The organism is Gordonia sp. PvP123 (assembly GCF_040547295.1).
Taxonomy (GTDB): domain Bacteria; phylum Actinomycetota; class Actinomycetes; order Mycobacteriales; family Mycobacteriaceae; genus Gordonia; species Gordonia terrae.
The window spans coordinates 460131-575473 of record NZ_JBEPPN010000001.1; the positions used below are offsets into that span (position 1 = coordinate 460131).

Sequence of the window (115343 nt, forward strand, 5' to 3'; positions counted from 1 at the left end):
CCCGCGGGCACCGAGGAGCAGCGCCGCCCCCGAGGCGTCGGTCACCAGGGCCGGGCGTCCGGTCCGGAGCCAGTCGTCGATCGCGCGCGCGGCCGGCTCACCGTAGGGCACCGACCGTTCCTTGTCGCCCTTGCCGATCACGCGCACCACCCGCCGGTCGGCATCGACGTCACCGACGTCGAGCCCGCACAGCTCCCCCACGCGAACCCCGCTCGCGTACAACAGCTCCAGGATCACCCGGTCGCGTAATGCGATCGGGTCGTCGGCCGCTCGGTCCACGCCGGTGGCCGCGATCGCGGCTTCGGCCTGGGCCGGGGCCAGGACCGCGGGCAGGGTCCGGTGCGCCTTGGGCGCCTTCAGCCGCTGCGACGGGTCGGTGGCCAGGTAGCCCTCGCGGACCGCCCACGCGCAGAAGGTCTTCGCCGCCGAGACCTGTCGGGCGACGGTTGTCCGCGCAGCGCCACGGCGGGTCAGTTCGGCGAGCCAGGCCCGCAGCAATGCGAGGTCGATGGCGCCGACCTCGATCCCCCGGGCACCGGCGAACGAGACCAGCGCACGAGCACCACCGACGTAGGCACGGATCGTGTGCTCACTGCGCCCTTTCTCGAGGCGCAGGTGGTCGGCGAAGTCGTCGAGCATGGTCACGACCTCACCGTGTCGGACAGCCGGGCGCAACAGCACACGCGGCGTCGTGGCCGAATCGGTGCCACGATGGTCGGTCCGCGTCAGCCCTGGGCGCCGACACCCTCTTCCTCGGCACGCAGGTCGGCCTTCCACTGCCGGAAGCCCTCCTCGGTCCGTCCGCGCCGCCAGTAGCCGGAGATCGACGCGTTCGCCGCCCCCACACCGCGCTCCTTGCGGACATAGGCCCGCAGGTTGTGCATGACCGCCTGCGCCTCACCGTGGATGAACACGTGCGGCTCGCCGTCGAGCCATTCCGCCGCGCGGACCGCCTCGATCAGCGGGGCGTTGTCGCCGGCGAGTGAGTCGTCCACCTCGCCCGCGGGCCCGCCGCGATGCACCCAGGAGATCTCCGCCCCGACCGGCGCCCGGAGTTCGAGCTCGTCTTCGGGACCGGCCACCTCGATGAAGACCTTGGCGACGGCGTCGGCGGGCAACGCCTCCAGTGCGGCCGCCACCGCAGGGAGTCCGGCCTCATCACAGGCCAGCAGGTGCCAGGGAGCGTCTGTCCGCGGGCGGTAACCGCTGCCCGGGCCGATGAAGCGGATCGTCTCCCCCGGCTGGACCGACGCCGCCCAGGGGCCGGCGATGCCCTCGCTGCCGTGGACGACGAAGTCGACGACGAGCTCGCGGGCCGCCGCATCCACGCGGCGGACGGTGTAGGTGCGCAGCACCGGTTGACGTTCCGCCGGCTCGGCGGAACGGATCTCCTGGAGATCGAACGGCTCCGGGTAGGTGACACCCGGCGGCGCGAAGACGAACTTCACGTACATGTCGGTGTCGGGCTCCCCTGACTTCCCCAGCGCCGGCTGGAAGTCGTCGAATCCTTCTCCACCCAGGAACAGGCGCACGAAGTGCGGACTGATCCGCTCGCTCCGCAGCACCGTCATCGTGTTCACGCGTTTCGCCATCGAACCTCCCTTTCAGGCGTCAACCCTACGCCTTCCAGATTAGGTGACCCTTAGCTTTAGTCGAGCGAACCACCCATCCGCGGTTGTAAGGTTTCTCTTCGATCGAGCGATGTGCATCTGAGACTTTGCCATTACTAAAATCAGACGTCGTGAGACCCGACCAGAGGTGACTCCATGCCGGATCAGCCCGTGGATCATTCCACCCCGCGCCGCGGTTCGCGGTTGAGCGTGGACGACTGGCTGGAGGCCGCGACCCAGATCCTGGTCGACGACGGCATCGACGCACTGAAGATCTCGCGTCTGAGCGCGCGTCTCGGTGTGACAAAGGGCAGCTTCTACTGGCATTTCACCGACATCGGCGCATTGAAGGCCGCGCTCGCGGAACACTGTCGGCGGGCTCAGTCGGCGGCAGCCGATCGGATCGAGGCGCTCGAGGCCCTACCACCGGTCGAACGGGTGGAAGGGATGGCACGCCTCCTGTCCGACCCGCGCCGCTGGGCGATGGAGTCGGCTCTGCGCCGGTGGGCCGACACCGACGCATCGATCGCCGACTCGGTCGACCAGCTCGACTGCCGGATCTTCTCGATCGCGATCTCGGCGATGCGCGAGCTCGGCTTCTCGGAGGCCGAGACACACGCTCGGGCCACGACGTTGCTGTACGCGGGCATCGGCTATGTCCACGCGCACGGCCGGCTGAACGAGGCGACCGCCGACGATCTGCGCGTCATCATCGACGTCCTCACCCGCCGCTGAGCTCACGCCAGGCGCCATCGTCCATCGACGTTCTGCACATACCCCCTGATGTCGAGGTGCGCCAACGCCGACCGGACCGCCCCGATGTCGAGACCCGCGGCGAAGGCGATCTCGTCGATCCCCACGGCGCCGCGGCCGGGAATGGCGTCGTGGACACGCAGTTGCTCGGCGTCGAGTCCGTCCGTCGGCTTCGTGCGACCGCGGCCGACGTCGCCCCCTCCGTCGGGGCGCACCAGGTTGACGATCGAGGCGACGTCGGAGACCAGCACCGCGAGGTCGTCGGCGATCATGCGGTGGCAGCCGACCGAGGTCGCCGAGGTGACCGGGCCGGGCACCGCGCCCAGCGGCCGGCCGAGCTTGCGCGCCCACGCGGCGGTGTTCGCCGCGCCGGACCGTCGTCCGGCCTCGACCACCACGGTCGCACCGCTCATCGCCGCCACGAGACGGTTCCGGGTGAGGAACCGATGTTTGGCGGCCGTCGTCCCCGGCGGGTACTCGCTGATCACCGCACCCGTGCGCGCGATCGCGGTCAGCAGAGCCGCGTGCGACGCCGGATAGTCCCGGTCGATGCCGCACGCCATCACCGCCGCGGTCACTCCACCCGCCGCGACCACCGCACGGTGGGCGGCGCCATCGATGCCGAACGCACCCCCGGACAGCACCGCGAAACCTTCGCCCGACAGTCCCGACGCGAGTGTCTGCGTGACGTGTTCGCCATAGGCCGACGCGGCGCGGGACCCGATCAGCGCCACCGACGCGGCGGCGAGATCGTCGAGGCGGGCGGGACCGCGCACCCACAGGGCGAGCGGTTCGCCCCCACGCGCCGCAGTGTCGGCCTGTCCCAGTGCCAGCATCGACCAGGCAGGCCATTCCGGGTCGGCGCGGGTCACCAACCGTGCGCCGATCCGGTCGGCGGTGTCGAGGTCGTCTGTCGCACAGTCGGAATCACACCGGGCCGCGGTCGCGCCGAGCACCGCCTCGTGACCCCCGGGCACGGTGCGTCGACGGATTGCCGACGCGGCCTCGACCGCACCGATGTCGTCGACGAGCGCGATGATCGCGGCACACGGCGGTTCGGCCACCCGGGCCAGATAAGCCCACGCGATCGATTCGGGAGAACGGGACTCCGACGGATGGGCGGTCACCAGGTCGCTCCTCGGTCTCGGTACAGAAGCGCCTGCGCGACATCGTCTTCCACGGGACGACCCGTACCGCGCAGATCACAGAGGGTCCACGCCAGGCGCAGCGCGCGATCGGCGCCGCGAGCCGTCACGCGGCCGTCGCGCAGGAACAATTCGATGGGCCGCAACACGTCCGGCGGCAGTCGGAACCGCTGTCGCAGCGCGGACCCGGGGACCTCGGCATTGGTGCGCCACCCGAACTCCGCCCACCGGTCGATCGCGGTGGCGCGCGCAGTGGTCACGCGGGCCCGGACATCGGCGCTGGACTCCCCCGCACCGCTCATCAGGGCCGTGTTTCCCGGCGGATCCATGCGTACGCGGATGTCGACGCGGTCCAGCAGTGGCCCCGACAACTTGCCCAGATAGCGTCGTCGAACGACGGCCGAGCACACACAATCCACGTCGTGGGCGGGCGCACACGGACACGGGTTCGCCGCCAGGATCAGCTGGAACCTGGAGGGGTAGACCGCCACGCCGTCTCGTCGCGGCACCCGGACCTCACCGTCCTCGAGGGGTTCTCGAAGCGATTCCAGGGATTTGACACTCATCTCGGCGCACTCGTCGAGGAACAACACCCCTCGGTGTGCCTTGGACACCGCACCCGGACGCGCGAAACCCGTACCCCCTCCGAGCAGGGCTGTGGTCGTCGAACTGTGATGCGGGGCGATGAACGGTGGCTCGGTGATCAGCGGACGCCCCGGCGACAACTCCCCCACCAGCGAATGGATCGCCGTCACCTCCAGGGAATCCTCGAGGCCCAGCGGCGGCAGAATACCCGGCAACCGCCGCGCCAACATCGTCTTGCCGATCCCCGGCGACCCCGTCATCAACACGTGATGCGCTCCGGCCGCGGCGATCTCGAGCGCATGCCGGGCCTCCTGTTGCCCCACGACGTCGGCCATGTCCGGGATCGGCGGCGGCTTCGTCGTCGTCGCCTCGTGCACGGTGTCGAGCACGTGGTCACCGGCCAGCCACTGCGTCACCTCCTTGAGACTCGTCGCACCACCGACGTCCATCCCCACGACCAGCGCCGCCTCGGCGACCGTCTCGATCGGCACGACCGCCCGGCAGTAGCCCGCCTGCCGCGCCGCGATCACCGCCGGCAGGACTCCGCGGATCGGCCGCACGTTGCCGTCCAGACCGAGTTCGCCCAAGAAGATCGTCGATGACAGCCTCTCCGCCGACACCTGTTGAGTGGCAGCCAGGATCGCGACGGCCATCGACAGATCGAACCCCGAACCGATCTTCGGTATGTCGGCCGGCGACAGAGCCACCGTCACCTTCAACTCGGGAAAACTGAACCCGGAGTTCTTGATCGCGGCCCGCACCCGGTCCCGTGCCTCTCGCACCGACGGATCCGGGTTGCCGGTCACCGCGAATCCCGGCAACCCCGAACTGACACTCGCCTGCACGTCGACGACGCTTGCGGCAAAGGCATTGAGCCCCACCGCCTGTGTTTGCCCCAGCATGAGCACAGTCTCGGCGGTGACGCGCGTGGCGGGCGGCGCCGAACCGCTCCGACAGCCGATCTGTGGATGACCCCGTGGTTGTCCACCATCGACGCGCATCGAGGCTCGCCTCGCGTGAACTCGACGGCGGGACATACACCAGGGACCCGCTCCGTCGGTCGACACGCATGACTAGGCTCGACAACCGATGAGCGACGGAACTTTCGACGATGAGTTCGTCGGCGATCTCGACCGACTACTTCGATGGCGGCGCGACGTCCGTCGCTTCCGCCGCGAACCACTCGAACCCCACGTGCTTCCCGAAATCCTCGAGGCGGCCGAACTGGCACCGTCCGTGGGCAACAGTCAACCGTGGCGCTGGGTCGAGGTGCGGTCCGCCGAAGCCCGACAATCGGTGCGCGAGAGCTTCACTCGCTGCAATGCCGATGCGCTCGGCGGCTACACGGGCGAACGCGCACAGCTCTATTCGTCACTCAAGCTCGCCGGTCTCGACGACGCTCCCGTCCACCTCGCCGTGTTCTGCGAACCCGCTGTCGAGCAGGGCCGGGGACTCGGCCGACAAACAGTGCCCGAGACGCTGGAGTATTCGGTCGTCAGCGCGATCTCCACACTCTGGCTCGCGGCGCGGGCGCGGGGCGTCGGGGTCGGGTGGGTGTCGATCATCGAACCCGACCGGGTGACCACGGCACTCGACGTACCGTCTTCATGGAAGTTGGTCGCCTATCTGTGCATCGGCCACCCCGCCCACGACTCGGAGACGCCGGAACTCGAGCGTGTCGGTTGGCAGTCACGGACGGGTTCGCAGGAGCGGTTCTTCGTGCGCTGACACCAGATCGTGACCCCTCGAATTGCGCGATCCGACGGTAACTCCAGTAACAATAGTCACGTCAATCACTTCTGCCACAAGAGTAACTGGAGGACGCGCGTGTCGAGCCGTCTCACCACGAGTGTCCGGCTGGCGCTCGCCGGGGTCATCGCGTTCAGCGGTACCGCAATCGCCCTGACGACCGGCGCCGGCGTCGCGCACGCTGCACCCTGTGGCAACGCGAGCACCGGATCGAGCTTTCTCGGCTTCGGATCCAGCGGTTCGAGCGGATCGAGCGGTTCCGCAGGCTCCTCCGGCAGCTCGAACATCCCGAATCCGGGTCCGCAGGCCCCGCTCGTGCCCTACGTCGGCGCCAAGTCCCGCACCGTCGGCTGGGTGACGGGCCCGCTCAGCGCCAACCGGACGTTCAGCCGGTTCGGCATCGGCGGCACCGACCTCGGCGTCGCCTGGGACAACGGGCGCGGCCAGACCCTGATGGCGTTCGGGGACACGTTCGGCAACTGCAATGCCCCGAGACAGCAGTGGCGTCACAACGTGCTACTGCGCACCGACGACGACAACCTCGCCAACGGACTGTCGGTGCCCGACGGCCGGGCCGGCGACGTGACCTCCGGTTCGGTCATCGCGCCCGGACAACCGAACTACGCGCAGGAACTCATCCCGTCGGTCGGCATCTCCAACGTCGAGGTCACGACCATCCCGACCGCGGCCATCTCCCTCCCACACGGCGACGGCTTCCGCCAGTACATCAACTACATGTCGGTGCGATCGTGGGGATCGCCGGGCAACTGGGTCACCAACTTCTCGGCGATCGCCCATTCCGACGACAACGGCCAGACCTGGGTCACCGACCAGGACACGATCCTCGTCAACGCGCCGGTCTCGCTCCGACTCCCCGGCGAGTTCCGTCCGGTGGAGTTCAACAACGGCAAGTTCCAGCAGAACGCCTACGTCCGCGGTCGGCCCGGGACGCCCGAAGCGGACTACGTCTACCAGTACGGCACGCCGAACGGCCGCTTCGGCGCCGCGTTCCTCGCGCGGTTCAAGCCGGACGACATCCTGAAACTCGACGCCTACGAGTACTGGGCGGGGAAGAGCCGGGGCTGGGTCGGCGACATCGCCGCCATCCCCGACGACGGCTCCGCGGTGGTCGTCCGGCAGCCGGTCACCGAACTCTCGGTCGCCTGGAGCCCATACCTCGAGAAATACATCATGCTCGACGGTGACAACGACATCACGCTGCGCACCTCCGACCATCCCGAAGGACCGTGGAGCGCTCCGAAAACCATCGTGCCCCGCGGCGCACTGGTGCTGTACGGGCCGATGATGCTGCCGAACTCCCCTGCCTTGCAGAGTGACTCGAAGGACCTGTACTTCAATGCGTCGCGGTGGAGCGACTACAACGTGATGCTGATCCGCACGGACCTGAGCAAACTCTGACGCACCTCACACGTACACGCCCCGGTGATGCCGCACCCGCGCGCGAGCCAGATCATCGGGCGTGGCCTGATCGAGCCGCACGCTGACGACGTCGAACCGGATCTGCGACCACCGGCGGTCCTGCGCGGCCAGCCACAACCGGGCGAGTCGACGCATCCGGGTGAGCTTGGTCGGCGTCACCGCCATGACCGGATCATCGTAGGTGCGGCTCGCTCGCGTCTTGACCTCGACGATCACCAGGATCGACCCATCGCACGCAACGAGATCGAGCTCGCCATATCTGGTACGCCAATTGCGATCCAGGACAACCCAACCCAACGACGTCGCGTAGTCCGCGGCCACGTCCTCGCCGAGTCGGCCGATGTGGCCACGTCGATCGGGGCGGGGATGTCCGCGCGGTTCAGAACCCATGCCGATCAGCCTCGCGCAGAACCGCTTTCGCCGACCCCTCGACAGCGAGCAACGCCCTGATCTGTGGAGGATCAGGGCGTTGTCAACAGGTTTCGATCTCGATCAGGGCTCGTCGGGCAGGCGGAGTTCCGACTTCTCCAGCTCTTCGATGTTGACGTCCTTGAACGTGATCACGCGAACCTGTTTGACGAAACGCGCGGGCCGGTACATGTCCCACACCCACGCATCGCTCATGCGGAGTTCGAAGTAGACCTCGCCGTCGGTGTTGCGCGGGATCATCTCGACCGCGTTGGCGAGGTAGAAGCGCCGCTCTGTCTCCACCACATACGTGAACTGCCCGACGATGTCCTTGTACTCGCGGTACAGAGAGAGTTCCATCTCGGTTTCGTACTTCTCGAGATCCTCAGCACTCATCCTGTCAGCCTATCCCTGTTGTCGTTTGCGCTGGTGACCACACGTGCCGCGACATTACGGTACGACATGCGGTGTTGGGGTGAGGGGCCTGCCGCGTCGATGCGCGACATGTGCAGCGCCGTGCTGTAGCCCTTGTGGATGGCGAAGTCGTAGCCGGGCAGGTCGTCGTCCATCGCGACCATGATGCGGTCTCGGGTGACCTTGGCGATGATGCTGGCGGCGGCGATGCACGCGGCCGCCCCGTCTCCCCCGATCACCGGCAGTGACGGCGCGGTCAGTCCCGGCACCGCGAAGCCGTCGGACAACACGTATCCGGGTTTCACGTCGAGCGCCGCCACCGCACGTCGCATGCCCTCGATGTTGGCGACGTGGATCCCGATGCGATCGATCTCCGCGGCCTCGATGACCACCGCGCTCCAGCTCTGGGCGTAGCGCGTCACCGAGCGGTACAAACCCTCGCGCGTGCGCTCGGAGAGACGCTTGGAATCGTCGAGTTCCGCCAGCGAGACGAGCTGCGTGGGTTTGAGCACACACGCCGCGACCACGAGCGGCCCGGCGCAGGCACCGCGACCGGCCTCGTCGACGCCGGCAACAGGTCCGAGGCCCTGGCGATGCAGCGCGAATTCGAACGTCCGCAGCCCCGCGGCGCGGCGGACGGGAGAGCGCGGAGGCCATCGAGTCGTCACAGTGCACCCATCACTGCTGCGGATTGAACGAACCGACACCACCGATCCGCGAGAAGGGGTAGATGATGAAGCGCACCTTGCCGCGGATGTCACTGACCGGGACCGTGCCCTGATACTGGTCGTCCACGTGATACCGGGAGTCCTGGGAGTTCAGCCGGTTGTCGCCCATCACCCACACGTTGCCCTCGGGGACCTTGATCGGACCGAAGTCCGGGCCCAGACACGGCGGCACCTGGTTGCCCGGCCCGGCGACGCCGGGGCCGAACGAGGTGACCGTCTCCTCCTGGAGCTTCATGTCGATGTAGGGCTCACGCAGCGGTCGCCCGTCGACCTTGACGCCGACACCCTCGTCGTTGCGACATTCGACGGTCTGACCACCGGTGGCGATGACGCGCTTGACGAGATTGTTCTCGTCCGGTGGCGCGAACCCGAACCACGAGAGGGCATCCTGCGCCTTGTGCATCACCGGGTTCGTCGACCGGGGTGACACCCAGGCGCCGTTCCACGACTCCGACGGACCCTTGAACACGACGACGTCACCGGGCTGCGGATCGCCGAACCGGTACGTCAGCTTGTCGATGACGATGCGGTCGTTGGTGCACCCGTCGCAGCCGATGAGCGTCGACTCCATCGACTCCGACGGGATCACGTACTGCCGACCGATGAAGGTCTGCAGAACCCAGGTGAGGAGCAGGACGCACCCCACGATGATCACGACTTCGCGTAGGAGCGAGCCCGATCCGGACTTACGCTTTCCGCGGTCGTCGGTGGGGTCGTCCCGGTCGGTCTTCAACCGCCACGGACGCTTGGCGTCCTCGTCGCGGTCACCGTCGGGTGCATCGTGGGGTCGCTGTGTGTCGGCCACCTCGTCAGGTTAGACGCGTCAGCGCTTTTCCTTGATCTTGGCTGCCTTGCCGCGCAGATCGCGCAGGTAGTACAGCTTGGCGCGACGGACGTCACCGCGGGTGAGGACGTCGATCTTGGCGATGTTCGGGCTGTGCACGGGGAAGGTGCGCTCGACGCCGACGCCGAAGGACACCTTGCGGACGGTGAAGGTCTCACGCACGCCGCCGCCCTGGCGGCGGATGACGACACCCTTGAACACCTGCACGCGCTCCTTGCTGCCCTCGATGACCTTGACGTGGACGTCGAGGGTGTCGCCGGGGCCGAAGTCCGGCACGTCGTCGCGGAGGGACTGCTTGTCGAGGAAGTCGAGCGTGTTCATGTGTCGTGGTCCTTGTCTGGCGGGAAACGTTGAGCAGAGGAACCTGGCGGCCCGGGGGCTCGACCGGTTCGTGCTCCGAGTCGTTGGCGTCACTGTCGACGGTGTCACTGACATCGCGGTCATGGACGGCCCCGTGGCCGGGGCATCGTCGACAGGCAACCCGACTATTGTGCCAGAGACACCCCGAGCCGACGAAATCGCGGAGTGGCTATGCGCGCGGCCCGATGACCACGACGTCCTCGGCCTGTAGGGCGGAGATGGTGGCGGCGTCCATCGGGGTCGCCGCGGCGATCGCCCTGGGCGTGACACCGGCGTGCACCATGTGGTCGAGGATCGCGAGCTCCGGCGCCCGCCCGTTGGCCGTGATCGCCTCGTCGTCGGCGAGCTCGACGCCGGCCCGCTGGTAGGGCTGCGGATCGTTCGTCCCCACGACGACCACCCGGGTACCGCGGTCACCGGTCCCCAACCCGACCGCCGTCCGGAACCACCCGGCGATCGACGACGGAACCGTTGTCTGCAGTCGCTCGGCGCGGGTCCGCAGCCAGGTGAGATCGCTCGCGCCGACCCCGCTGTGGGCGGCATGAGCCCGCCCACCGGCCAGACCCACGACGCCGGCTGCCACCGCTCCTGCCGCGCCCATCGCCCCGAGCGGCATCATCGGCATCATGCCGCTCGTCGCCGCAGGCGCGCCGGCACTCTGACCCGCGTCCTCCGACCGTTCGGTGTGGTCGTCACCGGCGGCGGTGAGTGCCATCCGGCCCGCACCCGCGGCCTCCACCCGCCACGTGTCGTCTCCGACGGCGGCGTTCACCTCGGCCCGCCGCGCGTCGCGGTCGGCGATCAATGCGATCACCGTCATCCGCTGTCGGGTGTCGGTCACCGTCCGGGCATAGGCGTCCAACGACGTCCCCAGCGCACGGAGTCGTTCCGCCGCTCCGGGCAGGTCGGCGCCGGCAGTGCGCCCGACCCCGCCCACGACGGCCTCATGGAACCGGCCTGCGGTCACGTCGCCGGCCGTGTACGACCCGATCGCCGACGTCACCGTCTCGGCAAGGCCGTCCAGCGTCGCGGCCAGCGCGCGGGCCCGCTGCGCCGAGTCGTGCAGGGCGACGGCGTCGGCTCTCGGCCACACCCCTGGTGCCAGCCCCTCCGCGATCCGCTCGGCCTCGCCCGGCCTCATCGCGCCGCGCTCCGGCCGAGATGCGCGGACGCGTCGGCGTCGGCGCCGACCAGTGCGTCGACGCCGGTCTCGAGGGCCCGACGGTGTTCTCCGAGTCGCTCCTCGGCGTCCCGCAGGGACGCGGCGACCTCCGTGGCCGCCGGCGCGAACCCCGTCCGGAACGCACCGGCTGCGCCATCGGCGCCCACCGCCGCGTCGATGTCGAGGAGCAGCGTGGACAGTTCGCCGCGCACCGCCGCCAGCCCCTCGGCGGCCTGCGCAAGACGCAGCGCGAGGGCGACGGCCGCGGCGGGATCGGCGCTCACCCGGTCGGCGTGGTTCTGTCCTCCGGCGACCGGATCAGGATTCGTCATCGGCCATCACGCTCTCGAGGCGGATGTCGGCGTAGTCGATCGCCAGATCCGGTGCGCCGGAGAGCACTTCGGCGACACGGACGCGCAGGGCGGTGTCCGCCTCGGCGATCAGCGTGGTGAGCAGGGTCGACAACTCATCCGCGCGGTAGCGCCGCAGCGCGGCGGGTTCGATGGCGATGTCCACCGCGAGCCCGCGTGCGTCGACCGTCGCCGCGACGAGCCGGTCGTGACTGGTGGCCCGAGAGGTCAGCTGCGACAGAACCTTCCGGATGCGCTCGAGTTCGGTGCGCTGACGGTCGAGCTCGTCGACCATGGCCGAATACCCCTGCATCGTCCCCCGAACCCCCTGCGAGTCGACTCTCCGGCAGATCCTAGCCGGAATCGCCCGGATGGTCCGTGGCGGTGTCCACAGCGTCCGGAAGCAGGTCGGGGCGCCGCACACGCGTGCGCTCGAGGGCCTGCTCGGCACGCCAGCGGGCCACCTTCGCGTGGTCGCCGCTGAGCAACACGGGCGGGACGTCGAGGCCGCGCCAGCTCACCGGCCTCGTGTAGCTCGGACCTTCGAGGAGTCCGTCGGAGAAGGAATCCTCTTGATGCGACCGGGGATTGCCGAGCACTCCGTCGAGGAGACGCACGGTCGCCTCGATCATGGCCATGACCGCGACCTCTCCCCCGATGAGGACGAAATCGCCCAGGGAGACCTCTTCGACGCGCACGCGTCGGGCGGCGTCGTCGAAGACGCGCTGGTCGATGCCCTCATACCGGCCGCAGGCGAACACCAGGTGCTTCTCGGCGCTCCAGCGACGCGCGATCTCCTGGGTGAACGGCACACCGGCGGGCGTCGGCACGATCAGCAGGGCGTCGGCGGGGCACACCTCGTCGAGGCACGGTCCCCACACCTCGGGTTTCATGACCATCCCGGGTCCGCCGCCGTAGGGCGAGTCGTCCACGCTGCGGTGGACGTCGTGGGCCCAGTTTCGTAGATCATGGACCGCGACGCTGATCCGTCCGGCGTCGATCGCCTTGCCCAGCAGGGCGACTCGGAGCGGATCGAGGTACTCGGGAAAGATCGACACGACGTCGAGACGCATCAGGGCGCCTCGTCGAGCGAGTCCGGATTCAGCAGTCCGTCGGGTGGGTCGATCACGATGAGTTCGCGGCTGACGCCCGGCACGATCTCCCGCACGAACGGGACGAGCACCTCGCGGTCGTCGGTGGTCCGCACCGACAGCAGCTCACCGCCGGGCAGGTGCAGGACCGATTCGACGACGCCGACCGCGGAACCGTCGACGAGTTGTACGGGGACGCCCTCGAGTTCGTGGTCGTAGAACTCATCCGGGTCGTCGGACGGCTCCACCTGCGAGGAGTCGATGAGGAACAGCGTGCCGCGCAGGGCGTCGGCCGAATTCCGGTCGGCGACACCGGCCAGGGACACCAACAGCCGCCCGGAATGTTCCCGGGCGGCTGTGACGGTGAAGTCCCGCTCCCCGGCGCCGCGCGGCAGACGGCCACGCAGCACCGAGTTCGGTGCGAAACGCATCTCGGGCTCGTCCGTGCGGACGTCCACGACGAGTTCGCCACGGATTCCATGCGACTTGACCACACGGCCGACGACGAGATCCACGATGCGTTCGGTGTTCGGGTTCTCGGTCAGCGGTCGGTGTCGACGATGTCGACGCGCATCCCGCGTCCGCCGATTCCGGAGACCAGGGTCCGCAGTGCGGTCGCGGTACGACCGTTGCGTCCGATCACCTTGCCGAGATCGTCGGGGTTCACGTGGACCTCGACGAGCCGGCCGCGGCGGCCGGTGACGAGGTCGACCCGGACGTCATCGGGATTGGAGACGATTCCGCGGACGAGATGTTCGACCGCGTCGGCGACGACTGCGCTCACGCGTCACCCTCGGCGGCGGGCGCCTCGGCTGCCTCGTCGTCCTTCTTGGCGGCCTTCTTCTTCGGGGTGGTCGCGGCGGCGACGGGCTCGTTGTCGGCGGCGGCGAGCGCAGCGTTGAACAGGTCGAGCTTCGACGGCTTGGCCTCGGCGGTCTTCAGGGTGCCCTCGGCGCCCGGCAGGCCCTTGAACTTCTGCCAGTCACCGGTCACCTTGAGGATCGCGGCGACGGGCTCGGTCGGCTGCGCGCCGACTCCCAGCCAGTACTGTGCGCGCTCGGAGTCGACCTCGATCAGCGAGGGCTCTTCCTTCGGGTGGTACTTGCCGATGGTCTCGATGACCCGGCCGTTGCGGCGGGTGCGGGCATCGGCGACGACGATGCGGTACTGCGGGTTGCGGATCTTGCCGAGCCGCGTGAGCTTGATCTTGACAGCCATGTCTACTTCGCTTTCGTATGGTCACTGCGCAATTCAGCAGACCGCCCGGAATGGCGGACCCGGTTTTGCGTCTGTATCGGTGTGACCGTCGGGCGGCCGTGACCGGATCCGACGAACCAGCGAGCCATTGTGCCAGACCAGACGGCGGACACCGAATCCGGCGACCAGGACCGGCGTCCATGCCGACGAAGGCGGCCGATGTACCGGCATGTGGTCACCCACCCCGCGAAGGCGACCACATGCCGCACGTCGCCATTCCGTCACTCATCGGTGTCGGCTCATCGGTGTCCGAGATCACGACACCGCCGGAGCCTCCCTCGACCCCCGGCTCCGACGGTTCCGCGTCGCCGGACCCAGGCTGAAGGGATTCCGGCGTGGACTGGTCGGCATCGTGGGCCGAACCGTTGCAACGCCGTTGCTACGTTACGCGGCGGTAAGAAGAGCAACCAGATGCCATCGTGTGGCGTTGCTCACACGATGTGGCGACCCGACGACACCACTGCTACCGGGTGCCGCAGCGTGCCCAGATCGTCACATGGGTTGTCTGCGTAGACCACGAAGTCGGCACGATGCCCGTCTTCGAGGACGTCGGCACCGAGCCAGCCCCGGGCCGCCGTCGACGCCGCCGCGATCGCGGCCGCGGGACCGAGCCCGATGCCCGACAGCGCCTCGATCTCGTCCACGATGCGACCGTGCTCGACGAATCCGCCCGCGTCCGTTCCGGCGAAGATCTGCACTCCGGCCTCGTATGCGGCGTCGAACACGCTCGGCGCACCCGCGTGCAGAGCCCGCATGTGCGCGGCGTAGGTCGGGAAGCGCTCGGCGCCGTCGGCGATCCCGGGGAAGTTCTCGACCTGGATCATGGTGGGCACCAAGGCAATCGAGCGTTCGACGAGCTGGTCGACGAGATCACCGGTCAGTCCGGTGCCGTGCTCGATGCAGTCCACACCCGCGCCGATCAGGTCGACCAGGGCGTCGGTTCCGAAGACGTGGGCAGTGATCCGCGCACCGTGCTCGTGCGCGACCGCGACCGCCGACTCGATCTGCGCTCGCGTCCACAGCGGGGCCAGATCGCCGACCTCGCGATCGATCCAGTCCCCGACGATCTTCACCCAGCCGTCGCCGGCCTGCGCCTGCCGGGCCACCTCGGCGGCCAGTTCGTTCGGATCGTCGAGGTCGACGCCGTAGTCGCGCAGATATCGCTTGGGTCGCGCGATGTGCTTGCCCGATCGGATGAAGCGCGGGCATGCGGGATCGTCGTCCAGCGGGTGCGTGTCCAGCGGCGACCCGACCTCGCGGATCAGCAGGGTGCCGGCGCGCGCATCGGCATAGGCGAAGCCGCGGGCCTGCTCGATGTCGACCCCGAGACCGGGGGCGATGCCCACATGATTGTGGGCATCGACGAGGCCCGGCAGGATCCAGCCGCCGTCGACGGCCGTCTCGGCGTCGGGAACCGGTGTCGCACTGATGGTGTCACCGCTGACCCAGAACTCGACCGGCTCCGCGGTCAGCGGGTCGGTGCCGCGGTAGTGCTTCGGCGCTCCCATCCCGTCCCTGCTCGCGCCCACGTGACTATTTCTTCTTCTTGGGCTGCTGGAACTGCGACACGTCGAGACCTTCGAGTCCCGGCGGCAGCTGGTCGAGGCCGGCCGGCATGTTCGACAGGTCCGGGAACCCGGCCGGCATCCCCCCGGGCATGCCCGGGAAGCCGCCGCGGACCTTCGGCGGCGTGGGGCCGCGGCCGGTGCTCTTCTTTCCGCCGCCCTTCTTGCCCTTGCCCTTCTTGCGGTTGGACTTGCGGTTCATCCCGCCCATGCCCATGCGTCCCGACATCTGCGCCATCATCTTGCGGGCCTCGAAGAACCGATCGACGAGCTGGTTGACCTCGCTGACCGTCACCCCCGAGCCGTTCGCGATCCGGATGCGGCGGGAGGCGTTGATGATCTTCGGATTGTCACGCTCGGCGGGCGTCATGCCGCGGATGATCGCCTGCACCCGGTCGAGCTGCTTGTCGTCGACCTGCGACAGCACGTCCTTCATCTGGCCCGCGCCGGGCAACATGCCCAGGATGTTGCCGATGGGTCCCATCTTGCGGATCATCAGCATCTGGTCGAGGAAGTCCTCGAGGGTGAGCTCGCCCTGCGTGATCTTGGCGGCCGCGGCCTCGGCCTGTTCGGCATCCCAGTGCTGTTCGGCCTGCTCGATGAGGGACAGCACGTCGCCCATGCCGAGGATGCGGCTGGCCATGCGGTCGGGGTGGAAGACGTCGAAGTCCTCGAGCTTCTCGCCCGAGGACGCGAACATGATCGGCTGGCCGGTCACCTCGCGCACGGACAGCGCCGCACCACCGCGTGCGTCACCGTCGAGCTTGGTCAGCACGACGCCGGTGAACCCCACACCGTCGGCGAAGGCCTCGGCGGTGGTCACCGCGTCCTGACCGATCATGGCGTCGACGACGAAGAGCACCTCGTCGGGCGAGGTCGCATCCCGGATGTCGGACGCCTGCTTCATCAGCTCCGCGTCGATACCCAGGCGACCGGCGGTGTCGATGACCACGACGTCGTAGTGCTTGGCCCGCGCCTCGTCCACGCCTGCCTGCGCGACCGAGACCGGATCGCCCGAGGTCACACCGAGGACGCCGTCGCCGCCGACGCTCGTGCCCGGATGGGGCGCGAACACCGGGACGCCGGCGCGTTCGCCGACGATCTGGAGCTGCGACACGGCCCCCGGACGCTGCAGGTCACAGGCGACGAGCAGGGGCGTGTGACCCTGCTGCTTGAGCCAGTTGCCCAGCTTTCCGGCGAGGGTCGTCTTACCCGCGCCCTGCAGGCCGGCCAGCATGATGACGGTCGGCGGGTTCTTGGCGAACCGCACGCGGCGGGTCTCGCCGCCGAGGATGCCGATGAGTTCCTCGTTGACGATCTTGACGACCGTCTGCGCCGGGTTCAGCGCCGCGGAGACCTCTGCGCCCTTCGCTCGCTCCTTGATCCGGGCGATGAAGGACCGGACCACGGCGAGCGAGACATCCGCCTCGAGCAGGGCGAGCCGGATCTCGCGACAGGTGCGGTCGATGTCGGCGTCGGAGAGCCGCCCCTTGCCACGCAGGTCCTTCAGGGCACCGGTCAACCGGTCGGAGAGGGAATCGAACATGGCCCCATCCTTCCATGTGGGTCCCGGGACCGAACAGCTAGGAGATCGGCACTCCGGACCGCCCGGTCCCGCCGTATGACTGTGGCCCGTCGCCGTCTTCCTCGCGCACCGGTTGCGGAGGCGGGCAGACCGCGACGACGGCGTCGGCCAGCTCCGCCCGCGCGGCGTCGGTGTCGGTCGCCAGTCGCAGGCCGAAGATGTCCACGCCGGTCGCCCCCAGGGTCGCGACCTTGGCCCACCGGATGTCGGCGCCGTGGCGTTCCAGGACCGCGCTGACCCGGCTGAGCAGGCCGATCCGGTCGTCCGAGCGGACCTCGAGCACTGCCTCCCCCGCCGGCGCATCGAGCCACGTCACCCGTGGCGGCGCGACGGCGAACAGCGCGGGAACCGCGTTCTTCGGATGGCCTGCCCCGTCCACCTCGGGATCGGTGCTGCCGGCGCTGGCGCCGATGGTCACGACGGTGCCGGGGATCGTGGTGACCGTGCCGATCGTCGGGACCGGCGAGTCCCGTTCGCGCGCGTCGAGCCGCGCGAGCACGTCGATCTTGCCGTCGATCGCGGCTATGAGCTGCTGGCGCAGCAGTCCGGCATCGGGCGGACTGCCGAACATCGGCACCACGAGGAACGAGTTGATCGCCTTGCCGTCGGCGCTCTGAGCGCAGGCGGAGTGGGAGCGCAGCCCGCCGAGGGCGAGGACCCCGGCCATCTTCGACAGCAGGCCGGGCTGATCGGGCGCGACCATGGTGACGCGATAGGTGTGCTGGCCCTCGGCCCGGACGAGCCGCACCGCGAAATCACCTTCGGCCGCGGTGGCGAGCTGCTCGGCGGTCAGCGGATCGGGAGCGCTCGGCTTCTCCCCGTCGATGAGCCGCATCGACCGGCGGACGAGGTCGAGGATCAGCGAGGCCTTCCACTCCCCCCACACCCCCGGTCCGGTGGCGAGCGAGTCCGCCTCGGCAAGTGCGGCAAGGAGTTCCAGGAGAACACGGTTGTGCCCGAGGGTCTCGACGACGGATTCGGCCGTGGCGGGGTCGTCGAGGTCGCGGCGGGTGGCGACCTGGGGCAGCAGCAGGTGATGCCGGACCATGTCCGACAGGATCGTCACGTCCTGGGGCCAGAGCCCGAACCGGTTGCCGACCTGAACGGCCAGATCCGCGCCGACGATGCTGTGATCGGCACCCCGCCCCTTGCCCAGATCGTGGATGAGCGCGCCGAGTACGAGGAGATCGGGCCGGGACACCCGCGTGGTCATCGCGCTCGCGTACGCGGCGGTCTCCACGAGGTGACGGTCGACGGTCCAGGTGTGGATGGCATCGCGGGGCGGCAGGTCGCGGACGGCGCCCCACTCCGGCAGCAGCCGGCCCCACAGACCCGTGCGGTCGAGGGCCTCGATCGGATCGACCATGTGGTGCCCCGAACTGAGCAGCACCAGCAGGTCGCTGCGCGCCTCGGCCGGCCACGGCTCACGCAGTTCCGGCGCGTAGTCGGCGAGCCGGCTCAGCGTCGATGCGCCGATCGGCAGACCGGTGCGTGCCGACGCCGCCGCCACCCGCAGGATGAGTCCCGGGTCCTTGCTCGGGATCGCGTTGCGCGCCAACACGATCTCGCCGCTGTGTTCGACGACGCCCTCGTCGAGCGGACGACGCAGCGGCGAGCGCCGCAGCTTGGCCAGACCGCGACGCGGCAGGGCGTTGCCTGCTGTCCGCAGGCCGGCGTCGATGGAGTAGCTGATGGTGCGGGCCGAGTCGCTGATGACCCGCGCGAGGTCGAACCGGTCCCCGATCCGGAGTGCTGCCCCGATCTCGTCGGCGTCCTGCGCCTGCACGTGCTCGCGGGGACGTCCGGCGATGCGATGCAACTCGGTGCGGATGTCGAGGAGCCTGGTGTAGGCGACCTGCGGTCCGGCACCGGGCGAGTCGGGCCGCAGGCTCGCCATCCCATGGGTGAGCTGCGCGATCGCCAGCGCTCCCAGCAACTGCACGTCGCGCAGCCCGCCCCGGCCGCTCTTGAGATCGGGTTCGGCACGGTGCGCGATATCGCCGGCGCGCCGCCAGCGGTCCTGGGCGTGGGAGACGACTTCGGGGAACCGGGTGCGGATGTCGTTGCGCCACTGCTGACGGACGCCGCCGATCAGCAGCGTGGACAGATCCTCGTCACCCGCGATGTGGCGGGCCTCGAGCAAGCCGAGCGCCGCGGTGACGTCATCCCCCGCGACCTGCAGCGCCTGCGGCACCGTCCGCACGCTGTGGTCGAGCGGGATGTTGGCGTCCCACAACGGATACCAGAGCCCATCGGCCACCTCGGACACCCGTTCGACGGGCATGTCGTCGTGCAACAGGATCAGGTCGAGGTCGGAGTACGGGAGCATCTCACCGCGGCCGAGCCCGCCCACGGCGACGATCGCAAAACCGCTGTGCGGCTTGATGCCGAGTTCGGCACCCTTGCTGGTCAGCCAGAACTCGTGCAGGTCGACGAGCACCTGGCGCAGTGCCGGTGCATCGAGTTTTCCCGAGCGGCCGGACTCGGTGAGTTGCCGTCGGGTCTTGGCCAGGTCTGCGGCGCTTACGACTGCCTCCAAAGTGTGTGGGAGAGAGATGATTCGAGCTGTCGAACGGTACGGCCCCGCGTCCGACTGGTCGTCGGGCACGGGGCCGTTCACCGGGAGTTCGTCAACGCAGCACGTGCTCGCTACAGAGCGTCGCCGCCGCGCTCACCGGTGCGGACGCGGACCACGGATTCCACCGGCGACACCCACACCTTGCCGTCACCGATCTTGCCGGTCCGGGCGGCCTCGACGATCACATCGACGACCTTGTCCACGGCCGCGTCGTCCACCACGACCTCGACGCGGACCTTGGGCACGAAGTCGACCGAGTACTCGGCGCCGCGATAGACCTCGGTGTGGCCCTTCTGGCGTCCGTAGCCCTGGACCTCACTCACGGTCATGCCCAGGATGCCGGCCTGCTCCAACCCGGCTTTGACATCCTCGAGCGTGAACGGCTTGACGATTGCAGTGATCAGCTTCATAAGTTATCCCTCTCCACAGGATTCAGCGTAGTAGCGAATGGCTTCGAGCGTCATGCCAGCTCATAGGCCGTCTCGGCGTGTTCCGCCTCGTCGATGCCGGTCTTTTCGTCCTCATCGCTGACGCGCCAACCCAGCGGCTTGAGCGCGAAGGCGATGATCGCGGTGAGAACAGCGGTGAACACGAGCGCGAACAGTGCGATGACGACCTGGACCACCAGCTGCTTGTAATCGCCGCCCCAGAAGAGGCCCACGTCCTCGCCGATCAGACCGATGGCCACCGTGCCCCAGAGGCCCGCGACGAGGTGGACGCCGACGACGTCGAGCGAGTCGTCGTATCCGAACTTGTTCTTCAGTCCGATGGCCGTCGCGGCGAGCGCACCTGCGACGAGACCGAGGATCAACGAGCCGATCGGGGTCAGCGAGCCACACGCCGGGGTGATCGCGACCAGACCGGCGACGATGCCCGATGCGGCGCCCACGCTCGTCGCGTGCTTGTCGCGGATGACCTCGACCACGAGCCAGCCGATGATCGCGGCAGCCGTCGCGGCGGTGGTGTTGACCCACACCTGTCCGGCGAGGAGGTCGGCGCCCAGCTCGGAGCCGACGTTGAACCCGAACCAGCCGAACCACAGCAGGGCGGCGCCGAGCATGACGAACGGGATGTTGTGCGGACGGTACGCGGTGCGACCGAAGCCGACGCGCTTGCCGATGATCAGGACCAGGACCAGCGCCGCGATGCCGGCATTGATGTGGACGACCGTGCCGCCGGCGAAGTCGATCGGGGCAACGTTGGCCTCCCCGTCGGTCGTGCCGAACATCTTGGCCGCCAGGCCGTCCTCACCCGCACCCAGGAGACCGCCGCCACCGACCAGGCCGCCCCAGACCATGTGCGACAGCGGGAAGTAGACGATCGTCGCCCACAGGACGGTGAAGACCATCCAGGTGGAGAACTTGACGCGCTCGGCCAGCGCACCGCTGATGAGAGCGACGGTGATCACCGCGAAGGTCAGCTGGAAGCCCATGAAGACAATCGCCGGGATCGAAAGGCCGCCGGTGACGTACAGCTCGGTGTCGCCCTCGCCGATCGTGCTCATCAACTGGTCGGACCCGAACAGAGCGAACGGGTTCGCGAAGATCCCGCCGATGTCGCTGCTACCGGTGATCCCGTCGCTGAACGACATCGAGAAGCCCCACAGCACGTACACGACGCTGATCGACGCCAGCGCGCCGAAGGACATCATCATCATGTTCAGGACGGACTTGCCTCGCGCCAACCCCCCGTAGAAGAACGCGAGGCCTGGGGTCATCAGCAACACGAGCGCGGCCGACACGAGCATGAATGCCGTGTTGCCCGTGTCGATCGGGCCAAACGATTCGTTTGGCAACTGAGCCAAATCCACTACGAAACCTCCTCAGGATGCGCCGACGGCTCGGCGCCTCCACAGAGATTGTCGGCAGTCGGTTTCAGCCGTGGTGCCCTGACGTTTCGGGCGCGTAACCCCCTGAGCGGTTTGTATTGCGCACAGGTAACGTCCCAGTTCGGCTCTGAGTGGACTCTCAGACTCCTCGGCCGACGTCTAACCCGACATTTCCGATCACAGATTCGGAATTCACAGCAGCAGCGGAGTTCACAGCAGGGCGTCGACGAATGCGTCCGGTTCGAACGGCGCGAGATCGTCGGCTCCCTCGCCGAGCCCGACGAGCTTGACCGGTACCCCGAGTTCCTTCTGGACGTGGAAGACGATGCCACCCTTCGCGGTGCCGTCGAGCTTCGTCAACACCACACCGGTGATGTTCACGACTTCGGCGAACACGCGGGCCTGCATGAGGCCGTTCTGTCCGACGGTCGCATCGAGGACCAGCAGCACCTCGTCGACGGGTGCCTTCTTCTCGACGACGCGTTTGACCTTGCCCAGCTCGTCCATCAGGCCGGTCTTGGTGTGCAGGCGGCCCGCGGTGTCGATCATGACCACGTCGACACCCGTCTCGATGCCGCGGTCGACCGCGTCGAACGCGACCGCGGCGGGATCGGCCTGTTCCTTGCCGCGCACGATCTCGGCACCGACACGCTCACCCCAGGTCTGCAGCTGATCGGCGGCGGCGGCGCGGAAGGTGTCGGCGGCTCCGAGCAGGACGCGACGACCATCGGCGACGAGCACGCGCGCCAGTTTGCCGGTCGTGGTCGTCTTGCCGGTGCCGTTGACCCCGACGACGAGCACGACGGCGGGGCGACCGGCGTGCGGCAGCGCCCGGATCGACCGGTCGAGGGTCGGGTCGAGCTGCTCGATCAGGACCCGCTTCAGCAAGGCCCGGGCCTCCCCCGCGGTCCGGACCGGATTGGCCGCGAGTTCGGTTCGCAATGTCTCGACGACGGTGGCGGTGGTCGCGGCGCCGAGGTCGGCCATCACCAGCGTGTCCTCGATCTCCTCCCAGCTCTCCTCGTCGAGATCGCCCGCACCGAGGAGTCCCAGCACACCCTTGCCGATCGCGCCCTGCGACCGGGACAGCCGGCCACGCAGCCGACCGATCCGGCCCGCCGTCGGCGCGATGTCGTCCAGCGGCGGCGCCGTGGTCGCCTCCGCGACATCGTCGGGCACCCGCGTCTCGGGTTCGACGATCTCCGGCTCGACTGCCGCGGGTTCCGCCGTGTCCGATTCCGCCGTGTCCGGAACCACCGTGTCCGGCGGTGCAGTCGCAGGCCGGGCGGCCTCCGGTTCCACCGTCTCGGGCTCAACCGTCTCGGGCTCTGCAGCCTCGGGCTCGGCTGTCCCGGGCTTGCTAGCCTCCGGCTCGACGGTGTCCGGCTCGGCGGTGTCCGGCTCGGGAAGGGATACGTCGGTGACGCCGCGTCGAATCGAGTCACGCGGGACCGCGGCGTCGTCGCCGACACCCGGCTGACCGTCCACGTCGGTGCGATCTCCCGGTGGCCGCACGGTTGGCTCGGCCGGCTTGCGCACGGGTTCGGGCTTGCGCGCCGGCGGTTCCGCGAGCGCCGTCCCGGCGTCCCCACGGCTGAAACTGAAGCCCGACCCGGCCTGGTAACCGCCCGACCGGTCGACCTGACGGGTCGTGCCGTCGACGACCTCTGGCTGTCGCTCGTCGGTGAGCGAGATGCGCCGGCGGCGCGACAGCACCAGACCGAGCACGATCAACGCGATCACGACGAGCACCGCGACGACGATGCCGATGATGATTCCGGTGTTCACTGGCTGGTGTCCTCCTGTTGTCCGACGGGCATGTTCACTCCGCGCATGCGTTGTGAGATGACCGTCGTGATGCCGTCGCCGCGCATGCTGACCCCGTAGAGCGCATCCGCGACCTCCATCGTGGGCTTCTGGTGGGTGATGACGATGAGCTGGGACTTCTCCCGCAGTTGCTCGAACAATGTGATGAGTCGCCGCAGGTTGGTGTCGTCGAGAGCGGCCTCGACCTCGTCCATGACGTAGAAGGGTGACGGCCGTGCCCGGAAGATCGCCACCAGCATCGCGACGGCCGTGAGCGACTTCTCCCCACCCGACAGCAGTGACAGCCGCTTGACCTTCTTGCCGGGCGGACGCGCCTCGACCTCGATGCCGGTCGTGAGCATGTCGCCGGGTTCGGTGAGGACCAGTCGCCCTTCGCCGCCCGGGAACAGCGTCTGGAAGACCTGCGCGAATTCGCGTTCGACGTCGGCATAGGCCTCGGTGAACACCTGCAGGATGCGGGCGTCGACCTCCTCGACCACGTCGAGGAGATCCTTGCGCGCCGCCTTGACGTCTTCGAGCTGTGAGGACAGGAAGTTGTATCGCTCCTCGAGCGCGGCGAACTCCTCGAGTGCGAGCGGGTTGACCTTGCCGAGCGTGTTGAGGTCCTTCTGCGCCTTCTTCGCGCGGGCTTCCTGGGTCGCCCGGTTGTACGGCATCGGCGCCGGCGCGACGACCTGCTCGCCGCGTTCCCTCGCCTGCTCGTACTCGGCCATCTCCAGCGCCGACGGGGGCATCGGCACGTCGGGGCCGTATTCGGCGATCAGATCGTCGGGTGCCATCGCGAACGTCTCGAGCACCTGCTCTTCGAGTTGCTCGATGCGGAGCGCGACCTGGGCTCGCGCCACCTCGTCGCGGTGGACGGTGTCGCGCAGTGAGTTCAGCGTGGTCGTCAGCTCGCCCGCCCGAACGCGGAGCTCGTCCAGGGTTGCGGTACGTGCGGTCCGGATCTCCTCGAGTTCGTCGCGCCCGGCCTGCGCCGAGGCCACCGCTGCCGCGAGGCGCTCACTGACCTGCGCGCCCGCGCGTTCGACGGCCACCGCGACGCCGGCGGCCTGTCGCCGGATCTCGTCCTGGCGGCGGGCTCGTTCGCGCGCCTCCCGCTCGCGCTGGGCGGCGCGACGCAGCGAGTCGGCCTTGCCCCGGACCGAGGCGAGGCGTTCCTCGGCGGTCCGCAACGTCAGACGCGCCTCCATCTCGGCGCTGCGCGCCACCCCGACCGCCGCCGATGCGGTCGCGCGCTCGGAGTCGTCGGCCGACATCTCGGTCCCCACCTCGGGCTCGTCGCGCGCGAGCCGAAGCCGCTCGGTGAGTTGCTGCAACGATTCGAGGGTCTCCGCGCGGCCCTTCTCGAGGAGGTTCCGCTGGCGCGTCAGTTTGTCGGCCTCGGCGCGCGACGCCCGGATCTCCTGACCGAGCCGGGCCATCTGCTCGTACGCGGCGCCGACGCCGGCGTCGGACTCGTGCAGCGCGGCGAGCGCCTCCTCGGCCGCTTCGCGTCGCTCGTGCTGTTCGGTCAGCGCACCGTCGAGCGCCGCCTCCAGTTCTTCGACGCGTCGGCGCGTCGCGCCGAGTTCGGCGGTCGCCGCATCGATCGCGGACTGGACCTCCAGCGACGAGGGTCGGCGCGACGAACCCCCCTCGACCGACGCCGCCGAGATGCGGTCGCCCGCGGGGGTCACCGCCCGCACCCCGAGGCGGCGGGCGAGTTCGAGTCCCTGGGCGGGATCGTCGACGATGACGGTGTCGGCCAGGACGGTGTCGATGGCACCGCGGATCTCGGGCCGGGTGTCGACCACCGAGGCGGCCCATCTGGCCCCGTCCGGCAACGCGACCTCACTCTTCCGGTCCGGACCGGTGAGCCCGCCGCAGATCAGCGCCGCCCGTCCCCCGTCGCCGGATTTGAGGGCCGCCAGCGCTCGCACCGCGGCGATCCCGTCGACGGTGACGATGCCGTCGACGGCGGGTCCGAGCGCCCCGGCGATGGCCGTCTCGAAGCCCGCCTCGACCGTGACCAGCTCGGACATCGGGCCCAGGAGACCCTCGGGCGCGTTCTCCAGCAACCAGGCACCGCCGTCGCCCCGTTCGAGTCCCATGGCGAGCGCGTCCACCCGCGCCGACAGCGAGGCGATGGCGTGCTCGGCCTCGCGGTGGGATGCCTGCAGGGTCGCGACGCGCTCGTTGGACAGGTTGAGCGCGGCGACGCAGCGTTCGTGGTGTTCGTCGAGAGCGCGTTCGGCGGCCTCGAGTTGCGCCAGCTCTCCGGCGGCCGAATCTTGTTGCGTCACAGCACCTTCGGCGCGCTCGGTGGCCGCCGAGATCGCGTTCGTGAGGCGTTCGGCCTCGGCGTCGACCGACTCCGAACGCGTCCGTAGGTTGTCGACCTGCCCTTCCAGACGCGCCAATCCCTCCCGACGGTCGGCGATGGCGCGGACGGCGGCGAGGTGAGCGGCCTCGGCGGCTTCGGCGATCGACTCGCGCTCACCGAGGACTTCTCGGGCGGTCTCCAGCTGTTCGGCGGCGATCTCGACGCCCTCGGTGAGTTCGGCTTCGAGTTCGGCGGCCTCGAGGGCCTGCTCGTCGAGTTCGTCGGGGTCGGGTCCGGACGCCTCGCCGGACGGTTCACTGAGGTATCGGCTGCGTTCGGCGGCGACCCGGCGGGTCGCGTCGACGCGCTCGGCCAGCGCCGACAGCCGGAACCACGCGCGGTTCGCGGCGGCCGCGGCGGGCGTGATCTCGGCGAGATGCTGTTCGTGTTCGGCCACTTCCGCGTTCGCGCGGTCCAGCTCGGCGGCCACCTCGTCCTGCCTGCGACGGACCTCGTCCTCGACGGCCGCGTGTTCGGCCATCTCGGTCCGGCGGGTGACGAGGTCGTCGGCGGCCAGGCGTAACCGCGCGTCGCGGAGGTCTGCCTGGACGGTCTGGGCGCGGCGCGCCACCTCGGCCTGCCGGCCGAGCGGCTTGAGCTGACGACGGAGTTCGGCGGTCAGGTCGGACAGGCGCGCGAGATTGGCCTGCATGGCGTCGAGCTTGCGGACCGCCTTTTCCTTGCGCTTGCGGTGTTTGAGGACGCCCGCCGCCTCTTCGATGAACGCGCGGCGGTCCTCGGGCCGGGACTCGAGAATCGCCGACAGCCGGCCCTGGCCGACGATGACGTGCATCTCTCGGCCGATGCCCGAGTCGGAGAGCAGCTCCTGCACATCCATCAGCCGGCACGTACTGCCGTTGATCTCGTACTCACCCGCACCGTCGCGGAACATCCGGCGCGTGATCGACACCTCGGAGTACTCGATGGGCAGCGCGCCGTCGGCATTGTCGATCGTCAATGTCACCTCGGCGCGGCCCAGCGGCGGCCGGCCGGATGTGCCGGCGAAGATGACGTCCTGCATCTTCCCGCCGCGTAGCGCCTTGGCGCCCTGCTCGCCCATCACCCAGGTCAGGGCGTCGACGACGTTCGACTTACCGGAGCCGTTGGGGCCCACCACGCACGTGATACCCGGCTCGAAGCGCAGGGTCGTCGCCGAGGCGAACGACTTGAAGCCCTTCAGGGTCAGGCTTTTGAGGTGCACGACGGTACAGACTACTCACCATCGCGACATGTTCCGGGCTCCGCTCACCGTTCGACGAAGCCGTCGAGGTCCCCGCGCGGTTCATCCACACGCTCGACGACCAGGTCGACCCGGCCCGGCGTGGTGCCGGACCGGAGCGCCTCCAGCAGGGCGAGCGCCGAGTCCCGTGTCCCTTCGGCGACGACGAGCACCCGGCCGTCGGCCTGGTTCGATGCGTAGCCGACCAGACCGAGTTCGAGGGCGCGGGACCGCGTCCACCACCGGAAGCCCACGCCCTGCACGTGTCCGTGGACATGCGCGGTCAGCCTGATGCGGTCGGCGCCGTCCCCGATCCGGGTCTCGTCGGTCATCGGGTCAGTCCGTCTCGATCCGCAGATCCACCTCGGCACCGGCCTTCACCGTGCGCCCGACCGTGCACACCGCGTCGATGGCCCGTTCGACGACGACCAGCAGGCGCGCGGCGGCATCGGGGTCGAGTTCGGACAGGTCGATCTCGAGGGTCTCCTCGATGCGCGGGTAGACCTCGATGTCGCGGTCCGCGTCGCCGCTCACCCGGATCGTCGCGTCGTAGTCGTCACCGAGGCGACGCGCCAGCGGGCGATCCGAGGACATGCCGGTGCAGGCGGCCAATGCGATCTTGAGCAGCTCACCCGGGGTGAACACACCGTCGACATCCTGTGAGCCGATCAGCACCTCGCCACCGCGCGAGCTGCGTCCGGTGTAGCGGCGCGTGCCGGTGCGCTCGACCCAGAGGTCGGTGTGGACCTGGTCGGCAGGGACCCCGGGCGTGGGGGTGGTTGCTTCGGTGGTCATCGAAGGCGGGTCCTCTCACAGTCTTTCCGGCGGGCGCCACCGGCATCGCGAACAATAGTAAGAGCCCCGGCACATGAATTGTTCCCGGCGCCTCGGCGAAGTCGCTTGGGTCAGCGCGCGTTCGATCGCTCACTCGGGGGCCGCTGGCATCGCGGGCAGAAGAACGAGCTCCGGTTCATGAAATGTTCCCGCCGCATGATCGCTCCGCAGCGTCGGCACGGCTCCCCTGCCCGTCCGTAGGCGTTGAGCGAGCGCTCGAAGTACCCGGACTGTCCGTTGACGTTCACGTACAGAGCATCGAACGACGTACCGCCGACCTTCAGCGCCGCCTCCATCACGTCGGTGACGGCGTCGATCAGTTCGCGTAGCTTCTTGCGGCTGATCGTCTCGGCGATCCGTGCGCCGTGCAGACGCGCGCGCCAGAGCGCCTCGTCGGCGTAGATGTTGCCCACCCCGGAGATGACGGTCTGGTCCAGCAGCACCCGTTTGATCTCGGAGTGCTTGGCGCGCATGCGATCCACGACACGGCCGGGATCGAAAGCCGGGTCGAAGGGATCGGTGGCGATGTGCGCCACCGATATCGGGACGTCAGCGGATGTCGCGTCGGTCGTGCCCAAATCGTGCTGGGGCGCATACACATCAGGGGTGTAGTCGTCGAGATGCCAACCGCCGAAAGTGCGTTGGTCGACGAAGCGGAGTTCGTTCTCGTCGTCGAGGACGGCGCGGACCCGAAGATGCGTGTGGTCGGGGGTTCCGACCCGCGCGATGAGCATCTGTCCGCTCATCCCGAGATGGACCACGAGCGCCGCCCGGTCGGTGGAGTCGGCGAGATCGATCCACAGGTATTTGCCGCGGCGGCGGACGCCGGTCACCTGCTTGCCGGCGAGCCGGCCGATCAGATCCGGCTCACCCCCGGCATGACGACGGATCGCGCGCGGATGGAGGACCTCGGTCGAGGTCACCACGCGCCCGACGAGATGGGTCTCGAGACCGCTGCGGACGGTCTCGACCTCGGGCAGTTCAGGCATGCGACACCGCGGGCAGGTCGTGCACGAGACGGAAGTTCACGAAGCCGGGGTTCACGAGGCGGAAGCGCGCTCGGTGAGCACTTTCCAGGCGTGCGCAGCGGCCTGCTGCTCCGCTTCCTTCTTGGTCCGGCCGACGCCCTCGCCGAGACTCTCGCCCGCGACCAGCGCGGTCGCGGTGAACTCCTTGTTGTGGTCTGGACCGGTCGCGCTGATCTGGTACTGCGGCGGACCGAAGCCGCGCTCGGAACTCAACTCCTGGAGCGACGTCTTCCAGTCCAGGCCCGCGCCGAGGCTGCCGGCACGGTCGAGACGCTCGTCGAACAAGCGCAGGATGACCCGCTGCGAGGTCTCGAGACCATGGCTGAGGAAGACCGCGCCGAACAGTGATTCCAGACCGTCCGCCAGGATCGAGTCCTTGTCGCGGCCGCCCGTCATCTCCTCGCCGCGACCGAGGAACAGGTATTTTCCGAGCCCGCCCTCGTCCCCGAGCCCGCGGGCCACATCGGCGAGGGCGTGCATGTTGACGACGCTCGCGCGGATCTTGGCCAGTTCACCCTCGGGACGATCGGGATAGCGCAGGTAGAGACGCTCGGTGATGACGACGCCCAGCACCGAGTCGCCGAGGAACTCCAGGCGCTCGTTGGTGGGGAGGCCGCCGTGTTCGTACGCGTAGGACCGATGGGTCAGCGCCAGCGTGAGGAGCTCGTCGGGGATGTCGGTGTCCAGGGCGTCGAGCAGCGCGGCTCGCGGACCATCCTCCCGCACGGCCTCAGTCACGATGTCGTTTCCGGTCGGGATCCGCGGTGTCGGCGGCGTCGCCCTCCGACGCCGATGCCGAGTCGTCGGCGTCGAGGTCGGCGAACTTGCTCGCGAGACCAGCCCACCGGGGGTCGATGACCTCGTGGGAGTGGCCCGGTTCGGCGATGGCGAGCCGGACGCCGCACACCTGGCACAGACCTTGACAGTCCTCGGAACACAACGGCGACATCGGCAGCTCGAGCGCGACCGCATCGATGATCGACTGCTCGAGATCGATGCGGTCATCGGCGATGCGATGGATGTCGTCGGCGTCGGTCGTCTGTTCGGTCGCGCTGTCCGGATAGGCGAACAGTTCGGTGAGGAAGACCGTGACCGTTCCGTCGACGGGTTCGAGGCACCGTGAACACTGACCGACGGTCTCGCCGCACACCGTTCCGGTCACCAGGATCCCCTCGGACACCGCCTCGAGGCGCAGGTCGAGATCGACGTCGGAATCCGCCGGGATACCGACCATCTCGACGCCGAGCCGCTCGGGTGTACGCACCGTTCGGTGCACCTCGGACGTGGTGCCCGGGCGGCGTCCCATCGAACGCACATCCAGCACGAACGGCTCGCGCCTGGGGGTCGAACCGGGACCGTGCGACGGCTCTGATGTCACAGCATGATCAGCCACAAACGCCCACCATACGCTGGCGTCCCCGAATGATCGACCGACGCCGGCGGCGTGTGGACAGCCGGGTCGACGACCGTGTCACACCCAGGGTCACACCGCGAGCGGCGAACCATGATCGCGGTCGTAGGTGTGACGCGCGGACGCCTCACGTGAGCGTGAACCGTCACCCTTGTTCTCGGTCCGGCCGGACTCGTCGACGCCGCGGGGGTACTCGACGTAATCGTGCATTCCGGCACCGGTGCGCAGCTGGTGCCGCCCACGGTTCACCGACCGCAGCGTGCCGGTCAGGACCTCTTCGAACTGGGCGAGCTTCTCGTCGACGTAGACGTCGCAGTCACCGCGCAGACGATCCGCCTCCGCGTGGGCGGCATCGATGATGCGCTCCGCCTCGGACTTCGCGGCGCCGACGACCTCGGTCTCGGAGACCAGCCGCTGCTGCTCGGCGATGCCGTCGGCCACCGACTTGTCGTAAGAGTTGTTGGCCGCGTCGATGGTGCGCTGGGCCTCGGCCCGCGCCCGGCCGGTGACGGCCTCGAACTCGCGAGCAGCGCTCGTCTGCAGGCGATGGGCCTCCTCGGAGGCATCCCCGACCAGCGAGTTCGAGTGCGCGCTCGCCTCGTCGACCATTCGGTCGGCCTGCGCCTTCGCCTCGGACAGAATCCGGTCCGCCTCGGCGCGGGCGTGCGCGAGAACGGCCTCGGACTCCGAATCCGCCTTCGCCACCGTCGTCTCGGCATGCTCGCGGGCATCGCCGATGAGCGTGTCGCGCTGATCGAGCACGTCCTGCGCGTCGTCGAGCTCGCCGGGGATGGAGTCCTTGATGTCGTCGAGGAGTTCCAGCACATCGCCGCGCGGGACGACGCAGCCTGCGGTCATCGGCACACTCCGTGCCTCTTCGACGATCGCGACCAGCTCGTCGAGAGCCTCAAATACCCGGTACACAGCCACCCCAATCCGGCGCTTGCCTGGTTGCAACAGTTGGTGAATCTGTGACTATTGTGCCGAATGGTGCGTCTGTGACTCGTGAAGCGCGTGGGGTGTGTCGCAGCTCGTGTCCGATCAGGCCGTAAGCTCGCCGGACAGTCGACCCAGCAATCGGCCGTGCACGTGTTTCGACAGGAACGGCGAGACGTCGCCTCCCAATTTCGCCACCTCTTTCACGAGCGAACTCGACACGTGCGCGAACCGCGGGTCGGTGAGCAGGAAAACGGTCTCCACGTCGGCGAGCTCGCGATTCATCTGAGCCATCGGCACCTCGTAGTCGAAGTCCACCGCGGAACGCAGTCCCTTCACGATCGTGTGGATCGACTCCTGGCGTAGATAGTCGACGAGGAGGCCCTCCCACCGATCGACCCGCACGTTCGGGATGTCGGCGCAGTCCTCCTCGATGAGTGCGATGCGCTCGTCGACCGCGAACATGCCGCGCTTGTTGGGATTGACCACCACCGTGATCACGACCTCGTCGAAACACGCCGCAGCGCGTTCGACCACGTATCGGTGACCGAGGGTGAAGGGATCGAAGGAACCGGGACACACAGCCGTCGTCATGGTCCGAACCTACCGGTCAGACCAGGCGGCCGATCTCCACCCGGGTGTCTCCGTAGGACTTGTCGACGACCACCTCGTAGTCCGACGGCCAGACCTCTCCGATGGACCGCGCCGACCGTTCGACGACCACCAGCGCGTCGTCGTCCAGATGTGCGGTCAGCAGGGTCAGGTCCTCGGTGATCCGTTCGGCGACGACGTCGTACGGCGGGTCGGCGAAGACCACTCCGAAGCGCCGTTCCGGGGCGCCGGCGAGGTAGGCGGACACCGCACGCGTATGTACGGTGGCGTTCGAGGCCACCCCGCAGGCCCGCACGTTCGCGGCGATCGTGGCGGCGGCCCGGCGGCCGGAGTCGACGAACGTCGCCCCGGCGGCCCCCCGTGAGATCGCCTCGAGCCCCAGCGCCCCCGACCCCGCATACAGATCGAGCACCCAGAGGCCGTCCAGGTCGGATCTGGCGGCGAGCATGTTGAACACCGACTCGCGAACCCGGTCCGACGTGGGTCGGGTGCCCTCTCCCGGAACGCGCAGCCGGCGACCCCCCAAGCGGCCGGCGATGATCCTCGTCATGAAGCCATTCTGCAACCCGGGAAGCCGCCCGAACCAATCGTGAATCACGTCTTTGTGACCCACTTCACATTGCATGTCTGATCAGGGACAAGGTAGGTGTTCCGCGGACCAATTTCCGCAGGTACATGACTTCGCCGACACGCGTTGTTAACGTCGAATGCGTTATGAGCCCTTCCCAAACAAGAACGGCCCCAACAACCACCCTCGCCGTCGACTATCGGACACCCACAGTCGACGACGGCACCCGCCTCTGGGAAATCGCTTCGGACTCAAAGGTTCTCGACGTCAACTCGAGCTACTCCTACGTCCTGTGGTGCCACGATTTCGCCACCACGTCCATCGTCGCCGAAGTAGACGGTCGCGCAGTCGGTTTCGTCACCGGCTACCGTCGGCAGAGCGATCCGTCCACCCTCATGGTGTGGCAGGTCGCCGTCGACGACGACGTCCGTGGACACGGCATCGCCGCGACGATGCTCCATCAACTGTTCGATCGCGTCAACCAGCAGGGCATGGTGGCCATGCACACGACCATCAGCCCGGACAACATCCCGTCGCAGCGCTTGTTCGCATCGGTCGCCAAGGCTCGCGGACTCCGCTTCGAACGCCGGGATCTGTTCGCCGCCAACACGTTCCCCGACTCTCATGAGCCGGAGGACCTCTACATGCTCGAACCGGAGATCCCCGAGCCCTGAGGTTCTGAGCACTGGGTCCGCCTGCGCAGATCGCAGGTGGACGCTGCGCGTCCGGGCTTCCGGCCCGCACACCACTTGTCGGACGCAGACCCCGTGATCGATTGTCCCCGATGACATCTCGACCATCGCCGACCCCGCCCCGTGGGACCCATCCGGTCCGGCGATCGCAACGAAGCGAATGACGAGCCGGGCACACCTGAAGAGCCCCACATTGTCACACCAGAAGGAAGCACAAGACATGCAACTTCTCGACACCCAGATCGACGACGCCATCTTCACCACCCATGAGTCCGAGGTGCGCAGCTACTGCCGCAACTGGCCTGCCGTGTTCACCACCGCGAAGGGCTCACACATCAAGGACCAAGACGGTCGTGAGTACCTGGACTTCTTCGCCGGCGCCGGTTCGCTGAACTACGGCCACAACAACCCGGTCCTGAAGAAGGCGCTCCTCGAGTACATCGAAGCCGACGGCATCACGCACGGTCTCGACATGGCGACCGTTGCCAAGGGGAACTTCATCGAGAAGTTCACCAGCCACATCCTCGAGCCGCGCGGCCTCGACTACAAGATCCAGTTCCCCGGACCGACGGGTACCAACGCGGTCGAGTCGGCGCTGAAGCTGGCCCGCAAGGTGACCGGACGTACGTCGATCATCAGCTTCACCAACGCTTTTCACGGCATGACCCTCGGGTCGCTGTCGGTGACCGGCAACTCGATGAAGCGCGCCGGCGCCGGTATCCCCCTCGTCCACGCGACCCCGATGCCGTTCGACAACTACTTCGACGGTGTCATGGAGGACTTCCACTGGTTCGAGCGCGTGCTCGACGACTCGGGCAGCGGCCTGAACCGTCCGGCAGCGGTCATCGTGGAGACGGTCCAGGGTGAGGGCGGCGTGAACGTCGCCCGCGCCGAGTGGCTGCGCGCGCTCTCCGAGCTCTGTGAGCGTCGCGACATCCTGCTGATCGTCGACGACGTGCAGATGGGCTGTGGCCGCACCGGCGAGTTCTTCTCGTTCGAGGAAGCCGGCATCAAGCCCGACATCGTCACGCTGTCGAAGTCGATCAGCGGTTACGGCCTGCCGTTCGCGCTGACCCTGTTCAAGCCCGAGCTCGACGTGTGGACCCCCGGCGAGCACAACGGGACCTTCCGCGGCAACAATCCCGCGTTCGTCACCGCCGCCAAGGCCATCGAGACCTACTGGGCCGATGACGCGCTGACCCGCGACATCCATGCCAAGGGTGAGCGGATCCACGAGGTCTTCACCGACCTGTGCAGCCGCTACGACGGCATCTCCACCCGCGGTCGCGGCATGGTGCGCGGACTCGCCTTCGACGACCACACCGCCGCCGGCAAGGTCTGCGCGCAGGCCTTCGGCGCGGGGCTCCTGGCCGAGACGTCGGGTCCGTCCGACGAGGTCGTCAAGCTGCTCCCGCCGCTGACCATCTCCCGCGAGGATCTCGACCGTGGCCTGACCATCCTGTCCGACGCAGTCAAGGAGGTGATCGGATGATCGTCCGCACCACAGAAGAGATCACCGGTACCGAACGCGAGGTCGCCGACCCGAAGGGAAACTGGGTCTCCAAGCGCATCGTGCTCGGCGGCGACCAGGTGGGCTTCTCGTTCCACGAGACCACCATCAAGGCCGGTTCGGTGAACGAATTCCACTACGCCAATCACGTCGAGGCGGTCTGGCTCGTCGAGGGCACCGGCAACCTGCTCGATCGTGAGACGGGCGAGACCTATCCCCTGGCGCCCGGCACCATGTACCTGCTCAACGGACACGAGCGCCACACGGTGACCGCCGACACGCAGATGCGCATGCTGTGCGTGTTCAACCCGCCGGTCGTCGGCACCGAGGTGCATGACGAGAACGGCGTGTATCCGCTGGTGGCCGTGCCGCAACCGACCGGCAAGCACGCCGACGAGGCCGTGTCCTCCTGATCTGCTGATACAAGCCCCCCAACAATCGCCACCCCGCGTGGCAGTCGCTCAGATGTCTGTCGCGACTGCCCTCGGAGGTGGCGATTGTCGTTCTATCGCCTCCCAGAAGGCCAGCACCGCGTCGACCGTCTGAGCCGCCTGCTCGATCCGACGGGATCACCCGGGCCCCGCGAACGGTGATCTCGCGCGCATCATGCATTGTGCGCGCCACCGACCTCGCCTCCTCGGGAGTCCACTCCCCTCGATCATCGGTCGTCACGAACAGCACCGGACAGGTGATCGCCTCGGCCGCCCAGGTCAGGTCGGTGCGGTGGAGAATGGCGGTGCGGACGGCCCGGATCATCGACCGTCCGGAGACCCGTAGCGAGCGCCGCAGCAGGTCGATCGCCTCGGGATCGTCTCGACGTGTGTCGTCGGTGAACAACGTCGCCACGATGGCCGACCACACCGGGCCGCGTGCGCCGATCACCCGATAGATCGGCAGCAGGAGCCGAATCCGTCGTCGTAGGTCGCGTTCGATCGGACCCGTCGGCGCACTCATCGCCACCAGCGTGGTGACGAGTGTGGGTTCGACCGCGGCGAGATGCAGGCCGACGTGCCCACCCCAGGCGTTGCCGACCCAGTCCACCGCGGCCGAACCGGTGAGGTCGCGAACGGTCGCGACTATCTCGACCGCGGCGTCCGCACACGCGGCGATGTCGGCGGGCTCGGCCGACTTGTCACTCTCCCCGCACCAGGGCGCATCGACGATGAACAGACGCCGGTGTGCCGCCAGGCCCGGGACGACACGATCCCAGGCCGCCGAGTCGACGAACATGCTGTGCCACAGCACCGCCGGGGGCCCGTTGCCCACAGCACGGACGTGCAGACGCCCCAGCGTCGTCGGTACGAAGAAGTCGTCCATCGGTGCTCCCTGCCTGACGAGGTGGCACTCGAGTCGGACCACCATTTAATTCACATTACACAGTGTATCTTCAATTATGTCTAGACTCGTCGACGTGGCCAGGACCTACTCATCGGAAGTTCGCGCGGAGCGAGCCCGCGACAACCGCGCCCTGGTCCTCGAGACCGCCACCGAGATGTTCTGCGAAGACGGGTGGGTGGCGACGACGATGTCGGGGGTGGCGACCCGCGCGGGACTCACCCGACCGACCGTCTACCGACAGTTCGACAACAAGCTCGACCTGCTCGACGCCTGCATCGTCTCGGCCCTGCGACGAGACGAGGACGTCCCGGTTCGCGACAGTGCCGACTACCAGGCCATGGGACGCGGCGACCGGCACGCTCGCATTCGCGCGGCGGCCTCGTGGTTGCGCGACGCGCACCTCCGATCGGCGGCCATCCAGCACGTTCTCGACGAAGCCGCGGTCACCGACGGCGACGCGGCGGCGCTTCGCAGTGCACGCGAGCAGACCCGCTGGCACGAGGTCCGCTTTGCCCTCACACTCGTCCTCGACCGGGAGCCGGACGACCACACCGTGGACTCGATGTGGATGCTCGCCTCGAGAACCCTGTGGCTCCGCCTCACGCGGGAGCGCGGCTGGACCGCGGCCCGATGGGAGCAGTGGTTCATCGCGCAGACCACGGCCACGGCGGACCGCATCGAGGAGATCTGAGACCGGCCTATCCTGGCGAGAGTGCGTACTCGTCTCCAGCTCGGCTCCACCCCGGCCGAGCACACCCCGCTCGACGACGACGTCGCGGACCGGATCGCGCTGGCCGCCGACATCCTCGCCGGGCGCCGTTTCGCGGTGCTCACCGGAGCGGGCATCTCCACCGATTCCGGTATTCCCGACTACCGGAGCCCCGGGTCGCCGCCGCGCACGCCGATGACCCTCGAGATGTTCCTGTCCTCCGCCGACTTCCGCCGCCACTACTGGGCCCGCAATCACCTCGGCTGGCGGCACATGGACGCCGCGGTCCCCAACCGCGCTCATCTCGCACTGACGGGGCTACAGCAGCGCGGGTGGCTCTCCCGGGTCCTGACGCAGAACGTCGACATGCTGCACACCAAGGCCGGCACACGCGGGGTCATCGAGCTGCACGGGTGTTACGGACGAGTCCGCTGCCTCGACTGCGACTGGCGGATCTCGCGGCACCGCCTCGCCGAACTCCTCGAGGAGGTCAACATCGAGTTCGCCCGGCGGGTCCGCGGGCGCGGGGCCATCGAGGTCGCCCCCGATGCCGATGCCACCCTGTCGGACACGTCGGACTTCGTGATGATCGACTGCCCGAACTGTGGCGGCATCCTCAAGCCCGACATCGTCTACTTCGGCGAGACCGTCGCCAAAGACGTTGTGGACGAGTCATATTCGGTGGTCGACGATGCCGACGCCCTGGTGGTCGTCGGATCGTCACTCACCGTCATGTCCGGTCTGCGGTTCGCCCGGCGGGCACACCGCGCCGGCAAGCCGCTCATCATCGTCAACCGGGGAGTGACGCGTGCCGATGAGATCGCGACCCTGAAGATCGATCACGAGGCCGGCTTCGTTCTCCCGGCGCTGGCGACCTTCTGACATCCGAGCGACAGCTCAGCGCGAAACGACCACCAGATCGTCCGCGTGGACCACCGGACGCTGCAGCTCGGGCGGGAGGTCGCGCGTGGAACGACCGACCATCGACGTCACGTCGTCGACACCGTAGGCCGCGACTCCCCTGGCCCGAACGGTGTCGTATCGGTCGACGAGTTCGACGACGTCGCCCTCGAAGAACCTGCCCGTCACCCCGACGATGCCCGCGGCGAGCAGGGAACGCCGTTTGCGCGACACCGCATCGACCGCTCCGTCGTCGAGCGCGATCCGGCCCCGCGCGTCGGCGGCATGACGCACCCAGAAGCGCCGGGCGGACAGTCGCTCGGGTCGCGCGGCGAACACCGTCCCCACCGAGGCGTCGGCCAGCGCCTGAGCCGCCGACGAGGCGGCCGCCAGCAGCACGGGCACGCCGGCATCGGCCGACAACCGTGCGGCGGCCAGCTTGGACGCCATGCCGCCGGTGCCCAGCGCGCCGCCGGATCCGGCGATCACCCCGTCGAGATCCTCGGGGCCGTTGACCTCCGGGATCAGCCGGGCACGCCGTCCGTCGACGTCGACCTTGCGCGGATCGCCGTCGTACAGGCCGTCGACATCGGAGAGCAGGATGAGTGCATCGGCTCCCGACAGATGGGCGACAAGCGCGGCGAGGCGGTCGTTGTCGCCGAAGCGGATCTCGTTGGTGGCCACGGTGTCGTTCTCGTTGACCACCGCGACGGCGCCGAGCGAACGCAGACGGTCAAGCGTCCGTTGCGCATTCGCGTGATGACTGCGGTTGGAGATGTCGTCGGCGGTGAGCAGGACCTGACCGACCGTGCGGCCGTACCGAGCGAACGAGGTACCCCACGCGTGCGCGAGGGCCAGCTGCCCGACGCTGGCCGCCGCCTGCTTGGTGGCCAGATCAGTGGGCCGTCGCTTGAGGCCGAGGGGTGCGATCCCGGCGCCGATGGCCCCCGAGGACACGACGATCACATCCGACCCGGCCCGCATCCGGGCCTCGAGGGCGTCGGCCAGGGCGTCGAGTCGGTTGCGGTCGAGTCCCTCGGTGAGGTCTGTCAGCGCCGACGACCCGATCTTCACGACCACGCTGCGCGCGTGGGCGATCCGGTCGCGCACCGATCCGTCGTGGAGCCGATCGACGGAGCCGGCGGTCACGGGAGGTCCCGCTCCCCGCCGTCCTCGTCCGGCAGGCCGCGCCGCAGGCGTCGGGCCTGCTTGCGTTCGGCGGCCCCCACGCGATCGGAGCGGTCGAGGCGGATGTCGGTGCCGCGGCCGGTGATCGGGACGTCGTCGCCCATGGGCGTCGACGGCTCCCAGTCGAACGTGACCGCACCGATGGTGACGGGCGCACCCGGTTGCGCACCCCGCTTCACCAGTTCGTCTTCGACGCCGAGACGGTTGAGCCGGTCGGCCAGGTAGCCCACGGCCTCGTCGTTGTCGAACTGGGTCTGCGCGATCCAGCGTTCCGGGCGTGCGCCGCGGACGATGAACCCGCCCTCGTTGTCGGGATCGGCCTCGATCGTGAACCCCGTGTCGTCGACGGCCTTGGGCCGGATGATCGCACGCCGGGCGACCTTGGCGGGCTGGGACTCCCGGTACTCGCGCACCATGCGTGCCAGTGCGAAGGTGAGCTCGCGCAGACCTTCGTGGGCGACCGCCGAGATCCGGAACACCGGCCAACCGCGTTCGGCCAGTTCGGGTTCGATCAGATCGGCGAGCTCGGCGGCGTCGGGTACGTCCAGCTTGTTGAGGATCACCACACGCGGGCGAGAGGCGAGGTCGCCGAGTCCGTGATCGTCGTCGAGTGCCGGGACGTAGGCGGCCAGCTCGGCCTCCAGCGCATCGATGTCGGAGATCGGGTCACGCCCGGGTTCCAGTGTGGCGCAATCGACGACGTGCGCGAGCACCGCGCAGCGCTCGAGGTGTCGGAGGAACTCCAGTCCGAGCCCGCGGCCGGTCGAGGCGCCCGGGATCAGACCGGGGACGTCGGCAATCGTGAAGACGTCGCCGGCGGTCTGCACGACCCCGAGGTTCGGGACGAGCGTGGTGAAGGGGTAATCCGCGATCTTCGGTTTCGCGGCCGAGAGCACCGACACGAGCGAGGACTTGCCCGCCGAGGGGAACCCCACGAGGCCGACATCGGCCACGGACTTGAGTTCGAGGACGAGCGAACGCTGTTGGCCCTCCTCCCCCAGCAAGGCGAAGCCGGGGGCCTTGCGGGCCTTCGACGCGAGCGCCGCATTCCCCAGTCCGCCCCGACCGCCCTGCGCGGCTTCGAAGACCGCACCCTCCCCGACCAGGTCGGCGAGGATCGTGCCGCGCTCGTCGAGGACGACCGTGCCGTCGGGCACCTTGAGGACGAGGTCGCCTCCGGTGGCACCGTCACGGTTGTCGCCGGCCCCGGGCTTGCCGTTCGACGCCTTGGCGTGCGGGTGGAAGTGGAAGTCGAGCAGGGTGTGCACCTGGGGGTCGACGACGAGGCGCACCGAGCCGCCGTTGCCGCCGTTGCCGCCGTCCGGTCCGCCGAGAGGCTTGAACTTCTCGCGATGGACCGACGCGCAGCCGTGGCCGCCGTTCCCCGCGGCGACGTGAATGGTCACGCGGTCGACGAACCGAGACATCGAAATCCTTCTTCCGTCAAAAAAGAACAGGGCGGGCGGGGTACGCGATGACCCTGCCCGCCCTGTGTAGAGCTGTGTCGTGCCGGTTGCTCAGGTCAGACCGAAGCGGTTTCCGGGACGATGTTGACCGTCTTGCGGCCACGCTTGGAGCCGAACTCCACCGCGCCCGCGGCCAGCGCGAACAGGGTGTCGTCGCCACCGCGACCCACGTTGACGCCGGGGTGGAACTTGGTGCCGCGCTGGCGGACCAGGATCTCGCCTGCGCTCACCTGCTGGCCGCCGAAGCGCTTCACGCCGAGTCGCTGGGCGTTGGAATCGCGACCGTTGCGCGAGCTGGACGCGCCCTTCTTGTGTGCCATGTGTCAGTCCTCCTGAGGTCTTCTCGAAGCGGGTCGAACTACTTGATGCCGGTGACCTTGAGGACCGTCAGCTTCTGACGGTGACCCTGGCGCTTGTGGTAGCCGGTCTTGTTCTTGAACTTGTGGATGCGGATCTTGGGGCCCTTGACGTGGTCGACGACCTCGCCGGTGACCGAGATCTTGGCCAGCTTGTCGGCATCGGTGGTCAGATTCGACCCGTCGACGACCAACGCGACCGGCAGACTCACCGTGCTGCCGATCTCTCCGTCGATCTTCTCGACCTTCACAGTGTCGCCCTCAGCGACCTTGTACTGCTTTCCGCCGGTCTTGACGATCGCGTACGTTGCCATCGAAGTATTCCTCTTACTCGTCTACTCGGACCCTCGGGGCGCGGGCGCTCCTGGGGCGTTTGTGTTGTGCGTGCCGGGGCGGGCCGCAGGGCACCCAGTCACGTGGCCGGGAAGCTGCGGTTCGCACCAGAGGGCCTGCCGACGGGATTCGCACCGTTGCTGTGCCGAAGCGGGCAGAACAGCGCAGACCCTCCGCGGGAGGCGACTTTCCAAGGTTACGGGAATGTCGGCGGTCGGGTCAAACTCACCCGACGCCGGCCCGTCACCGTCCGGCCACCGCCCCTCAGTCGTCGGCCGGCGGTGGTCCCGCGGGACGCCCGGCGCCGCGTTTACGCGGTCGGCGCCGGACCGCGACCGCCGTCTCCGGAGTTCCGGAGGAGACCGGCCCCGAGGTCGTCAGCGGTGTGTCCGGGACCACGTCCACCGCGGTCATCACCACATTCTCGGGTGCCGTGGTCGTCTGGGCCGGACGACGGACGACCCGACGCCGTCGTCGCGCCTGCGCCTGACCGTCGGATGCGGCGGTCCCGGCAGCCGCCGGTTCCGGCGCTTCCCGTTCGGTCGTGTCCGCTTCCGCCTCGACTGGTTGTGCCCCGACCGGCTCTGCGGAGGTGTCGGCGACCGGAGTCGAGCTGTCCGCAGCTGCGTCCGACTCGGCGTCGGTGACCGGCTGCCCGGCCGGCGCGTCGACGCCCGGTGCCGCGTCCCCGCCGGAACCGCGCGGCGTGTCACGGTCCGGCTGGTCTCCGCCGTTGTCCTCGGCGTGCTCGTCGTCATGGGAGTGCGCGGCCATCGCCCGGAACATCGGATGCTCGGCGGGCTTGTGGGCCGGCGCGACCGCCGGAGCGGCGTCCGGCTGTGCGTCGGCCTTCTTCTTGCCGCGACGCGACCGCTTCGAGCCCGAGCCCTCCCCCCGCGAGGAGTCCTCGGTCTTCACCTCGACGGGATTCGCGTGCACGATGATGCCCCGGCCGCTGCACGCCGTGCAGGTGGTCGAGAAGGCTTCGAGCAGACCCGTTCCCAGGCGCTTGCGGGTCATCTGCACCAGACCGAGCGAGGTCACCTCGGAGACCTGGTGGCGGGTGCGATCACGGGCGAGGGCCTCGGTGAGCCTGCGCAGCACCAGATCCCGGTTGGACTCGAGGACCATGTCGATGAAGTCGACGATGATCATGCCGCCGATGTCGCGCAGCCGCATCTGGCGCACGATCTCCTCGGCGGCCTCGAGGTTGTTGCGCGTCACCGTCTCCTCGAGGTTGCCCCCCGAGCCGGTGAACTTGCCGGTGTTCACGTCGACGACGGTCATCGCCTCGGTGTGCTCGATGATCAGCGTGCCGCCGGACGGCAGCCACACCTTGCGGTCGAGCGCCTTCGCGAGCTGCTCGTCGATGCGATGCACCACGAACGAATCCGGCGCGTCGGCGTGCGGCTTGTCGAACTTCTCGACACGCTCCATCAGGTCCGACGCCACCGAGCTGACGTAGCCCTCGACCAGGTTCCAGGCCTTGTCGCCCTCGACGACGAGCTTCTTGAAGTCCTCGTTGAACAGGTCGCGGACCACTCGCACCAGGAGATCGGGCTCCTCGTACAGCGGTTTGGGGTTCGACGACCCGCCCTTCTCGGCCTGTGCGACCGCCTCGTCGATTGTCTTCCACTGCGACTCGAGGCGTGCGATGTCGGCTCCGAGTTCCTCGGCGCTGACCCCCTCCGAGGCGGTGCGGATGATGACGCCGGCCTCGTCGGGGACGAGTTTGGCCAGGATCTGCTTGAGACGCTTGCGTTCGACGTCGGGCAGCTTGCGGCTGATCCCGGTCGACGAACCACCGGGCACATACACCAGGTAGCGACCGGCGAGGGAGATCTGGGTGGTCAGACGAGCGCCCTTGTGCCCGACCGGGTCCTTGCTGACCTGGACGAGGACATTGTCGCCCGGCTTGAGTGCCTGTTCGATCTTGCGCGAACCGCCGTCGAGTCCGGCGGCGTCCCAGTTGACCTCGCCCGCGTACAACACGCCGTTGCGTCCGCGGCCGATGTCGACGAACGCGGCTTCCATGCCCGGCAGGACGTTCTGAACCCGACCGAGGTAGATGTTGCCGACCATCGACGACGACGTCGCGGTGGTGACGAAGTGTTCGACGAGGACGCCGTCCTCGAGGACCGCGACCTGGGTGTAGTCCTCGACCGCGGCGTGTTCGTGCCCGTCGTTGCCGGAGATGCGACTGTTGGCGCTGCGTTCCCGGACGACCATGACACGGTCGACTGCCTCGCGGCGCGCGAGGAACTCCGACTCGGTCAGGATCGGCGGCCGACGGCGACCGGCATCGCGGCCGTCGCGACGACGCTGACGCTTGGCCTCCAGGCGGGTCGAACCCGAGATGCCCTGCACCTCGTCGCGGGCCCGCTTGCTGCGCGGCTCACGCTCGTGCACCACCGTGTTCGGCGGATCGTCGGGAGACGCCTCGTCGGCCTCGCCCCCGCCCTTGCGGCGGCGCCGCCGGCGCCGGCGGCGGGTCGACGACGAATCGCCGTTGTCATCGTCGCCGGACGCGTCGTCACCGTCATCATCACCGGTGTCGGCGTCGTCGCCGGCCTCCTCGGCGCGGCCGCTCGATGAGCCGGCGGACTCGGCGTCGGCTGATTTCTCCGAACCCGACCTGCGACTGCGGCGCCGGGTGCGCTTCCCCGACGGGCGGCCCTCATCCGAGCGTGACTCGTCGGCCGACTCGTCCTCGGACGAGCTGTCCTCGGAGTCCGTCTCACCGGCGGTGCTGTCGGCATCACGGGTCGCGTCGTCGCTCGACGCATCGGTACCGGCGGAGTCGTCGGCGTCCGACTCGTCGGAGTCCGACTCGCCGTCTCCGCCCTGGTCGCCTCGACCGCGTCCGCGACCACGACGCCCACGACGACGACGGCGGCTCCGACCCGAACCCGAATCGTCGGCAGAATCGTCGTCGTGCGAGTCCTCGACGTTCGAGTCCTCGGCGTTCGAGTCATCGGCATTCGAATCGGTGGCGTCCGAATCGCCGGCGTCGTCGGCCTTCGACTCGTCGGCCACCGGCCGGTCCGCCGCTTCGCCAGCCCCGGATTCGGGTGACGCGGCCTCGGTTGTCGCGGCCTGGGAGGTCGGGGCCTCGGAGGTCGTGGCGCCAGCCGACTCGTCACCGGTGGTCGGCGCAGGGGCATTCGCGTCGGCCTTGGCCTTCGCGCGCCCGGACCGGGCGGAGCGGGGCTTCTCGGCCGGGGCCTGCGGCTGCAAAAACAGCGGCTGCACGCCGGCAGATGGCTCGGCCTCGCCTGCTGACGGCGCCACCGGCGCGTTGTACTGCGCCGACGCCGCCGAGAACAGTGTCGGGGCCTCCGCTGCCGGCGTCGAGCCGGCCTCGTCCGCCGACGTCTCCGTCGGCGACGGGATCGGTTCGGTCTCGGTCTCGGTCTCCTCGACCGCGGCCGGCGCCGGAGCGGCTGAATCGGTCCCGGTTGTTTCCACCTGGGCTGATTCGGCCCGGCCAGATCGGGCCTCGGCTGTTTCGGCCTGGACTGGCGTGGACTCCGCCGCCGGAGCCTCGGCCGGGCCGTCTGCGGCCGGCGGGGTCTGCGCCGGCGTCGCCGCGGTCTCGTCGACCCCGGCGCGGACCCGGTCGGCCACGGCTTTCGCCAGGTCGCGTTCGACGCTGGACTGTGGGCTGCGGGTCTGCACACCGAGGCTCGCCAGGTGAGCCAGCACCTGTCGGCTCGTCAGGCCCAAGAAGCGCGCCAGGGCGTGCACACGAAGTTTGCTGGGAAATTCCTCCGCCGATTCCGACGCTGCGTTCGCGTCAGCCGGCGACCCGTTGTCGGTCACTCAGTCTCCTCGAACCCCCGGGCGCGTCGGGCTGACGCGGCCACGCGAGGGTCTGCTCTGTGTCCCGGACCTGATCGGACCGGTGTTGTGTGGTCTGCGCGTCGTAGCGACGACCCGATCTGCGGGTCACCCGACGACGCTCTTGCTGTGTCGATGACCGCATCCCCGGACGCCTTCCACGCCACCGGGCACAGGAGAACCTGAGTGTTCGGCTGCTGGCAGCAGTGCGAACTCGGTGGGGTCAGCTGCGGTTCCGTGGCGTCGCGATGCGTCGGTGACGCACCGCGACGCGCCGGAACCAGGGCGCGTCATCCGGTTGCCGTCGACAAAGTGTGTCGGCGATAACTGCACAAGTATCCCACACCGCGGTCGGATGACCGCAAAGGATGAGCGTTTGACGGCGCGCGTCGAGCTGACGAACCTGTTTCAGCCCGTGAGACCGGGGAACCAGAGCGCGATCTCACGCTCCGCCGATTCGGGCGAATCGGACCCGTGGACCAGGTTGTACTGAGTGTTGAGGGCGAAGTCGGCACGGATGGTTCCGGGCACGGCCTTCTCCACCGGATCGGTACCGCCGGCGATCTGCCGGAACGCGGCCACCGCGCGGTCCCCCTCGAGGACCGCCGCGACCAGCGGACCCGAGGTGATGAACTCGAGCAGCGAGGGATAGAACGGTTTTCCCTCGTGCTCGGCGTAGTGCCCGCGGGCGACCGCGTCGTCCGCGGTCTTGAGCTCGAGTGCCACCAAGGTCAGTCCCTTGCGCTCGATACGGCTGATGATGTCGCCGACGAGGCCGCGTTCGACGCCGTCCGGCTTGATGAGTACGAGAGTGCGTTCAGTCACGACTGACACCCTATCGACCGGTGACGCTTCCGCACCGGTCAGGAGCAGTACTCACCCGCGACCGGGAAGAAACCGTAATTGAACAGGCTGCCGGTTCGGGACCGCGGATCGACGACCACCTGGATGCAACCGCCCGGTGAGGCGAGAGCCCCGGCCAACGCGAGGTCGAACTGTTGCGCCAGACCGAGATTCGCGGGCCGGTACTGAGCGGGTACCGGCAGGCCGGCGATCGCCTCGGGCGCCTTCATCGACGCGGCACGCTCGGTGATCGCGTGCGTGGCGACGTAGCTGTACTCCCCCGGCCCGACCGGAACCGGCGCACCGGCTTCCGGCGCACCCGTGAGGTTCACGATCGCGAGCGGGGCCTGTTCGTCCTCGGGCGCGGCGGCGGCCGTCGCCGGGACGGTCAGCGCGAGTGCCGCGGCGGCGAGCAGAACCGCGGGCAACGCGGAGCGGCGGGTGCGGTCGGAGATGACGGTCCGGGAGAGCTGGAACTGCACGTATGTCCTCACATCGGGTATAGCGGGAAGTGGTTCGACAGGCTGCGAGGAACGACCTGTCGCCCCCGCGGCTTGGGCCATTGTTGCAGCCGACCCGCCGGGCCGCCCCGGTTCGGCGGTAACGGTCCGGCCACAGCTCTTGCGGCCACCAAAGCCCGTACTGAGCACCGCGAACACGGCTGGTCAGGCGCCCATGATGGACGGTGCCGAACCGCTCCCGCTAGTCGATCGGTTCCTGGCCGGGCAGCATTCCGCGCTCGACGCGTTTCTCGACATCGCCCTTGATGTAGCGGATGTAGAGCCAGACCGACCCGAAGACGACGCCCACCACCGCGATCGACCAGTGGAAGACCCCGCCGGCGATCACGACGATCTGCAAGCCGAGGTCGAGGTTGATGGCATACGGCCTGCCCTGCATCCCCGCGGCGACGATCATCGCGATGACGACCACCGTGAGATAACCACCGGACAACCAGGTCAGCCCATCGCCCAGGCGCCACACGATCGGGAAGGCCAGGATCATGACGATGACCTCGAGGATCATCGTGCCGGCCATCACGCCGCGCAGCCCCTTCCACGGATCGTTCGTGGGTGGGGTGTATCGGGTGGTCATGAAGGTTCCTTCCCGAAGAGTGTTCGCGCGGCGCCTGCGGTCACGACGGACCCGGTGATGACCACGCCCGCGCCCGACACACGCTCCCCGTCGGCTTCCTCGGCCAGGGCGATGGCCTCTTCGACGGCGTCGGGCAGGAAGGGTTTGACGACGACGCGGTCCTCACCGAACACCTCGCGCGCGTACTCCGCGAGCGTCTCGGGGTCGAGGGCGCGCGGTGATCCGTTGTCGGTGACGACGACCGCGTCGAGCACCGGCTCCAGGGCCTCGAGGACCCCGCGGGCGTCTTTGTCGCCGAGCACGCCGACCACGCCGACGAGACGGCGGAAGTCGAATTCCTCGGCCAGGGCCTGCGCCAGTGCGGCCGCCCCGTGCGGGTTGTGTGCCGCGTCGGCGAACACCGTCGGCGCGCTGCGCAACCGCTCGAGCCGCCCGGGGTTGTCGACAGTCGCGAAACCCGCACGGACGGCGTCGATGTCGAGTTGCCGATCGGCACCCGCACCGAAGAACGCCTCCACCGCCGCGAGGGCCAGCGCGGCGTTCGCCGCCTGGTGCGCGCCGTGCAACGGCACGAAGATCTCGTCGTAGACACCGCCGAGCCCCTGGATGGTCAGCATCTGTCCGCCCACCGCGATGCCCGCGTCGAGGACCGCGAACTCCGAACCCTGGCGGGCGACGATGGTGCCCGCGTCAACGGCCGCGCGCAGCAGCACGTCCATGACCTCGGGGCTCTGTTCGGCGATCACCGTGACGGGGTCGACGGTTCCGGCGGCATCGGGTTCGGCGGCCTTGATGATTCCGGCCTTCTCCCCCGCGATCGCGGTCAGGGTGTCGCCGAGATAGTCCGCGTGATCCATCGCGATCGGCGTGATGACCGAGACCGTGCCGTCGATGACGTTGGTCGCGTCCCAGCGTCCGCCCATACCGGTCTCGACGACGGCCACGTCGACCGGCGCCTCGGCGAACACCGCGTACGCCATCGCGGTCAAGACCTCGAACTTGCTCATCCGCGGCCCACCCGCGGCGGTCGACGAATCGTCGACCATGGTGATGTACGGCTCGAGTTCCCGATAGGTGTCGATGTACGTGCGGGCCGCAATGGGCTTGCCGTCCACCGAGATCCGCTCGGTGACGCGTTGCAGGTGCGGACTCGTGATCCGTCCGGTGCGCCGGTGCAACGCAGACAGCAGGGCATCGACCATGCGGGTGACCGATGTCTTGCCGTTCGTCCCGGCGATGTGGATCGCCGGGTACCCGTGCTGCGGAGAACCGAGCAGGTCCATGAGCGTGGCGATGCGGGTCAGCGACGGCTCGATCTTCGTCTCGGGCCACCGGGTGTCGAGTTCGGCCTCGACCTCGGCGAGTTCGGCGAGATCGTCGGCGCTGTCGGTGACGCGCAACCGAGCCGGCTCGGCATCCGGATCCGGTTCGTCCTCTCCCAGGATCGCGGACAGACCCAGGGGGTCGCCCGCCGCATCCATTCCCAGGACGGCGGGATCCTCTTCGGGAAAACCGGTGTCGTCGCTCACGCGCCGGCCAGACTCGCCAGCTTCGCGCTCAGCCGTTCGACCTCTTCGGTCGCGATCCGTTGACGATCCCGGATCTTGGCGACCACGTGGTCGGGAGCCTTGGACAAGAACTGCTCGTTGCCCAGTTTCGCCGACGTCGTCGACAGTTCCTTCTCGGCGACTGCCAGGTCCTTGGTGAGCCGCTTGCGTTCGGCTTCGACGTCGACGGTGCCCGAGGTGTCGATCGCGACGACCACCGTCGCGACGCTGAGGCGGACCTCGATGGTCGCGGTGGCACCGAAACCGGGGCCGGCCGGATCCAGGCGCGCCAACGAGGTCACGTACGGCAGCAGCGGTTCGAGCCCGGCTTCGCCGAGCCCGTCGAATTGCACGGCGACGCGCTGGCCGGGACGCAGACCCTGATCGCTGCGAAAACGCCGGACCTCGGTGATCAACCGCTGCAGATCGTCCACGCGGGCTGCCGAATCCGACGACCAGTCACGTCCGGAGGTGGTCGGCCACGGCGCGATCACCAGCGATTCGCCCCCCGTGAGCGCCTTCCAGAGCACCTCGGTGACGAACGGCATCACCGGCGACAACGCCCGCAGCAGCGGGTCGAGGACCGCACCGAGCACGAGAGCGGTTGCCTCCGAACGCTTCTCGTCGTTCTCGGCGATCTGCACCTTCGCCAGTTCGAGGTACCAGTCACACACCTCGTCCCACGCGAAGTGGTAGAGCGCCTCGCAGGCCTTGGAGAACTCGTAGGACTCGAATCCGGCGTCGATCTCGGCGAGCACCTCGTCCAGGCGGCCGAGAATCCACCGGTCGGCGTCGGTCAGCGCCTCGGCATCGGGCAGTTCACCGAGCTTCGCGCCGTTCATCAGCGCGAACTTGGTGGCGTTGTAGAGCTTCGTCGCGAAGTTGCGCGAGGACTGGGCGTGGTCCTCACCGACCGAGATGTCCGAGCCTGGATTGGCCCCGCGGGCGAGCGTGAAGCGCAGGGCGTCGGCACCGAAACGCTCCACCCAGTCGAGCGGGTCGATGCCGTTGCCCTTGGACTTCGACATCTTGCGACCGTGTTCGTCGCGCACCAGCCCGTGCAGGAACAGGTTGTGGAACGGGATCTCGTTGCCCTGCTCCAGATTCTTGCCGACATAGGTGCCGAACATCATCATGCGGGCCACCCAGAAGAACAGGATGTCGTACCCGGTGACGAGAACCGAGGTCGGATAGAACTTCTCGAGATCCGCGGTCTGGTCGGGCCAGCCCATGGTCGAGAACGGCCACAGCCCGGAGGAGAACCAGGTGTCCAGGACGTCGGTCTCCTGCACATAACCCTCGGGGGCCTGCTCGTCGGGTCCGACGCACACCACGTCGCCGTCGGGTCCGTACCAGATCGGAATCCGGTGACCCCACCACAGCTGACGCGAGATGCACCAGTCGTGCATGTCGTCGACCCAGCTGAACCAGCGCGGCTCCATCGACGTCGGGTGGATCACCGTCGATCCGTCGCGCACCGCGTCGCCGGCCGCTGCGGCCAGCGTGGCGACCGCGACCCACCACTGCATCGACAGCCGCGGTTCGATCGGCTCACCGGTGCGCTCGGAGTGGCCGACGCTGTGCAGGTACGGACGCACCTCCTTGACGATGCGCCCCTGCTCGGCCAGCGCCTCACGCACCTTGACCCGCGCCTCGAACCGGTCCATGCCGTCGAATTCGGTTCCGGTGTCGGCGATCCGGGCCGACTCATCCATGATCGTCGGCATCGGGAGGTTGTGGCGCTGCCCGAGTGCGAAGTCGTTGGGATCATGCGCAGGAGTGATCTTCACTGCGCCACTGCCGAATTCGGGGTCCACATAGTCGTCGGCGACGATCGGGATCATCCGGTCGACGAACGGATGCGGCAGCTCGGTACCGACCAGGTGGGCATAACGCTCGTCGTCGGGATGAACCGCGATCGCGGTGTCGCCGAGCATCGTCTCCAACCGGGTCGTCGCGACGACGATGTGGGGTTCGGTGTCGTCGAGCGATCCATAACGGAAGCTGACGAGCTCGCCCTCCACGTCGGCGTAACTCACCTCGATGTCGCTGACGGCGGTCTTGAGGACCGGCGACCAGTTGACCAGACGTTCGGCCTGGTAGATCAGCCCGTCGTCGAACATCTTCTTGAAGACGGTGTGCACCGCCCGCGACAGACCCTCGTCCATCGTGAAGCGTTCGCGCGACCAGTCGACGCTGTCGCCGAGCCGCCGCATCTGCTCACCGATGTTGCCGCTGATCTCGGCCTTCTCGGCCCACACGCGGTCGATGAACGCCTCCCGGCCGAGATCGTCACGCGTCTTGCCCTCGGCGGCGAGCTTGCGCTCGACCATCGTCTGCATCGCGATGGCCGCGTGGTCCATGCCGGGCAGCCACAGCACCTCGTAGCCCTGCATGCGTCGACGACGCGAGAGCGCATCCATCAGGACGTGCTCGTAGGCGTGGCCCATGTGCAGGGAGCCGTTGACATTCGGCGGCGGGATCACTATGGAGAACGGCGGCTTGTCACTCGCCGCGTCCGCGGTGAAGTACCCGGCGTCCACCCAGCCCTGGTAAAGCGACGCCTCGTGCTCAGCGGGATCCCAGGACTTGGGCAACCCGGTCTCGGGTACGGCAGTCCGGGGCGACGCTGTCTCGGGCAACGCGGATGTCTGGTCGGGTGATGTCACGGGCGCTATTCTATGTTTTCGCCGGGCCGGACCTCGCCGGCGGTCCTCCCTCCTCGACGGCATCGAAAGACCCTGTGGCAACCCTCACCCTGGCGCGCGGCCAGAACACCGCCCTACCGACGGCAGAGAACGTCACGGTCTCGGTCTCCGGCCGTGGCGTCGACCTGCTCGCGTTCCAGCTCACGAGTGCGAATCGGGTCCGCGACGACCACGACTTCGTGTTCTACAACCAGCCCTCGTCGCCCGAACGCGCGGTGACACTCAGCGGCGACGCCGAGCTCGAGATCGCCCTGGGCTCCGTGCCCGCCGACATCGAGCGCATCTCCGTTGCGGTCGCCTCCGAGAATCCGCTCGGGTCGGTACCGCTCGCCGCGAGAATCCGGGCGGGCGATGTCGTCATCGACGCGCCCGCCGAGGGCCTCGAGACCGAGCACGCCGCGATCCTGGTCGAGATCTACCGACGGAACGGTTCGTGGAAGGCGCGCAGCGAATCGGCCGGGTGGGACGCCGGGTTTCCGGCCCTCGTCCGCTCCCTCGGGGTCACCGTGGACGACGAGCCCGAGTCCCGGTCGACCGAGGAGCCGGCCTTCGAACCGGACCAGATCCCGGCGATGCGAACCGTGGCCGGTGAGAACAAGCTCTCGCTGGAGAAACGACAGACCCTCGACCTGCGCAAGAAAGCCGTGCACCGGGTCCTGCTGACCAAAGGCGTCGCCGGGCGAGATGCCCGGGTGATCGTCGTGATCGACAAGACGTTGTCGATGAGCGCCCTGTACCGCCGCCGCACCGTCCATCGGGTCATCGAGCGCATGATTCCGGTCGCGACTCAGCTGGACAGCGACGGCGATCTCGAAACCTATCTGTACGCACGCAGTTTCGCGAAACTCCCCGATGTGAATGTGGCGAACGCCGAACTGTGGATCGAAACCTTCGTCCATTTGCGGGGACGTCACGGACCACCGATGTGTCCCGACATCGACTACGACAAGCAGATCGGCGGCGCCAACGAGGAACTGCCGATCATGCAGGCCGTCCTCGACGATCTTGTCGACGATCAGCCGGTGCTGGTGCTGTTCTTCACCGACGGCGGATTCCATTCCAAAGTGCCCGCCATCCGGTCACTGATCGCCGCAGCGGCGGCGCGGCCCGTCTTCTGGCAATTCGTCGGCTTGGGCGACAACAACTTCGGGACGCTCACGTCACTAAACACAATGACCGGCCGGGTTGTCGACAATGCCGGGTTCATCCAGATCGACGACATCGACGAGCGCTCCGACGACCAGCTCTACGCCGATGTGCTCGGCGAGTTCGCCGACTGGATGACGGCAGCCGCGGAACTCGGCATCGCCCGCCGCTAGCCCGCCGACACGCGCAACCTGTGCAGGTCCTCGGGTGCGTTGACGTTGACGAGCCAGTCCGGATCGGAGATCCCGACACGGTGGGTGGTGAGTGCCTCGATCGCCCCCAGCATTCGACGTTCACCCCCGGCGACGATGTCGGCGATCAGTCCGGCCGCGTCCGTGCGGTAGATGCCCGCCATCGGATGATCCCGCTGCGCGTCGTGCGCAATGACCGCCTGAGTCGACCCGGTCACGCCCAGCCGCAACTCGTCGATGAGCTCCGGGGCGATGAGCGGCATGTCCGTGGCACACACGAACGCATACTCGGCGCCCGCGGCGGCAGCGGCGGACAGACCCGCGACGAGACCCCCGAGCGGGCCCGTCCCCTCCTGCTCGTCGGTCACCCAGCGCACCTTCGACGCATCGATACCCGGCGCCGCGCGATCCCGGATGTCGTCGACGCCGCGGAATGCGGCGGATGTCTCACCCGCGACGACCAGCACCGGATCGCACCGTTGCGACACCACGCGCACCACCCGGGCGAGCATCGGTTCGCCGTCCCAGTCCAGTGCGGCCTTGTCACTGCCCATACGCCGCGAGCGTCCGCCCGCGAGCACCAGGGCGGCGATCACCGATGTGTCCGATTCCGTGTGTTGAGTCACAGTGTCCAGTGTGCGCGATCTGGCGCACGGGCGGGGCAAGATGGACATCATGAGCAAGACTCACGACACCGAATCGATGGCGACGCACCCCGTCGACGAGCCGCACGAGGTCCGGCGCACGCACCGGAAGTCCTACGCCGCCGGAGTCCCGGCGGTCGCGGTCGCCCTCAAGCGCGGAGTCGAGCAGATGGGCGCGCTCCGGACGGCACAGACCTTGATCAAGCTCAATCAGCGTGATGGGTTCGATTGTCCCGGCTGCGCCTGGCCGGAGACGCCGGGCCACCGCAAGCATGCCGAGTTCTGCGAGAACGGCGCCAAGGCGGTCGCCGAGGAGGCCACGCGTCGAGCCGTCACCCCCGAGTTCTTCGCCGCCCACAGCGTCGACGACCTCCGGACGCGCAGCGGCTACTGGCTCTCACAGCAGGGACGCCTGGCGCACCCGATGTACCTCGGTCCGGGCGACACCCACTACCGCCCGCTGAGCTGGGACGAGGCCAACGCGGTCATCGCCGACGAGTTCGCCGCGATGGACTCGCCGGACGAGGCCGTGTTCTATACGTCGGGTCGCACCAGCAACGAAGCCGCTTTCCTGTATCAGCTCTTCGCCCGGAGCCTGGGTACGAACAACCTCCCCGACTGCTCGAACATGTGCCACGAGTCCTCCGGTGCCGCTCTCGGCGCGTCGATCGGCATCGGCAAGGGTTCGGTCACCGTCCCCGATCTCGAGGCGGCCGACCTCATCCTCATCGCCGGCCAGAATCCCGGCACCAATCACCCGAGAATGCTCGCCACCCTGGAGAAGGCGAAGCACAACGGGGCCCGGATCGTGGCGATCAACCCGCTGCCCGAGGCAGGCCTGATGCGTTTCAAGGATCCGCAGAAGGTCGGCGGGGTCGTCGGCGCGGGTACCAAGCTGGCCGACGACTTCCTCCAGGTCCGGCTCGGGTCCGACATGGCTCTGTTCCGCGGCGTCGCACGGCTGCTCCGTGACGCCGAACGAGCCGCCCCCGGAACGGTTTTCGATCACCAGTTCCTCGACGAGTCGTGCGCCGGGGTCGAGGAGTACCTCGACCTGCTCGACGACGTCGACCTCGACCGGGTCGTCGAGGTCACCGGCGTGACCCGCACCCAGATCGACGAGCTCGCACGGACGGTCGCCACTTCGCGCCGCATCGTGCTGTGCTGGGCGATGGGTTTGACCCAGCACCGCCACGGCGTCGCGACGATCGCCGAGGGCACGAACGTGCTGCTCCTGCGCGGCATGATCGGCCGCGTCGGCGCCGGCCTCTGCCCCGTTCGCGGCCATTCGAATGTGCAGGGCGATCGCACCATGGGGATCTTCGAGAAGATGCCGGAGTCCTTCCTCGCTGCTCAGGACGCCGAGTTCGGCATCACGTCCCCACGCGAGCACGGGTACGACACCGTCGCCGCCATCACCGCGATGGCCGCCGGGAAGGTCCGCGTCTTCGTCGGGATGGGCGGCAATTTCGTGTCCGCCTCACCCGACACCGACGTCACCGCCGACGCCCTGCGGCGCTGCGCACTCACCGTGCACGTATCCACCAAACTCAACGAATCCCACCTCGTCACCGGTCGTCGCGCACTCATCCTGCCCACCCTCGGGCGCACCGACCGGGACATCATCGACGGTGTGGCACAACGTGTCTCGGTCGAGGACTCGATGTCGGCAGTGCACCTGTCCCGTGGGTCGCTGCCGCCGGTGTCGGCGCACCTGCGCAGTGAGGTCGCGATCATCTGCGACCTGGCGACCCGCGTTCTCGGTGCCGATCACCCGGTTCCGTGGCAGGAACTCAAGCGCGACTACGACCGCATCCGCGACCGGATCGAGCGGGTTGTACCCGGCTTCGATGACTTCAACATCCGCGTCCGCCGGAGTGACGGCTTCGTGCTGCCACACCCGCCCCGCGACACCCGGTCGTTCGACACCCCGAACGGCAAGGCCAACTTCGCAGTCCATCCCCTCGAATGGGTGGACGTCCCGGCCGACCGCCTCGTCCTGCAGACACTCCGCAGCCATGACCAGTACAACACCACCGTCTACGGCCACGACGACCGTTACCGGGGCATCTCCGGCAATCGCCACATCGTGATGGTCAATCCCGACGACATCGCGTCCCTCGGCCTGCGCGCCGGGCAACTCGTCGACATCGTCTCGGAGTTCGACGGCGAGGCCGGAGTCGAGGAACGACGGGTCCGCGGCTTCGAGGTCGTCCCGTATGACACACCGCGCGGCAACGCGGCCGCGTACTACCCCGAGACCAACCCGCTGGTCCCGCTCGGATCGGTGGCCAAGGAGTCGAACACACCGGTCTCCAAGGCGGTGGTCATCCGCATCGAACCGGTCGAATCCGCCTAGCCGGAGACGACAGCAGCGAGCCCCGCCCGGAGGACCGGGCGGGGCTCGCTTGTCGTCGGTGAGTGGTGAGCTGCGGGTCAGGCGCTCTTGTCGCGACGTTCGTCGCTGGAGGCCTTTCGCGGCACGATCGTCGGAAGCACGTTGTCCCGGACGGTCTCACCGGTGACGACGACCTTCTCGACGTCGTCCCGGCTCGGGATGTCGTACATCACCGGCAGCAGGACCTCTTCCATGATGGCGCGCAGGCCACGGGCACCGGTCCCGCGGTGGATCGCCTGGTCGGCGACCGCCTCGAGTGCATCCTTGGTGAACTCCAGCTCCACGTTGTCCATGTCGAACAGCCGGGTGTACTGCTTCACCAGCGCGTTCTTCGGCTCGGAGAGGATGCTGACCAGCGAATCCTTGTCCAAGTTGGTCACCGAGGCCACGACCGGCAGGCGTCCGATGAACTCGGGGATCAGACCGAACTTGATCAGGTCTTCCGGCATCACATCGGCGAACTGATCCGATGTGTCGACCTCGTCCTTGCTCGCCACCTCGTTGCCGAAGCCGAGGCCGCGCTTGCCGATCCGCTCGGACACGATCTTCTCGAGGCCCGCGAATGCGCCGGCGACGATGAAGAGCACGTTCGTCGTGTCGATCTGGATGAACTCCTGATGCGGGTGCTTGCGCCCGCCCTGCGGCGGCACCGACGCCTGCGTACCCTCGAGGATCTTCAGGAGTGCCTGCTGCACACCTTCACCCGACACATCGCGGGTGATCGACGGGTTCTCGCTCTTGCGCGCGATCTTGTCGACCTCGTCGATGTAGATGATGCCGGTCTCGGCCCGCTTGACGTCGTAGTCGGCGGCCTGGATCAGCTTCAGCAGGATGTTCTCCACATCCTCGCCCACGTAACCGGCCTCGGTGAGGGCGGTCGCGTCGGCGATCGCGAACGGCACGTTGAGCATCTTCGCCAGAGTCTGCGCCAGGTATGTCTTGCCGCACCCGGTCGGGCCGAGCATGAGGATGTTCGACTTCATCAGCTCGACGGTCTCGCCCGTTCGGGAGTCCTTCTTCTCTCCCGCCTGGATCCGCTTGTAGTGGTTGTACACCGCCACCGCGAGTGTCCGCTTGGCCGTGTCCTGACCGATGACGTACTTCTCGAGGAAGTCACGGATTTCCGTCGGCTTGGGCAGCTCGTCGAGCTTGACGTCGCCGTTCTCGGCCAGTTCCTCTTCGATGATCTCGTTGCACAGATCGATGCACTCATCGCAGATGTACACGCCGGGGCCGGCGATGAGCTTCTTCACCTGCTTCTGGCTCTTGCCGCAAAAAGAGCACTTGAGCAGGTCGCCGCCGTCTCCGATTCGTGCCATCTCGCGCTGTACCTACTTCCTCGTTGCCGGACTGTCGTGTCTTGTCCGTCGCGTCGCACGCAGCCGGGCATGGGTCATTTGATCGACACTCGAATGCCCAGTAACCCGACGGTACCCGCGTGCCGCCCGAACTTCGACCGATAAGGCCAAATGTCGCGGCAGAAAATCACCGGGACTTCTGTACTGCCACAACTACTTCTTTTGCGACGACTACTTCTTCATCGACTTCTTGCGGTACTCGAAGACCTCGTCGATGATCCCGTACTCCTTGGCCGCCGCTGCGGTCAGGATGTTGTCGCGGTCGGTGTCCTTACGGATCTTCTCCTTGTCCTGGCCCGTGTGGCCGGCCAGGATCTCGTCGAGCCGGTCGCGGATGCGCTCGATCTCGGCGGCCTGGATCTCGAGGTCGGACACCTGACCCTGGTACGCACCGCCGGTACGCGGCTGGTGGATCAGGACCGTGGCGTTCGGCAGTGCCGCGCGCTTGCCGGGCGTTCCGCCGGCGAGGAGGATCGCCGCGGCCGAGGCCGCCTCGCCGAGGCAGACGGTGACGATGTCGCAGTGCACGTACTGCATGGTGTCGTAGATGGCGAGCATGTCCGGCACGCTGCCACCCGGCGAGTTGATGTACATGGTGATGTCGCGGTCGGGATCCTGCGACTCCAGGACCAGCAGCTGCGCCATGACGTCGTTGGACACGACCTGGTCGATCGGGGTGCCGACGAACACGATCCGCTCTTCGAAGAGCTTGGCGTACGGGTCGTACTGACGCTGACCGTTCGGCGTGTGCTCGATGAACTGCGGCAGGATGTACCGCGCCTCGATGTTCTTCAGCGCCAAGGCCGACGCGGGAATCCCGGCGGCGACCTCGGCGGGCATGCCGTCGTGGAAAAGGGAGTTGGTCATCTGTTGCTCCATTGAGTAGAGGTGGCTCGGCGGTGGCTGTCAGGCGCGGTCATCGACCCCGGGTCTCACTGACCCGGACGCGAGATCACCTTGTCGACGAAGCCGTATTCCTTGGCCTCTTCCGCGGTGAACCACTTGTCACGGTCCGCGTCGGCCTCGATCTTCTCGAGCGGCTGACCGCTGAACTCGGCGTTGAGCCGGTTCATCTCCTTCTTGGTGAGCGCGAACTGCTCGGCCTGGATCGCGATGTCGGCGGCGGTACCACCGATACCCGCGGACGGCTGGTGCATCATGATGCGCGCGTGCGGCAGTGCGTGCCGCTTGCCCTTGGTGCCGGAGGCGAGGAGGAACTGCCCCATCGACGCCGCCATGCCCATCGCGTAGGTCGCGACGTCGCATTCGGCGAGCTGCATGGTGTCGAAGATCGCCATGCCGGCGGTCACCGATCCACCGGGCGAGTTGATGTAGAGGTGGATGTCCTTCTGCGGGTCCTCGGCCGCGAGCAGCAGGATCTGCGCGCACAGACGGTTCGCGATGTCGTCGTCGACCTGGGTGCCCAGGAAGATGATGCGCTCGCGCAGCAGACGCTCGAACACCGAATCGGTCAGGTTCAACCCAGCCACACCCGAACTCATCGTGGGTGTGTGGATGGTCGGCTCACTCACGGGTTCCTACCTTTGCCTTGTTGTCATGACCTGTGCGTCACCCGCGGGCGACGCACACGCTCATCGAATACTTCTCTGATGACGTCCTCACCGACACTAACCAATCGAGACCCGCGGGCACTCCCGAGGACACGCCACTTCGCTGAGAGCAGAACCACCTTCGGCACCGTGAACGATCTGTGCGCCATGGTGGACCGACGGCAATCGCCGGTCCTCGTGGACGAGGACCGGCGATGGCGCGGATCAGGTGCGGCACTCGGCGCCGCGGCCGGAGTCGATCAGTTGTCGGTGTCGGACGTCTCCGCGTCGGACTCCTCGGCGTCGTCCTTGCCGCCGAAGAACTCGGCGGTGTCGACGGTCGCGCCATTGGTGTCGGTGACGGTCACGTCGCCGACGATGGCGGCCAGCGACTTGCCGCGACGGACGTCGGCATAGACGGCGCCGACCTGGTTGGCCTGTGTCAGCTGCTGGATGAACTCCTGCGGCTGCATGCCGTAGCGCTGGGCGGTGAAGATGATCTGCTGGGTCAGCTCGTCCTGGCTGACCTCGGTGTCCTGCTGGTCGGCGATGGCGTCGAGCAGCAGCTGCTGCTTGACCGACTTCTCGGCCTCGTCGCGGGACTCCGCGTCCCACTCCTCGCGGGTCTTGCCCTGCGCCTCGAGGAACTTGGCGACCTGCTCGTCATCGTGCCCCAGGGCGTGGATGACCTGGTGCTGCTGACCCTCGACCTCTTCGTCGACGACCTTCTCCGGCACGGGGATCTCGACGGTCTCGAGCAGCTTCTCGAGGACCGCGTCGCGGATCTTGTTGGCCTGCTCCAGTTTCGCCGACTGCTCGACGCGCTCGGCCAGGCTGGCACGCAGCTCGTCGACGGTGTCGAACTCGCTGGCCATCTGGGCGAACTCGTCGTCGACCTCGGGCAGCTCGCGCTCCTTGACCGACTGAACGGTCACCTTCACCAGCGCCTCCTCACCGGCATGATCGCCGGCGACGAGCTTGGTCGTGAACTCCTTGTCCTCGCCCGCCGTCAAGCCGATGAGTGCCTCGTCGAGCCCGTCGATCAGCTGGCCGGAACCGACCTCGTGGGACAGGCCCTCGGTGGTGGCCTCCTCGACGGTCTCGCCGTCGACGGTCGCAGCCAGGTCGATGGAGACGAAGTCGCCGTTCTCCACGCCGCGTTCGACGCCCTTGAGGGTGCCGAAGCGGGCGCGCAGTCCTTCGAGCTGCTCGTCCACGGCTGCCTCGTCGACCTCGATCGCGTCGACCTCGACCGACAGGGTCGAGTAGTCGGGCAGGGTGATCTCCGGGCGGACGTCGACCTCGGCGGTGAAGGTCACCGACTCGCCGTACTTCAGCTCCGAGAGGTCGATCTCGGGCTGGCCGATGGCCTTGGTCTCGGTCTCGGCGACGGCCTCGGAGTACTTGACCGGAATCGCGTCGTTGACGACCTGCGCGAGGATCGAGTCGCGCCCGACGCGGGCCTCGATCAGCTTCGCGGGCGCCTTGCCCGGACGGAAGCCGGGAAACCGGATCTGCTGGGCCAACGACTGGTAGGCCCGGTCGAAGTCTGCCGACAGCTCCTCGAACGGGACCTCGACGTTGAGCTTGACCCGGGTCGGGGTGAGTTGCTCGACAGTGCTCTTCACGCCTGAATACTCCTTATATCTACGGTGGTGGAAGTTCGGTCGTTCGCGGGCCGTGCACCGGGTGACCGGTTGGCCACGTCGATCAAGTCGGGATGACAGGATTTGAACCTGCGACCCTCCGCTCCCAAAGCGGATGCGCTACCAAGCTGCGCCACATCCCGGGGTCCGAACACGCGAGAGGACCCCGGAGGGCGACCGCGCATCAGGGCCAACAAGAGATAGTACGTGCCCCCACGGCCGAGCCCGCCGACGGGTACCGCACAGCGGCGACGAATGCCCCGGGGCCCGACAGTCGCCGACCCTCGGACCCACCCCGATTTCGGGTTCCGGCCACCCTGCCGGTACAGTCACTCATCGCACGCGACGCCGGAATTCGACGGCAACGCGGGCAACGCGGGTGTAGCTCAATGGTAGAGCCCTAGTCTTCCAAACTAGCTACGCGGGTTCGATTCCCGTCACCCGCTCCACCGGGCCCGGAGGCGCAACGCCTCCGGGCCTTCGACGTGTCAGGGCTCCGGGGGCGCGTCCCACGGCAACGGCAGCGGGACGTATTCGTACTCGATCTCCGGGGCCGGCTCCTCGGCGGGATGTCCGGGCGCCGATGGATCGCCGGGCCCGGTCGAGATGATCGGCGGCGGACAGGGTGCGAACTGACCGTTGCCGACCGCCATCTTGCACGGCTCGGCGTCCGCGAGCCCCGCGCCCGCCACGAGTCCAGCGCTTCCGGCGAATGCCGCCGCGGCGAATGTTAGTGTTGCTATGAGTCTGGTCATCGAGGTTCCTTAACGGTGAATCACCTCTCATGCCGGAGAGGTTTCGAGGATGCGAACGCGCTCCTTTCCGAGGGCACCGCTCACCGCCCCCACGGTCGACGTTCCTCCGCTCGCCTTCGGCCACCTGCGGTTTCGCGCGGGATGTCTCAAATCCCAGCCAGAGTCACCCGACCGGACCACACTCCTGCGGACGGCCACCGCCGGCAGACCGGACTGTGATCCACGCCACACCTGGCGTACCGTTGATCCATGTCCTCCAGCCACACGAAAACCCAGCGTCGCTGCGGCTCCTGCGGCGCGCCCCTGTACCTCCGTCGCGACGTCACCGAGTCCGAGGCGGGCGTCGGCCGCGTCGATGTGATGCTCGTCTGCCGGGACGAAGCGTGTTCGCAGCCCGCGCGACACCTTCGGACCGAACACCCACAGCCCGTCTGACCCCAAAACCCAACGGCCCCCAAAGCCCAAGTAACACTGGGACAAACGATCCTGTTGACATCGTCGGTACGTCGACGAAGATGAGTCGCACCAGCCGCCGACAGACCATCATGACTCGCGAATGTGACAACCGTCACACAAGAGGTGCGTAGCCACGCTCACCTCGGGTTTTGCCACGTCGTATCGCCCGTTCGCGATCGCGGGGTCATTCAGGGTGCCCGACTCCTTGGACCCATGACAACGGTTGTGTAACGATGGTGCAGCGCTCAGGCCGATGCGCGGAAAGACCCATCGAACCGAAGGTACGACCTGTGTTGAACTCCCCTGTGCCGACCCCGCGCGCCTCGCGTCGCCGCTCGGCTCGACGCCTCACGGCTGTCGTCTTCGGCGTCCTGGCGATGGCCCTCGCCCTTCCCGGCGTGGCGAACGCCGTACCGGTCACCGTGATCCCCGGCTTGCCGCCGGTCGAGATCCCGGCGATTCCCGGCCTGCCGACACCGCCGGCGCCGAGCACCCCCGAGGCCCCGCAGCCGCCGTCGTCGAGCACGACGACCGAGGAGAAGCCGGCCGATCCGGCCATCCCGAACGTGAAGACCGAGACCGGCTACATCGCGCTGGCCGACGACAACACCCACACCATCACCTGGTGGCACAACGGCGAGGTCGTCAAGAAGATGCCGATCTCGATGGGGTCCGACAAGAACCCGACCCCCCACGGCGTGTACTACACCAAGGAGAAGTACCGCGACATGTACATGGATTCGTCCACGTACGGCGTCCCGGTGGACTCCGCAGAGGGCTACCGCACCTACGTCGAGTACGCGACCCGCATGTCGTGGGACGGGATCTTCATCCACGCCGCACCCTGGTCGGTCAATCAGCAGGGCCGCAGCAACGTCAGCCACGGCTGCATCAACGTGACCACCGAGTACGGCAAGTGGGTGTACGACAACGTGCCCCGCAACACCCCGATCGTGGTGCGTAACACCATCGGACCGAAGTACCAGAACACCTGAGTCCGGAACAGACGTAGCGAGGGGCCGGTCACCAGAGGTGACCGGCCCCTCGTCATGTCGCTACCCGGCCGCGAAGGTCGCCTGCACCTGGAGCCACCGGGCGATCACCTGACACCCGGTCGACGCGGGATCCGTCACCGACGTGCGCCGGTAGGGTTCGCTGCGGTAGGACGTGTGCCGTCCGCCGGCGGCATTGCTGACCCACAGGCCGCTGATGCGTATCCGTGGCGGGAGGTACCACCGGATCTCGCGCCAGGCAGCCGTGAGACGCGCGAGGTCGCGTCGCCACTGTGCCGGCCGGACAGAAGTACGGCGTGCATTCTGCAAGTCGTTGGTGCGCAGGACCTTCCACGCACTTCGACCCCACCTGCCGACCCCGGCGAAGGTCATCGACCCGGTGAGATCGGCGATGTCGCGGACCAGTGAGTCGGCAGCCGCGTTGCAGATCATGTCCTCGGCTGCGCCCACCCAGCACACCGGAAGTCCCGCGGGTAGATCGACTCCCGGTCCGGCCACGCCCCATCCGCGACAACCGGGAACCGCACCGGGCGGCTGGTGCGGATCGGCGACCAGGCCCACACCGAGGATCCGGTCCGAGTCGGGCGCGCCGTCGACGTCCAGGTCGGCGAGGGCAGTCCGGATGACCACGGCACCCTGTGAGTAACCCACCAGTGCGATCGAACCTGTCGAGGTGTGGATGGCCGCGCGCAGTCGGCGCGCTCCGATGGCCACGCTGTCGACGAAACTCATGCCGCCCGGAGCCGGCGCGGGCCCGTAACTCGCCGGGTACCCGACCCACCGGCAGACAAAGCGGTCGTCGAGCTCGTCCGCCACGCCCGCCAGCAGACCGGACACGTCGGTCCGGGCGTCGTCCTCGAAGGACTCCCCTGTCCCGCCCACCACGAAGACGGTGATCGTCGACGACGCGCCGCCCGGCTGTCCGGCGCGGACCCCCACACTCTGCTGCACCTCCCCCATGGTGGCGACGGCAGGTGTGAACCGACCGCAGGAGCGCTGAGTGCTCGCTGAGAGTCCTCCGCTGCCGGCCGAACGGGTCAGGATGCTTGGGCGGGCGGCGGCTTGGCGACGTAGTCGGCGGTCTCGATGATCGCCACGAAGAATCCGCTGCCCTCGATCACGTTGGCACTGTGCACCAGCCCGGCGGGGATGTAGATGCTCGCCGGCGCCTCGACCTCATAGACCTCGTCCCCGAGTGTGATCTCGTAGACGAGACGGTCGAGCGACAGCAGGATGTTGATCTCCGGGCAGTCGTGCACGTGCGGTTCGCAGTAGTCACGGGAAGCGGCCGAGACGGCCCGCATCTCGTGCGCCACGACCCGCTTCTCGGCTTCCGGGAACAGGTCCCCGCCGGCCAGCACGCGTCGGGTGATCGGCGCGTCGGCGGCGCCGTGGAAAGGAACGTCCTTCAGTGGAGACACCTCACCCCGCGAGATCAGTCCGGCATGAGACCGGATGCTTTCGCTGACTGTCACACTGCCCCCTCTTGTCATCCCCGACCCTTCGCATGAGCAACGACCTCACGGTCCCGCACGATGCTACTAAGGTTCGGCTATCCACACCGACCGGGGAGTAACTTGTCAGGTCTGGCAGACCGGGCACCAATAGAGCTTGCGGCCCTCGAGTTCGGCGATCAGGACAGTTGTCCCACAGATCCGGCACGGCTCGCCGGCCCGCCGGTACACGTATGTCCGCGGACGATTCGGCGCGTACGCCGGCGCCCCGGAGTCGTCCTCCGGACGTATCACGTGGATGCGCCCACGCCGCACCCCGATCTTCATGAGGGCCACGAGGTCGGCCCAGAGTGCATCGAATTCGCCACGGAGAACACGCTTTCCGGGACGCATCGGGTCGATGCCCGCCCGGAACAGGATTTCGGCCCGATACACGTTGCCGATTCCGGCGATGACCTTCTGGTCCATCAGAAGGGCGCCGACGGGTCGCGCGGACCGCGAGATCGCGGTCCACGCCCGCTCGGGGTCGGCATCGCGCCGAAGGGGATCCGGCCCGAGTCGGGCGAGCAACGTCTCGAGGTCGGCGGGGTGGTAGATCTCACAGGCGGTCGGACCGCGAAGGTCCGTGCCGGCCGTCTCACCCTCGATGCGGAGTCGAACCTGACCCACGGGTTCGGGCAGGGGCACGGTGAGTTCGGTGAAGGCACCGTAGAGCCCGAGATGGATGTGCACGAGGCGCTCGACACGGCCGTCTCGATAACGATGGACGAGATGCTTGCCCCACGCCTCGGCGGCGTGAAAAGTCAATCCGTCGACCTCTGCCGCTCCGTCGGCGAACCGTCCCTGCGGGCTGCTGACACGAACTTGCTGCCCGCCGAAGAGACGTTGCTGCCGGCGCGCGAGTCGATGGAGCGTGTGGCCCTCGGGCACGGGCTCGGCCCGCGACTACTCGGCCGGGGCCCCCGGCACCTCGGGAGCCTCACCGGTGCGCTCGTACTCGGCGAGGATGTCGATGCGGCGCTGGTGCCGCGCCTCCTCCGACCACGGGGTGGCGAGGAAGGCGTCGACGATGGCGAGCGCCTCCTCGGTGCTGTGCATCCGGCCGCCGATCCCGATCAGCTGCGCGTTGTTGTGCTGCCGGGCGAGCTGTGCGGTCTCGACGCTCCAGGCGAGGGCGCAGCGCGCGCCGGGGACCTTGTTGGCGGCGATCTGCTCACCGTTTCCGCTGCCGCCCAGCACGATTCCCAGGCTGCCGGGGTCGGCGACGGTCCGGGCCGCGGCGGCGATGCAGAACGCCGGATAGTCGTCGGCGGGATCCATCACATGGGCTCCACAGTCCACGACCTCGTGACCGGCCGTCGCGAGATGGTCGGCGATCTGGTTCTTGAGTTCGAATCCGGCATGGTCGGCACCGAGATAGACACGCATGGCGCCACTATAGATTGAGGGCGTGGACACGCCCCTGCCCATCCCCCACCAGCCGAACGGCGGCGCACCCACCGCCGGGGCGCCGATCCCGAACGTGCCCGGTGTCGCCGACCCGCCGCCACCCGCTCCGGCCGACCCGGGCCGTCGGTGGCTGCGGCCGGCCCACTACGCGGCGCGACCCCGTCTCCACCCCTGGGAGATCCCGGCGCTCGTCGTGGTGATCGTCACGACGGTGGTGGGATACGGGGCGATCATCCTGCTCGTCGCGCTGGGCACGCTCGACCAGCTGTTGTTGGGCGCGTTGCTGTTCCCGCTCCTTCTCTTCGTGATCCGCGGTCTGACCTATGCATCGCCGCGGGTGAACGGGGTGCAGATGACGCCGACCCAGTTCCCGGACGGGCACCGGATGGTCGTCGAGGCCGCCGCACGCTTCGGACTCGAGTACGTGCCCGACGCCTACGTCGTCCTCGGCAACGGTGCGATCAACGCGTTCGCGTCCGGGCATGGGTTCCGGCGTTTCGTCGTCGTCTACTCCGACCTGTTCGAGGTGGGCGGCGCCGCCCGGGACCCACAGGCGCTCGAGTTCATCATCGGGCACGAGGTCGGCCACATCGCGGCCGGGCACACCTCGTACTGGCGACAGCTCTCGACGATCGTCGGGATGAACATCCCGGTCCTCGGCGCCGCGTTGTCGCGCGCGCAGGAGTACAGCGCCGACAACTACGGGTACTACGCCAGACCCGGCGGGGCGCCCGGGGCGATGGGGGTCCTGGCCGCGGGCAAGTACATGCTCTCGGCGGTGGACTTCGACCAGTTCGCCGACCGGGCGACCCACGAGCGCGGCTTCTTCACCTTCCTGACCAACGCGATGTCGTCACATCCGGTGCTGACCTGGCGTGCCGCCGCTCTCCGCGACCGGACCCGGCCGGGGGCGATGCTGCTGCGCCCGCGCCAGATCGTCCGAGGCGTCGGCAGCGGCAACGTGGTGGCGGTGGCGCCGCCGCCGCATCCCGCGACACTCGCACCGGACGCACTACCCAACGGCATCGAGCCCCCGCCGCGTTTCTGAAACGTGCGGAGCCGTTGTCGCGCAACCGGACCCGGTCAGTCGAACTGCGGGTCTTCGTCGCGCGTCCGCTTGAGTTCGAAGAAGTGGGGGTAGGACGCCAGGGCGCGCGCACCGTCCCACACCGTTCCGGCGTCCTCACCGCGCGGGATACGCGACAGCACGGGGCCGAAGAAGGCCACGTCGTTGACGTGAATGGTGGGCGTTCCGACGTCGTCGCCGACCTTGTCCATCCCGGCGTGATGACTCGTGCGAATCGTCTCGTCGAAGTCGGTGCCGTCGGCCGCCTCCGCGAGCGAGGCGTCGAGGCCGAGTTCGTCGAGCGCTCCGGCGATGACCTCGTCGAGATCCTTGATGCCCTGGTTGTGGATGCGGGTACCCATCGCGGTGTACAGCGGCGCGAGTATCTCGTCGCCCTTCTGGGCGGCTGCAGCGGCGATGACGCGGACGGGGCGCCACGCGTGCTTGAGTCCCTCGCGGTACTCCTCGGGAATGTCCTTGCCCTCGTTGAGGACGGCGAGACTCATGATGTGGAAGTTGACGTCGATCGGCCGGACCTGCTCGGCCTCCAGGATCCAGCGCGAGGTGATCCAGCACCACGGGCAGAGCGGGTCGAACCAGAAATCGACGCGGTCGGTGGTCTGTGCCTGCACTGACATGAAACGTCCTCTCGAGGGTCTGCTGTTCAGCTGGTGCCGGGCGTCCGGCCCGGCGGCGCCGTCGGACGCCTCAACATCGCGACGCACCGGACTGTTCCCGAGATCGCGGGCGGACCCACGGCAACCGGCCGAGCCATCCCGGACCCGTCGGGTTGCGGAGGACACCACCCACGTCCTGAGCTGGATAAGCTGGCCTGCGTGACTGCTCCGAACCTCACCAGAGACCAGGCCCGCGACCGCGCAGCAATCCTCGACGTGTCGAACTATCAGATCGAGCTCGACCTCACCGACGGTTCCGGGGCGCCCGGGTCCGAGACGTTCAGATCCACGACGACGGTGCGGTTCACGGCGACGGAGGGCAGTGAGACGTTCGTCGACCTCGTCGCTCCCGCCCTGATCTCGGCGACCCTGAACGGCACCGACCTCGACGTGTCCGGCTTCGACGAGTCGGTCGGCATCCCGTTGACCGGCCTCGCCGCCGACAACACGCTGACGGTGGTCGCCGACTGCGCCTACTCCAACACCGGGGAGGGTCTCCACCGGTTCGTCGACCAGTCCGACGACTCGGTCTACCTCTACTCGCAGTTCGAGACCGCCGACGCCAAGCGGATGTTCGCGTGCTTCGACCAGCCCGACCTCAAGGCGACCTACACCGTGACGGTCACCGCGCCCGCGGACTGGAAGGTCATCTCCAACGCGGCGCACGCGGAGGCCCCGGCCGACCCGGACGGCGCCACTTCCGCCGTGGTGCATCGCTTCCGGGAGACCGTCCCGATGAGCACCTATCTCGTCGCCCTCATCGCAGGGCCCTACGCGGAGTGGACCGACGTCTACTCCGACGAGCACGGTGACATCCCCCTGGGCATCTACTGCCGCGCATCACTGGCCGAGTTCATGGACGCCGAGCGACTGTTCACCGAGACCAAGCAGGGATTCGGGTTCTACCACGAGAACTTCGGCATCCCCTACGCCTTCGGCAAGTACGACCAGCTGTTCGTCCCCGAGTTCAACGCCGGTGCGATGGAGAACGCCGGCGCCGTCACCTTCCTCGAGGACTACGTCTTCCGGTCCCGCGTGACCAAATACCTCTACGAGCGTCGCGCCGAGACCGTCCTGCACGAGATGGCGCACATGTGGTTCGGCGACCTCGTCACCATGCAGTGGTGGGATGACCTGTGGCTCAACGAGTCCTTCGCCACGTTCGCCTCGGTGCTGTGCCAGTCCGAGGCGACCGAGTACACCAGCGCCTGGACGACCTTCGCCAACGTCGAGAAGTCCTGGGCCTACCGCCAGGACCAGCTGCCCTCGACCCACCCGGTGGCCGCCGACATCCCCGACATCGCCGCGGTCGAGGTCAACTTCGACGGCATCACCTACGCCAAGGGCGCGTCGGTGCTGAAGCAACTCGTCGCCTACGTGGGTCTCGACGACTTCCTCGCCGGGCTGCGCAGCTACTTCGCCGCGCACGAGTTCGGCAACGCGACGTTCGCCGATCTGCTGGGCGCGCTGGAGAAGTCGTCGGGACGCGACCTGTCGGACTGGGGCGCCCAATGGCTGCGCACCACGGGCATCAACGTCATCCGGCCCGACTTCGAGCTCGACGACTCCGGCGCGTTCACCCGGTTCACCATCGTCCAGGACGGCGCCGCTCCGGGCGCCGGCGAGACCAGGGTCCACCGCCTGCGTGTGGGCGTCTACGCCGACAACGGATCGGGCGCCATCGAACAGACGCACAGCGTCGAGCTCGACATCGAGGGCGAACGCACCGATGTCGCCGATCTCGTCGGTGTGCACCGCGGAGATCTGGTGCTGCTCAACGACGGCGACCTGACCTATGCCTCGGTCCGCCTCGACCCGGAGTCGCTGGCCACCGCGACCGCCCGGATCGGCGACATCAGCGATCCGATGCCGCGCACCCTGGTGTGGTCGGCGGCGTGGGAGATGACCCGCCAGGCCGAGATGCGGGCCCGCGACTTCGTCGAGCTGGTACGCCGGGGCATCGCCGGCGAGTCGGAAATCGGTGTGGTGCAGCGAGTCCTGTTGCAGGCGACGACGGCCATCGAGTCCTACGCCGATCCCGAGTGGGCGGCGACGACAGGCCGTCCCGGGTTCAGTTCGCGCATGCTCGAACTCGCCCGCGCCGCCGATGCCGGCTCCGACCATCAGCTCGCGTTCGTCAACACCTGGCTCGCCGGCCGGATCAACGACGACCAGACCGACGTCGCCCGCGCGCTCCTCGACGGCGCGGACCCGGCCGAGCACGGACTCGACGGTCTCGCCGTGGACACCGACCTGCGGTGGAAACTGGTGACCGCGCTCGCCACGGCCGGGGCCATCGACACCGATCCGGCGTCGACCCCGGTCATCGATGCCGAGGCCGAACGTGACAACACCGCGACCGGTACGCGGTCGGCGGCCCTGGCCCGCGCAGCGCGGCCGCTGGCGGAAGCGAAGGCGGACACGTGGACTCGCGCCGTGGAGGACGACACCCTCTCGAACGTCTACACCCGCACCATGATCGGCGGGTTCGCCCGCCCCGGACAGGGCGAACTCCTCGAGCCCTACGTCGAGAAGTACTTCGACGCCGTTCCCCAGGTGTGGGCGCGGCGGTCCAGCGAGGTCGCACAGACGGTCGTCATCGGCCTGTACCCGAGCTGGGCCATGTCGCAGCACGCCCTCGACCTGGCGGAGAGGTTCTTGTCCGGAGACCATCCGTCCGCTCTGAAGCGGTTGATCTCCGAGGGTCGCGACGGCGTGGCGCGCTCGCTGCGGGCACGCGCCTTCGACGCCCAGGAGAGCTGAGCCGGCGCCGGGTCAGCGCCGCCGCCAGCGGTAGCGCACCTGCGGGCGGCCCGCCGAGCCGTATTCGGTATCGCGTTCGAGGACGTGGTCGTCGGCGAGCCGCTCGAGGTAGCGCCATGCGGTGACCCGTGACGACCCGAGTGCGCGGGCGACCTCGGAGGCGGTGAGTCCGTCGGGGCTGTCGCGGACCGCCCGGCTCACCGCGTCCTCGGTCTGCGGTGCGGCGCCCTTTTTCGCCGACCGGCGGATGTCGCTCGTGCGCAATTCCGCCAGCGCACGGTCGACGTCGCGCTGGCTCACCGCGTCGGCCTCGCCGGTCAGGGCCTCGCGATAGCGCAGATACTGCTCGATCTTCTCTCGGAACGCGGCGAAGGTGAAGGGTTTGAGCAGGTAGAGCAACACTCCGCGGGACATGGCGCTTCGGACGGTCGCGAGGTCGCGTTGGGCGGTGATCGCGATGACGTCGGGTGCGGGGCGTACACCCGACAGCGCGGATGCGAGGTCGACCCCGCGGGCGTCGGGCAGACCCAGGTCGAGCAGAACCAGGTCCACCGAACCGGCGGCGGCCATCCGCAGCGCCTCCTGCGCCGTGGACACGGCACCCACGACCTCGAAGCCGCCCAACCGGACGAGATAGTCCCGGTGCGCCTCGGCGATGACCGGTTCGTCTTCGACGATCAGGACGCGGATCACGGTGTGCCCGCCTGCTCGTCGACGCGCATGTGTACCGAGATGACCGAACCGTAGGTGTTCTCGGCGCTGATCGTCCCGTGCCGACGTGCGACGACCTGCGAGACCAGCGCGAGGCCGAGGCCGCGGCCGGCGGCGTCACCACCCGCCTTGGTCGAATAGCCCCGGGTGGTCGCGCGCTCGAACAGTTCGGCGTTCATGCCGGCTCCGCTGTCGGCGACCACGATGTCGAGCATGCGGTCGTCGCCGACGACGGTCACCTCGACCCATGGATCGGCCGGGTCGCAGGCGTCCAGTGCGTTGTCGATGAGGTTGCCCACGACCGTGATCATCTCGCCGGGTGTGAGCACCCGGGTGGCGGCGTCGCTCACCTGCGACTCCTCGGTCAGCGACAGCGGGATGCCGCGCTCGGCGGCCTGCGCGGTCTTGCCCAGCAGCAGGGCGACCAGTGCGGGTTCGGCCACCGCCTGGGTCATCCGGTCGATGAGCTGCTGGGACAGCTCGAACTCGGTGGTCGCGAGTCGGACCGCCTCGTCGGGCCGGCCCATCTCGACGAGCGCGACGATCGTGTGCAACCGGTTGGCGGCCTCGTGTGCCTGGGACCGGAGTGCCTCGGCGAACCGCGTCATCGAGTCGAGCTCACCCATCGCGTCCTCGAGTTCGGTGCGGTCACGGATGGTCACGACCGACGATCGCCGGCGGCCGGACACCGGGGACCGACTCACGAGCAGCACCCGGCCCCGCTCGGCGTAGGTCACGTCCGTCTCCTCGTCGCCGTCGGTGAGGAACGCGGGCAGTTCGTCGGGAGACGTGTCGGCCTCGATGCCGAGAAGCCGTCGCGCTTCGGAGTTGACGAGGGCGGGTCGTCCGTCCTCCACGACCACCAATCCCTCCCGCACCGACCGGAGCACGGCGTCGTGATGGTCGTACATCAACCGCAGTTCCGCGGGCGCCAGACCGCCGGTCTGCCGCAGCAGGCGTCGCCGTATCCACCACACACCGCCGACAGCGGTGGCAAGGGCCGCGAAGGCGGCGAGGGCGATCAGCGGCAACTGGCCACGCCACGCCGATGTCAGGGTGCTCTGTGTGATGCCGGCGGCGACCATCCCCACCACCCGCCCGTCCGTGGTGCGAACGGGTGCGATCGTGCGGATGGAGGGCCCGAGGGTGCCCGTGTAGTTCTCGGTCACGGTCTGCCCGCGAAGGGCCGCATCGATGCTCCCCAGATATGGCTCCCCGATCCGGGTGGGGTCGGTATGGGTGTAGCGGGTCCGGTCCGGCGCCAGGATGGTGATGAAGGCGATCCCGGTCGCAGCGCGCACGCGTTCGGTCACCGGCTGGAGAATCGCGCTCGGATCCGGGGACGTCAGCGCGGCAACGGTCGACGGCGACTCCGCGAGGCTGACCGCCACCGCGGTGACCTCCGCGCGCGCCGCGCGATTTCCGTCGATCCGGGCGTCCACGGCCGCGAGGACGCTCTCGGCGACGACGACCACCGCGAAGACCGACAGCGCGAGGGCCGCCACCTGCCCGGCGAGCGTTCGCGGGTACCACCGCATCCCAGCCGACCTCGTTCCCACTCTGAACGTAATGAACACAATCGTGACCCGCGTCACCCCACCGGGCCACAATCCTAATCACAGTTGTCCGAGGTGGATGAGGAGAGAATCACCGATGAACATTCGAGGCAGGTCCGGTGGCTCACCGGCCGGAGAAGATTCCGACCCGATCGCGACCACGCCCGACGATACGTCCGGCGCGCCCGCGAAGAAGCGGGACCGCACCCATTGGCTCTACATCGCCGTCATCATCGCGGTGGTCGCGGGTGTCGTGGTCGGGCTCGTCGCGCCCGGCGTCGGCAAGGACCTCGGCGTGCTCGGCACCATGTTCGTCAGCCTGATCAAGATGATGATCGCGCCGGTCATCTTCTGCACGATCGTGCTGGGCATCGGCTCGGTTCGCAAGGCCGCGACGGTCGGCAAGGTCGGCGGCCTCGCGTTCGTCTACTTCCTGGCGATGTCGACGGTCGCACTGGCGATCGGCCTGGTCGTCGGCAACATCATCCAGCCCGGCGACGGCCTCAACATCGACGCGATGTCGGGCAAGGGAGCCGAGCTGGCCGAGGACGCACACGAATCGGGCGGAACCCTCGACTTCATCCAGGGCATCATCCCCGAGTCCATGTTGTCCGCGCTGACCGAGGGAAGTGTCCTGCAGGCGTTGTTCGTCGCCCTGCTCGTGGGCTTCGCGATCCAGGCCATGGGCCGCACCGGGGAACCGATCCTCACCGCTGTCTCGTACTTCCAGAAGCTCGTCTTCAAAGTGTTGACGATGGTGCTCTGGGTCGCACCGATCGGCGCGTTCGGCGCCATCGCCAACGTGGTCGGACAGACCGGTTGGGCCGCGGTCCAGCAATTGCTGACCCTGATGCTCGCGTTCTACCTCACCTGCCTGGTCTTCGTCTTCGGCGTGCTCGGCGTGCTGCTGCGCACGGTCTCCGGGGTCTCGATCTTCCGCCTGGTGCGCTACCTCGCCCGCGAGTACCTGCTGATCTTCGCCACCTCGTCGTCGGAGTCGGCGCTCCCCCGCCTCATCGCCAAGATGGAGCATCTCGGCGTCGAGAAGACGACCGTCGGCGTCGTGGTGCCGACCGGTTACTCGTTCAACCTCGACGGCACCGCGATCTACCTCACGATGGCGTCGATCTTCATCGCCGATGCGATGGGCGACCCGTTGTCGGTCGGCGAGCAGATCGGCCTGCTCGCCTTCATGATCATCGCCTCCAAGGGCGCCGCCGGCGTCAGCGGAGCGGGACTGGCCACACTCGCCGGCGGACTGCAGGCCCACCGGCCGGAGATGCTCGACGGCGTCGGCCTCATCGTCGGTATCGACCGGTTCATGTCCGAGGCACGTGCGGTCACGAATTTCTCCGGCAATGCGGTCGCCACCCTGCTCGTCGGCTCATGGACCAGCACCGTCGACAAGCAGCGCGTCGACGATGTGCTGTCGGGTCGGGACCCGTTCGACGAGTCCAACATGGTCGACGACGAACTCGAATCGGACGCCACCATTGCACGTGGGGCGCACGAGAAGGTCCTCGCCCACTAGTTCTCACCCACCAGGGCGAGACGCCACGACAACGACGAGGCCGCCCCACCGGAAGGTGGGGCGGCCTCGTGGTCTGTGCAGGTGCAGGCGATCAGCCGGCGGCGGCCGCGGTGGCCATCACGCGCAGCGACGCGATCAGCCCGTCGATGAGGTTGCCCTGACGGAAACCGGTGACCGCGGCGGTGACGCCGAGGGCTGCCACACGATCGTTCACGCGGCTCGACACCAGACTGCCGGAGACGATGACCACGTCGCGCGAGTTCGGCGAGACGGCTATCAGGGTGCCGTATGCGGGCTCGGGCGACTTCGCGAGGAGCTCGCGCGCACTGGCCTCCACGTCGCCGTCCAGATCACCGATGTACACCGAGAAACGGACGAGGGCCTTCTCGCTCGCGGCCTTCAACGTGTCGTCGAGCGCGATCAGGTCACGCTTGCTGAAGGGCGGCGTCGTGGGCGAGTCACCGGGGTAGCGCGCCGCCGAGATGCGGCCGCTGTTGGTGAACACCGCTCCCACGGGCAGTTCGGCAGCCGAGCGGGCTGCGACCTCGGCGCTCACATTCGCGTGCGTAACCTCACCACTTGCCACTGGCCGAACTCCCGTCAACGTCGCTGGGCTCCGCGTGCCGCGGAAGTGCCATCGGTTCGATGTCGGTGGCACTGAAGAGAAGCGGTGCATGCTCCCACTGCTGGTCGAGGGTGTACTCCTTGACCTTCGGGTACTTGACCCCCGAGGAGAACACCATCGCGACAACACAGAGCAGCACGAAGAGAACCGTCACGATCGTGACTGGCACTCCGATGGGGACGATCAGGCTGTCGACGTCCATGTCACCCTTTCGATGGTCGCGCCGGACCCGCCCGGTTGTCGGCGCAGGTCATCGTTTATCAATCTAGCCCACCGGACACCACCGGGCGCACCGGGGCCTACAGCGCGTCGTAGACGCGCGAGGTGACCTCGCGTGGCCGGAACACAGCTCACGCGGCGCCCGCGTCGATGTACCGGAGCCAGGCCGGATCGATGTCCTTGATCGTCGCGAGCAGGCGCCAATGTCTGCCCTTCGGTGCCGCCGGAACCGTCCGCAGGGTCCACCCGAGTTCCCCGGTCAGGCGGTCCGCCTTGCGGTGATTGCACGACGCGCAGCAGGCGACGCAGTTCTCCCACGTGTGCGCCCCGCCCCGGCTTCGTGGGATCACGTGGTCGATCGTCGTCGCCCGCGCACCGCAGTAGCCGCACCGCATCCGGTCACGGCGCATCAGCGCGGCCCGGGTCATCGGGACGGTCGCCCGGTAGGGCACGTGGACGTAGGTACGGAGCCGGATCACGGTCGGCACCGGAACCGCGGTTCCCACCGAGTGGACCGCATCACCCCGTTCGTCGGCGTGCACCATGTCCGCGCGACCACGTAAGACGAGGACGATCGCCCGCCGGACCGTCACGGCCGTCAGTGGTTCATAGGTGGCATTGAGCAGCAGCACCCGGCGACGGGTCCACGCCGGGGTCCCGGTCGGGTTCGCCTCGGTCTCGACGGCCCCGTGCGGTGCCGTCGCGTGTGCCGACTTCGCGTGTGATCTGCGCGTCATGTCGCCTCCTGCCGCCCCGTCGAGCACAAGTCCATCACGGTCGTGCTCCACGCGGAGGCCGTTTCATGGTGTCGGGCCAGCTCACGGGCCCGACCCGGGCGCCACGTTGAGACCTCGGGCCCGGGTGAGGACAATGGCGGAGGTGACCGGCGAACCCAACACATCCCCTCCGAGCACACCGGCACCGGAGACCCCGGCGCGGACCTTCTACGACGAGGTCGGTGGTGCCGAGACGTTCCGGCGCCTCACCGCTGTGTTCTACGACGAGGTGGCCCGCGACGAGGTGTTGCGGCCGCTGTATCCCGAGGAGGACCTCGGCCCCGCCGAGCGTCGGATGCGGATGTTCCTCGAGCAGTACTGGGGCGGGCCCCGGACCTACTCCGATGAGCGCGGTCATCCCCGGCTCCGCATGCGCCACAATCCGTTCCGTGTCGGCCCGATCGAGCGCGACGCATGGCTCCGCTGCATGCACACCGCGATCGCGTCCATCGACGACGAGACGCTCGACGCCCCGCATCGCCGGGCGTTGATCGACTACATGGAGATGGCGGCGCAATCGATGATGAATTCACCCATCTGAGAGCGGTTTCGCTCCCGACACGCCGCCCGACTCGCCGACTGACCTGGATTTCTCCGAGAAAACTCAGGTAGGGCACAATGACCACGGTGAGCGACGAGACACCAGATGTTGTCCCCGCCGAGCCAACTGACGGGGGTCAGCCCGAGGATGCGCCGTACGACGACGGCGCGATCGAATCGGATGTCGATGCGCGCGACGAGCCGGCCCCGGATGAGTCGGCGACAGAGGCGGCACCCGTGGCCTCGGACACACCGGCCGCACCGCCCGTTGTGTCCCAGTTGGATCCGTCGGACACCTCGTGGTGGAAGTCCGCGGTCTTCTACCAGATCTACCCTCGCTCGTTCTCCGATCTGAACGGCGACGGCGTCGGCGACCTCGCCGGGGTCATCGACAAACTCGGCTACCTCGAACTGCTCGGGATCGATGCGATCTGGCTCAGTCCGATCATGGCCTCCCCCATGGCCGATCACGGTTACGACGTCTCCGATCCGCGCGACATCGATCCCCTGTTCGGCGATCTCGACGTGTTCGACGACCTCATCGCCGAGGCCCACGAGCGCGACATCCGCGTCACGATGGACCTCGTCCCCAATCACACGAGCGATCAGCACGAGTGGTTCGTCGCCGCGCTCGCGGCGGCACCCGGCAGTCCCGAGCGGGCGCGATACATCTTCCGCGACGGCCGTGGCGACGACGGCGACGAGCCGCCGAACAACTGGCACAGTATCTTCGGCGGACCGGCCTGGACCCGGGTGACGGAGGCCGACGGTTCGCCCGGACAGTGGTACCTGCACATCTTCGCGAAAGAACAGCCGGACCTGAACTGGGAGAACCCCGACGTCTTCGCCGATCTGGAGGAGACCCTGCGCTTCTGGCTCGACCGCGGCGTCGACGGTTTCCGCATCGACGTCGCCCACGGGATGGCCAAGCCCGCCGATCTGCCGGACATGGATCTGTCGGCGACCAAACTCCTGCAGAACTCGGACGACGATCCGCGCTTCAACAACTATGCGGTGCACGAGATCCACCGCAAGATCCGCAAGGTTCTCGACGAATACCCCGGCGCGGCCAATGTCGGCGAGATCTGGGTCAGCGACAACGAGCGTTTCGCCGAGTACCTGCGCCCCGACGAACTGCATCTCGGTTTCAACTTCCGGCTCGCCAAGGCGCCGTTCGACTCCGGCGCGATCAGAGAGGCCATCGAGAACTCTCTCGACGCGGTCCTGTCGGTGTCGGGCACGCCCACGTGGACACTGTCGAATCATGATGTCGCCCGCGAGGTCACCCGCTACGCGGTGGTCGATCCGGAGACCGGCTCGCTCGACCTCGAACGGGGAACGAGGCGTGCGCGTGCGATGCTCGTCGTCGAGATGGCGCTGCCCGGAACGATTTTCCTCTACAACGGATCCGAACTGGGGTTGCCCAACGTCGACGACCTCCCGGACGACGCCCTGCAGGACCCGGTGTGGGAGCGTTCGGGACGCACCGAACGCGGCCGCGACGGATGCCGCGTCCCGATCCCCTGGGAAGGGACCGAGCCCCCATTCGGATTCAGCACGTCGACCGACACCTGGTTACCGATGCCCGCCTCGTGGCAGGCCCTCAGCGTCGAAGCCCAGCTCGAGGACGTGGGTTCGATGTTGTCGCTCTACCGCGCCGCCATCGACCTGCGCGTGACGCGACCGGAGTTCGCCGGCGAGCACATCGAATGGTACGGCGCACCCGAGGGGTGCCTGGCGTTCCGCCGTTCCGAGGGCCGGCTGGTCTGTGCACTGAACGCCGGCGAGGTGCCGGTTCCGCTCCCGCCCGGTGAATTGCTGCTCGTCAGTTCGCCTCTCATCGACGGGATGCTCCCGCCGGACGCGGCGGCCTGGCTCGTGTGACGGGCCCGGCCGCCTAATTCAGGACGGTGACCGCGAGATCGCGATGGCGGCGCTGGTAGACCGACCCGAAGCGCGCGTCGATCCGAATCCACGCCGCAGACATCCGGATTCGCACCGGTTCGTCGGCGGCGATCGCGCCGGTGTCGGAGGTCTCGGTGACCGCGCGCCCGGCCGCGTCGCGGATGAACCCCATACCGGTGAGGGCGAAGACCGACCTCATGCTCACCGCGGCCCGCAGTGCACCGTCGTCGGAAGTGACCTCCAGGACATCCTGGTCGAGCAGACCGGTTGCGGGACCGTGCCCGCTGCCGTCCTCGCGCGCGACACGGGCGCCCTCCCTGGACAGTTCGACGATGCTACGGGCGGGGACGTCGTCGATGTGCCGGAAGCCGACCGCGGCGGGAAGCGCTCCGCGCCAGGCACTGTCGAGCGAGAAACCGGGGTCGACCGCGTCGCCGGGCCCGGCCGCCTCGACCTTGGATCGCAGGGTCGACGCGTCGCACACAACGTCGGTCGGCGCGACCCGTCCGGTCACCGAACGCGTGGCGAGGACATCGAATCCGGTGTGTGCCCACAGGGCCACCAGCCCATCCGATCGCGCCACCACCCGGACGACCGCGGCGTCGTCGAGACGCACGGCATGTGCCAGGAACGCGAGAGCATTGGATCGGTCGGACGACGCGATCTCGATGAACCGCTCCATCAGCTGGGTCCGGCGGATCGAGTGCTGGATTCGTCTCTCACCCGGCGGAATCCGGCGAGGTAGTCCTTCTGCTCCGGGGTCAGCCGCGCAATGCGTTGCGCCTCGACGTCGAAGGCGACGAGCTGGGTGCTCGCGACGACGGCCGGGCGCGAGGCGGGGTCGGCGCCCGCCGCCCGCACCTCGTAACCGACGGTGAAGTCGACAGCGCGCAGTCGCTCCACGTACATCGTGACCTCGATGGGCCCCTCGGAATGACGCAGCTGCGCTTGATATCTCACGTGTAGATCGGCGACCAGACAACCGTCCCGCAGCGGAGCGGTCGGCCGGCCGTCGTAGAACAGCCACGGGATACGAGCCTCTTCGAGCAACGTCACCATCCGGGCATGGTTGATGTGCGCGTAGACATCCATGTCCGACCACCGGACCGGCACCTCGACCACATATCCGGCGGCGGTCGCGGTCCCGGCGTCCTCGTTCAGCACGTACGTCATCCCCTGTCAGATCGGTATCCCCGGGGTGGCCCTCGCGGCCGCCCGGGTGCCACCCTACGCACCGGGCCACCAGGTCAGGCAGGCGCGATGTCCACCGGAAGACCGTTGAGGACGACGGTTCCCGACAGCGGGTCCAACAGCGCGCCGTCGTTCAGGTCATTGACGTTCACGCCCGGGTCGGCGGAAGCGACTCCGAGCCGGATGCCCTCGACGTCGTGACCCCACCCGTGCGGCAGCGACGCGACGCCCGGGCGGATGTCGGTGGTGATCTCGACGGGAACGGTCAGCATCCCGCCCGCGCCGCGGACCTTTGCGACATCGGAGATCCCGAGGCGGTCGGCGTCGTCGGGATGCATCAGCAGAGTGCAGCGGTTGGTACCGCCGGTGAGCGCAGGCAGATTGTGCATCCAGCTGTTGTTGGACCGCAGGTGGCGGCGGCCGACCAGCAGCAGGCTCCCGTCCGCCACCGGAACCGCGCCGGACACGGCGGATACGGCGGCCGACAGTCGGGCGAGGTCACCGACGAGCGCGTCGGGGGCGAGTTCGACCTTGCCGGACGCGGTGCGGAGCACTCCGGGTAGACGCGGCCGCATCGGTCCCAGGTCGATGCCGTGCGGCGCGGCCACCACATCCGCGAACGTGAGTCCGTCCCGTGTGCCGAAAGCGTCGCCGTAATCGCCGATGCGCAGCTGCATGTCCAGACGACGTAGATGTCCCGGCCCCTCGGGCAGCATCGCGACCAGTGAGTCGACGTCGCGACCCGCGACCGGTGAATGCGGGTCGGCGACCTCCTTGGCCAGTGTCGCTCCGATGACCTGCTCGTCGACGAGCCCGGGGTCGGCGTCGACTCCGGCCCCGGAGAGTCCCAGGATCAACCGGGAGACGATCTCGATCTCGTCCGGTCGCCCCGGCGGGAGCGGCAGCACGGGCGGTGAATAGCGGACGGTGGCCCGGACCGCCAGATTGTTCAAAACGGCGTCGAAGTGCGGACTCTGCGACGGGCGCGGGGGCGGCAGGAGAACGTGCGCGTGTCGTGTCGTCTCGTTCAGGTACGGGTCGACACAGACCACGAACTGCGCGTCGTCGAGCGCATGCCCCAGCCGCCCGCCGTTGGGTGCGGACAACACCGGGTTGCCTGACACGGTGACCAGGGCGCGTAGCCGTCCGTCGCCGGGTGTCTCGAACTCCTCGGCCATCGCGACGGCGGGCAGCTCGCCGCCGACCTCCGCATGTCCGGACACGCGGCTGCGCCATCTCCCGGTGCGGAACCCGCGTCCCGCACGGGCCGGGCGTGGGGCCGGTGCCGTCGGGGCGAGCGGGAACATCACTCCCCCGGGACGGTCGAAGTTGCCGGTCAGGATGTTCACCACATCGATGAGCCAACTGCCCAGGGTTCCGAATTGCACTGTCGTGGTGCCCATTCGGCCATAGACGGCTGCCGACGGGGACGCGGCGATCGACCGCGCGAGCTCCCGGATGTCAGCGGCAGCGACACCGCAGAACGTAGCGACACGCTCGGGCGTGAACTCCCTCATCTCGTGTCGCAGCGCGTCGACGCCGATGACGTGTGCGGCTATCCCGCCGAGGTCGTCGGCGACGAGGTCTTCGTCGAACAGGCACTGGACGACCGCGGACAGCAGCGCCGCGTCGGTGCCCGGTCGCGGTGCGAGGTGGGTGTCGGCCAGTTTGGCCGTGCGAGTGCGCGCCGGGTCGATGACCGTGAGCCGCCCGCCGCGTCGGCGCAGCGCGGTGAGTTTGCCCGGGAAGTCGGCGGCCGTGGTCACGCTGCCGTTGGAGACCACCGGATTCGCTCCGATGATCACGAGATGGTCGGTACGGTCGAGATCCGGGACGGCGAAGGTCCCCGCGTGTCCGACGAGATAGCCGGTGGCTGCCTGCTTCGGCATCTGATCGAGCGTGCTCGCACTGAACACGTTGTGGGTCCCGAGCGCGCGGATGAGCAGCGGCGCGTACATCGTGCCCGCGACGGTGTGCGCGGACGGGTTGCCGAGGTAGAAACCGATCGACTCGCCACCGGAGGTCGCGATCACCTCACCGAGTCCGTCGACGGCCGCCGCGAGCGCTGTGTCCCAATCGGTGTCGACGAGCCGGCCGTCGCGTCGGACGAGCGGTCGATCGAGGCGATCAGGATCGTTGTCGAGCTGCGCGAAGCTCGCGCCCTTCGGACAGATATATCCGGCGCTGAACACGTCCTCGGCATCGCCGCGTGCCCCGGTGACGATCTCGCGGCCGGTCGTGGAATCCCGGTCGATACTGAGGGTAAGACCGCAGGTGGCCTCGCAGAGTGGACAGATGCGCGGCGCAATTCGAGTCATACGCCCAGGCTAGGCCGTCGTGACACCGGTCGTCGGACGATTACTCCGACGGCCGCGGGCTCAGCGGATCACGCTGCGCAACTGGCGGGCGGCGACCGTGAGGGTGGCGAGGTCTGCGGTCCCGGTCTCGTCGATCTCTCGGAGCACGCTGCGAACCCGACTGAGCCGGCTCGACTGTGAGGACTCCCATTCGGCAATCTTCTCCGCCGTGCTCTCCTCGGGTTCGCTCACCTCGAGGATCTTCAGCGTGAGCGCTCGCAGGGCACCATGCATGTCGTCGCGCACGGCCAGCCGCGCGAGCGCATGCCACCGGTCGCCGTACTCGAGTCCCGACACCGCCGTGAGCAACTGCTCGAGCTCGAAGTGTTCCATCACGGCGAAGTACAGCTCGCCGACCTCGGCGGCGTCGCGGTCGGCGATCTCGGCGGCGTCGATGATGTCGAGCAGGCAGAACCGGTGCAGGCTCGCCGCGACGGTGCGGGCGAGGTCCTCGGGCACCCCGCGGTCGGCGAAGCCCCGGGCACGCTCGGTGATATCGCGGAGCGACGTCGGGCCGTACCAGTCATCGACGACGGCGGACAACGACGCGACCCGCTCGCCGTAACGAGTGATCTCGGCGGCCATGGCCAGCGGCTGCGGCCGGAAGGCGAGCAACCACCGGGAGGCCCGGAACAACAGGCGTCGCGCGTAGAGCATCATCTCGTCGACGGCCTCGACCGGCGCGGGCGCGTGCCGGATGCCCTCGACGACCTCGTTCATGCCGAAGACCTTGTTGGACACCACGTATGCACGCACACCCTCTTCGGTGGTGCAGCTGCTCCCCTCGCTCAACCGGAACAGATGGGTCATGCCTGCGTGGTCGATCACATCGTTGACGAGGGTCGTCGCCACGATCTGGCGGCGTAGACGGTGCCCGCCGATCGCATCGGGGTACCTCGCACGGACCGCGTCCGGGAAGTAGCGCGCGATGCGGGGCGCGAACACGTCGTTGTCGGGCAGGTCGGTGGCGAGCAGGTCGGCTTTGGACTCGAGTTTGACGTGCGCCATGAGCGTGGCGAACTCGGGTGAGGTGAGGCCGCGGTGCAGATCCCCGTCGACTCGTCTCCGCAATTCGCGTGGCTCGGGCAGTGCCTCCAGGCGCAGGTCGACACCGCGCTTGGCGGCGAGGTGTTCGAGCATGCGGGCGTGCACCTCCACGCGTGTCAGCTCGAAGGTCCGGCAGAATCCGAGTTCGGAGTTCTGCGAGATGTTGTCGGCGAGAACGAGTTCGGCGACCTCGTCGGTCATCGACTCCAGCAGCGGGTCCCGATCGGCGGCGTCGAGCTCACCCGCCGAGACTGCCGAGTCGAGCAGGATCTTGATGTTGACCTCGTGGTCGGAACAGTCGACACCGGCCGAATTGTCCAGGGCGTCGGTGTTGATGCGGCCCCCGGCCAGGTCGAATTCGATCCGACCGCGCTCGGTGACCCCGAGGTTGCCGCCTTCGCCGATCACCTTGGCCCGCACCTCGTTGCCGTCGACGCGGATCGGATCGTTGGACTTGTCGCCGACGCTCCCGTGCGATTCGGTCGAGGCCTTGACGTAGGTGCCGATGCCGCCGTTCCACAGCAGGTCGACCGGGGCGAGCAGGATCGCGCGGATCAGGTCGGGCGGCGACAGCTCATCGACGGCTTCGTCGAAGCCCAGTGCTTCCGCCATCTCCGGGGTGATCGGGATGGACTTGAGATCGCGCGCCCACACTCCGCCGCCGGCGCTGATGAGGTCGGTGTCGTAGTCGGCCCATGAGGAACGGGGCAGTTCGAAGAGCCGCGTGCGCTCCTCGAACGACGCCGCCGCCTGCGGGTCGGGGTCGACGAAGATGTGCCGATGGTCGAAGGCGGCGACGAGTCGGATGTGCTCGCTGAGCAGCATGCCGTTCCCGAAGACGTCGCCGCTCATGTCACCGATCCCGACGACGGTGAAGTCCTGCGACTGGGTGTCGGTGCCCATCTCGCGGAAATGACGCTTGACCGACTCCCACGCCCCGCGGGCGGTGATGCCCATGGCCTTGTGGTCGTATCCGGCCGAGCCGCCGGAGGCGAAGGCGTCGCCGAGCCAGAACCCGTACGACGTCGACACGTCGTTGGCGATGTCGGAGAACGACGCGGTGCCCTTGTCGGCCGCGACCACCAGGTAGGTGTCGTCGGAGTCGAGCCGGACGACCCCGCGGGCGGGGATCACCTCGCCGGTCGTGAGATCGATGTTGTCGGTGACGTCGAGCAACCCGGCGATGAACTGCCGGTAGCACGCGATTCCCTCGGCCCGCTGCGCCTCCCGGTCCCGCGCGGCGTCCCCGGAGGGCGGCGGCGGTCGCTTGACGACGAAACCGCCCTTCGCGCCGAGCGGAACGATCACGGCGTTCTTCACCGCCTGCGCCTTCGCGAGTCCGAGGATCTCGGTTCGGAAGTCCTCGCGACGGTCCGACCACCGCAGGCCGCCGCGGGCGACCGAACCGAATCGGAGGTGGACCCCCTCGACACGCGGTGAGTAGACGAAGATCTCATGCAGCGGACGGGGTTTCGGGGTCTGCGGGATGTCGCGCGGACGGAGTTTGAACGAGATGACCGGACAGTGGTCGGTGTCGGGGTCCCGGCCGCCGACGAAGTAGTTCGTGCGATCGGTCGCGCTGAGGACCGCGGCGAACGCGGAGACGATGCGGTCGGCGTCGAGGCTCAGCACGAGCCCGATCTCCTCGGCGAGCCGTTCGCGCAGTCGTTCTCGGCGCTTCTCGTCGGCGGTCTCGGGGTCGAAGGACGCCACGAAAAGATCCACCAGCCCGCGGGTGATGGCGAGATGCTGCCCGAGTACGGCGGCCACGTGGGCCGAGCTGTAGGAGAATCCGCACTGGCGCAGGTACTGGCCGTAGGCCCGCAGCATCGCCGCCGACCGCCAGTCCAGACCCGACCGGATGACGAGTTCGTTGTAGGCGTCGACGTCCGCGCCGGCCAGCCAGATGCGCCGGAAGGCCTCGGTGAACCGGTCGGCGAGATCGTCGGCGTGGTCCAGGTCCACGGTCATCCCGGCCGCGAGCTGCACACTGAATTCGTATGCCCAGCAGACTGTTTCATCCAACCGATGGATCTCGTAGGGATGTTCCTCCAGGACGTCGAGGCCGAGACTGTGCAGCACCGGCAGGACGTCGGTGAGTGTTGCCGACGCTCCGCAGAGGTAGAGCGTGAAGATCCACCGGTCCTGCTGCGCGTCTCCTCCCGACTCGGCGGCGTCGAGGGTCACGTCGATCTCGCCCGGCTGCAGACCCACGACGCGAATCAGATCGGCGAGCGCCGCGCGCGGTTCACGAAGCTCCTTGTAATCCTCCGACAACGAGGACAACTGGCGCAGCAGCACGTCCGGGCCGCCTCCGAGCCCGGGGATGTCCTCGGCGGCAGCCAGTTCGCGAACCCGCTCGTCCCAACCGCGGATCGCGGCCGCCAGCGAGGCCTGCATCCGCGCGTGGGCCGGCGATCCCGTGTCGACGGAACCGAGCTCGGCAGCGGTCGTCGGATCGATGCAGACCAGCACCTGCAACAGCGCCAGCGGCATCTCACTGACGCGCGCCGTGTATTCCAGTGCCGTCCCGTCGACTTCGGCGACCAGCGCACGTTCGAGTGCCAGCCGGCTGTCGGTGTTGTAGCGGTCCCGGGGAAGGTAGATGAGCGCGACCGCGGTGCGTCCGTCGAAGTTGGTGCGCACGAAGAGGCGCAACGACCGCGTCGCCACCGCGTCGAGCATCTCGGTGAGCCGACGTTCGAGCTCGTCTTCGGTCGACGAGAACATCTCCACCAGCGGGTAGTTCTGCAACAGTTCGATCATCGACTGCCCGGCGAAGGAGTCCTCCTCGACACCGGCGTGCGCGAGGACATCGTGCACCTTGCCCCGCAGCACCGGGACGTCGAGAACGGCCTGGTGGTTGCCCGCCGAGGTGAGGGTGCCGAGGAACCGGTGCTCACCGTTGTGTTCACCGCTCCCGTTGAACGTCGGAACCTGGAGCAGCACAGGAAAATTCGTCCGCTGGATGCCGGTCGCAACGAACACCCGGCTCACCCTGGGCATCAGTCGGCGGTCGGACACCGACGGGAAATCGCGGTCGATGGAGTCGGTTCGCCACACGCCGAGACGTTCCGCGTCCGCCGCGGAGCCGTCCACACCCACCCGCGCATAGCCCAGTGGATGGAAGTGATTACCCGCGAACCACTCGAGAAGAGCTGCGTATTCACCGCGCTCGGCATCGCCGACGCCGGTCCGTGCGAGCGGCGCGTCGGCCATCTCGCCGGCACACGCCACCATGCGCGCACGCATGTCCGATGCGTCGGCATCGACGTCGATGACCCGCGAGACGACTTCGCGGAGATCTTCGCGCAACGGCTCCGGGTCGATCCCCGGATGACGCGCGAGACCGCTGACGACGATCCACGACTCAGAGGTCGTCTCGCCGGCGTCGACGGCGACGAGTGTGCCCTCGGAGTCGCGTCGTACCGGCATCACCGGATGATCCATCCGGTCGACGGTGAGGTCATGTGCCTCGACCGTGGCCAGGACGGCTTCGACGAGCATCGGCATGTCGTCGTTGACGACGAGGATCTCGACCGTTCCGCCCTCACCCGCAGTCACCTCGACGAGCGCCTGCCCGCGACGGCGGACGCGAGCGGCATCGAGATGCCTGATGACCTGGTCAGCGGCCGACTCGCCTGCCGACCCGTCGGTCCGCGACCTGAAGTAGTGGTTCACCGCGTCCGGAACGAGTGACGTCACATCTGCCGATGCTAGTCACCCGCGCCGGACGGGGTCGGGATTAATCGCGAGTGAGTTTGCGGTGTGTGACGCGGTGGGGGCGGGCGGCGTCGGCGCCGAGACGGTCGATCTTGTTCGCCTCGTAGGCCTCGAAGTTGCCCTCGAACCAGAACCACTGCCCCTCTTCGACGTTGCCCTCCCACGCCAGGATGTGGGTACAGGTCCGGTCGAGGAACCAGCGGTCGTGGCTGATCACCACGGCACAACCCGGGAACTGCTCGAGCGCGTTCTCCAGTGAGCCCAGGGTCTCGACGTCGAGGTCGTTGGTGGGCTCGTCGAGCAGGATCAGGTTGCCGCCCTCTTTCAGGGTGAGCGCGAGGTTCAATCGGTTGCGCTCACCGCCGGAGAGCACCTCGGAGCGCTTCTGCTGGTCGGGCCCCTTGAACCCGAAGGCGCTGACGTACGCGCGCGAGGGCATCTCGTTCTGACCGACCTCGATGTAGTCGAGTCCGTCGGACACGACCTCCCACACCGTTTTCTTGGGGTCGATGTTGGCGCGGCTCTGGTCGACATAGCTCAGCTTGACCGTCTCGCCCACCTTGACGGTGCCCGAATCCGGCTGCTCGAGCCCGACGATGGTCTTGAACAGGGTCGTCTTGCCGACGCCGTTGGGTCCGATCACGCCGACGATGCCGTTGCGCGGCAGCGTGAACGACAGATCCTTGATGAGAACCCGGCCTTCGAAGCCCTTGTCCAGGTGGGAGACCTCGACCACGACGTCGCCCAGACGAGGCGGCGTCGGGATCTGGATCTCCTCGAAGTCGAGCTTGCGGGTCTTCTCCGCCTCGGCGGCCATCTCCTCGTACCGGGCCAGACGGGCCTTGTTCTTGGTCTGACGGGCCTTGGCGCCCGAACGAACCCAGGCCAGCTCTTCCTTCAGCCGCTTCTGGAGCTTCTGGTCCTTCTTGCCCTGGACCTCGAGACGCTCGGCCTTCTTCTCCAAGTAGGTCGAGTAGTTGCCCTCGTACGGGTGCAGCTTGCCGCGGTCGACCTCGCAGATCCACTGCGCGACATGGTCGAGGAAGTACCGGTCGTGGGTCACGGCCAGCACGGCGCCGGGGTAGCTCGCCAGGAACTGCTCGAGCCAGAGCACCGACTCGGCGTCGAGGTGGTTGGTCGGCTCGTCGAGCAGGAGGAGGTCGGGCTTCTGCAGCAGCAGCTTGCACAGCGCGACGCGGCGCCGCTCACCGCCGGAGAGGTGGGTGACCGGCGAGTCGGCCGGCGGACACCGCAGGGCGTCCATGGCCTGCTCGAGCTGCGAGTCGAGGTCCCAGGCGTCGTTGTTGTCCAGGTCTTCCTGGAGTTTGCCCATCTCCTCCATCAGCTCGTCGGAGTAGTCGGTGGCGAGCTGCTCGGCGATCTCGTTGAAGCGGTCGAGCTTGACCTTGATCTCGCCCATGCCCTCTTCGACGTTCTCCTTGACCGTCTTCTCCTCGTTCAGAGGCGGTTCCTGGAGCAGGATGCCGACCGTCGCGTCGGGGTCGAGGAAGGCCTCGCCGTTCGACGGCTGGTCCAGGCCGGCCATGATCTTCAGGATCGACGACTTGCCGGCGCCGTTGGGACCCACCACGCCGATCTTGGCGCCCGGGTAGAAGGACATGGTGACGTCGTCGAGGATGACCCTGTCGCCGTGCGCCTTGCGAACCTTCTTCATCGTGTAGATGAACTCAGCCACGTGAAAACTCCTTCGGACCTGCTCGATGCCGTGTGATTGTCAGCCGCGGACGCGGGGGTGGGCGCCCAGAGCGCACACACATGGAATCCAGCCTAGTCGCCGCCGGATGCCGGGCGACGGTCCGGTGGGTTCGGGCCCTGTCACGCGGGCCCGATCCGACCGTCAGGTCACGCCGCCGACTCCTGGGCTGCCGGCGCCGGCGCGACGGTCGGCGCGTCGACCGCGCGTCCCTGCGCGGGCGTGCCCCGATAGGTGACGACGCAGCGGCTCAGATCGAGTCCGACGGCCACCGCTGTCATCTCGAGATCGGAGCGGCGCGACCCGTCCGCCGACGGGTACTCGTTGGTCTTGATCTGGCCGTGTGCCATCACCGGCCGCCCCTTGGCGATCGCCAGGCCGACGCCGGTGAGCAGGCGCCGCCAACAGCTGACCGTGAGGTACAGCGTGGGACCGTCGGTCCATTCGCCGGTGCTCTTGTCGATGCGGCGCGACGTGCATGCCACGCGGAACGAGATCACATCCTCGCCGGTGGTCGTCTGACGCCGGCGGGGATCGGACACTACGGTTCCGATGACGGTCGTGTACGTCTCAAACATGGTCGTCTCCTACGGGTGTCGGCCACGGGAAGGTGTGGCCGACTCAGGATCACCCGCGACGGCATGAGAAAACGTCCACCTTCCCCGGCTGTGGAGAATCGAACGGGTTACCCACAGATCACCGGCGCACCGGGTGTTCCCGCCCTAGGATCGCGGAATGCGGATGCGCGGGTTTCTGGTCGGTCTGATCGCGACGGTCATGATGCTGCTGGCCCCGCCCTTCGCGGGCGCGGCGCCGAGCACACAGATCGGGTTGACCGGCCTGACCGAGGCGATGGCAGGCCGACTCGCACTGGCCGACTCCGTCGCCGCGACCAAGTGGGCCTCCGGCGCAGCCATCGACGACCCGGCCCGCGAACAGGTGGTCCTGGACACGGTGTCGCAGTTGGCGCTCGACCGCGACCTCGATCCGGCCTACGTCCGCAGCGTCTTCCGCGACCAGATCGAGGCGAGCAAGACCGTGCAGCGCGGGTTGTTCGCCCGATGGCAGTTGCCCGGTCAGACGGCGCCGCCCGCGACGCCGGATCTCGGCCCGGTCCGGACGGCGATCAACGCGTTCACCGTGGCGATCGTCGACGAGCTGGCCGCTGCACGGGGACTCGTGACGAGCCTTCGGTGCCCACCGGAGCTGGTCGCCGCGACAGGATCCACCGCTGTCGGGCTCGGCTTCGATCCGCTGCACATCGGTGCCCTCGTCCAGGCCGGGTCGTCGGTCTGCACGGTGTCGACGGGGTCCAGCTGAGGCGGATACGGCTCAACCGCGTTTGTTGAGCTCCTTGAGCATCTCGTTGTAGCTACCGAGGTCGGCGTCGTGGTCGCGCACGGCGTTGCGGTCGTAGCGTCGCGCCTGCCTGGTGTCGCTTCGCTGCCACTGCACGAACAGCGAGAGCAAGACCACCACGAGCGGGATCTCGCCTGCAGCCCAAGCGATTCCGCCGCCGACGCGCTGATCGTCGAACAAGCCGTAGTTCCACGGCAGATTCAGTCCACGGTAGTAGGTCTCGGCGATGACCGCGGTGGTCATCATCAGCGCGATGCCGAAGAACGCGTGGAACGGTATCGAGGCCATCACGAGGCCGAGCTTGGCCACCGGTGACACCTGACGCGGCGCCGGGTCGATGCCGATCACCAGCCAGTAGAACAGGTAACCGCTGATCAGGAAGTGGAGATTCATCAGCAGATGAGCCGCGTGATACTGGACCACGGCCTCGTACAGACCGCCCAGATACAGCACGTAGAAGCTGCCGACGAACATGACCGCGGCGATCAGCGGGTGGGTCAGAATCCGGGACGGCGCCGAGTGCACACCCAGCTGAATCCATTCGCGAGGTCCCGGCGGATTGCCCCGTCCTGCCGGCGGCAGCGCCCGCAACGCAAGCGTCACCGGGCCGCCGAGCACGAGCAGCACCGGCACCATCATCGACATCAGCATGTGCGCGATCATGTGGATGCTGAACATCGCCGGCGCATAGCGGCCGAATCCCGAGGACGTCGCCAGCAACAGCAGCAGACACCCGAGAACCCATGCCACGGTACGGCCGACCGGCCAGGCGTCGCCCCGGCGCTTCAGGCGGATGACGCCGCGCAGATACACGACGGCCAGGACGATGGCGGCGAGACCGAAGATCAGATCGAAGCGCCACTCGGTGAGAAGACGGACGAACGTCGGCGGTCCGTCGAGGTCGTATCCGATCGCGTTCTCGGTCGCCGAGATCTCCGCGGTGTCGACGAGGGGCGGCGGAGTACGGCCCAGACCGACGGCGAGCCCGAAGGTCGCCGCGAACACCGCCAACTCGACCAGGCCGAACCGGACGAACAGAGAGGGCTTGGCGTCGGAATCCAGTTGCGCGATGGTCACCCGCCGATGCCAGGCACCCAGCCCGCCGAGCACGACGAGGGACACCACCTTGGCCACGACGAGGCGGCCGTACGTGTCGGTGAACAGGTCCCCCACCGGTACCCGCACCAAGGCGTTGACCACGCCGCTGGCGCCGACGACGAGGATGCACCAGAACGCGACGCGAGAGAACCGTCGAACCGCGAGCGCACGCCACCGTCCGTCGGCGAGGGCATAGACCACGACGGCGGCCAGCCCACCGAGCCACAGGGTCGCCCCGATGATGTGCAGGATCAGGCTGTTGGTGGCCACGTCGTGGTTGCCGCCCGACGACGAGTGGCCTGCCAGCGCCGAGGGCATCAGGCTGAACACGGCGAACGCGATCACCGCGATCGTCGGGCCCCAGTGCAGGGTGATCCGCGCGATGATGGCCGCCACCAGCGCGAACACCGCGGTCCAGAACCACGTGCGCACCTCTGCGACCTGGCTGTACGCGGTCAGCAGATTGGCGGGTCGGATCGCTTCGCCGAGCGGCGCCCCGCTGACCTCCGACGCCGAGAACGGCATCAGGAGGAGGGCGCAGACCGACCACGTCAACGCACTCGCCGCGGCGATGCGGATGGCGCGATAACCCCCGACGTCGAGGACACCACTCGCCTGGGGCGGGACGAAGAACGCGGCGAACACGGCCGAACCGAGCGCGATGGCCGCGGCGAACTCGCCGACCGCGGTCAGCGCCGGCGCGCCGTAGGTGGTGAGGGGCCCCGGATCGGGTACGCCGGTCAGCCGCAGCGCCGACGCCGCGGAGATCGCGGTGACGGCGACTGCGACGATCGCGGCGAGCCAACCCGATGCCCACAGGATCGCGGTGACGACGCCGCGCGGTTCGTTCATCGCGTCGCGATGCTGCTCCGCGGAGGCGGGCGTCGACGTGCGGGTCATCCCTCAACTGTAGGACCGGCAGCTGACGCGATCCCAATTCGACCTGGCCCGCCGTGGCGCACGGCATACCCGCGGCCGTGTCGTAGACTCTCTCTGCCCGGCAACTGGTGTGCGATGTCACGCCCGCCGGTCAGCCTCCGTAGCTCAGGTGGATAGAGCAAGGGCCTTCTAATCCCTAGGTCGCAGGTTCGAGTCCTGCCGGGGGCACCGTGACAGTCTTGCCGGCCTCCGGCCGGTGTGGCTTCCCGATCCGCACCGCCAGATCGGGAACCGACCAGGGCACTCCGCGCGTCAAAGTCCTGCACCACCACTTCGGTGGGTCGCGACTCCCTGGAGGATCATGATGCTCCCCGCCCCCCTGTCCGGGTTTCCGCCGCCGTCCCGCGGGCGACGATTTGGAAGCCGTTCGACGACTTCACAATTCGGCATCGATCCCGCCGAGGTCCAGGAGATCGCGCGCACCTGGCGGGCCTCCGGGATCGCGATCCACGCCGCGGATGTCGAGGCCATCGGTGCGGCGTTCGCGCCGTCGAGCCGGGTGGCTCGAGCCCTCGCTGCGGCCGCCCGCCCCGCGCGCCTGGCGGTCGACTCGATCGGCGAACGACTCACCTCGATGAGCGGGATGCTGCGGACCTTCGACTCGACGGTGGCCGCCACCGACGCGCGATCGGGCGGGCTCTTCGGCGACCTGGCGGACCGCTGATGCGGCCCACCGTCTCGCAGCTGCGCGCATGGAGTCCACAGTCGTTCACCGACGCCGGATCCGCCGCGGTCGCGGTCGCCGGGTCCCTCGACACCGGCGTGGACACCGCGGTCCGCGCCGTCGACTCCGCGTCGTCGTGGTCGGGTGTCACTCATGATGCCGTGAACCGGGCCATCTGGGCGGAACACGATCATGCGGGCGAGATACGCAATGTGCTGCACATGGTCGCCGACGAGGCGACCGACGCCGGTGCCGACCTCTGTCACGCCCGCGACTTCGCGCTGGGCGTGGTCCGCGGCGCCGAGGGGCTGGGCTTCACCGTCTTCGACGACGGCACGGTCACCCATCCCGACACCGACCGCGCCGGCCAGGCCGCCCTTCTCGCGGACTCTGTCTCCGATGCGCTCGACACCCTCGACTCACTCGACGAGCGGTACGGCGAACGACTCGAAAATCTGACCGCCGACCTCGCGTCGATGATCACCGGTCAGCCCGATGTCCGACTACCGGGCGGAACAGCCATGGATGCCGATGCTGTCGTCCGCATGTTGGAAGCGCTCCCGCCGACCCAGGTGCGGGACATCGTCGAACAGATGGACCCGGACGAGGTGCGTCGTCTGATGCAATCGAACCCGCACGTCGTCGGAAACCTGCCCGGTGTCCCGTTCGCCATCCGGGCGCAGGCCAACGAAATCAACATCCGGAACGCTCTCGTGGACGAGATCCAGGCCGGCCGTGCAGAGGGACTCCGGGCCCGGACTCTCCGTGGGCTTCTCGAGCCGACACCCGAGCCGACCACGGCCGGAACACCCCGCGGTGACGACGGGCTCGTCGAGCGGACCTTCCTCACCTTCGTCAACACACCCCGGGGCCGCCTGGTCGAGATGATCGGAGCACTACGGCCCGGCACCACGAACACCGCGATCTACGTTCCGGGCACCGGGACGAACCTCGACACCGCAGTCGGCCGCAACCGCACGGCGGCAACCGAACTCGCGACCCGCACGGGCGGGCCCGTCTTTCTCTACCTCGACGGCGACCTGCCCCCGGACCTACGCGCGGCGGCGAGCCCGAGTTTCGCCGCCGCCATGGCGCACCGCCTGGAACTGTTCGGCTCGGAGTTGGACGTCGAGATCGCGCGTCACGCGCCCGCGGCGACCACCACCTACATCGGCCACAGCTACGGCGGATCGATCGTGGGCTCGGCCGAACAGCTCGGTCTGGCCCCCGACCGCGTCATCTATGCGTCGTCGGCGGGCACCGGAATCTACGACACCCCGCATCCCCAGGGCGTCGATCGCTACTCGCTGACCTTCCCCGGCGACCCCATCCACTATGTGCAGTCACTCCCCAGCAACCCCCACGGGCACGACCCCGACACCGCACCCGGCGTGATCAGGCTCGACACCGGCACAGTCGAGGTGCATGAACGCACAGTCGATGCAGACGGACGCACAGTGAACGAAAACCGACGCACAGTCGACGGGGGGCTCGTCACCCACGGCGCCTACTGGAACGATCCGGAGTCGACGGCCTTCCAGAACATGGTGAAGGTCATCACCGGCGCCGAGCCCGATCTCTACGTGCCACGCAAACCTGATGTCGCCGAACTCCCACCGCCGGTCGGCGCACCCGCTCCCCTGTGGTGGCTCTATCTCTTCAACGATCGTGCCGATGGGGACATCGACCTACCTGGCCCGTTTCCCGACATCCCGCTACGGCTGCCGTGGTGAGTGCTCCTCCCGGTCGACGTCGACCGTCCCCCGCCATCCGCCGATGAGCCGCATGGAGTGGTAGATGACCAGTGCCGCGACCGATCCCAGCGAGATGCCGGCGAAGACGAGGTCGCCGACCTGCCAGGTGTAGTCGGCGATGCCGATGATGAGCGGGATCGCCGCGGTGAACTGGTTGATGGGCTTGGAGAAATCGACCTTGTTCCGCACCCAGATCTGTACGCCGATGACGCCGACCAGACCGTAGAGCGCCGTCGTGACACCGCCGAGCACACCCGGCGGGATCGCGGCGATCACGGCACCGACCTTGGGCGAGAGCCCCAACAGGATCGCGGCGCCGCCCGCCACCCAGTAGGCCGCGGTCGAGTACACCTTGGTCGCCGACATCACGCCGATGTTCTCGGCATAGGTCGTCGTGGCCGAACCACCGCCGCTGCCCGCGAGCATGGTGGCCACTCCGTCCGCGGCCAGCGCACGACCCATGGTGGCGTCGTAGTCCTCACCGGTCATCATCGCCACCGACTTCACGTGGCCGATGTTCTCGACGACGAGGACCAGCACGACCGGGAGGAACAGCGGCAGCACACCCAGCTCGAAGGTGGGCGTCTGGAAGTCGGGCAGCCCGATCCACGCGGCGTCGCCGATGCCGGAGGTGTCGATGTAGTCCTTGCCGCTGTCGATCCGGTCCAGGATCAACGCGAGGACATAACCGACCACGACGCTCAGGAAGATCGCGAGTCGTCCCAGCAGACCGCGGAACAGCACTGCCGAAGCCACCAGCAACACCAGCACGATCGTCGCGAGAACAGGATCCTCGACGAAGTTGTTCTTCGCCGCCGGTGCGAGATTGAGGCCGATCAGCGCGACGATCGCGCCGGTCACCACCGGTGGCATGAGGGTCTCGATCCATCGGACACCGGCGAAGTGGCTGATGAGTCCGATGACGACGAGCATCGCGCCGACCGCCACGAGTCCGCCCAGCGCAGACGACGCGCCGTCGGACGCGACGGCGGCCGTCACCGGCGCGATGATGGCGAAGCTCGAACCGAGGTAACTGGGCAGTCGGTTGCGGGTGATCAACAGGAACAGGATCGTGCCGATTCCGGAGAAGAACAGCGTCGTCGACGGCGGGAACCCGGTCAGCACCGGCACCAGGAACGTCGCCCCGAACATGGCGACCACATGTTGCAGACCGATGCTGACCGTGCGAGGCCAGGTCAATCGTTCCTCGGGCGCGACCACCGCGTTGTCGGTCAGCCTCCACGACAGCAGTTTCAGAGACCTCGTCTCCGGTTCACTCATGCCGAACAGTGTGCGGCACAGCCCTCACCGACGCCTCACTTCGGGTCCGCGGTCACCTCGGCACGCCCGCTCGATATGCAACTAGACTCATATACACCTTGTTGCATAGTGCGTTGTTGCAGTGTTAGCTTGCTCTCATGGCGCTCGAACATGCGATTCTGGTGTCGCTGGCCGAGCGACCCGGAACGGGCTACGAGATCGGTCAACAGTTCGACCGCAGCATCGGCTACTTCTGGTCGGCCACGCACCAGCAGATCTACCGGACACTCAAGAAGCTCCTCGACGACGACCTCGTCAGCGTCGAATCGATCAGCCAGGATGGTCGCCCGGACAAGAAGGTCTACACGATCTCCGATGCCGGTCGCGACGCCCTCGCCGAGTGGGCCATGAGTCCGACTCCGCTGCAACCGCTTCGCAGCGACATCGGCGTGAAGCTACGGGCCGCAGAGTTCGGTGACCTCGCCGCCATCATCGGCGAACTCAAGGCACACCGCGACGAACATCTCGCACAGCTCAAGCTCTACACCGGCTTCCAGGCCGACTACTACCCCGATCCCGACGCGCTGATCGGCCGCAAGCTGCACCAATACCTCGTCCTCCGCGGCGGCATTCGCCAGGAGGAGGGATACATCGAATGGTGCGACGAGGTCATCCACGGCCTCGAACGCGAACTGGCCGAGAGCTGAATCCGCCAGTCCCCCAGACCACGAACACCGCCCACCCAGGTCCCACCGAGATGAAAGGTCGCGCCATGTCAGCCCCGACGGCACAACCGAATCAGCACTATCCGCACCTGTTCACGCCCCTGCAGATCGGCGGCATGACCATCGAGAACCGATTGGTCATGGGGTCGATGCACACCGGTCTCGAAGATCGGTTCTGGGACACCGACAAGTTGGCCGCGTACTTCGCCGAACGGGCCAAAGGTGGTGCGGGACTCATCATCACCGGCGGATTCGGCACCAGCCGGACAGGTCTGCTCGCATTCGCCGGCGGTAAGATGACCAACGTCGTCGACATGACCCGCCACAAGCGCGTGACCAAGGCCGTGCACGACGAGGGCGGCAAGATCGCGATGCAGCTGATCCACGCCGGCCGATACGGCTACACACCGTTCAAAGTCGCACCGGGCACCGATCCGTCGCCGATCCACCCGTTCAAGCACCTGAAGATGACCGAGCCGATCATCCGCCACGTCATCCGGTCGTTCGGCCAGTCCGCCAAGCTCGCACGCAAGGCGGGGTATGACGCCATCGAGATCATGGGCGGCGAGGGCTATCTCATCAACCAGTTCCTCTGCCCCCACACCAACGACCGCACCGACAAATGGGGCGGCAACACCGAGAACCGCCAGCGCTTCCTCGTCGAGGTCATCAAGGAGATCCGCCGTCAGGTCCCGCGCGACTACCCGGTGATCCTGCGCCAGTCGATCGCCGACCTGATCCGCAAGGGCCAGACCTGGGACGAGGTCGCGCTGATGGCCCGCAAGGCCGAGCAGTACGGCGTCGACGCGATCAACACCGACATCGGCTGGCACGAGGCGCAGGTCCCGACGATCGTCACCTCGGTGCCGCGCGGCGCGTTCGTGAAGTTCACCGAACGCCTCCGTGACGAGGTCTCGATCCCCCTCATCGCGGCCAACCGCATCAACACCCCGGAGCTCGGCGAGGAGATCCTCGCCAACGGCCGCGTCGACGCCATCCAGATGGCGCGCCCGTTCCTCGCCGACCCCCACCTGGCGAACAAGGCCCGCGAGGGCCGGTCCGACGAGATCAACACCTGCATCGGCTGCAACCAGGCCTGCCTCGACCACGCCTTCGTCGGCAAACACGTGTCGTGCCTGGTGAACCCGATCGCGGGCCGCGAGACCACCCTGATCCTGGGTCCGACGCGAAAGGCCAAGCGCGTGGCCGTGATCGGCGCGGGGCCGGCCGGCCTGTCGGCAGCCGTGGCCGGTGCGCAACGCGGCCACAAGGTCACCCTGTTCGAGGGTGGCGACTCGATCGGCGGCCAGTTCTCCATCGCCGCACGCATTCCGGGCAAGGAGGAGTTCAAGGAGACGATCCGCTACTTCACCCGCCAGATCGAGGTGCTCGGTATCGAGGTCCGGCTCAACACCCGCGCCGACGCCGAGGCGATCATCGCCGAGAGGTACGACGACGTGATCGTCGCGACCGGCGTCGTGCCGCGCATCCCGAGCTTCCCCGGCGTCGATCATCCGATGGCGATGTCGTACGCCGAGGCCGTGCTCGGGCATCGGGAGATCGGCAAGCGGGTGGCTGTGATCGGCGCCGGCGGTATCGGTTTCGACGTCAGCGAGTTCCTCACGACCGATGAGTCGCCGACCCTGAATCTCAAAGAATGGGAACAGGAGTGGGGTGTCACCGACGACCCGGAGAAGCCCGGATTCGTCACCAAGCCGCGGCCCCTCCCCCCGGTGCGCCAGGTCTACCTGGTCCAGCGCAAGGCCGGCAAGCAGGGCAAGTCGCTCGGCAAGACCACCGGCTGGGTGCATCGCGCGACGATGAAGATGAAGGGCGTCGAGCAGATCACCGGCGCAACCTACGACAAGATCGACGATCAGGGACTGCATCTGAGCTTCCGCGACGACGAGGGCAACGTCACCGACACCCGCGTTCTCGAGGTCGACAACGTGGTCATCTGCGCGGGCCAGGAATCGGTCCGGGATCTCGTCGACCCGCTGACGCTGGCCGGTGTCACCACACACGTCATCGGCGGGGCCGATTACGCGGGTGAGCTCGACGCCAAGCGCGCGATCCGCCAGGGCACCGAGGTGGCCGCGGGTATCGACTGACGGTCGGCCTCGGCGTGAGAGGCGGCGGCTACCATTGCGACATGCCGGTACCGCCGCCCTCCGCCACCGCCCGCGCCGTCGTCACCGGCGCCTCGTCCGGGATCGGACGAGAACTCGCCCGTGCGTTGGCCGCTCGGGGCCACTCGGTGATCCTCGTCGCCCGTCGCGGTGAACTGCTCGAAGAGCTCGCGGGCGAACTGCGGACGGCCCATGAGGTCTCGGTCGAGGTGCGTGCTGTCGACCTGTCCGACCCCACGAAGGTCGAGGTGCTCGCCGCCGAGTTCGCCGGGCGCGACATCTCGATCCTCTGCAACAACGCGGGCATCGCAACATTCGGTCCGGTCGCCGAGCTCGACGCCGACTACGAACGCGCGCAGGCCCGGTTGAATGTCAACGCCGTTCACGACCTCACCCTGGCGGTACTGCCCCAGATGGTGAAGCGCGGCTCCGGCGGCATCCTGATGGTCGGGTCGGCGGCCGGCAACATGCCGATCCCCAACAACGCGACCTACGCGGCGTCGAAGGCGTTCGTGAACAGCTTCAGCGAGTCCCTGCGCGGCGAGGTGTCCGCGCAGGGCGTGCACGTCACCCTGCTCGCGCCCGGACCGGTGCGCACGCACACCCCCACCCCCGACGAGGCGTCCATCGTCGACAAGGTCGTCCCGGATTTCCTGTGGCACTCCTCGGCCAAGGTCGCCGAGATGAGTCTGGATGCATTGGCGCACAACAAGATGCGGGTCGTTCCCGGCACCCTGTCGAAGGCGATGTCGGTGGCGGGCGGTTACACACCGCGCTCCGTGGTGGCGCCCATCGTCGGCGGCTTCTACCGCAAGTTCGGCGCCGAGTAGCCCTCGCGGCAACGTTCAGCGCCGCCGGCGACGTCCGGTACCGAAAATCGCGCGGCTGAACTCACGTCCGGCCGCACTGGCCGCCGAGCGCAGGAAACTCTGCATCGGCTTGCTGGTCAGCACCTCGGTCAGCAGCCCCGGCTCCTCCGATGCGGGACCCGGTGTCGGAGCCGGCGCAGGCGACGGAGCCGGAGCCGGCGCATCGGCGGGCTCGCCCGGCGCCAGGGTGTTGGCGGCGAGCATCTCGTAGGCAGACTCCCGATCGACCGAGGTGCCGTACTTCGCATACAGTGGTCCGGCTTTCGCGGCGGCCGTGATCGCGTCGGCCCCGATCGCCTCCATCGACGACCGCGGCGCACGGATCACCGTCCACGCGACCGGTGTCGGCGCGCCGCGCTCGGACAGCACCGTCACGATCGCCTCGCCGGTACCGAGGGAGGTCAGCGCCTGTTCGAGGTCGTAGACCTCCGACACCGGATACGTTTTGACGGTCGTGCGCAGCGCCTTCTGGTCGTCGGGGGTGAAGGCCCGCAGCGCGTGTTGGACTCGCGCACCGAGCTGCGAGAGCACCTCCTTGGGAATGTCGGTCGGCAGCTGAGAGCAGAAGAAGACGCCGACGCCCTTCGACCGGATGAGTTTGACGGTCTGGACGACCTGGTCCACGAAGGCTTTCGACGCGTCGTCGAACAGCAGGTGCGACTCGTCGAAGATGAAGACCAGCTTGGGTTTGTCGAGGTCGCCGGCCTCGGGCAGGAATTCGAACAAGTCGGCCAGGATCCACATGAGGAACGTCGAGAACAGAGCGGGGCGGGCCGCCTGGGTACCGAGCTCGAACAGCGTGATGATGCCGCGTCCGTCGGGCGCCATCCGGATGAGGTCGGCGGGCTCGATCTCGGGCTCACCGAAGAACGTGTCACCGCCGTCGGCCTCGAGATTCGACAGCGCACGCAGGATCACGCCCGCCGTCTGACGTGACACCCCGCCGATCCCCTTCAGTTCGGCCTTGCCCTCGTCGCCGGTGAGGAAGGCGATGACCGACCGCAGGTCCTTGAGATCCAGGAGCGGCAGACCCTTCTTGTCCGCCCAGTGGAAGATGAGGCCGAGTGTCGATTCCTGAGTGGCGTTGAGTCCCAACACCTTACTGAGCAGGATCGGTCCGAAGGAGGTGATCGTGGCGCGGACCGGCACCCCGATCCCCTCCGACCCCAGCGAGACGAACTCGACCGGGTGCGCGGCCGGTTGCCAGTCGTCACCGGTCTGTCCGGAACGGTCGGCGATCTTGTCGTTTCCCGCGCCCGCACGGCTGAGTCCCGACAGGTCACCCTTGATGTCGGCCATCACGACGGGGACGCCGTTGCTCGACAGCTGCTCGGCGATCAGTTGCAGCGTCTTGGTCTTTCCGGTCCCGGTCGCACCTGCGACGAGACCGTGTCGATTCATCATCGACAGTGGGATACGGACCTTCGCCTCGGAATCCACCTGCCCCGACACCGAGACGGCACCCAGCTCGAGTGCGGTGGTGGTGAACGCGTATCCGGCGGCGATGCCCTGGGCTGAACCGCCCTGGGCGGGACTGGAGGCTTCGGTCACGAGCACACGATAGCCCTCGGGGGCGATCTCCCGCGGTTCTGCGCGCTGGGTTGGCTAAGGTTGTCGGGTGCAGGACAAACTGGTGTGGATCGACTGCGAGATGACCGGACTCCGCCTCGAGTCTGACAAACTCATCGAGATCGCGGCCCTGGTGACCGACGGCGACCTCAACATCCTCGGCGACGGCGTCGACGTCGTGATCCACGCCGACGATGCCGCCCTCGCCTCGATGCCGGACGTGGTGACCAAGATGCACGCGGCGTCCGGTCTCACCGAGGAGGTGCGGGCGTCCACGGTCACCCTCGCCGAGGCAGAGAAGATGGTCCTGGACTACATCCGCACGCACGTCACCACCCCCGGGGCAGTACCCCTGGCCGGCAACTCGATCGCCACCGACCGCGGATTCATCACCCGGGACATGCCCGAACTCGACGCCTACCTGCACTACCGAATGGTCGACGTGAGCTCCATCAAAGAGCTGTGCCGTCGCTGGTATCCGAAGGTCTACTTCGGTCAGCCGGAGAAGGGCCTCGCACACCGGGCACTGGCCGACATCCGCGAGTCGATCCGCGAGCTGCGCTACTACCGCGCAGCGGCGTTCGTGCCGCCTCCCGGACCCGACACCGACGCTCTTGCCGACATCGTGAAAGACCTCGGCCCCGCGTGAACACGCTGGTCGGTTAACCGATTGGAGTTCTGCGGCACCGACCCGCTAGAGTGTTGATGGCTCTGAGACCCGGCGCTGACGCCCAGGTTTCCGACGCCGATGGTGGATGTAGTTCAGTTGGTAGAGCACCAGGTTGTGATCCTGGCTGTCGCGGGTTCGAGTCCCGTCATCCACCCCGACGAAGCCCCGCCTGCGATCCGCAGGCGGGGCTTTCTCGTGTCCGAATCTTTTTTCGCAGCGCTGTCGATACCTGTATTCCCCGTACGTCACCATGGTGTCGGACCGATCCGGTTCGACACGATGGCCACATCCGCACAGACGTGCAGCCGGCCGAGAACTGGAGGAACGATGAAGTACGCATTGCTGCTCATGGGACACGTCAACGATCCGGCGTGTGGTGAGGACGGGGGCGCCAGTCCCGAGGAGTTCTTCGCCTTCGACGAGGAGATCACCAAGGCCGGTGTCGTGGTCAGCTCCTTCGCCCTGGAGGACGAGCGCGCGGTGGTGCACACCGACGACAGCGGCGAACGTGTCGTGGCGTCGAGCGGACCGTTCGCGGAGGTGCGGGAGTTTGTCGGCGGGGTCTACGTCATCGACGTCGCGAACGTGGACGAGGCGATCGAGTGGGCCCGACGCAGCCCCGGTTCGGCGCCCGGCGGCCACGTCGAGATCCGACCGCTCGCACCCTACTGAGCGATGACGAGTCCTCCGCATCGTCCGGCGGCCACGGAGTCCATGAGGCCCATGGGGTCCGTGACCCGCCGGGCGGTGTCCGGCATCGACCGAGATGTCCGCGCGCGTGTACTCGCCACTCTGACTCGGAAATTCGGCGACCTCGACCTCGCGGAAGACGCGGTTCAGGACGCGATCGCCCAGGCGCTGACCACCTGGCCCCGGAGCGGCGTCCCGGACTCGCCGGAGGCCTGGCTGACGACGACGGCCAAACGCAAGGCACTCGATGTGGTGCGACGTGAATCCGTTCTCGCCGGCAAGCTCGCCCGGTTGCACGCCGAGACCGAACGCGCCCCGGCGCCTGCGGGTTTCGCGGATCCGGCCGATGCGCCGCCGCCGCAGCTCCCCGACGAGCGACTCGGCATGTTCTTCGCCTGCACCCACCCCGTGCTTCGCACCGAGGACCGGATCGCGCTCACCCTCCGGTTCGTTGCCGGCCTGACCACCGCGGAGGTCGCGCACGCCCTGCTGATCGAAGTTTCGACGGCTCAGCAGCGAATCGTGCGCGCCAAGAAGCGAATCGGCGCGCTGGGGGTTCCGTTCACCCCACCGCGCGACGACGACCTCCCCGCCCGGCTCGGCGGGGTTCTGCGCGTGGTCTACCTGATGTTCTCCGAGGGATTCGCCCGCTCGAGCGGCGACGCGCACATCCGTGACGATCTCACCGGCGAGGCCCTCACCCTCGCACGAACCCTGCGGTCTCTGCTCCCTCGCGCCGAGACGTCCGGGCTGCTCGCCTTGCTGCTCCTCACCCAGGCCCGCCGTCCGGCGCGACTCGACGGGAACGGAAGGCCTGTCCCGCTGGGCGACCAGGATCGCCGTCGCTGGGACCGAGGTCTCACCGACGAGGGCATCGCTCTCGCCGAAAATGCGGCCGCACAACCAGATGCGGGTCCGTACACGATCCAGGCGGCAATCGCCGCGGTGCACGCCGAGGCACCGACCGCGACGGAGACCGACTGGGCTCAGATCGCGGTCCTGTACCGACTGCTCGAGGCACATGATCCCGGTCCCGTGGTGCGCGTCGGCCGCGCTGTCGCCGTGGGTCGCGCCTACGGCCCGGCGCGCGGCATCGCGATGCTCGATGAGTTGCGGTCGGATCCACAGCTCGACCGCTTCCGGCCGTTCCACATCGCGCGGGCGCTCACGCTCTCGGAACTGGGCGACGACGTCGGCGCGGCTGACGCCTACCGCCGAGCACTCGACCTGCCCGGCAACGTGGCCGAGGACGACTACCTGGCCGATGCACTGGCCGGACTCCGGTCGGGCACGCAGATGTAGTGCGCCGTTGCTTCTGGCGCAACGAAGAGCTACATCTGGGACGTCGTTTCGGTGGTCGCACCCGACCGGGGACCTTCGACCTCAAAAGTCCCCGAAGCCCGGCGCATGAGCATGCGGCGCAGTAACGTCCACCCCATGCCTTCCTACTGGGTCATGCCTGCTGTCGCGCTGATCTCGTGCATCATCATCGGGATCGGCTTCATCGTCGGAATCCCCGGCGACCGGGACCACAGCGACAAGGACTGAGGTCGACGCCTCGGACGAGGCACGATCACACGGCCGCACCGTCGGGGTGCGTGCCGCGATGACACCGGACGTCTGGCGGTGTCGTCCAACGCCCGGAAGGACGCCACGTGGACCTCACACGCAGACAGTGGCTGGCCGGTGCCGGCACGACCGCCGCCGGTGCGGCGCTCGGCAGCACCCTCGCCGCGGGCCGGACCACCGCATCGCCTGCCGAATCGACGAACCTTCTCGTCGGCTGCGGGATCGCGGACGTCACCGGCGCGGTCGCCGGGCAGGGCATGATGGGGTACTCCAATCCCGAGCAGATCGCGGCCGGACTTCTCCAGCGCTGCTGGGCGCGGGCCTACATCGTGGTCGACCGCGCCACCGGCAAGCGCATCGTCTTCCTCACCGCCGACCTCGCCTGTCTGTTCCAGTCACATCACATGGGGCTGATGACCAAGTTGCGCAAGCGGTTCGGGTCGCTCTACACCGAATCGAACGTGAACCTGAACGCGCAGCACACGCACGCGTCGTGTGGTGGCACATCGTGGGACTACGCGTACTCCCTCGCCGCGTTCGGGTTCAAGAAGAACTCCTATGACGCCGAGGTCGACGGCATGTTCGCGGCCATCGTCCGCGCACACGAGAACCTCGCGCCCGGAACCCTGACGATCGGCCGCGAGGAACTGCACGACGCCAGCCGCAACCGATCCCGGGTCGCCTTCGACGCGAACCCGTCGTCGGACAGGCGCCACTTCCCCAACGCGATCGACCCGCAGGTCACGGTCCTCCGACTGCGTCAGCACGACCGTTCCGGGGGCCGGGACATCGGCGCGATCACGTGGTTCCCGACCCATGGCACGTCCCTCACCGACCGCAACGTCCTGATCGCCGGCGACAACAAGGGGTACGCGAGCCACCTGTGGGAACGTGCGCAACCAGGATTCGTCGCCGCGTTCCCGCAGACGAACTCCGGTGACATGACACCGAACCTCGCGCTGGCGCAGTTCGATCCGAGCGGACCGACCTCGGACAACCGCCGGAACTGCGAACTCATCGGTGAGCGTCAGTACATCGCGGGCCGGCGCGCTTTCGAGGCCGCCCGCCCGATGACGCAGGGCGGCGTCGACTCGATCGTGCGGTACGTCGACATGTCGTCGGTCTCGATCTCGGGTACCTACACACCCGACGGGCGTCCGGCCTCGACCACTCCCGCGATGATGGGTGCGGGCGCGGTGGCGACCAGCAGCGAGGACAACTACGAGCAGCCGCTCCCCTTTCTCGTCGAGGGCATGACCAACCCCCTTGTCACCGCCCTCGGTGGTGACCGCGTCCCGCCGATCGCCCCCTGGATGCGAGACATGCAGGCGCCCAAGTTGATCGCGTTCCCGCTCGGTCTGCTCCCGCCGTCGGGCTGGATTCCGTCGGTGGTGCCGCTGCAGCTGATGCGGATCGGCGAGATCGTGCTCGTCGGCGTGCCGGCCGAGGTGACCGTCGTCGCCGGTCTGCGGCTTCGACAGGTCGTCGCCGACGAACTGCGCACCGACCTCGACAACGTTCTCGTGCAGGGGTTCGCGAACGCCTACACCCAGTACGTCACGACGCCCGAGGAATACGACCTGCAGCACTATGAGGGCGGTGAGACCCAGTACGGCCGGTACACCCTGTCCGCCTATCTCCAGGAATTCGCCGCGCTCGCAGCGGCCATGGGGTCGGGGCGCGGGCTCGGCCGCGGTCCGGCGCCGGTCGACAAGTCGGGCCTACAGCCCGATCTGGTGCCACCGGTGCCCGCCGACCGTCCCATCGAAGGACGTCGCTTCGGCGACGTCCTGCGCCAGCCCGACGCCACCTATGACCCCGGTTCGACGGTGACCGTGCAGTTCGTCGGAGCCCACCCCAACAACGATTTCCGGCACGGCCGGACCTACCTCGAGGTGCACCGGCGTACCGGGGGCGAGTGGACGACGGTCGCCGACGACAATGACTGGTCCACGGAGTTCCGGTGGGCGCGACCAGCCGGCAGTCCGGACACGTCGCGCATCACCATCACCTGGCGATCACCCGCGAATGCGTCCGGGGTGTACCGCATCCGCTACTTCGGGGACCGACGCGACGCGAGCGGGTCGACGAGACCCGTCACCGGCACGAGCCGGACGTTCCGCGTCGCCACCGCACGCTGAGCGTCAGGTGTTGTCGGCGTTGCCCTTACGCCAGACGGACCACGGGATGTTCCAGTCACCGAGTCCGTCGGTGCCCGACAGGGTTCCGCCCGTCGTGTTCTTCACGACGACCGGGTCGCCGCGGAGGGTGTTCTCCATGACCCACAGCGCGTTCTCCGGGCTCAGGTTCAGGCAGCCGTGACTCGTGTTGGTGTTGCCCTGCGCCCACACCGACCACGGTGCGGAGTGGAAGAAGATACCGCTGTAGGACATCCGCGTCGCGTAGTCGACCGGCGTGCGGTAGCCGTTCGACGAGTTGACCGGCACACCGTAGGTCGAGGAGTCCATGATGATGTGGTCGTGCTTGTCCGAGACCAGGTAGATGCCGTTGTCGGTTTCGTCGCCGGCCTTGCCCATCGACGTCGGCATGGTCCGGATGACCTTGCCGTCGCGTTCGAAGACGACCTGCTTGGTGTTGTCGTCGGCCGTGATGACCATCGAGCGTCCCACGGTGAAGTTGGTGCGCACGTTCTCCTGGCCGAACAGCCCGTCACCGAGGTCGATGCCGTAGGTGTTGACCGCGACGCGCACCTTGGTGCCCGGCTTCCAGTACTCCGCCGGCCGCCACCGGACCTCGCTCGGGCTGATCCAGTAGAAGGCACCCTCGACCGGCGGGTCGGTGGTGATCCGGATGGCGCGCTGCGCCGCACGACGATCCGCGATCGGCTCGTCGAACTTCACTGCGACCGGCTGCCCGATGCCGACGGTCTCGCCGGGACTCGGTGTCAGGTACGCCTGCGTCAGGTTGTTGGGGCTGCTGGTCGTGAAGGTGACCTTCTTGGTGACCGCGCCACCGATGCCGACGGCGTCGGTCTCCAGTGTGTAGGTGCGGTTGTAGCCGAGGGCCTCGTCGCTGACCCAGACGGTGTCGTTGTCGGCGAGGGTGCCCTTGACGGGAGTGCCGTCGGACTTCTTGATCAGCACCCGGCTGATCGTGCCCTCACTGGTCTTCACCTTGATGGGTGCGCCGGGCTGCACGCCGACCGCGTTGTCGTTCAGGGGACGTTCGGCCCACTCGGTGATCTCGAGACCGGGCTTGAGCAGGTCGTCGAAAAGACTGGAACTGCTGACGTTGTCGGAGTACGACGCTTCCTGCGTGCACGACGTCACCAGCGCGACGATTGCCAACATCACACCGCTGATGATCAGCGGCATCCGCCGAGTACGACCGATCCCCATCTCACTCCCGCCTGTCGGCGTCCCGACCCCGAACCGGTCGGTCACGCTGCCCCGCAACCTGTGAAAACCTGACATCTCGACCCCGAACCGCCGAACCGGACATTCCGAACCCGATGTCGCGGACCAGTGTACGAGAAATCGGACCGAACACTTCGCCGGTCATCCGTTCGAGTGGCGTGTTGCGCACCCGAAACGCCGAACGTTCACCTGTTGTTCATCGACCGCCGCCGGCGACCGAAACCCGCTGAGATGCCACAAGACGCCCCGCTCGATGCGAGGCGTCTTGTGGACTCTGTGCGCCATCAGGGACTCGAACCCCGAACCCGCTGATTAAGAGTCAGCTGCTCTGCCAATTGAGCTAATGGCGCTTGGCGTTGCGAGAAGGAACCTTACAGGACCCTCGCGGCAGAAGTGAAATCGCCTGGTCGGCGCGGTTTCTGCCGCACGACGGGCCCGCAGGGGGCGAACTCGCCCCGCCCCCGGCGGAGTCAGCAGATCACTTCGACGCGACCTTGCGCACGACGATGAGCAGCACCAGCGCACCGACGCCGGCGATCGCGTACTTGACCGCGGGTGTCTGCAGGGTCGCGAGGGCCTTGGACTTGGCGTCGTCGGCGAGCCGCTGCGGGCTGGTGCGTTCGGCCAGCGCGTCGAGCGTGCTGGCGAGGTCCTCACGGGCCTTGGCGATGTCCTGCTCGATACGTTCGGTATCTCCGGCCACGTTGCATCCTTCCGGCGCTTCTCGTTTGTCTCTCCGCTTCCCCGACCGGCCGAACGACCTCTCGGGGCCGGGGATGAACCGCCAGATGGCAGCGTCTCGATGCTACGACATCCCGGCATCCGGGCATGTGGCCATGCATTAGCCTGGCTCTCATGGCAGAGACCACCACCCGACTGTCCGTGGGCGACAAGGCCCCGCCGTTCACGCTGCCCGACGCCGACGGCGACCCGGTCTCGCTGTCGGACTACGCTGGACGCAAAGTCGTCGTCTACTTCTATCCCGCGGCATCCACCCCGGGTTGCACCAAGCAGGCCTGCGACTTCCGCGACAATCTGGGCGAGCTGAACGAGGCGGGTATCGCCGTGCTCGGCATCTCCCCCGACAAGCCGGCCAAGCTCGCGAAGTTCGTCGAGGCCGAGGGGCTCACGTTCCCGTTGCTCAGCGACCCGGAGAAGAAGGTGCTCACCGAGTGGGGCGCGTTCGGCGAGAAGAAGATGTACGGGAAGACCGTCACCGGCGTCATCCGGTCGACGTTCCTGGTCGATGCCGACGGCACGATCGAACTGGCCCAGTACAACGTCCGCGCCACCGGGCACGTCGCCAAACTGCGCCGCGACCTGTCTGTCTGAGCCACCCGATGCCCGAGTCCGCCGAACCGCTGGTGCCGCGCAAGCGGCCCACGCAGGAGCGCAGCAAGCGCAAGTTCCAGGCGATGCTCGAATCGGCCCGGGAGCTCTTGATCGACGTCGGGTTCGAGTCGCTGACGTGTGAGGAGATCGCGACCCGAGCCGAGGTCCCCATCGGGACGCTCTACCAGTACTTCGCGAACAAGTACGTCATCGTGTGCGAGTTGGACCGCCAGGACACCGTCGACGTCCGCGAAGAGCTCACCGCGTTCTCGTCCGAGGTGCCGTCCCTCGAGTGGCCGAGTCTGCTTGAGAAGTTCCTCGACCACCTCGCGGCGCTGTGGCGCACCGACCCGTCGCGGCGAGCGGTGTGGCTCGCCGTTCAATCCACCCCGGCGACCCGTGCGACCGCGTCACTGAACGAACGCGTCCTCGCCGAACAGGTCGCACGGATCATCGCGCCGCTCACGCCGTCTCAACGCGAGCGACGCGAGATGATGTCCCAGGTTCTCGTCCACACGGCCTACTCGCTGCTGAGCTTCTCCGTACAGGACGGCCACGACCACGACGAGACCGTCGCCGAACTGAAGCGGATGCTCGCGGGCTACCTGCTCCTGGAGGAGTCGACGACGGTCTGAGCGTGGGCGGGGCTACCTGCCCTCGAGGATCGCCACGGCGGCGGCGGTGTCGCCGTCGTGGGTCAGCGACACGTGAACGTTCGTGTCGCGCAAGTGTTCACCGATCTCGCCGGACAGCCGGATGGCCGGGCGGCCCCAGGTGTCGGTCACGACCTCGATGTCGCTGTGCCGGATGAGCGGCAGCAGCGGCGAACGCGAGAAGCGGCTCACCGACCACGCCTTCACGACGGCCTCCTTGGCCGCCCAGCGGGCGGCCAGATGCCGGGCGTCGTCACCGGTCCCGGCGGCCGAGTCCCGACGCTCGCCGACCGTGAACCGGTCGGCGAACGTCGTACCCGGCTGCCGGAGTTGCTCGCCGAACTCCGGGATCGACACGATGTCGATCCCCACCCCGAGGACGCTCATCCCCGCGGGTTCGCCTGCACCGTCGGACTCACCGGGTGTCACCGGCTTCCCGCCACCGGCTCACCGGCGACGTAGACGTCGGCGCCATCCAGACGGGTCTGCGGATCGAGCAGCATGCCCGCCTCGGCGTCGTGCTCGTCGACCGACTCGTCGAAGCGACGGTTCGGCGGACGCTGGTAGGCGGGCTCGCCACCGCAGATCGACTGCAGGAAGCGCTGGCTGCCCTGACGCGTGCGCTCGTCGGCGCGCTGACGGTAGGCGTCGCGCTCATCCGGGTTCAGCGCGGCGATGAACGCCTCCGGGTGCACCACCGCGATGAGCCCGGACACGTGGCCGAAGCCGAGACTGGTCAGCAGGCCGGCCTTGAGCGGGAACCGCTCGCCCAGCTGCAGCGTCTCGCGCGGCCACACCAGGTGCGGGTATTCCGCCATCTTGTCGTCGACGCAGTCGAGGCTGCGGTTCGGCGGGATGACGCCGTCGCGCAGGATCTGGCACAGGCCGATGAGCTGGAAGGCTGCCGCGCCACCCTTGGCGTGACCGGTCAGCGACTTCTGCGACACCACGAACAGCGGTGCGCCCTTGCCGCGGCCGATCGCCGCCGCGAGCCGCTCGTGCAGCTCCGACTCGTTCGGATCGTTGGCCTTGGTGGAGGTGTCGTGCTTCGACACGACCGCCACGTCGTCGGCACTGACACCGAGCGAGCCGAGCGCACGGGCCAGCGGCGAGGACAGCGACCCGCGAGCCGCGCCCAGGGCACCGAGACCCGGAGCCGGGATCGAGGTGTGCACGCCGTCGCCGAAGCTCTGTGCCCATGCGACCACACCGAGCACCGGCAGCCCCATCTCGGCCGCGACGTCGCCGCGGGCGAGCAGGATCGTGCCGCCGCCGGCCGATTCGACGAACCCGCCGCGTCGACGGTCGTTGGCCCGCGAGAACCGGCGGTCGTCGATGCCGCGCGCGGTCATCTTCGCCGAGTCCGCGGTCGCCGACATCGAACCGAAGCCGACGATGCCCTCGATGCCCAGGTCGTCGAAGCCGCCCGCGACCGCGAACAGCGCCTTGCCGAGCCGGATCTTGTCGACGCCCTCCTCGACCGACACCGCGGCCGTTGCGCACGCCGCCACCGGGTGGATCATCGCGCCGTAGCTACCGACATACGACTGGACCACGTGTGCCGCAACGATGTTCGGCAGCGCCTCCTGCAGGATGTCGTTCGCGTTGGCCTCCCCCAGCAGGGTGTTGACGTACAGGTCGCGCATCGAGGTCATGCCGCCCATGCCGGTGCCCTGGGTGTTGGCCACCAGACCGGGGTGCACCCAGCGCATCAGCTCGCTCGGGGTGAAGCCCGACGACAGGAACGCGTCGACCGTGGCCACCAGGTTCCACAGTGCGACCCGGTCGATCGACTCCACCATGTCGGGGCTGACGCCCCAGCGGGTCGGGTCGAAGCCGGTCGGGATCTGACCGCCCACGGTCCGGGTCAGCGCGAACTGACGCGGGACGCGGATCTCGGTGCCCGCCAGGCGGGTGACCTGCCAGTCGCCGTCGGCGTTCTGCGCGACGCGGGTCTTCTCCGGGTTGGCACTGGCGAACGCCCGCGCCTCGGCCTCGGAGTTGACCGTGAAGGTCAGGTCCTCGTCGACGAAGACCGAGGTGAGCAGCGGCGAGGTGTTGTCGACCATCGCGCCGTCGTCGGCGTAGCGGCGGATGCCGCAGCGCGCGACGACCTCGTCGTGGTACCGATCGGCGATCTCGCTCTCCGGCACCGGGTCTCCGGACTCGGTGTCGTACCAGCCCGGCTTCGGCGCCGAATCCCAGTGCACCAGTCCGGTGTTCCAGGCGAGCTCGAGAACACCGGCGGCCGAGAGTTTCTCGTCGACCTCCATCTCGAAACGAGTGCGGGCCGAACCGAACGGGCCGAGCTCGCCGGCGCCCACGATGACCACGAGGTCCTCGGGTCGGGCGTCGATCGCGGGCCACTCGGGACGCATCGCCTTCGGCGCGCGCGCCGGTGCGGGCAATGCCGCGACGGTTGTCGCCGGCTCTTCGTCGGTGTCCGTGGACTCCTCGGCGGCCGCCGCCGCGGTGGCCGCGAGCGCCTTCAGGTCGGTCGAGCTGTCCAGGCCGCCGGTGAAGTCGGCGCGCACCGGTGCGCTCGCCGCGCTCGAACGCTGCTCGGGCGTGCACAGGGTCAGCAGGTTCGCCGCCATCTCCGCCGTGCTCCAGGTGCGCACACCCGCCGCCTCGACCGCGTCGACCATTCCGTCGTTGTGACCCATCAGTCCGGTGCCGCGCACCCAGCCGATCAGGGCATGGGCGAGCGTCGTCTTGGAACCCCAGGACTCCTCGGCCGACCAGCGCTGCACGAGCGCATCGAGCGAGGCCTTGCTCTCGCCGTAGGCGCCGTCGCCACCGAACATGCCGCGGTTCGGCGAACCGGGGAGCACGATGTGCACGCGGGAAGCGATGTCGTGGTCGGAGTGGACGTCGGCGAGCCCGCCGATGAGCCGCTCCACCGACCAGAGGAGCACCTTCATCTCCAGCTCGGCACGACCACCGGCGTCGGTGAGGTCACCGGCGACCCGCGGTGCGGCGAACGGGAAGAGCAGCGTCGGCTTCATCGCCGGCTTCACCACTGCCGTCGTGCCACCGAGGTTCTCGGTCTGCTCGGCCGCGATCCAGTCGACGAGGTCGTCGACGTCGGCATAGGAGGCCATGTTCGCCGGGGCGATCCACAGCGCGGCACCGGCCCGGGCGTTCTCGCGGTACAGCTTCTTGTAGAACGCGAGACGGTCGGAGTTCAGTCGCGACGTCGTCGCGATGACGGTCGCACCACCGGCGAGCAACCCGGCGACCACGCCGGCGGCGATGGAGCCCTTGCTCGCGCCGGTGACGACGGCGATCTCACCGCTGTAGCCACCCTTCTCCGGGTTCTCCGCAGCATGCGCGATCGCGCCGAAGACGCGGCCGTGCACGGCGTTTCCGTTCGCGAGGGCCTTGCCCTGCCACCAGGTGGCGTGGTCGGCGACGGTGTCCCCGGCTCCGGCGAATCCGCCGACGATCGTGTCGAAGTCGGCGTCGAGATCGTGCTCGTCGGTCAGCCACAACCGGACGAGATCCTCACGGGCGGTTGCCCACCGGTCGTCGATGAGGACGACCTTGGCCGCGTCGAAGGACGGCGCGACGGTCCGGGCCCAGTCCGAACCGAGTTCGGCGCTGACGAGCTCGGCGAGCTCGGCGTTCGGGTCCGCAGCCGCCTCGGCGAGATCGGCGACCTCGGCGAGTCCGAGCTTGTCCAGCAGGGTGTACGCAGCCGACGCCAGCGCGCCGGAGCGACCGGTGATCTGTTCGGTGAACTCACCCAGCGCCGCGGCGTCGACCGTTGCGCCACCGCCGGATTCGGCCGCCGGCTTGCCGACCGGGATGCCCTTGACCGCACCCACCGCGGACACGGCCTTGTCGATGAGCGCATCGAGGGAGTCGGTGTTCGTCAGCGGCCCGTCGAGCAGGTTGCCCAGGGCCTCACCGCGGACGGACGCACCGTCCCGGGTGCCCAGCGCCAGCGCGACGGTGGTGTGCAGACCCCACCCCTCGCCCAGCTGCCAGACACTCGACACGCGGTCGGTGATGTAGTTCTGGCGCTTGCCCAGCGGACCGAGCACCTTGCGCACCTGATCGCTCACCGCGTCGGTGAGCACCGCGCCCAGCGGGCGGTATCCGCGGGCGAGGGTCTCGACCGTGGACGACAGCGCGGTCATGTCGGCTTCGGCGGCACCGTCGATGGCACCGAGGCCGAGTTCGCCGCCGATGTCGAGCAGCAGCTGGTTGCGCCGCGACGACACGCCGTCGCACAGCGCCTCGATCGTGTCCGCGGAACCGATCTGATCGACGCGCATCTTGGTCCACAGTGCGATGACGGACTTCACCGCGTCCGAGGGGGTGAAGGCGATGTCATCGGGCCGCGGACCACCCGCGGGAGCCGCAGGAGCGGCCGGGGCGGGCGTGGCCGCGGGCGCCGGGGCGGCGTCGGCCGCCGACGTCTCGGCCGCCGCGGGAACGTCGGGTTCGTCCTCGTCGGGCTCGTGACCGGCATCCTTGGCCAGGATCGTGTCGGTGTCCCGCTCGACGTTGAGGACCTCGGTGGTGGCCGCGGCGTAGTCGTCGAGCTTGAGCGTGTTGGTGGCCAGACCCGACAGCGTCGGGGCGCCCTTCAGACCGATCTCGACGAAGCGCTGTACCGCCAGCCCGTTCCGCTCGGGTCCGCTGAACAGCAGTTCCTGGGTCTCGATCCACCGCACCGGGCTGGCGAACTGCCAGGCGAGCAGCTCGATCAGGACCACGCGGGCGAGTTCGTTCGGCGTCGCCTCCCAGGCATCCCAGTCGGCGAGGACCTCGTTCAGCGGATCCGACGGCACCAGTGCCGCGATCTCCTCGACGAAGTCGCGCCCGAGATTGAACAGACGGGGCACCAGGTTCGGGATGTAACGACCGATGAGGATATCGATGTCGATGTCGGCCGGCAGCAGTTCGGCGAGCTTGCCGCGGAACTCCGGCACGCCGGCGCGCAGCACGCTGGAGTGGAACGGGACGTCGATGCCCGGGATCAGGATGAAGGCCCGCTTCCCGCCGAATTCGGCGCGGCGCCGGTCGATCTCGGCTTCGAGGAGTTCGAGGCCACGAACCGTGCCGGCGATCGCGTACTGCGAGCCGAGCAGGTTGAGGTTGACGACCTCGAGGAACTCGCCGGCCTCGGCACCGACGCCGGACACGAACGCGGTGACCTCGGCATCGGCCAGACCGAACTGGCTCGGCCGGATGGCCGCCATCCGATAGTCGCTGCGTCCCTGCTCATCCCGCGGGACGAGGTGGTGCATGGCCTCGCCGCGCTGGAACACGACCTCCAGGACGGCTTCGAGCGGCAGCACTCCGGCGCACGCGGCCAGCGCGTTGTACTCGCCCACGGAGTGACCACAGGTGATGGCGCCCTCGACGAACCCGCCGGATTCCTTGAGTTCGGCGATCTGGGCGACACCGAGCGTCGCCATGGCCACCTGGGTGAACTGCGTCAGGTACAGCACGCCGTCGGGGTGGTTGTAGGTGGTCCCGTTGGCGACGAGCGTCGTCGGATTGTCTCGGACGACAGCCAGGATCGAGAAGCCGAGTGCCGCACGGGTGTGCTTGTCGGCGCGGTCCCAGATCTTCCGGGCGGCCTTCGACCGGGACCGGGCGTCGAGTCCCATGCCCTTGCTCTGGATGCCCTGGCCGGGGAATGCGTAGACGGTGCGCGGCGCGGCGAGCAGGCCGGTCGCGCTCATCACCAGGTTGTCGCCGACCTTGGCGCTCACCTCGACGACCTCGCGGCCGTTGTCGAGGCCCACCCGGTCGACACGCACGGTGATGCGGTCGCCGAGCCGGACCATGCCGAGATAGCGTGCGGTCCAGCCGATCAACGGACGGGGCGACGGCGTCGGGTTCTTCGCGTCGGTCGCGGTGACGACCTGCTGGGCGGCCGCGGACAACCACATCCCGTGCACGATCGGGTCACCGAGACCGGCGAGCTTGGCCGCGGACGCGTCGGTGTGGATGGGGTTGCGGTCACCGGACACGACGGCGAAGCCGTTCATCCGGTTCGGCGCCGTGATGGTGGCCGTCCGGATCAGCTTCCGGGTGGCCGACTGCTCGGCGGCAGGCGCACCTCCGGCCCGGGCCGGGTCGGTGAGCTCAGCGGCGCCCAGGCGTCCACGGATCGCGAAACGCTCGTCGAGCGTCGCGATCGGGCCGTCCGGCCCGGCGACTTCCACCGACACCTCGACAACTCGGCCCACGTCGGCGTCACGGACCGCGCCGGCACGCGCGGTGACGGTGAGTTCGGCAGCCGCGGAGGGGATCTCGCCGGTCAGCGCGATCGCATGATCGAGGTGGACCAGATCGAGCAGTCCCTCGACCACCGGGTCACCGGAATCGGTGCGGGCGGCGCCGATGACGCTGAAGACGCTCGGCCAGCAGGCGCCGACCAGGGTGTCGGGGACGGCGAACCCGAACGGGTCGGTCGGGGTGGTCGGACGCAGGTGTGGCGGCAGGGAGAAACCGGTCACCGCCGCGTGGTCGGCGACCGAGTCCGGCTGCCAGGACACAGTCGTGACCGACACACCGTCGTTCACCTCGGCGAGGCTGCCGCCGGCGGCCACGGTGAGGATCTCGCGCATCGCGTTCGACGCGTCGTCGAGGCCGACCAGCGGCGAACCGCCGTCGCGCAGGCTCTCGCCGGCCAGCAGCGGGATGCGCACGGACGCACCCGAGATCGGGACGACGAGGTCGAAACGGGTGACGGCATCGGCGGCGACCTGTTCCAGGACCGCTCCGCTCACGGCGTGCTCGGCCCGCTCGGGTCCGACCACGGTCCAGGCGTCACGATCACCGAGCAATGCGATCGGACTCGCCACGATCCGGCCCGCCCAGCTGACGTCGTCGGACTCCAGCACCGAGGTCAGCACGCCGGCCTCGTCGGCCAGCCCGGCGCGGTGCCGGGAGGCGACGGCGGCCGGACGCTCCCCTGCGGCCTGTAGGTCGGCGGCGACGCGCGCCTCGAATCGGTCGAGCAACTCACCGACGGGCTCGTCGACGCGGGTGATGCCCGCGACGGCAACCGGCCCCGGGATCACGCACACGGCGTCGGCGCCGTAGCGGGGATCGTGGGCCTGCCACAGGGAGTCACTGCGCCACCACCGGCGCACGTCCTTGTCGATGACCGGCACGAAGTTGACGGGCTTGCCGGGAGTGCGGCAGAGCTCGAGGAAGAAGGCGACGTCCGCGGGATGCAGGATGTCGGTGTCGATCTCGGGGTACACGCTGCCGAGCGCGTCGATCGCGGCATGCGGATCGGCGGCGGCGGTGGCCTCGGCGAACATCGTCGGGATGGGCCCGGAGTCCTGGGGGTGCATGCGCGCCTCGGTGCGCTGCAACATCTCCACGAAGCGCTGCTGCCAGGTGATGTCGGCCCACGGGACCTGTTCACCACGGGCGTCGCCGACGGCCAGGGCGGCATATCGGTCGAGCCATTC

101 protein-coding genes and 5 tRNA genes (2 of these 106 cut by a window edge) are annotated in these 115343 nt (G+C 68.3%); 32 read left to right on the plus strand and 74 right to left on the minus strand.

Annotated elements, in window-relative coordinates; translation table 11 throughout:
• Both ABIC25_RS02100 and ABIC25_RS02105 read right to left on the minus strand, forming a co-directional pair.
• Window positions 1-639, minus strand: the 5' portion of a protein-coding gene (locus ABIC25_RS02100; RefSeq protein WP_101818939.1) for a tyrosine recombinase XerC. The gene continues 246 nt to the left of window position 1, outside the view; 639 of the gene's 885 nt are visible here — the first part of the coding sequence; it begins with the start codon at window positions 637-639; its stop codon lies off the left edge, out of view.
• A gap of 86 nt (window positions 640-725) precedes the next feature.
• A complete protein-coding gene (locus tag ABIC25_RS02105; protein ID WP_239402758.1) occupies window positions 726-1592 on the minus strand; it encodes a siderophore-interacting protein in 867 nt (288 codons plus the stop codon).
• Between the two features lie 174 nt (window positions 1593-1766).
• On the opposite strand from ABIC25_RS02105, the gene ABIC25_RS02110 reads away from it, so the two are divergent.
• Complete coding sequence (locus ABIC25_RS02110; RefSeq protein WP_064571069.1) at window positions 1767-2345, plus strand: TetR/AcrR family transcriptional regulator; 579 nt, start codon at window positions 1767-1769, stop codon at window positions 2343-2345.
• Between the two features lie 2 nt (window positions 2346-2347).
• Here the strand turns inward: ABIC25_RS02110 and dprA are convergent, their stop codons facing one another.
• Both dprA and ABIC25_RS02120 read right to left on the minus strand, forming a co-directional pair.
• The gene (dprA, locus tag ABIC25_RS02115) at window positions 2348-3490 is read right to left on the minus strand and encodes a DNA-processing protein DprA (protein ID WP_248645269.1); all 1143 of its coding nucleotides are present in this window, start codon (window positions 3488-3490) and stop codon (window positions 2348-2350) included.
• Window positions 3487-4995, minus strand: coding sequence for a YifB family Mg chelatase-like AAA ATPase (locus ABIC25_RS02120; protein ID WP_004572288.1), 1509 nt, complete (start codon window positions 4993-4995; stop codon window positions 3487-3489). The genes dprA and ABIC25_RS02120 overlap by 4 nt, the downstream gene beginning before the upstream one ends.
• A 187-nt stretch (window positions 4996-5182) precedes the next feature.
• Here ABIC25_RS02120 and bluB point away from each other — a divergent pair, with 187 nt between their 5' ends.
• The gene (bluB, locus tag ABIC25_RS02125; protein ID WP_239402754.1) at window positions 5183-5821 is read left to right on the plus strand and encodes a 5,6-dimethylbenzimidazole synthase; all 639 of its coding nucleotides are present in this window, start codon (window positions 5183-5185) and stop codon (window positions 5819-5821) included.
• Between the two features lie 99 nt (window positions 5822-5920).
• On the plus strand, window positions 5921-7261 hold the full coding sequence (locus ABIC25_RS02130; RefSeq protein ID WP_248645268.1) for a glycoside hydrolase family 183 protein: 1341 nt from the start codon (window positions 5921-5923) through the stop codon (window positions 7259-7261).
• 6 nt (window positions 7262-7267) lie between these two features.
• Here ABIC25_RS02130 and ABIC25_RS02135 read toward each other — a convergent pair whose 3' ends face one another.
• The 28 genes from ABIC25_RS02135 to ABIC25_RS02270 form a co-directional block, all read right to left on the minus strand.
• Window positions 7268-7672 carry a YraN family protein gene (locus ABIC25_RS02135; protein WP_248645267.1) on the minus strand — a complete coding sequence of 135 codons (405 nt, stop codon included), beginning with the start codon at window positions 7670-7672 and terminating at the stop codon, window positions 7268-7270.
• Window positions 7673-7774: 102 nt separating this feature from the next.
• Window positions 7775-8086: a DUF2469 domain-containing protein gene (locus ABIC25_RS02140; RefSeq protein WP_004572292.1), complete on the minus strand. Its 312-nt coding sequence runs from the start codon at window positions 8084-8086 to the stop codon at window positions 7775-7777.
• On the minus strand, window positions 8083-8772 hold the full coding sequence (locus ABIC25_RS02145; RefSeq protein WP_004572293.1) for a ribonuclease HII: 690 nt from the start codon (window positions 8770-8772) through the stop codon (window positions 8083-8085). The genes ABIC25_RS02140 and ABIC25_RS02145 overlap by 4 nt, the downstream gene beginning before the upstream one ends.
• Before the next feature lie 10 nt (window positions 8773-8782).
• Complete coding sequence (lepB, locus tag ABIC25_RS02150; RefSeq protein WP_004572294.1) at window positions 8783-9637, minus strand: signal peptidase I; 855 nt, start codon at window positions 9635-9637, stop codon at window positions 8783-8785.
• Between the two features lie 18 nt (window positions 9638-9655).
• Window positions 9656-9997: a 50S ribosomal protein L19 gene (rplS, locus tag ABIC25_RS02155; RefSeq protein WP_004572295.1), complete on the minus strand. Its 342-nt coding sequence runs from the start codon at window positions 9995-9997 to the stop codon at window positions 9656-9658.
• Between the two features lie 208 nt (window positions 9998-10205).
• A complete protein-coding gene (locus tag ABIC25_RS02160) occupies window positions 10206-11177 on the minus strand; it encodes a hypothetical protein (protein WP_354559719.1) in 972 nt (323 codons plus the stop codon).
• Window positions 11174-11530: a hypothetical protein gene (locus ABIC25_RS02165; protein ID WP_354559720.1), complete on the minus strand. Its 357-nt coding sequence runs from the start codon at window positions 11528-11530 to the stop codon at window positions 11174-11176. Before ABIC25_RS02165 ends, ABIC25_RS02160 begins: the two co-directional genes overlap by 4 nt.
• Window positions 11517-11861: a YbaB/EbfC family nucleoid-associated protein gene (locus ABIC25_RS02170; RefSeq protein WP_354559722.1), complete on the minus strand. Its 345-nt coding sequence runs from the start codon at window positions 11859-11861 to the stop codon at window positions 11517-11519. The genes ABIC25_RS02165 and ABIC25_RS02170 overlap by 14 nt, the downstream gene beginning before the upstream one ends.
• 40 nt (window positions 11862-11901) lie before the next feature.
• Window positions 11902-12621: a tRNA (guanosine(37)-N1)-methyltransferase TrmD gene (trmD, locus tag ABIC25_RS02175; protein WP_354559724.1), complete on the minus strand. Its 720-nt coding sequence runs from the start codon at window positions 12619-12621 to the stop codon at window positions 11902-11904.
• A complete protein-coding gene (gene rimM / locus ABIC25_RS02180; RefSeq protein WP_004572300.1) occupies window positions 12621-13154 on the minus strand; it encodes a ribosome maturation factor RimM in 534 nt (177 codons plus the stop codon). The genes trmD and rimM overlap by 1 nt, the downstream gene beginning before the upstream one ends.
• Window positions 13155-13180: 26 nt before the next feature.
• Window positions 13181-13423, minus strand: a complete 243-nt coding sequence (locus ABIC25_RS02185; protein ID WP_004572301.1) for an RNA-binding protein — start codon at window positions 13421-13423, stop codon at window positions 13181-13183.
• Complete coding sequence (gene rpsP / locus ABIC25_RS02190) at window positions 13420-13857, minus strand: 30S ribosomal protein S16 (RefSeq protein WP_004572302.1); 438 nt, start codon at window positions 13855-13857, stop codon at window positions 13420-13422. Before rpsP ends, ABIC25_RS02185 begins: the two co-directional genes overlap by 4 nt.
• 470 nt (window positions 13858-14327) lie before the next feature.
• Entirely contained in the window at window positions 14328-15404 is a 1077-nt protein-coding gene (locus ABIC25_RS02195) for an amidohydrolase family protein (protein WP_051987022.1), read from the minus strand.
• Between the two features lie 25 nt (window positions 15405-15429).
• The gene (ffh, locus tag ABIC25_RS02200) at window positions 15430-17007 is read right to left on the minus strand and encodes a signal recognition particle protein (protein WP_239402747.1); all 1578 of its coding nucleotides are present in this window, start codon (window positions 17005-17007) and stop codon (window positions 15430-15432) included.
• 37 nt (window positions 17008-17044) lie between these two features.
• Window positions 17045-19666 carry a [protein-PII] uridylyltransferase gene (locus tag ABIC25_RS02205; protein ID WP_435529056.1) on the minus strand — a complete coding sequence of 874 codons (2622 nt, stop codon included), beginning with the start codon at window positions 19664-19666 and terminating at the stop codon, window positions 17045-17047.
• Window positions 19667-19695: 29 nt separating this feature from the next.
• Window positions 19696-20034 carry a P-II family nitrogen regulator gene (locus tag ABIC25_RS02210; RefSeq protein WP_004572306.1) on the minus strand — a complete coding sequence of 113 codons (339 nt, stop codon included), beginning with the start codon at window positions 20032-20034 and terminating at the stop codon, window positions 19696-19698.
• Between the two features lie 50 nt (window positions 20035-20084).
• The gene (locus tag ABIC25_RS02215; protein ID WP_004572307.1) at window positions 20085-21434 is read right to left on the minus strand and encodes an ammonium transporter; all 1350 of its coding nucleotides are present in this window, start codon (window positions 21432-21434) and stop codon (window positions 20085-20087) included.
• Window positions 21435-21662: 228 nt separating this feature from the next.
• Complete coding sequence (ftsY, locus tag ABIC25_RS02220; RefSeq protein ID WP_354559728.1) at window positions 21663-23240, minus strand: signal recognition particle-docking protein FtsY; 1578 nt, start codon at window positions 23238-23240, stop codon at window positions 21663-21665.
• Window positions 23237-26845, minus strand: coding sequence for a chromosome segregation protein SMC (smc, locus tag ABIC25_RS02225; RefSeq protein WP_354559730.1), 3609 nt, complete (start codon window positions 26843-26845; stop codon window positions 23237-23239). The genes ftsY and smc overlap by 4 nt, the downstream gene beginning before the upstream one ends.
• A gap of 44 nt (window positions 26846-26889) precedes the next feature.
• Entirely contained in the window at window positions 26890-27195 is a 306-nt protein-coding gene (locus tag ABIC25_RS02230) for an acylphosphatase (protein WP_004019654.1), read from the minus strand.
• Between the two features lie 4 nt (window positions 27196-27199).
• Entirely contained in the window at window positions 27200-27658 is a 459-nt protein-coding gene (locus ABIC25_RS02235) for an OsmC family protein (RefSeq protein ID WP_354559732.1), read from the minus strand.
• A 110-nt stretch (window positions 27659-27768) separates the two neighbouring features.
• A complete protein-coding gene (gene mutM / locus ABIC25_RS02240) occupies window positions 27769-28686 on the minus strand; it encodes a bifunctional DNA-formamidopyrimidine glycosylase/DNA-(apurinic or apyrimidinic site) lyase (protein ID WP_354559733.1) in 918 nt (305 codons plus the stop codon).
• Between the two features lie 51 nt (window positions 28687-28737).
• Window positions 28738-29463, minus strand: a complete 726-nt coding sequence (rnc, locus tag ABIC25_RS02245) for a ribonuclease III (protein WP_004019647.1) — start codon at window positions 29461-29463, stop codon at window positions 28738-28740.
• Complete coding sequence (locus ABIC25_RS02250; protein WP_354559856.1) at window positions 29456-30103, minus strand: YceD family protein; 648 nt, start codon at window positions 30101-30103, stop codon at window positions 29456-29458. The genes rnc and ABIC25_RS02250 overlap by 8 nt, the downstream gene beginning before the upstream one ends.
• A 105-nt stretch (window positions 30104-30208) precedes the next feature.
• Complete coding sequence (locus ABIC25_RS02255) at window positions 30209-31060, minus strand: DivIVA domain-containing protein (protein WP_033203506.1); 852 nt, start codon at window positions 31058-31060, stop codon at window positions 30209-30211.
• Between the two features lie 117 nt (window positions 31061-31177).
• Window positions 31178-31666, minus strand: a complete 489-nt coding sequence (coaD, locus tag ABIC25_RS02260; protein WP_004019642.1) for a pantetheine-phosphate adenylyltransferase — start codon at window positions 31664-31666, stop codon at window positions 31178-31180.
• Window positions 31667-31682: 16 nt separating this feature from the next.
• Window positions 31683-32234 (minus strand): 16S rRNA (guanine(966)-N(2))-methyltransferase RsmD, encoded by a 552-nt coding sequence (gene rsmD, locus ABIC25_RS02265; protein ID WP_239402740.1) that lies wholly within the window; start codon window positions 32232-32234, stop codon window positions 31683-31685.
• Window positions 32235-32315: 81 nt separating this feature from the next.
• Entirely contained in the window at window positions 32316-32375 is a 60-nt protein-coding gene (locus ABIC25_RS02270; protein ID WP_354559857.1) for an SWIM zinc finger family protein, read from the minus strand.
• Window positions 32376-32398: 23 nt separating this feature from the next.
• Here ABIC25_RS02270 and ectA point away from each other — a divergent pair, with 23 nt between their 5' ends.
• The 3 genes from ectA (at window position 32399) to ABIC25_RS02285 (ending at window position 34867) form a co-directional block, all read left to right on the plus strand.
• The gene (ectA, locus tag ABIC25_RS02275; RefSeq protein ID WP_064571055.1) at window positions 32399-32926 is read left to right on the plus strand and encodes a diaminobutyrate acetyltransferase; all 528 of its coding nucleotides are present in this window, start codon (window positions 32399-32401) and stop codon (window positions 32924-32926) included.
• Window positions 32927-33164: 238 nt separating this feature from the next.
• Window positions 33165-34436 carry a diaminobutyrate--2-oxoglutarate transaminase gene (gene ectB, locus ABIC25_RS02280; RefSeq protein WP_354559734.1) on the plus strand — a complete coding sequence of 424 codons (1272 nt, stop codon included), beginning with the start codon at window positions 33165-33167 and terminating at the stop codon, window positions 34434-34436.
• A complete protein-coding gene (locus ABIC25_RS02285; RefSeq protein WP_004019634.1) occupies window positions 34433-34867 on the plus strand; it encodes an ectoine synthase in 435 nt (144 codons plus the stop codon). The genes ectB and ABIC25_RS02285 overlap by 4 nt, the downstream gene beginning before the upstream one ends.
• Here the strand turns inward: ABIC25_RS02285 and ABIC25_RS02290 are convergent.
• Entirely contained in the window at window positions 34758-35771 is a 1014-nt protein-coding gene (locus tag ABIC25_RS02290; protein ID WP_354559735.1) for an alpha/beta fold hydrolase, read from the minus strand. The genes ABIC25_RS02285 and ABIC25_RS02290 overlap by 110 nt on opposite strands.
• 76 nt (window positions 35772-35847) lie before the next feature.
• On the opposite strand from ABIC25_RS02290, the gene ABIC25_RS02295 reads away from it, so the two are divergent.
• Window positions 35848-36483, plus strand: a complete 636-nt coding sequence (locus tag ABIC25_RS02295; protein ID WP_354559736.1) for a TetR/AcrR family transcriptional regulator — start codon at window positions 35848-35850, stop codon at window positions 36481-36483.
• 21 nt (window positions 36484-36504) lie between these two features.
• Window positions 36505-37383 carry a Sir2 family NAD-dependent protein deacetylase gene (locus ABIC25_RS02300; RefSeq protein ID WP_064571053.1) on the plus strand — a complete coding sequence of 293 codons (879 nt, stop codon included), beginning with the start codon at window positions 36505-36507 and terminating at the stop codon, window positions 37381-37383.
• Between the two features lie 15 nt (window positions 37384-37398).
• On the opposite strand, the gene proB is transcribed toward ABIC25_RS02300, so the two are convergent.
• From proB to ABIC25_RS02350, 10 genes are all read right to left on the minus strand, one after another.
• Window positions 37399-38550, minus strand: a complete 1152-nt coding sequence (proB, locus tag ABIC25_RS02305) for a glutamate 5-kinase (protein WP_248645254.1) — start codon at window positions 38548-38550, stop codon at window positions 37399-37401.
• Complete coding sequence (gene obgE / locus ABIC25_RS02310; RefSeq protein ID WP_239402735.1) at window positions 38547-40016, minus strand: GTPase ObgE; 1470 nt, start codon at window positions 40014-40016, stop codon at window positions 38547-38549. Before obgE ends, proB begins: the two co-directional genes overlap by 4 nt.
• A gap of 95 nt (window positions 40017-40111) precedes the next feature.
• Window positions 40112-40375, minus strand: coding sequence for a 50S ribosomal protein L27 (gene rpmA, locus ABIC25_RS02315; protein ID WP_004019626.1), 264 nt, complete (start codon window positions 40373-40375; stop codon window positions 40112-40114).
• A 38-nt stretch (window positions 40376-40413) separates the two neighbouring features.
• Window positions 40414-40725 (minus strand): 50S ribosomal protein L21, encoded by a 312-nt coding sequence (gene rplU / locus ABIC25_RS02320; protein ID WP_004019625.1) that lies wholly within the window; start codon window positions 40723-40725, stop codon window positions 40414-40416.
• A 283-nt stretch (window positions 40726-41008) separates the two neighbouring features.
• Window positions 41009-44566 (minus strand): translation initiation factor IF-2 N-terminal domain-containing protein, encoded by a 3558-nt coding sequence (locus ABIC25_RS02325; RefSeq protein WP_354559737.1) that lies wholly within the window; start codon window positions 44564-44566, stop codon window positions 41009-41011.
• Window positions 44567-44992: 426 nt separating this feature from the next.
• Entirely contained in the window at window positions 44993-45409 is a 417-nt protein-coding gene (ndk, locus tag ABIC25_RS02330) for a nucleoside-diphosphate kinase (RefSeq protein ID WP_064571050.1), read from the minus strand.
• Between the two features lie 38 nt (window positions 45410-45447).
• Window positions 45448-45909 carry a hypothetical protein gene (locus tag ABIC25_RS02335; protein ID WP_239402732.1) on the minus strand — a complete coding sequence of 154 codons (462 nt, stop codon included), beginning with the start codon at window positions 45907-45909 and terminating at the stop codon, window positions 45448-45450.
• A 220-nt stretch (window positions 45910-46129) separates the two neighbouring features.
• Window positions 46130-46522 (minus strand): DUF4233 domain-containing protein, encoded by a 393-nt coding sequence (locus ABIC25_RS02340; protein WP_004019621.1) that lies wholly within the window; start codon window positions 46520-46522, stop codon window positions 46130-46132.
• Window positions 46519-48051, minus strand: coding sequence for a bifunctional tetrahydrofolate synthase/dihydrofolate synthase (folC, locus tag ABIC25_RS02345; protein WP_354559738.1), 1533 nt, complete (start codon window positions 48049-48051; stop codon window positions 46519-46521). The genes ABIC25_RS02340 and folC overlap by 4 nt, the downstream gene beginning before the upstream one ends.
• Window positions 48048-50738, minus strand: a complete 2691-nt coding sequence (locus tag ABIC25_RS02350; RefSeq protein WP_435529057.1) for a valine--tRNA ligase — start codon at window positions 50736-50738, stop codon at window positions 48048-48050. The genes folC and ABIC25_RS02350 overlap by 4 nt, the downstream gene beginning before the upstream one ends.
• A gap of 74 nt (window positions 50739-50812) precedes the next feature.
• Here ABIC25_RS02350 and ABIC25_RS02355 point away from each other — a divergent pair, with 74 nt between their 5' ends.
• Window positions 50813-52096, plus strand: a complete 1284-nt coding sequence (locus tag ABIC25_RS02355) for a vWA domain-containing protein (protein ID WP_354559740.1) — start codon at window positions 50813-50815, stop codon at window positions 52094-52096.
• On the opposite strand, the gene mobA is transcribed toward ABIC25_RS02355, so the two are convergent.
• Window positions 52093-52710 (minus strand): molybdenum cofactor guanylyltransferase, encoded by a 618-nt coding sequence (gene mobA, locus ABIC25_RS02360; protein WP_101818654.1) that lies wholly within the window; start codon window positions 52708-52710, stop codon window positions 52093-52095. The genes ABIC25_RS02355 and mobA overlap by 4 nt on opposite strands.
• Window positions 52711-52816: 106 nt before the next feature.
• Between mobA and ABIC25_RS02365 the strand changes: the two genes are divergently transcribed.
• Entirely contained in the window at window positions 52817-55117 is a 2301-nt protein-coding gene (locus tag ABIC25_RS02365; protein ID WP_354559861.1) for an FdhF/YdeP family oxidoreductase, read from the plus strand.
• Window positions 55118-55194: 77 nt separating this feature from the next.
• On the opposite strand, the gene clpX is transcribed toward ABIC25_RS02365, so the two are convergent.
• From clpX to ABIC25_RS02390, 5 genes are all read right to left on the minus strand, one after another.
• Window positions 55195-56475: an ATP-dependent Clp protease ATP-binding subunit ClpX gene (clpX, locus tag ABIC25_RS02370; RefSeq protein ID WP_004019616.1), complete on the minus strand. Its 1281-nt coding sequence runs from the start codon at window positions 56473-56475 to the stop codon at window positions 55195-55197.
• Window positions 56476-56685: 210 nt separating this feature from the next.
• Window positions 56686-57381, minus strand: coding sequence for an ATP-dependent Clp protease proteolytic subunit (locus ABIC25_RS02375; RefSeq protein ID WP_354559742.1), 696 nt, complete (start codon window positions 57379-57381; stop codon window positions 56686-56688).
• A 65-nt stretch (window positions 57382-57446) separates the two neighbouring features.
• Window positions 57447-58046, minus strand: coding sequence for an ATP-dependent Clp protease proteolytic subunit (locus tag ABIC25_RS02380; protein ID WP_004019614.1), 600 nt, complete (start codon window positions 58044-58046; stop codon window positions 57447-57449).
• A 278-nt stretch (window positions 58047-58324) separates the two neighbouring features.
• Window positions 58325-59692, minus strand: a complete 1368-nt coding sequence (gene tig / locus ABIC25_RS02385; protein ID WP_354559744.1) for a trigger factor — start codon at window positions 59690-59692, stop codon at window positions 58325-58327.
• Window positions 59693-59779: 87 nt separating this feature from the next.
• Window positions 59780-59853 (minus strand) — tRNA-Pro (locus tag ABIC25_RS02390).
• Window positions 59854-60085: 232 nt separating this feature from the next.
• Between ABIC25_RS02390 and ABIC25_RS02395 the strand changes: the two genes are divergently transcribed.
• Window positions 60086-60159 (plus strand) — tRNA-Gly (locus ABIC25_RS02395).
• Between the two features lie 39 nt (window positions 60160-60198).
• On the opposite strand, the gene ABIC25_RS02400 is transcribed toward ABIC25_RS02395, so the two are convergent.
• Window positions 60199-60465: a hypothetical protein gene (locus ABIC25_RS02400; protein ID WP_354559746.1), complete on the minus strand. Its 267-nt coding sequence runs from the start codon at window positions 60463-60465 to the stop codon at window positions 60199-60201.
• Between the two features lie 249 nt (window positions 60466-60714).
• Here ABIC25_RS02400 and ABIC25_RS02405 point away from each other — a divergent pair, with 249 nt between their 5' ends.
• Both ABIC25_RS02405 and ABIC25_RS02410 read left to right on the plus strand, forming a co-directional pair.
• Window positions 60715-60900: a hypothetical protein gene (locus ABIC25_RS02405; protein WP_039865834.1), complete on the plus strand. Its 186-nt coding sequence runs from the start codon at window positions 60715-60717 to the stop codon at window positions 60898-60900.
• Window positions 60901-61154: 254 nt separating this feature from the next.
• Complete coding sequence (locus ABIC25_RS02410; protein WP_435529058.1) at window positions 61155-61916, plus strand: L,D-transpeptidase; 762 nt, start codon at window positions 61155-61157, stop codon at window positions 61914-61916.
• A gap of 60 nt (window positions 61917-61976) precedes the next feature.
• On the opposite strand, the gene ABIC25_RS02415 is transcribed toward ABIC25_RS02410, so the two are convergent.
• The 4 genes from ABIC25_RS02415 to ABIC25_RS02430 all read right to left on the minus strand — a co-directional run bounded on the left by ABIC25_RS02415 (window position 61977) and on the right by ABIC25_RS02430 (window position 64816).
• On the minus strand, window positions 61977-62894 hold the full coding sequence (locus ABIC25_RS02415) for a PE-PPE domain-containing protein (RefSeq protein ID WP_435529059.1): 918 nt from the start codon (window positions 62892-62894) through the stop codon (window positions 61977-61979).
• Window positions 62895-62971: 77 nt separating this feature from the next.
• Window positions 62972-63427 (minus strand): cupin domain-containing protein, encoded by a 456-nt coding sequence (locus ABIC25_RS02420; protein ID WP_275447830.1) that lies wholly within the window; start codon window positions 63425-63427, stop codon window positions 62972-62974.
• A gap of 87 nt (window positions 63428-63514) precedes the next feature.
• Complete coding sequence (locus tag ABIC25_RS02425; protein WP_354559751.1) at window positions 63515-64318, minus strand: Fpg/Nei family DNA glycosylase; 804 nt, start codon at window positions 64316-64318, stop codon at window positions 63515-63517.
• Between the two features lie 15 nt (window positions 64319-64333).
• On the minus strand, window positions 64334-64816 hold the full coding sequence (locus ABIC25_RS02430) for a ribose-5-phosphate isomerase (RefSeq protein ID WP_064571045.1): 483 nt from the start codon (window positions 64814-64816) through the stop codon (window positions 64334-64336).
• A gap of 22 nt (window positions 64817-64838) precedes the next feature.
• Between ABIC25_RS02430 and ABIC25_RS02435 the strand changes: the two genes are divergently transcribed.
• Window positions 64839-65885, plus strand: a complete 1047-nt coding sequence (locus ABIC25_RS02435) for a M48 family metallopeptidase (protein ID WP_354559753.1) — start codon at window positions 64839-64841, stop codon at window positions 65883-65885.
• Between the two features lie 35 nt (window positions 65886-65920).
• Here the strand turns inward: ABIC25_RS02435 and ABIC25_RS02440 are convergent, their stop codons facing one another.
• Complete coding sequence (locus ABIC25_RS02440) at window positions 65921-66541, minus strand: mycothiol-dependent nitroreductase Rv2466c family protein (protein ID WP_064571043.1); 621 nt, start codon at window positions 66539-66541, stop codon at window positions 65921-65923.
• 198 nt (window positions 66542-66739) lie between these two features.
• Here ABIC25_RS02440 and pepN point away from each other — a divergent pair, with 198 nt between their 5' ends.
• Window positions 66740-69343, plus strand: coding sequence for an aminopeptidase N (pepN, locus tag ABIC25_RS02445; protein WP_354559755.1), 2604 nt, complete (start codon window positions 66740-66742; stop codon window positions 69341-69343).
• 12 nt (window positions 69344-69355) lie between these two features.
• Here pepN and ABIC25_RS02450 read toward each other — a convergent pair whose 3' ends face one another.
• Together ABIC25_RS02450 and ABIC25_RS02455 are read right to left on the minus strand one after the other, a co-directional pair.
• On the minus strand, window positions 69356-70036 hold the full coding sequence (locus ABIC25_RS02450; protein ID WP_354559757.1) for a response regulator: 681 nt from the start codon (window positions 70034-70036) through the stop codon (window positions 69356-69358).
• Entirely contained in the window at window positions 70033-71592 is a 1560-nt protein-coding gene (locus ABIC25_RS02455; protein ID WP_354559759.1) for a sensor histidine kinase, read from the minus strand. The genes ABIC25_RS02450 and ABIC25_RS02455 overlap by 4 nt, the downstream gene beginning before the upstream one ends.
• A gap of 115 nt (window positions 71593-71707) precedes the next feature.
• Between ABIC25_RS02455 and ABIC25_RS02460 the strand changes: the two genes are divergently transcribed.
• A complete protein-coding gene (locus ABIC25_RS02460; protein WP_354559761.1) occupies window positions 71708-73141 on the plus strand; it encodes a cation:dicarboxylate symporter family transporter in 1434 nt (477 codons plus the stop codon).
• 91 nt (window positions 73142-73232) lie between these two features.
• Here the strand turns inward: ABIC25_RS02460 and ABIC25_RS02465 are convergent, their stop codons facing one another.
• The 3 genes from ABIC25_RS02465 to ABIC25_RS02475 form a co-directional block, all read right to left on the minus strand.
• Window positions 73233-73727 carry a DUF5130 family protein gene (locus tag ABIC25_RS02465; protein ID WP_167550897.1) on the minus strand — a complete coding sequence of 165 codons (495 nt, stop codon included), beginning with the start codon at window positions 73725-73727 and terminating at the stop codon, window positions 73233-73235.
• Window positions 73714-73968, minus strand: coding sequence for an aa3-type cytochrome oxidase subunit CtaJ (gene ctaJ / locus ABIC25_RS02470; RefSeq protein WP_004019594.1), 255 nt, complete (start codon window positions 73966-73968; stop codon window positions 73714-73716). The genes ABIC25_RS02465 and ctaJ overlap by 14 nt, the downstream gene beginning before the upstream one ends.
• A gap of 148 nt (window positions 73969-74116) precedes the next feature.
• The gene (locus ABIC25_RS02475) at window positions 74117-74722 is read right to left on the minus strand and encodes an HNH endonuclease (protein ID WP_101818641.1); all 606 of its coding nucleotides are present in this window, start codon (window positions 74720-74722) and stop codon (window positions 74117-74119) included.
• A gap of 133 nt (window positions 74723-74855) precedes the next feature.
• Between ABIC25_RS02475 and ABIC25_RS02480 the strand changes: the two genes are divergently transcribed.
• Both ABIC25_RS02480 and ABIC25_RS02485 read left to right on the plus strand, forming a co-directional pair.
• Window positions 74856-75302 carry a globin gene (locus ABIC25_RS02480; RefSeq protein ID WP_004019591.1) on the plus strand — a complete coding sequence of 149 codons (447 nt, stop codon included), beginning with the start codon at window positions 74856-74858 and terminating at the stop codon, window positions 75300-75302.
• Window positions 75303-75379: 77 nt separating this feature from the next.
• Window positions 75380-77185 (plus strand): glycoside hydrolase family 13 protein, encoded by a 1806-nt coding sequence (locus ABIC25_RS02485; protein ID WP_354559763.1) that lies wholly within the window; start codon window positions 75380-75382, stop codon window positions 77183-77185.
• 13 nt (window positions 77186-77198) lie between these two features.
• On the opposite strand, the gene ABIC25_RS02490 is transcribed toward ABIC25_RS02485, so the two are convergent.
• The 6 genes from ABIC25_RS02490 to ABIC25_RS02515 all read right to left on the minus strand — a co-directional run bounded on the left by ABIC25_RS02490 (window position 77199) and on the right by ABIC25_RS02515 (window position 87816).
• A complete protein-coding gene (locus ABIC25_RS02490) occupies window positions 77199-77888 on the minus strand; it encodes a DUF8010 domain-containing protein (protein ID WP_354559764.1) in 690 nt (229 codons plus the stop codon).
• Entirely contained in the window at window positions 77888-78379 is a 492-nt protein-coding gene (locus ABIC25_RS02495; protein ID WP_354559766.1) for an acyl-CoA thioesterase, read from the minus strand. The genes ABIC25_RS02490 and ABIC25_RS02495 overlap by 1 nt, the downstream gene beginning before the upstream one ends.
• A 74-nt stretch (window positions 78380-78453) precedes the next feature.
• Window positions 78454-80715, minus strand: a complete 2262-nt coding sequence (locus tag ABIC25_RS02500) for a molybdopterin-dependent oxidoreductase (RefSeq protein ID WP_354559767.1) — start codon at window positions 80713-80715, stop codon at window positions 78454-78456.
• A gap of 60 nt (window positions 80716-80775) precedes the next feature.
• A complete protein-coding gene (locus ABIC25_RS02505; RefSeq protein WP_354559768.1) occupies window positions 80776-85506 on the minus strand; it encodes an NAD-glutamate dehydrogenase in 4731 nt (1576 codons plus the stop codon).
• 40 nt (window positions 85507-85546) lie between these two features.
• On the minus strand, window positions 85547-87220 hold the full coding sequence (gene ettA, locus ABIC25_RS02510) for an energy-dependent translational throttle protein EttA (protein WP_354559770.1): 1674 nt from the start codon (window positions 87218-87220) through the stop codon (window positions 85547-85549).
• A gap of 167 nt (window positions 87221-87387) precedes the next feature.
• Window positions 87388-87816: a single-stranded DNA-binding protein gene (locus ABIC25_RS02515; protein WP_004019578.1), complete on the minus strand. Its 429-nt coding sequence runs from the start codon at window positions 87814-87816 to the stop codon at window positions 87388-87390.
• Window positions 87817-87973: 157 nt separating this feature from the next.
• Between ABIC25_RS02515 and ABIC25_RS02520 the strand changes: the two genes are divergently transcribed.
• Window positions 87974-88558, plus strand: coding sequence for a chorismate mutase (locus ABIC25_RS02520; RefSeq protein ID WP_354559772.1), 585 nt, complete (start codon window positions 87974-87976; stop codon window positions 88556-88558).
• Between the two features lie 12 nt (window positions 88559-88570).
• On the opposite strand, the gene ABIC25_RS02525 is transcribed toward ABIC25_RS02520, so the two are convergent.
• Window positions 88571-90595, minus strand: a complete 2025-nt coding sequence (locus ABIC25_RS02525; protein WP_354559774.1) for a bifunctional copper resistance protein CopD/cytochrome c oxidase assembly protein — start codon at window positions 90593-90595, stop codon at window positions 88571-88573.
• A 133-nt stretch (window positions 90596-90728) separates the two neighbouring features.
• On the opposite strand from ABIC25_RS02525, the gene ABIC25_RS02530 reads away from it, so the two are divergent.
• The 3 genes from ABIC25_RS02530 (at window position 90729) to ABIC25_RS02540 (ending at window position 93031) form a co-directional block, all read left to right on the plus strand.
• A tRNA-Arg gene (locus ABIC25_RS02530) sits at window positions 90729-90802 on the plus strand.
• Window positions 90803-90938: 136 nt separating this feature from the next.
• Complete coding sequence (locus ABIC25_RS02535; RefSeq protein ID WP_354559776.1) at window positions 90939-91298, plus strand: hypothetical protein; 360 nt, start codon at window positions 90939-90941, stop codon at window positions 91296-91298.
• Complete coding sequence (locus tag ABIC25_RS02540; protein ID WP_354559778.1) at window positions 91298-93031, plus strand: magnesium and cobalt transport protein CorA; 1734 nt, start codon at window positions 91298-91300, stop codon at window positions 93029-93031. Before ABIC25_RS02535 ends, ABIC25_RS02540 begins: the two co-directional genes overlap by 1 nt.
• On the opposite strand, the gene ABIC25_RS02545 is transcribed toward ABIC25_RS02540, so the two are convergent.
• On the minus strand, window positions 93014-94333 hold the full coding sequence (locus tag ABIC25_RS02545; RefSeq protein ID WP_239402713.1) for a uracil-xanthine permease family protein: 1320 nt from the start codon (window positions 94331-94333) through the stop codon (window positions 93014-93016). The genes ABIC25_RS02540 and ABIC25_RS02545 overlap by 18 nt on opposite strands.
• A 137-nt stretch (window positions 94334-94470) precedes the next feature.
• Between ABIC25_RS02545 and ABIC25_RS02550 the strand changes: the two genes are divergently transcribed.
• The 3 genes from ABIC25_RS02550 to cmrA all read left to right on the plus strand — a co-directional run bounded on the left by ABIC25_RS02550 (window position 94471) and on the right by cmrA (window position 97996).
• Entirely contained in the window at window positions 94471-95019 is a 549-nt protein-coding gene (locus ABIC25_RS02550; protein ID WP_354559780.1) for a PadR family transcriptional regulator, read from the plus strand.
• Between the two features lie 65 nt (window positions 95020-95084).
• Window positions 95085-97148 (plus strand): NADPH-dependent 2,4-dienoyl-CoA reductase, encoded by a 2064-nt coding sequence (locus ABIC25_RS02555; protein ID WP_239402711.1) that lies wholly within the window; start codon window positions 95085-95087, stop codon window positions 97146-97148.
• A gap of 41 nt (window positions 97149-97189) precedes the next feature.
• Complete coding sequence (gene cmrA / locus ABIC25_RS02560; RefSeq protein WP_354559781.1) at window positions 97190-97996, plus strand: mycolate reductase; 807 nt, start codon at window positions 97190-97192, stop codon at window positions 97994-97996.
• A 15-nt stretch (window positions 97997-98011) separates the two neighbouring features.
• On the opposite strand, the gene ABIC25_RS02565 is transcribed toward cmrA, so the two are convergent.
• A complete protein-coding gene (locus tag ABIC25_RS02565) occupies window positions 98012-99592 on the minus strand; it encodes a helicase HerA-like domain-containing protein (RefSeq protein WP_354559783.1) in 1581 nt (526 codons plus the stop codon).
• A 61-nt stretch (window positions 99593-99653) separates the two neighbouring features.
• Here ABIC25_RS02565 and orn point away from each other — a divergent pair, with 61 nt between their 5' ends.
• The 5 genes from orn to ABIC25_RS02590 all read left to right on the plus strand — a co-directional run bounded on the left by orn (window position 99654) and on the right by ABIC25_RS02590 (window position 104674).
• Window positions 99654-100253 carry an oligoribonuclease gene (gene orn, locus ABIC25_RS02570; RefSeq protein WP_354559785.1) on the plus strand — a complete coding sequence of 200 codons (600 nt, stop codon included), beginning with the start codon at window positions 99654-99656 and terminating at the stop codon, window positions 100251-100253.
• Between the two features lie 102 nt (window positions 100254-100355).
• Window positions 100356-100428: transfer RNA gene (locus ABIC25_RS02575), tRNA-His, on the plus strand.
• Between the two features lie 173 nt (window positions 100429-100601).
• On the plus strand, window positions 100602-100946 hold the full coding sequence (locus ABIC25_RS02580) for a YciI family protein (protein WP_004019567.1): 345 nt from the start codon (window positions 100602-100604) through the stop codon (window positions 100944-100946).
• A 51-nt stretch (window positions 100947-100997) separates the two neighbouring features.
• Complete coding sequence (locus tag ABIC25_RS02585) at window positions 100998-102266, plus strand: RNA polymerase sigma factor (protein ID WP_354559786.1); 1269 nt, start codon at window positions 100998-101000, stop codon at window positions 102264-102266.
• A gap of 353 nt (window positions 102267-102619) precedes the next feature.
• Window positions 102620-104674 (plus strand): neutral/alkaline ceramidase, encoded by a 2055-nt coding sequence (locus ABIC25_RS02590; RefSeq protein WP_354559788.1) that lies wholly within the window; start codon window positions 102620-102622, stop codon window positions 104672-104674.
• A gap of 3 nt (window positions 104675-104677) precedes the next feature.
• On the opposite strand, the gene ABIC25_RS02595 is transcribed toward ABIC25_RS02590, so the two are convergent.
• The 3 genes from ABIC25_RS02595 to ABIC25_RS02605 form a co-directional block, all read right to left on the minus strand.
• Complete coding sequence (locus tag ABIC25_RS02595; protein WP_004019563.1) at window positions 104678-105868, minus strand: L,D-transpeptidase; 1191 nt, start codon at window positions 105866-105868, stop codon at window positions 104678-104680.
• A gap of 319 nt (window positions 105869-106187) precedes the next feature.
• A tRNA-Lys gene (locus tag ABIC25_RS02600) sits at window positions 106188-106260 on the minus strand.
• A 128-nt stretch (window positions 106261-106388) separates the two neighbouring features.
• A complete protein-coding gene (locus ABIC25_RS02605; RefSeq protein WP_004019562.1) occupies window positions 106389-106613 on the minus strand; it encodes a DUF3618 domain-containing protein in 225 nt (74 codons plus the stop codon).
• Window positions 106614-106765: 152 nt separating this feature from the next.
• Between ABIC25_RS02605 and bcp the strand changes: the two genes are divergently transcribed.
• The gene (gene bcp, locus ABIC25_RS02610; protein WP_004019561.1) at window positions 106766-107242 is read left to right on the plus strand and encodes a thioredoxin-dependent thiol peroxidase; all 477 of its coding nucleotides are present in this window, start codon (window positions 106766-106768) and stop codon (window positions 107240-107242) included.
• 8 nt (window positions 107243-107250) lie between these two features.
• Window positions 107251-107877 carry a TetR/AcrR family transcriptional regulator gene (locus ABIC25_RS02615; protein ID WP_033203516.1) on the plus strand — a complete coding sequence of 209 codons (627 nt, stop codon included), beginning with the start codon at window positions 107251-107253 and terminating at the stop codon, window positions 107875-107877.
• A gap of 12 nt (window positions 107878-107889) precedes the next feature.
• Here ABIC25_RS02615 and acpS read toward each other — a convergent pair whose 3' ends face one another.
• Together acpS and ABIC25_RS02625 are read right to left on the minus strand one after the other, a co-directional pair.
• The gene (gene acpS / locus ABIC25_RS02620; RefSeq protein WP_033203568.1) at window positions 107890-108282 is read right to left on the minus strand and encodes a holo-ACP synthase AcpS; all 393 of its coding nucleotides are present in this window, start codon (window positions 108280-108282) and stop codon (window positions 107890-107892) included.
• Window positions 108283-108320: 38 nt separating this feature from the next.
• Window positions 108321-115343, minus strand: partial view of a fatty acid synthase subunit beta domain-containing protein gene (locus tag ABIC25_RS02625; RefSeq protein ID WP_354559790.1) — the 3' portion only. The gene runs 2229 nt beyond the window's last position; the window shows 7023 of its 9252 coding nt (coding positions 2230-9252); the start codon falls outside the window, past its right edge; its stop codon occupies window positions 108321-108323.

Bases quoted from the DNA above. Each gene is read 5' to 3' on its own strand.
- ABIC25_RS02105 (WP_239402758.1), bottom strand. From the start codon at position 1,592: ATGGCGAAACGCGTGAACACGATGACGGTGCTGCGGAGCGAGCGGATC.
- ABIC25_RS02110 (WP_064571069.1), top strand. From the start codon at position 1,767: ATGCCGGATCAGCCCGTGGATCATTCCACCCCGCGCCGCGGTTCGCGG.
- ABIC25_RS02120 (WP_004572288.1), bottom strand. From the start codon at position 4,995: ATGCTGGGGCAAACACAGGCGGTGGGGCTCAATGCCTTTGCCGCAAGC.
- bluB (WP_239402754.1), top strand. From the start codon at position 5,183: ATGAGCGACGGAACTTTCGACGATGAGTTCGTCGGCGATCTCGACCGA.
- ABIC25_RS02135 (WP_248645267.1), bottom strand. From the start codon at position 7,672: ATGGGTTCTGAACCGCGCGGACATCCCCGCCCCGATCGACGTGGCCAC.
- ABIC25_RS02140 (WP_004572292.1), bottom strand. From the start codon at position 8,086: ATGAGTGCTGAGGATCTCGAGAAGTACGAAACCGAGATGGAACTCTCT.
- rplS (WP_004572295.1), bottom strand. From the start codon at position 9,997: ATGAACACGCTCGACTTCCTCGACAAGCAGTCCCTCCGCGACGACGTG.
- ABIC25_RS02160 (WP_354559719.1), bottom strand. From the start codon at position 11,177: ATGAGGCCGGGCGAGGCCGAGCGGATCGCGGAGGGGCTGGCACCAGGG.
- ABIC25_RS02165 (WP_354559720.1), bottom strand. From the start codon at position 11,530: ATGACGAATCCTGATCCGGTCGCCGGAGGACAGAACCACGCCGACCGG.
- ABIC25_RS02170 (WP_354559722.1), bottom strand. From the start codon at position 11,861: ATGCAGGGGTATTCGGCCATGGTCGACGAGCTCGACCGTCAGCGCACC.
- trmD (WP_354559724.1), bottom strand. From the start codon at position 12,621: ATGCGTCTCGACGTCGTGTCGATCTTTCCCGAGTACCTCGATCCGCTC.
- rpsP (WP_004572302.1), bottom strand. From the start codon at position 13,857: ATGGCTGTCAAGATCAAGCTCACGCGGCTCGGCAAGATCCGCAACCCG.
- ABIC25_RS02195 (WP_051987022.1), bottom strand. From the start codon at position 15,404: ATGGGAGCGCCGAAGCACTACCGCGGCACCGACCCGCTGACCGCGGAG.
- ffh (WP_239402747.1), bottom strand. From the start codon at position 17,007: ATGTTCGATTCCCTCTCCGACCGGTTGACCGGTGCCCTGAAGGACCTG.
- ABIC25_RS02210 (WP_004572306.1), bottom strand. From the start codon at position 20,034: ATGAAGCTGATCACTGCAATCGTCAAGCCGTTCACGCTCGAGGATGTC.
- ABIC25_RS02230 (WP_004019654.1), bottom strand. From the start codon at position 27,195: ATGACCGACGAGACCCGGATCGGGGACGGCGCCGACCGCATCAGGCTG.
- ABIC25_RS02235 (WP_354559732.1), bottom strand. From the start codon at position 27,658: ATGACCACCGAAGCAACCACCCCCACGCCCGGGGTCCCTGCCGACCAG.
- mutM (WP_354559733.1), bottom strand. From the start codon at position 28,686: ATGCCTGAACTGCCCGAGGTCGAGACCGTCCGCAGCGGTCTCGAGACC.
- coaD (WP_004019642.1), bottom strand. From the start codon at position 31,666: ATGACGACGGCTGTGTGTCCCGGTTCCTTCGATCCCTTCACCCTCGGT.
- rsmD (WP_239402740.1), bottom strand. From the start codon at position 32,234: ATGACGAGGATCATCGCCGGCCGCTTGGGGGGTCGCCGGCTGCGCGTT.
- ectA (WP_064571055.1), top strand. From the start codon at position 32,399: ATGAGCCCTTCCCAAACAAGAACGGCCCCAACAACCACCCTCGCCGTC.
- ectB (WP_354559734.1), top strand. From the start codon at position 33,165: ATGCAACTTCTCGACACCCAGATCGACGACGCCATCTTCACCACCCAT.
- ABIC25_RS02285 (WP_004019634.1), top strand. From the start codon at position 34,433: ATGATCGTCCGCACCACAGAAGAGATCACCGGTACCGAACGCGAGGTC.
- ABIC25_RS02290 (WP_354559735.1), bottom strand. From the start codon at position 35,771: ATGGACGACTTCTTCGTACCGACGACGCTGGGGCGTCTGCACGTCCGT.
- ABIC25_RS02295 (WP_354559736.1), top strand. From the start codon at position 35,848: ATGTCTAGACTCGTCGACGTGGCCAGGACCTACTCATCGGAAGTTCGC.
- obgE (WP_239402735.1), bottom strand. From the start codon at position 40,016: ATGTCTCGGTTCGTCGACCGCGTGACCATTCACGTCGCCGCGGGGAAC.
- rpmA (WP_004019626.1), bottom strand. From the start codon at position 40,375: ATGGCACACAAGAAGGGCGCGTCCAGCTCGCGCAACGGTCGCGATTCC.
- rplU (WP_004019625.1), bottom strand. From the start codon at position 40,725: ATGGCAACGTACGCGATCGTCAAGACCGGCGGAAAGCAGTACAAGGTC.
- ABIC25_RS02340 (WP_004019621.1), bottom strand. From the start codon at position 46,522: ATGACCACCCGATACACCCCACCCACGAACGATCCGTGGAAGGGGCTG.
- ABIC25_RS02365 (WP_354559861.1), top strand. From the start codon at position 52,817: ATGGCGACGCACCCCGTCGACGAGCCGCACGAGGTCCGGCGCACGCAC.
- clpX (WP_004019616.1), bottom strand. From the start codon at position 56,475: ATGGCACGAATCGGAGACGGCGGCGACCTGCTCAAGTGCTCTTTTTGC.
- ABIC25_RS02375 (WP_354559742.1), bottom strand. From the start codon at position 57,381: ATGACCAACTCCCTTTTCCACGACGGCATGCCCGCCGAGGTCGCCGCC.
- ABIC25_RS02400 (WP_354559746.1), bottom strand. From the start codon at position 60,465: ATGACCAGACTCATAGCAACACTAACATTCGCCGCGGCGGCATTCGCC.
- ABIC25_RS02405 (WP_039865834.1), top strand. From the start codon at position 60,715: ATGTCCTCCAGCCACACGAAAACCCAGCGTCGCTGCGGCTCCTGCGGC.
- ABIC25_RS02410 (WP_435529058.1), top strand. From the start codon at position 61,155: ATGGTGCAGCGCTCAGGCCGATGCGCGGAAAGACCCATCGAACCGAAG.
- ABIC25_RS02415 (WP_435529059.1), bottom strand. From the start codon at position 62,894: ATGGGGGAGGTGCAGCAGAGTGTGGGGGTCCGCGCCGGACAGCCGGGC.
- ABIC25_RS02420 (WP_275447830.1), bottom strand. From the start codon at position 63,427: ATGACAAGAGGGGGCAGTGTGACAGTCAGCGAAAGCATCCGGTCTCAT.
- ABIC25_RS02430 (WP_064571045.1), bottom strand. From the start codon at position 64,816: ATGCGTGTCTATCTCGGTGCCGACCATGCCGGATTCGAACTCAAGAAC.
- ABIC25_RS02440 (WP_064571043.1), bottom strand. From the start codon at position 66,541: ATGTCAGTGCAGGCACAGACCACCGACCGCGTCGATTTCTGGTTCGAC.
- ABIC25_RS02455 (WP_354559759.1), bottom strand. From the start codon at position 71,592: ATGCGGTGGTACCCGCGAACGCTCGCCGGGCAGGTGGCGGCCCTCGCG.
- ABIC25_RS02460 (WP_354559761.1), top strand. From the start codon at position 71,708: ATGAACATTCGAGGCAGGTCCGGTGGCTCACCGGCCGGAGAAGATTCC.
- ctaJ (WP_004019594.1), bottom strand. From the start codon at position 73,968: ATGGACGTCGACAGCCTGATCGTCCCCATCGGAGTGCCAGTCACGATC.
- ABIC25_RS02475 (WP_101818641.1), bottom strand. From the start codon at position 74,722: ATGACGCGCAGATCACACGCGAAGTCGGCACACGCGACGGCACCGCAC.
- ABIC25_RS02480 (WP_004019591.1), top strand. From the start codon at position 74,856: ATGGCGGAGGTGACCGGCGAACCCAACACATCCCCTCCGAGCACACCG.
- ABIC25_RS02485 (WP_354559763.1), top strand. From the start codon at position 75,380: ATGACCACGGTGAGCGACGAGACACCAGATGTTGTCCCCGCCGAGCCA.
- ABIC25_RS02490 (WP_354559764.1), bottom strand. From the start codon at position 77,888: ATGGAGCGGTTCATCGAGATCGCGTCGTCCGACCGATCCAATGCTCTC.
- ABIC25_RS02495 (WP_354559766.1), bottom strand. From the start codon at position 78,379: ATGACGTACGTGCTGAACGAGGACGCCGGGACCGCGACCGCCGCCGGA.
- ABIC25_RS02500 (WP_354559767.1), bottom strand. From the start codon at position 80,715: ATGACTCGAATTGCGCCGCGCATCTGTCCACTCTGCGAGGCCACCTGC.
- ABIC25_RS02515 (WP_004019578.1), bottom strand. From the start codon at position 87,816: ATGTTTGAGACGTACACGACCGTCATCGGAACCGTAGTGTCCGATCCC.
- ABIC25_RS02520 (WP_354559772.1), top strand. From the start codon at position 87,974: ATGCGGATGCGCGGGTTTCTGGTCGGTCTGATCGCGACGGTCATGATG.
- ABIC25_RS02525 (WP_354559774.1), bottom strand. From the start codon at position 90,595: ATGACCCGCACGTCGACGCCCGCCTCCGCGGAGCAGCATCGCGACGCG.
- ABIC25_RS02535 (WP_354559776.1), top strand. From the start codon at position 90,939: ATGCTCCCCGCCCCCCTGTCCGGGTTTCCGCCGCCGTCCCGCGGGCGA.
- ABIC25_RS02540 (WP_354559778.1), top strand. From the start codon at position 91,298: ATGCGGCCCACCGTCTCGCAGCTGCGCGCATGGAGTCCACAGTCGTTC.
- ABIC25_RS02545 (WP_239402713.1), bottom strand. From the start codon at position 94,333: ATGAGTGAACCGGAGACGAGGTCTCTGAAACTGCTGTCGTGGAGGCTG.
- ABIC25_RS02550 (WP_354559780.1), top strand. From the start codon at position 94,471: ATGGCGCTCGAACATGCGATTCTGGTGTCGCTGGCCGAGCGACCCGGA.
- ABIC25_RS02555 (WP_239402711.1), top strand. From the start codon at position 95,085: ATGTCAGCCCCGACGGCACAACCGAATCAGCACTATCCGCACCTGTTC.
- cmrA (WP_354559781.1), top strand. From the start codon at position 97,190: ATGCCGGTACCGCCGCCCTCCGCCACCGCCCGCGCCGTCGTCACCGGC.
- ABIC25_RS02580 (WP_004019567.1), top strand. From the start codon at position 100,602: ATGAAGTACGCATTGCTGCTCATGGGACACGTCAACGATCCGGCGTGT.
- ABIC25_RS02585 (WP_354559786.1), top strand. From the start codon at position 100,998: ATGGGGTCCGTGACCCGCCGGGCGGTGTCCGGCATCGACCGAGATGTC.
- ABIC25_RS02595 (WP_004019563.1), bottom strand. From the start codon at position 105,868: ATGCCGCTGATCATCAGCGGTGTGATGTTGGCAATCGTCGCGCTGGTG.
- bcp (WP_004019561.1), top strand. From the start codon at position 106,766: ATGGCAGAGACCACCACCCGACTGTCCGTGGGCGACAAGGCCCCGCCG.
- ABIC25_RS02615 (WP_033203516.1), top strand. From the start codon at position 107,251: ATGCCCGAGTCCGCCGAACCGCTGGTGCCGCGCAAGCGGCCCACGCAG.
- acpS (WP_033203568.1), bottom strand. From the start codon at position 108,282: ATGAGCGTCCTCGGGGTGGGGATCGACATCGTGTCGATCCCGGAGTTC.